The organism is Nocardiopsis xinjiangensis YIM 90004 (assembly GCF_000341145.1).
Classification (GTDB): Bacteria; Actinomycetota; Actinomycetes; order Streptosporangiales; family Streptosporangiaceae; genus Nocardiopsis; species Nocardiopsis xinjiangensis.
This window is the reverse complement of record NZ_ANBE01000007.1, coordinates 114512-229854: the sequence shown is the minus strand read 5'-3', so window position 1 is coordinate 229854 and position 115343 is coordinate 114512. Positions and strand designations below refer to the sequence as shown.

The 115343-nt window shown below is 69.6% G+C and carries 99 protein-coding genes, 1 tRNA gene and 1 pseudogene (2 of these 101 running past the window's edge); 80 read left to right on the top strand and 21 right to left on the bottom strand.

The features are described from left to right. A protein-coding gene (locus D473_RS0105300) for a peptidoglycan D,D-transpeptidase FtsI family protein (RefSeq protein WP_026126619.1) crosses the window boundary here: on the top strand, positions 1-1622 show its 3' portion. The gene continues 346 nt to the left of window position 1, outside the view; only the last 1622 of its 1968 coding nucleotides appear in the window; the start codon falls outside the window, past its left edge; its stop codon occupies positions 1620-1622. A gap of 63 nt (positions 1623-1685) precedes the next feature. Here D473_RS0105300 and mmuM read toward each other — a convergent pair whose 3' ends face one another. Continuing rightward, the gene (gene mmuM, locus D473_RS0105295) at positions 1686-2597 is read right to left on the bottom strand and encodes a homocysteine S-methyltransferase (RefSeq protein WP_193373253.1); all 912 of its coding nucleotides are present in this window, start codon (positions 2595-2597) and stop codon (positions 1686-1688) included. Between the two features lie 167 nt (positions 2598-2764). Between mmuM and D473_RS0105290 the strand changes: the two genes are divergently transcribed. The 15 genes and pseudogenes from D473_RS0105290 (at position 2765) to D473_RS0105225 (ending at position 21186) form a co-directional block, all read left to right on the top strand. Continuing rightward, positions 2765-4423: a UDP-N-acetylmuramoyl-L-alanyl-D-glutamate--2,6-diaminopimelate ligase gene (locus D473_RS0105290; protein WP_017608044.1), complete on the top strand. Its 1659-nt coding sequence runs from the start codon at positions 2765-2767 to the stop codon at positions 4421-4423. A gap of 380 nt (positions 4424-4803) precedes the next feature. Further along, complete coding sequence (locus tag D473_RS0105285) at positions 4804-6252, top strand: UDP-N-acetylmuramoyl-tripeptide--D-alanyl-D-alanine ligase (protein ID WP_017608043.1); 1449 nt, start codon at positions 4804-4806, stop codon at positions 6250-6252. Further along, the gene (gene mraY / locus D473_RS0105280; protein WP_017608042.1) at positions 6249-7319 is read left to right on the top strand and encodes a phospho-N-acetylmuramoyl-pentapeptide-transferase; all 1071 of its coding nucleotides are present in this window, start codon (positions 6249-6251) and stop codon (positions 7317-7319) included. The genes D473_RS0105285 and mraY overlap by 4 nt, the downstream gene beginning before the upstream one ends. A gap of 4 nt (positions 7320-7323) precedes the next feature. Next, positions 7324-8775 (top strand): UDP-N-acetylmuramoyl-L-alanine--D-glutamate ligase, encoded by a 1452-nt coding sequence (gene murD, locus D473_RS0105275; protein WP_017608041.1) that lies wholly within the window; start codon positions 7324-7326, stop codon positions 8773-8775. Between the two features lie 164 nt (positions 8776-8939). Beyond that, the gene (gene ftsW / locus D473_RS0105270) at positions 8940-10367 is read left to right on the top strand and encodes a putative lipid II flippase FtsW (RefSeq protein WP_017608040.1); all 1428 of its coding nucleotides are present in this window, start codon (positions 8940-8942) and stop codon (positions 10365-10367) included. After that, a complete protein-coding gene (gene murG, locus D473_RS0105265) occupies positions 10364-11524 on the top strand; it encodes an undecaprenyldiphospho-muramoylpentapeptide beta-N-acetylglucosaminyltransferase (protein ID WP_017608039.1) in 1161 nt (386 codons plus the stop codon). Before ftsW ends, murG begins: the two co-directional genes overlap by 4 nt. Next, positions 11521-12954, top strand: a pseudogene (gene murC, locus D473_RS24230) (UDP-N-acetylmuramate--L-alanine ligase); the annotation flags it as partial. The gene murG and the pseudogene murC, both read left to right, overlap by 4 nt. 105 nt (positions 12955-13059) lie before the next feature. Continuing rightward, positions 13060-13932: a cell division protein FtsQ/DivIB gene (locus tag D473_RS26360; protein ID WP_083917918.1), complete on the top strand. Its 873-nt coding sequence runs from the start codon at positions 13060-13062 to the stop codon at positions 13930-13932. A 500-nt stretch (positions 13933-14432) separates the two neighbouring features. Then, positions 14433-16040 (top strand): cell division protein FtsZ, encoded by a 1608-nt coding sequence (gene ftsZ, locus D473_RS0105255; protein WP_017608037.1) that lies wholly within the window; start codon positions 14433-14435, stop codon positions 16038-16040. A 117-nt stretch (positions 16041-16157) separates the two neighbouring features. After that, on the top strand, positions 16158-16877 hold the full coding sequence (gene pgeF / locus D473_RS0105250; protein WP_017608036.1) for a peptidoglycan editing factor PgeF: 720 nt from the start codon (positions 16158-16160) through the stop codon (positions 16875-16877). Between the two features lie 88 nt (positions 16878-16965). Beyond that, positions 16966-17694 (top strand): YggS family pyridoxal phosphate-dependent enzyme, encoded by a 729-nt coding sequence (locus D473_RS0105245; protein ID WP_017608035.1) that lies wholly within the window; start codon positions 16966-16968, stop codon positions 17692-17694. A gap of 135 nt (positions 17695-17829) precedes the next feature. Further along, positions 17830-18357, top strand: coding sequence for a cell division protein SepF (locus D473_RS0105240; protein WP_017608034.1), 528 nt, complete (start codon positions 17830-17832; stop codon positions 18355-18357). 39 nt (positions 18358-18396) lie between these two features. After that, complete coding sequence (locus tag D473_RS0105235; RefSeq protein ID WP_017608033.1) at positions 18397-18690, top strand: YggT family protein; 294 nt, start codon at positions 18397-18399, stop codon at positions 18688-18690. Between the two features lie 132 nt (positions 18691-18822). Continuing rightward, on the top strand, positions 18823-19779 hold the full coding sequence (locus D473_RS0105230) for a DivIVA domain-containing protein (RefSeq protein WP_017608032.1): 957 nt from the start codon (positions 18823-18825) through the stop codon (positions 19777-19779). Between the two features lie 87 nt (positions 19780-19866). Further along, on the top strand, positions 19867-21186 hold the full coding sequence (locus D473_RS0105225; RefSeq protein WP_020380407.1) for a hypothetical protein: 1320 nt from the start codon (positions 19867-19869) through the stop codon (positions 21184-21186). Positions 21187-21327: 141 nt separating this feature from the next. Here D473_RS0105225 and ileS read toward each other — a convergent pair whose 3' ends face one another. Further along, on the bottom strand, positions 21328-24528 hold the full coding sequence (gene ileS / locus D473_RS0105220; protein ID WP_017608031.1) for an isoleucine--tRNA ligase: 3201 nt from the start codon (positions 24526-24528) through the stop codon (positions 21328-21330). A gap of 348 nt (positions 24529-24876) precedes the next feature. On the opposite strand from ileS, the gene D473_RS0105215 reads away from it, so the two are divergent. From D473_RS0105215 to D473_RS0105200, 4 genes are all read left to right on the top strand, one after another. Further along, positions 24877-25134 carry a hypothetical protein gene (locus tag D473_RS0105215; RefSeq protein ID WP_017608030.1) on the top strand — a complete coding sequence of 86 codons (258 nt, stop codon included), beginning with the start codon at positions 24877-24879 and terminating at the stop codon, positions 25132-25134. 239 nt (positions 25135-25373) lie between these two features. Then, complete coding sequence (locus tag D473_RS0105210; RefSeq protein ID WP_017608029.1) at positions 25374-25784, top strand: TraR/DksA family transcriptional regulator; 411 nt, start codon at positions 25374-25376, stop codon at positions 25782-25784. Between the two features lie 29 nt (positions 25785-25813). Further along, positions 25814-26461, top strand: a complete 648-nt coding sequence (gene lspA, locus D473_RS0105205) for a signal peptidase II (protein WP_017608028.1) — start codon at positions 25814-25816, stop codon at positions 26459-26461. Continuing rightward, the gene (locus tag D473_RS0105200) at positions 26458-27384 is read left to right on the top strand and encodes an RluA family pseudouridine synthase (protein WP_017608027.1); all 927 of its coding nucleotides are present in this window, start codon (positions 26458-26460) and stop codon (positions 27382-27384) included. The genes lspA and D473_RS0105200 overlap by 4 nt, the downstream gene beginning before the upstream one ends. 78 nt (positions 27385-27462) lie before the next feature. Here the strand turns inward: D473_RS0105200 and D473_RS0105195 are convergent, their stop codons facing one another. From D473_RS0105195 to D473_RS0105185, 3 genes are all read right to left on the bottom strand, one after another. After that, a complete protein-coding gene (locus D473_RS0105195; protein WP_017608026.1) occupies positions 27463-29139 on the bottom strand; it encodes a thiamine pyrophosphate-dependent enzyme in 1677 nt (558 codons plus the stop codon). 163 nt (positions 29140-29302) lie between these two features. Continuing rightward, complete coding sequence (locus tag D473_RS24225) at positions 29303-29617, bottom strand: AzlD domain-containing protein (RefSeq protein ID WP_017608025.1); 315 nt, start codon at positions 29615-29617, stop codon at positions 29303-29305. After that, entirely contained in the window at positions 29614-30348 is a 735-nt protein-coding gene (locus tag D473_RS0105185; protein WP_026126617.1) for an AzlC family ABC transporter permease, read from the bottom strand. Before D473_RS0105185 ends, D473_RS24225 begins: the two co-directional genes overlap by 4 nt. Before the next feature lie 85 nt (positions 30349-30433). Between D473_RS0105185 and D473_RS0105180 the strand changes: the two genes are divergently transcribed. From D473_RS0105180 to D473_RS0105170, 3 genes are all read left to right on the top strand, one after another. Then, the gene (locus D473_RS0105180) at positions 30434-30895 is read left to right on the top strand and encodes a GNAT family N-acetyltransferase (protein WP_017608023.1); all 462 of its coding nucleotides are present in this window, start codon (positions 30434-30436) and stop codon (positions 30893-30895) included. Positions 30896-31043: 148 nt separating this feature from the next. Further along, positions 31044-31706 (top strand): PaaI family thioesterase, encoded by a 663-nt coding sequence (locus D473_RS0105175; protein WP_017608022.1) that lies wholly within the window; start codon positions 31044-31046, stop codon positions 31704-31706. 222 nt (positions 31707-31928) lie between these two features. After that, positions 31929-32237, top strand: a complete 309-nt coding sequence (locus D473_RS0105170) for a chorismate mutase (protein WP_017608021.1) — start codon at positions 31929-31931, stop codon at positions 32235-32237. 12 nt (positions 32238-32249) lie between these two features. Here D473_RS0105170 and D473_RS0105165 read toward each other — a convergent pair whose 3' ends face one another. Then, entirely contained in the window at positions 32250-33452 is a 1203-nt protein-coding gene (locus D473_RS0105165; RefSeq protein WP_017608020.1) for an endonuclease/exonuclease/phosphatase family protein, read from the bottom strand. A 265-nt stretch (positions 33453-33717) separates the two neighbouring features. Here D473_RS0105165 and dnaE point away from each other — a divergent pair, with 265 nt between their 5' ends. Further along, the gene (gene dnaE, locus D473_RS0105160) at positions 33718-37278 is read left to right on the top strand and encodes a DNA polymerase III subunit alpha (protein WP_017608019.1); all 3561 of its coding nucleotides are present in this window, start codon (positions 33718-33720) and stop codon (positions 37276-37278) included. A gap of 42 nt (positions 37279-37320) precedes the next feature. Here dnaE and D473_RS0105155 read toward each other — a convergent pair whose 3' ends face one another. After that, positions 37321-37860 carry a DinB family protein gene (locus D473_RS0105155; protein WP_017608018.1) on the bottom strand — a complete coding sequence of 180 codons (540 nt, stop codon included), beginning with the start codon at positions 37858-37860 and terminating at the stop codon, positions 37321-37323. 76 nt (positions 37861-37936) lie between these two features. On the opposite strand from D473_RS0105155, the gene D473_RS0105150 reads away from it, so the two are divergent. Next, entirely contained in the window at positions 37937-38557 is a 621-nt protein-coding gene (locus D473_RS0105150; protein ID WP_017608017.1) for a hypothetical protein, read from the top strand. A 15-nt stretch (positions 38558-38572) separates the two neighbouring features. Here the strand turns inward: D473_RS0105150 and D473_RS0105145 are convergent, their stop codons facing one another. The 4 genes from D473_RS0105145 to D473_RS0105130 form a co-directional block, all read right to left on the bottom strand. Next, entirely contained in the window at positions 38573-40441 is a 1869-nt protein-coding gene (locus D473_RS0105145; RefSeq protein WP_017608016.1) for an AMP-dependent synthetase/ligase, read from the bottom strand. Positions 40442-40570: 129 nt separating this feature from the next. After that, positions 40571-41053, bottom strand: coding sequence for a Cys-tRNA(Pro) deacylase (gene ybaK / locus D473_RS0105140; protein WP_017608015.1), 483 nt, complete (start codon positions 41051-41053; stop codon positions 40571-40573). Positions 41054-41193: 140 nt separating this feature from the next. Further along, positions 41194-41961: an LON peptidase substrate-binding domain-containing protein gene (locus tag D473_RS0105135; RefSeq protein ID WP_026126615.1), complete on the bottom strand. Its 768-nt coding sequence runs from the start codon at positions 41959-41961 to the stop codon at positions 41194-41196. Positions 41962-42096: 135 nt separating this feature from the next. Beyond that, positions 42097-42657 (bottom strand): ferritin, encoded by a 561-nt coding sequence (locus tag D473_RS0105130; protein WP_017608013.1) that lies wholly within the window; start codon positions 42655-42657, stop codon positions 42097-42099. A 249-nt stretch (positions 42658-42906) separates the two neighbouring features. Here D473_RS0105130 and hisD point away from each other — a divergent pair, with 249 nt between their 5' ends. The 11 genes from hisD (at position 42907) to D473_RS0105075 (ending at position 54118) form a co-directional block, all read left to right on the top strand. Further along, positions 42907-44217 (top strand): histidinol dehydrogenase, encoded by a 1311-nt coding sequence (gene hisD, locus D473_RS0105125; protein WP_083917917.1) that lies wholly within the window; start codon positions 42907-42909, stop codon positions 44215-44217. Between the two features lie 88 nt (positions 44218-44305). Next, complete coding sequence (locus D473_RS0105120) at positions 44306-45391, top strand: histidinol-phosphate transaminase (RefSeq protein WP_017608011.1); 1086 nt, start codon at positions 44306-44308, stop codon at positions 45389-45391. A 40-nt stretch (positions 45392-45431) separates the two neighbouring features. After that, complete coding sequence (gene hisB, locus D473_RS0105115) at positions 45432-46025, top strand: imidazoleglycerol-phosphate dehydratase HisB (protein ID WP_017608010.1); 594 nt, start codon at positions 45432-45434, stop codon at positions 46023-46025. Next, entirely contained in the window at positions 46025-46186 is a 162-nt protein-coding gene (locus D473_RS27595) for a hypothetical protein (protein ID WP_017608009.1), read from the top strand. Before hisB ends, D473_RS27595 begins: the two co-directional genes overlap by 1 nt. 61 nt (positions 46187-46247) lie before the next feature. After that, entirely contained in the window at positions 46248-46904 is a 657-nt protein-coding gene (gene hisH, locus D473_RS0105105) for an imidazole glycerol phosphate synthase subunit HisH (RefSeq protein WP_193373250.1), read from the top strand. 55 nt (positions 46905-46959) lie between these two features. Further along, on the top strand, positions 46960-47715 hold the full coding sequence (gene priA, locus D473_RS0105100) for a bifunctional 1-(5-phosphoribosyl)-5-((5-phosphoribosylamino)methylideneamino)imidazole-4-carboxamide isomerase/phosphoribosylanthranilate isomerase PriA (protein WP_017608007.1): 756 nt from the start codon (positions 46960-46962) through the stop codon (positions 47713-47715). Continuing rightward, positions 47712-48485, top strand: a complete 774-nt coding sequence (gene hisF / locus D473_RS0105095) for an imidazole glycerol phosphate synthase subunit HisF (protein ID WP_017608006.1) — start codon at positions 47712-47714, stop codon at positions 48483-48485. Before priA ends, hisF begins: the two co-directional genes overlap by 4 nt. A gap of 149 nt (positions 48486-48634) precedes the next feature. Beyond that, entirely contained in the window at positions 48635-49360 is a 726-nt protein-coding gene (locus D473_RS0105090) for a peptidoglycan-binding domain-containing protein (protein ID WP_017608005.1), read from the top strand. 272 nt (positions 49361-49632) lie between these two features. Continuing rightward, positions 49633-50082, top strand: coding sequence for a peptidoglycan-binding domain-containing protein (locus tag D473_RS24220; RefSeq protein ID WP_017608004.1), 450 nt, complete (start codon positions 49633-49635; stop codon positions 50080-50082). A 170-nt stretch (positions 50083-50252) separates the two neighbouring features. Then, on the top strand, positions 50253-52268 hold the full coding sequence (locus D473_RS0105080) for an ABC transporter ATP-binding protein (RefSeq protein ID WP_017608003.1): 2016 nt from the start codon (positions 50253-50255) through the stop codon (positions 52266-52268). Further along, on the top strand, positions 52265-54118 hold the full coding sequence (locus D473_RS0105075) for an ABC transporter ATP-binding protein (RefSeq protein WP_017608002.1): 1854 nt from the start codon (positions 52265-52267) through the stop codon (positions 54116-54118). The genes D473_RS0105080 and D473_RS0105075 overlap by 4 nt, the downstream gene beginning before the upstream one ends. A gap of 130 nt (positions 54119-54248) precedes the next feature. On the opposite strand, the gene D473_RS0105070 is transcribed toward D473_RS0105075, so the two are convergent. After that, positions 54249-55244, bottom strand: a complete 996-nt coding sequence (locus D473_RS0105070) for an SIS domain-containing protein (RefSeq protein ID WP_017608001.1) — start codon at positions 55242-55244, stop codon at positions 54249-54251. A 190-nt stretch (positions 55245-55434) separates the two neighbouring features. On the opposite strand from D473_RS0105070, the gene hisI reads away from it, so the two are divergent. The 13 genes from hisI to D473_RS0105005 all read left to right on the top strand — a co-directional run bounded on the left by hisI (position 55435) and on the right by D473_RS0105005 (position 67010). Then, the gene (gene hisI, locus D473_RS0105065) at positions 55435-55779 is read left to right on the top strand and encodes a phosphoribosyl-AMP cyclohydrolase (RefSeq protein WP_017608000.1); all 345 of its coding nucleotides are present in this window, start codon (positions 55435-55437) and stop codon (positions 55777-55779) included. Next, a complete protein-coding gene (locus D473_RS0105060) occupies positions 55776-56501 on the top strand; it encodes a Trp biosynthesis-associated membrane protein (protein ID WP_017607999.1) in 726 nt (241 codons plus the stop codon). Before hisI ends, D473_RS0105060 begins: the two co-directional genes overlap by 4 nt. Continuing rightward, positions 56491-56766, top strand: a complete 276-nt coding sequence (locus D473_RS0105055) for an HGxxPAAW family protein (RefSeq protein WP_017607998.1) — start codon at positions 56491-56493, stop codon at positions 56764-56766. The genes D473_RS0105060 and D473_RS0105055 overlap by 11 nt, the downstream gene beginning before the upstream one ends. Before the next feature lie 165 nt (positions 56767-56931). Next, entirely contained in the window at positions 56932-57444 is a 513-nt protein-coding gene (locus D473_RS0105050; protein WP_017607997.1) for a DUF2752 domain-containing protein, read from the top strand. Positions 57445-57534: 90 nt separating this feature from the next. Further along, on the top strand, positions 57535-57945 hold the full coding sequence (locus D473_RS0105045) for a CD225/dispanin family protein (protein WP_017607996.1): 411 nt from the start codon (positions 57535-57537) through the stop codon (positions 57943-57945). A gap of 182 nt (positions 57946-58127) precedes the next feature. Continuing rightward, positions 58128-58934, top strand: coding sequence for an indole-3-glycerol phosphate synthase TrpC (trpC, locus tag D473_RS0105040; RefSeq protein WP_017607995.1), 807 nt, complete (start codon positions 58128-58130; stop codon positions 58932-58934). 303 nt (positions 58935-59237) lie between these two features. Next, the gene (gene trpB, locus D473_RS0105035) at positions 59238-60455 is read left to right on the top strand and encodes a tryptophan synthase subunit beta (RefSeq protein ID WP_017607994.1); all 1218 of its coding nucleotides are present in this window, start codon (positions 59238-59240) and stop codon (positions 60453-60455) included. Beyond that, positions 60455-61267 (top strand): tryptophan synthase subunit alpha, encoded by an 813-nt coding sequence (gene trpA, locus D473_RS0105030; RefSeq protein ID WP_017607993.1) that lies wholly within the window; start codon positions 60455-60457, stop codon positions 61265-61267. The genes trpB and trpA overlap by 1 nt, the downstream gene beginning before the upstream one ends. A 371-nt stretch (positions 61268-61638) precedes the next feature. Further along, positions 61639-62154 (top strand): MauE/DoxX family redox-associated membrane protein, encoded by a 516-nt coding sequence (locus tag D473_RS0105025; protein WP_017607992.1) that lies wholly within the window; start codon positions 61639-61641, stop codon positions 62152-62154. A 46-nt stretch (positions 62155-62200) separates the two neighbouring features. Next, on the top strand, positions 62201-63178 hold the full coding sequence (locus D473_RS0105020) for a DsbA family protein (protein WP_017607991.1): 978 nt from the start codon (positions 62201-62203) through the stop codon (positions 63176-63178). Between the two features lie 54 nt (positions 63179-63232). Next, positions 63233-64390: a prolipoprotein diacylglyceryl transferase gene (lgt, locus tag D473_RS0105015; RefSeq protein ID WP_017607990.1), complete on the top strand. Its 1158-nt coding sequence runs from the start codon at positions 63233-63235 to the stop codon at positions 64388-64390. 97 nt (positions 64391-64487) lie between these two features. After that, positions 64488-65669 carry a hypothetical protein gene (locus D473_RS0105010; RefSeq protein WP_017607989.1) on the top strand — a complete coding sequence of 394 codons (1182 nt, stop codon included), beginning with the start codon at positions 64488-64490 and terminating at the stop codon, positions 65667-65669. Positions 65670-65936: 267 nt separating this feature from the next. Further along, positions 65937-67010 (top strand): hypothetical protein, encoded by a 1074-nt coding sequence (locus D473_RS0105005; protein WP_026126614.1) that lies wholly within the window; start codon positions 65937-65939, stop codon positions 67008-67010. On the opposite strand, the gene D473_RS0105000 is transcribed toward D473_RS0105005, so the two are convergent. After that, the gene (locus D473_RS0105000) at positions 67004-68758 is read right to left on the bottom strand and encodes a bis-aminopropyl spermidine synthase family protein (protein ID WP_017607988.1); all 1755 of its coding nucleotides are present in this window, start codon (positions 68756-68758) and stop codon (positions 67004-67006) included. The genes D473_RS0105005 and D473_RS0105000 overlap by 7 nt on opposite strands. Before the next feature lie 535 nt (positions 68759-69293). On the opposite strand from D473_RS0105000, the gene gltB reads away from it, so the two are divergent. The 5 genes from gltB (at position 69294) to pyk (ending at position 78556) form a co-directional block, all read left to right on the top strand. Continuing rightward, positions 69294-73850, top strand: a complete 4557-nt coding sequence (gene gltB / locus D473_RS0104995) for a glutamate synthase large subunit (protein ID WP_017607987.1) — start codon at positions 69294-69296, stop codon at positions 73848-73850. Between the two features lie 27 nt (positions 73851-73877). Continuing rightward, a complete protein-coding gene (locus D473_RS0104990) occupies positions 73878-75332 on the top strand; it encodes a glutamate synthase subunit beta (protein ID WP_017607986.1) in 1455 nt (484 codons plus the stop codon). Between the two features lie 169 nt (positions 75333-75501). Next, on the top strand, positions 75502-75909 hold the full coding sequence (locus D473_RS0104985) for a DUF2784 domain-containing protein (RefSeq protein ID WP_017607985.1): 408 nt from the start codon (positions 75502-75504) through the stop codon (positions 75907-75909). 72 nt (positions 75910-75981) lie between these two features. Then, positions 75982-76884 (top strand): hypothetical protein, encoded by a 903-nt coding sequence (locus tag D473_RS0104980; protein ID WP_017607984.1) that lies wholly within the window; start codon positions 75982-75984, stop codon positions 76882-76884. Between the two features lie 241 nt (positions 76885-77125). Beyond that, positions 77126-78556 (top strand): pyruvate kinase, encoded by a 1431-nt coding sequence (gene pyk / locus D473_RS0104975; protein WP_017607983.1) that lies wholly within the window; start codon positions 77126-77128, stop codon positions 78554-78556. Positions 78557-78690: 134 nt separating this feature from the next. Here the strand turns inward: pyk and D473_RS0104970 are convergent, their stop codons facing one another. From D473_RS0104970 to D473_RS0104955, 4 genes are all read right to left on the bottom strand, one after another. Then, the gene (locus tag D473_RS0104970) at positions 78691-79671 is read right to left on the bottom strand and encodes a DUF1266 domain-containing protein (RefSeq protein WP_017607982.1); all 981 of its coding nucleotides are present in this window, start codon (positions 79669-79671) and stop codon (positions 78691-78693) included. A 272-nt stretch (positions 79672-79943) separates the two neighbouring features. Beyond that, the gene (locus D473_RS0104965) at positions 79944-80738 is read right to left on the bottom strand and encodes a hypothetical protein (RefSeq protein WP_026126613.1); all 795 of its coding nucleotides are present in this window, start codon (positions 80736-80738) and stop codon (positions 79944-79946) included. A gap of 110 nt (positions 80739-80848) precedes the next feature. Next, complete coding sequence (locus D473_RS0104960; protein ID WP_017607980.1) at positions 80849-81628, bottom strand: hypothetical protein; 780 nt, start codon at positions 81626-81628, stop codon at positions 80849-80851. 87 nt (positions 81629-81715) lie between these two features. Next, positions 81716-81788, bottom strand: a tRNA-Leu gene (locus D473_RS0104955). A 161-nt stretch (positions 81789-81949) separates the two neighbouring features. Here D473_RS0104955 and D473_RS0104950 point away from each other — a divergent pair. The 5 genes from D473_RS0104950 (at position 81950) to D473_RS0104930 (ending at position 87174) form a co-directional block, all read left to right on the top strand. Continuing rightward, positions 81950-82519 carry an ANTAR domain-containing response regulator gene (locus D473_RS0104950; protein ID WP_017607979.1) on the top strand — a complete coding sequence of 190 codons (570 nt, stop codon included), beginning with the start codon at positions 81950-81952 and terminating at the stop codon, positions 82517-82519. Between the two features lie 384 nt (positions 82520-82903). Continuing rightward, positions 82904-84457: a branched-chain amino acid ABC transporter permease gene (locus D473_RS0104945; protein WP_017607978.1), complete on the top strand. Its 1554-nt coding sequence runs from the start codon at positions 82904-82906 to the stop codon at positions 84455-84457. Between the two features lie 12 nt (positions 84458-84469). After that, positions 84470-85459, top strand: a complete 990-nt coding sequence (locus tag D473_RS0104940) for a branched-chain amino acid ABC transporter permease (RefSeq protein WP_017607977.1) — start codon at positions 84470-84472, stop codon at positions 85457-85459. After that, positions 85449-86321 carry an ABC transporter ATP-binding protein gene (locus D473_RS0104935; RefSeq protein WP_026126612.1) on the top strand — a complete coding sequence of 291 codons (873 nt, stop codon included), beginning with the start codon at positions 85449-85451 and terminating at the stop codon, positions 86319-86321. The genes D473_RS0104940 and D473_RS0104935 overlap by 11 nt, the downstream gene beginning before the upstream one ends. After that, a complete protein-coding gene (locus D473_RS0104930; RefSeq protein WP_017607975.1) occupies positions 86314-87174 on the top strand; it encodes an ABC transporter ATP-binding protein in 861 nt (286 codons plus the stop codon). The genes D473_RS0104935 and D473_RS0104930 overlap by 8 nt, the downstream gene beginning before the upstream one ends. A 90-nt stretch (positions 87175-87264) precedes the next feature. Here D473_RS0104930 and D473_RS0104925 read toward each other — a convergent pair whose 3' ends face one another. From D473_RS0104925 to D473_RS0104915, 3 genes are all read right to left on the bottom strand, one after another. Further along, complete coding sequence (locus D473_RS0104925) at positions 87265-88503, bottom strand: ABC transporter substrate-binding protein (RefSeq protein ID WP_017607974.1); 1239 nt, start codon at positions 88501-88503, stop codon at positions 87265-87267. A 239-nt stretch (positions 88504-88742) separates the two neighbouring features. Then, positions 88743-89987, bottom strand: coding sequence for an ABC transporter substrate-binding protein (locus D473_RS0104920; RefSeq protein WP_033352745.1), 1245 nt, complete (start codon positions 89985-89987; stop codon positions 88743-88745). 367 nt (positions 89988-90354) lie between these two features. Continuing rightward, a complete protein-coding gene (locus D473_RS0104915) occupies positions 90355-90786 on the bottom strand; it encodes a PaaI family thioesterase (RefSeq protein WP_017607972.1) in 432 nt (143 codons plus the stop codon). Positions 90787-90916: 130 nt separating this feature from the next. Here D473_RS0104915 and polA point away from each other — a divergent pair, with 130 nt between their 5' ends. The 7 genes from polA (at position 90917) to D473_RS0104880 (ending at position 99499) form a co-directional block, all read left to right on the top strand. Further along, positions 90917-93694 carry a DNA polymerase I gene (gene polA, locus D473_RS0104910; protein WP_026126611.1) on the top strand — a complete coding sequence of 926 codons (2778 nt, stop codon included), beginning with the start codon at positions 90917-90919 and terminating at the stop codon, positions 93692-93694. 66 nt (positions 93695-93760) lie between these two features. Beyond that, positions 93761-94201: an alternative ribosome rescue aminoacyl-tRNA hydrolase ArfB gene (gene arfB / locus D473_RS0104905; protein WP_017607970.1), complete on the top strand. Its 441-nt coding sequence runs from the start codon at positions 93761-93763 to the stop codon at positions 94199-94201. 455 nt (positions 94202-94656) lie between these two features. Next, positions 94657-96171, top strand: coding sequence for a 30S ribosomal protein S1 (gene rpsA / locus D473_RS0104900; RefSeq protein WP_017607969.1), 1515 nt, complete (start codon positions 94657-94659; stop codon positions 96169-96171). 165 nt (positions 96172-96336) lie between these two features. Further along, positions 96337-96834 carry a GNAT family N-acetyltransferase gene (locus tag D473_RS0104895; protein ID WP_017607968.1) on the top strand — a complete coding sequence of 166 codons (498 nt, stop codon included), beginning with the start codon at positions 96337-96339 and terminating at the stop codon, positions 96832-96834. Positions 96835-96920: 86 nt separating this feature from the next. Then, positions 96921-97523 carry a dephospho-CoA kinase gene (coaE, locus tag D473_RS0104890; protein ID WP_017607967.1) on the top strand — a complete coding sequence of 201 codons (603 nt, stop codon included), beginning with the start codon at positions 96921-96923 and terminating at the stop codon, positions 97521-97523. A 348-nt stretch (positions 97524-97871) separates the two neighbouring features. Next, on the top strand, positions 97872-98771 hold the full coding sequence (locus D473_RS0104885; protein ID WP_017607966.1) for an ABC transporter ATP-binding protein: 900 nt from the start codon (positions 97872-97874) through the stop codon (positions 98769-98771). Further along, the gene (locus D473_RS0104880; RefSeq protein WP_017607965.1) at positions 98768-99499 is read left to right on the top strand and encodes an ABC transporter permease; all 732 of its coding nucleotides are present in this window, start codon (positions 98768-98770) and stop codon (positions 99497-99499) included. Before D473_RS0104885 ends, D473_RS0104880 begins: the two co-directional genes overlap by 4 nt. Positions 99500-99775: 276 nt before the next feature. Here the strand turns inward: D473_RS0104880 and D473_RS27100 are convergent, their stop codons facing one another. Next, positions 99776-100078 (bottom strand): hypothetical protein, encoded by a 303-nt coding sequence (locus D473_RS27100; protein ID WP_152436773.1) that lies wholly within the window; start codon positions 100076-100078, stop codon positions 99776-99778. A 706-nt stretch (positions 100079-100784) separates the two neighbouring features. Between D473_RS27100 and uvrB the strand changes: the two genes are divergently transcribed. The 14 genes from uvrB to D473_RS0104805 all read left to right on the top strand — a co-directional run. Beyond that, the gene (uvrB, locus tag D473_RS0104870) at positions 100785-102881 is read left to right on the top strand and encodes an excinuclease ABC subunit UvrB (protein WP_017607964.1); all 2097 of its coding nucleotides are present in this window, start codon (positions 100785-100787) and stop codon (positions 102879-102881) included. Positions 102882-103015: 134 nt separating this feature from the next. After that, positions 103016-103471, top strand: coding sequence for a DUF3060 domain-containing protein (locus D473_RS0104865; protein ID WP_017607963.1), 456 nt, complete (start codon positions 103016-103018; stop codon positions 103469-103471). Positions 103472-103637: 166 nt separating this feature from the next. Next, positions 103638-104633 (top strand): GNAT family N-acetyltransferase, encoded by a 996-nt coding sequence (locus tag D473_RS0104860; RefSeq protein ID WP_017607962.1) that lies wholly within the window; start codon positions 103638-103640, stop codon positions 104631-104633. 109 nt (positions 104634-104742) lie between these two features. Beyond that, positions 104743-105666: a hydroxymethylglutaryl-CoA lyase gene (locus D473_RS0104855; RefSeq protein WP_017607961.1), complete on the top strand. Its 924-nt coding sequence runs from the start codon at positions 104743-104745 to the stop codon at positions 105664-105666. 290 nt (positions 105667-105956) lie between these two features. Continuing rightward, positions 105957-107597: a CTP synthase gene (locus D473_RS0104850; protein ID WP_033352688.1), complete on the top strand. Its 1641-nt coding sequence runs from the start codon at positions 105957-105959 to the stop codon at positions 107595-107597. Between the two features lie 49 nt (positions 107598-107646). Continuing rightward, positions 107647-108318, top strand: coding sequence for an NUDIX domain-containing protein (locus D473_RS0104845; protein ID WP_017607959.1), 672 nt, complete (start codon positions 107647-107649; stop codon positions 108316-108318). Further along, the gene (locus D473_RS0104840) at positions 108315-109307 is read left to right on the top strand and encodes a tyrosine recombinase (RefSeq protein ID WP_017607958.1); all 993 of its coding nucleotides are present in this window, start codon (positions 108315-108317) and stop codon (positions 109305-109307) included. Before D473_RS0104845 ends, D473_RS0104840 begins: the two co-directional genes overlap by 4 nt. Before the next feature lie 261 nt (positions 109308-109568). Continuing rightward, positions 109569-110531, top strand: a complete 963-nt coding sequence (locus D473_RS0104835) for a ParA family protein (protein WP_017607957.1) — start codon at positions 109569-109571, stop codon at positions 110529-110531. Further along, positions 110504-110923 carry a hypothetical protein gene (locus tag D473_RS0104830; RefSeq protein ID WP_394296761.1) on the top strand — a complete coding sequence of 140 codons (420 nt, stop codon included), beginning with the start codon at positions 110504-110506 and terminating at the stop codon, positions 110921-110923. Before D473_RS0104835 ends, D473_RS0104830 begins: the two co-directional genes overlap by 28 nt. A gap of 134 nt (positions 110924-111057) precedes the next feature. After that, positions 111058-111888, top strand: a complete 831-nt coding sequence (locus D473_RS0104825; protein WP_017607955.1) for a segregation and condensation protein A — start codon at positions 111058-111060, stop codon at positions 111886-111888. After that, complete coding sequence (gene scpB, locus D473_RS0104820; RefSeq protein ID WP_017607954.1) at positions 111885-112472, top strand: SMC-Scp complex subunit ScpB; 588 nt, start codon at positions 111885-111887, stop codon at positions 112470-112472. Before D473_RS0104825 ends, scpB begins: the two co-directional genes overlap by 4 nt. Continuing rightward, positions 112462-113661: a pseudouridine synthase gene (locus D473_RS26355; protein ID WP_017607953.1), complete on the top strand. Its 1200-nt coding sequence runs from the start codon at positions 112462-112464 to the stop codon at positions 113659-113661. Before scpB ends, D473_RS26355 begins: the two co-directional genes overlap by 11 nt. A gap of 158 nt (positions 113662-113819) precedes the next feature. After that, the gene (gene aroH, locus D473_RS0104810) at positions 113820-114182 is read left to right on the top strand and encodes a chorismate mutase (protein WP_026126608.1); all 363 of its coding nucleotides are present in this window, start codon (positions 113820-113822) and stop codon (positions 114180-114182) included. A 100-nt stretch (positions 114183-114282) separates the two neighbouring features. Further along, positions 114283-115343 carry the 5' portion of a prephenate dehydrogenase gene (locus D473_RS0104805; RefSeq protein ID WP_026126607.1) on the top strand. Its footprint extends 58 nt past the window's final position, so 1061 of the gene's 1119 nt are visible here — the first part of the coding sequence; it begins with the start codon at positions 114283-114285; its stop codon lies beyond the right edge, outside the window.

The window sequence follows — 115343 nt, the reverse complement described above, 5'->3', positions numbered from 1 at the left end:
AGTACGCGGCGGCCGCCTCCGACACGCGCCTGCAGACCATCGACGTGCCGACGCTGCGGGGCCAGATCACCGACGCCGACGGGAACCCCTTCGCGCTGTCGGTCGAGGTGCGCACCGTCTTCGTCGACCCCGAGGTGATCGAGCCGGAGGAACGCGATCAGGTCGTATCGGAGCTGACCGAGAACTTCGACCTGAACGCCGACGAGGCCGCCGCGAAGGTCGACGCCGCACCCAGCCGGTACCAGGTCGTTGCCGAGGGGGTACGGCCCGACGACTGGTACGAGTTCCGGGACCTGGGCCTGTCGGGTGTGGGCGCCGAGGTCGACTACGAGCGTGTCTACCCCGACGAGACGGGAGCGGCCGACCTGATCGGGTTCGTCGGTGCGGAGGGCCACGGCCTGGAAGGGTTGGAGGGCTACATGGACGGCACCCTGGCCGGTGAGGCCGGTAAACGCCAGGTGGAGGTCGCCAACGACGGGACGCAGATCCCCATGGCCGGCGGACTCGTGCGCGAGCCCGAGCAGGGCCAGGACGTGCGCCTGACCCTGGACCGCGACATCCAGTGGCAGGCGGCCCGGACCCTGGCCGAACAGGTCGAGTCCCTGGAGGCCGAGGGCGGCAGTGCCATCGTCTCCCGACCCGATGGGGAGGTCCTGGCGATGGCCGATTATCCGTCCTACTCCCAGGAGGACATCGGTGAGACCACCGCCGAGGACTGGTCCAACGGGGCGGTGGCCGAGACCTTCGAGCCCGGCAGTACCAACAAGGTCATCACCATCGGTTCGGCCCTGGAGGAAGGGGTGACCACACCCGAGAGTGTGTTCACGGTGCCTTACTCGATGGAGTACTACGACCAGACCTTCCGCAACTCCGAGAACAAAGGCACCCAGCGCCTCACGGTCAACGGCATCATGGCCCAGTCCAGCAATGTGGGGACCATCAAGGTCGCGGACGAGGTCGGGGCCCAGTCCCTGCACTCCTACATGGACCGATTCGGGCTGGGCCGGCCCACCGGCCTGGACGTCCCGGGGGAGGAGGCCGGTGTGCTGACCGACCCCGACGACTGGTGGGGCACGCAACTGCCGTCGGTCTCCATCGGACACGGCCTGTCGGTCAACGCCGTGCAGATGGCGTCGGTCTACGCGACCATCGCCAACGGCGGCGAACGTGTCGAACCCACGGTCATCGACGGGACCGTCGACCCCGGCGGCGAGTTCACGCCGACCGAGGAACGCGAGAGCACCCGCGTGCTGAGCGAGGAGACCGCGGACCAGCTCTCCCTCATGTTGGAGGCCGTCACCAGCGACGAGGGCACCGCGCCCCAGGCACGCATCGACGGTTACCGGGTGGCGGGCAAGACCGGTACCGCGAACCGGGTCGACCCCGAGACCGGGAGCTACGAGGACGGCGGGTACACGGCGACCTTCGCCGGGTTCGCCCCGGCCGACGACCCGGAGATCGTCGTGCAGGTCGTTCTGCACAACCCCAAGAGCGCCTACTACGGCGGTGAGGCGGCCGGCCCGGTCTTCAACGACATCATGAGCTTCGCGCTCAAGTCCGAGCAGGTGCCGCCGACGGGGGAGGACCCGCCCGCGATCCGTCTGTCGGAGAAGGAGAACTGACCCGCCCGCGCGGCGGACACCTCCGGCGCCGCTCGCGCGGGCGGCGCCGGGGCCCGGCCCGGGTCAGGCCCCGGCGCGGTCGAGGTGAGCGCGGACCGAGGAGATGTGCTCGGGCCCGGTGCGGCAGCACCCGCCCACGAGCACCGCGCCCGCACGCCACCACTCCACCGCGGCCGCGCCGAACCCGGCGGGCTCACTCGTGCCCGTCCACTGCCGCGAGGCGGAGTCCCACGCCTCCCCGGAATTGGGGTAGGCCACCGCGTCCACCCCCGCCTCGGCGACCGTGCGCACCAGGGCAGGAACATGGCGCGGGGCCACACAGTTCACTCCCACCGCCACCAGAGAGCCCTCGGCGTGGGCAGGCGCGAGCTCCTCCACCACCGCCCGCAACGGGGTCCCGTCGCTGACCCGCGACCCGTCGCGGCACGACAGGCTCACCCACGCGCGCATCCCCGGCGTCTCCTCGGCCAACCGCCGCAGCGCCCGCGCCTCGGCCAGGGAGGGAACCGTCTCGCACGCCATCAGATCCGCGCCGGAGCCGGCCAGGATCTGCCAACGCTCCCGGTGCCACAGGTACAGGCCCTCCTCACCCAGGTCGTAGGCGCCCGTGTACTCCGACCCGTCGGCGAGGAACGCACCGTACGGTCCCACCCCCGCGGCGACCAGCCCCGACCCGTACGCGTCCCGCTCGGCGCGCGCCAGTTCCACCGAGCTCGCCACCACCCGTGAAGCCTCCGCCCGGGTCAGGCCGCGAGCCGTCAACGCGGGAATGCTCGCCTGGTAGCCGGCAGCGATCGCCACATCGGCGCCCGCCTCGAAGAAGTCCCGGTGCGCGCGGCGGATCACCCCCGGCTCCTCCACCAGCAGCCGGGCCGACCACAGCGAGTCGCTCAGATCACAGCCATAGGTCTCCAATCGGGTGGCCAACCCGCCGTCCAGGACCAAAGGCCCTTCTCGTGCGTCCGTAGTGTCCACCACGATCCTCTCTTTCGTCGCCGGGGCTTCGCACGCGATGCGGAGGCGGAGGGCCGCGCCCCCGGTAACCTGGACGGGAACGCCGCTCGCGTGAACCCCGCCGCACCCAGCGTGGAAATTACCGAGCGGCACCCGAGACCCGTTACCCTCCACACGTGCCACCGGTAATGCGACCTGAACACACTCAACTCCGTCCGCTGTCCGCCCTCGCGAAGCTGCTCGGGCCGGACACCACACTCCTGCGCCCGGACCTGCGCCCCGACACCCCCGAGGAGGCGCCCAGCAGGGAAGTGCACGTACGCGGAATCACCCACGACTCCAGGCAAGCCGGCCCCGGCATGCTGTACGCGGCCCTACCCGGTACCCGCGCCCACGGTGCCGACTTCGCCGACCAGGTCGCCCGCGCGGGCGCCGGGGCGATCATGACCGACGAGGCCGGGGCCGACAGAGCCGTCGCCACGGGCCTGCCGGTCCTCGTGGTCCCCGACGCCCGTGCCGCCCTCGGCCGCGCCGCCTCCTGGATCTTCGCCGATCCCGCGGAGGACCTGCTGCTGATCGGGACCACCGGCACCAGCGGCAAGACCACGATCACCTACTTGGTCGAGTCCGGTCTGCGCGCCGCCGGCATGAACACCGGCCTGGTCGGGACCGTCGAGATGCGGGTGGGCGACGAGCGGGTCCAGTCCTCCCTCACCACCCCCGAGGCCACGGACCTGCACGGCCTCTTCGCCCTCATGCGCGAGCGCGGGGTCACCACCGCCGCCATGGAGGTCTCCAGCCACGCCCTCGCCCTGGGACGCGTCGGCGGCACCCACTACGACGTCGCGGTCTTCACCAATCTGTCCCAGGACCACCTGGACTTCCACTCCGACCTGCGCGACTACTTCGAGACCAAGGCCGCGCTCTTCAGCCCCGAGTACTGCGACATCGCCGTGGTCAACGCCGACGACCGCTTCGGCCGTGCGCTGGTCGACATGGTCTCCGGGGACGGACGTGTCCCGGTCACGACGTTCGGGGTGGAGGGTTTCAGCGACGCCGATCCCTCTGCTGCCATGGTGGCCGACTGGTGCGCGGTGGAGGTCCGTATGGGCAACACCGGCAGCACCTTCCGGATCGTCGGACCCGGTGGGATGGAAGCCAAGGCCTCGGTGGCCCTGCCCGGCCCCTTCAACGTCTCCAACGCCATGGCCGCGATCGTCGGGCTGGTCGAGGCCGGTATCCCCCTGGAGACCGCGATCTCCGGTGTGGCCGCCGCACCGGGTGTGCCCGGGCGCATGGAACCGGTCATCGCCGATGGTGACCCCACTCACTTCCAGGACTTCACCGCGATCGTCGACTACTCCCACAAACCGGGGGCGATCGAGGCGGTCCTGAAAGCGCTGCGCGAGACCACCGAGGGACGCGTCCACATGGTCCTGGGCTGTGGCGGCGACCGTGACCGGGCCAAACGCCCCCTCATGGGGGAGGCCGCCGCCCGGCTCGCCGACGAGCTCGTCGTCACCAACGACAATCCGCGCACCGAGGACCCCGTCGTCATCGCCACCGCGATGCTCGAGGGCGTGACCAAGGTCCCTCAGGACCAGCGCGCCCGTGTCACCGTGGAGTTCGACCGCGCCGAGGCCATCGGTCTGGCCGTGGTCCGGGCCGAGCCCGGCGACACCGTCGTCGTGGCAGGCAAGGGCCACGAGACCGGCCAGTACGTCAAGGGCGAGGTGCTGCCCTTCGACGACCGCGAGGTGCTGCGCGGAGCCATCGACGACCGCTTGCGGATCAGTGCCCGCGAGCGCCTCGGTGACGCCCTGCGCGACATCCACCGCGCGCCCTGACCTGCGCGCCCCTGGTCCCCGCGGCACACGCGCGGGGCACACCCCGCCCGGGGTGCGGGCACGGCCCGTACCCCGTACCGTGGCGCACGGATCGTGTTCCGGACCCCTGCCGGCGATCACGAAGTGGATCATATTCCTTCACACGGGCCCCATAGGGACCTCGAACACCCCAAGATGTTCTAAGGTAGGTCCGGCAATCGCAGCCCGACACGTGCCGCCCATCGGGGCGCCCACGCACGCGGCACGGGCCGCCGTCGTGGTGAGGCCCGGCGCGGCGTCGCACACGGCATCCGCGGTGCCCATCCCCTGACCTGAAACTCCGGCCGGGTGGCCATCCGCCCTCGAGGCGTCGTGGACCGGGCCTGACATGAGGAGTGGATTTGATCGCGCTCACGCTCGATCGGATCGCTGAGATCACCCAGACCGCTCTCGGCGGATCAGCGCGCCCCGACACCGTCGTCGACGGTCCAGTCGTCATCGACTCCCGACAGGCCGCCCCCGGTGCCTTGTTCGTGGCTTTGGGCGGCGAACGCGTGGACGGCCACGAGTTCGCCACCACAGCCGTCGAGGCCGGTGCCGCGGTGGTACTGGCCTCGCGTCCGGTCGAAGCGCCCCATCTGCTGGTGGACGGCGGCGACGAGGAGGTCGTGGCGGCCCTGGCCCGCCTGGCCTCCCACGTGGCACGGCGGCTCGGCGACCCGGAACGGGGTCCCGACGCGGCCCAGATCGTCGGGATCACCGGTTCCTCCGGAAAGACCACCACCAAAGACCTCATCGCGCAGGTCGTGGACCGCACCGGGCCGACCATCGCCCCGGCCGGCTCGTTCAACAACGAGATCGGCCACCCGCTGACCGTCCTGCGCGCCGACGAGGACACCCGGAACCTGGTACTGGAGGTCGCCGCCCGCGGCATCGGCCACATCGCCCACCTGTGCGAGGTCGCCCCGCCCCGCATCGGTGTCGTCCTCAACGTCGGCAGCGCCCACATGGGCGAGTTCGGCGACCGCGACGCCATCGCCCGGGCCAAGGGCGAGCTCGTCGAGGCCCTGCCCCCGGGCAGCGACACCCCCGGCCGTGGTGGTGTCGCCGTGCTCAACGCCGACGACCCCCGGGTACGCGCCATGGCCTCCCGCACCCCCGCGCGTGTCCTCCTCTACGGAACCGGGGAGGAGGCGCACGTGCGCGCCACCGACGTGGAGCTGGGAGCGACCGGTGCCCCGTCCTTCGTCCTGCACCTGGGCGGAAACACCGTGCGGGTACAGCTCGCGCTGGTGGGAGCCCACCAGGTCCACAACGCGCTGGCCACCGCCGCTGTCGCCGCCGAACTCGGCATGGACATCGGCGAGATCGCGAGCGCCCTGGGTGAGGCGACCCCCGTCAGCCGCTGGCGTATGGAGGTCATCGAGCACGAGGGCATGACCTTCGTCAACGACGCCTACAACGCCAACCCCGAGTCCATGCGGGCAGCACTGGCCACCCTGGGTGCCTTGGCGAAGGATCGCCGCGGTGTCGCCGTGCTCGCCCACATGGCCGAACTGGGCGAGGACGGCGGCCAGGCGCACGAACGGATCGGTGCCCTGGCGGCCGAGACCGGGGTCGCACATCTGATCGTGGTCGGAGACCAGGCCGGAGGCATCGCGGACGGGGCGGAGCGCGCCGCCGACGACGGGCGCTGGCAGGGTGAGAGCATCCGAGTTCCCGACGCCGAGGCGGCCGCCGCCGCGCTGCGCGATCGGATGCGTACAGGAGACGTCATCATCGTGAAGGGATCGCGCGTGGCAGCGCTCGAAAAGGTTGTCGACCTCATCACCGAGGAGGATGCCCAGTGATCGGCATCTCCCTGGCGGCGGCGCTGTCGCTGGTCGTCTCCATGGCGCTCATGCCATGGCTGATCAATCTCCTGTACCGCTTCAAGTTCGGCCAGGAGGTCCGCGACGACGGGCCCGAGGGCCACAAGACCAAACAGGGCACGCCCACCATGGGCGGCATCGTCGTCATCCTCGGCGCCGTCGTCGGGTATTTCGGCGCCCACGCCGTGATGGTCCTGACGGGAACGGGCGCAGGACCCACCGTCTCCGGACTCCTCGTGATGTTCCTGTTCGTCGGGATGGGCTGTGTCGGTTTCCTCGACGACTTCATCAAGATCTACAAGCGCCGCAGCCTCGGACTGCGCAGCAGCGCCAAGATGGTGGGCCAGGGCGTGGTCGGTATCGGCTTCGCCTACGGCGTCACCCAGTTCCCCAACGGCTACGGCTACACCCCCGCGGCCCCCCAGCTGTCCTTCCTGCGCGACTTCGGGCCCCCGCTGATGGTCGCTCTGTTCGTGCTGTGGGCGCTGTTCCTCATCGTGGGCTTCTCCAACGCCGTCAACCTCACCGACGGACTGGACGGCCTGGCCACCGGCGCGGTCATCCTGTCGCTGGTCGCCTACATCATCATCGGCAACTGGCAGCTGCGCCAGTCCTGCGTGGAGGCGCTGACCGCCAACTGCTACCAGGTCCGCGACCCCCTCGACCTGGCCGTGGTGGCCGCCGCCGTGCTCGGCGCCTGTATCGCCTTCCTGTGGTTCAACGCCCCGCCCGCCAAGATCTTCATGGGCGACACCGGATCCCTGGCGCTGGGCGGTCTCGTCGTGGGGCTGGCCATCACCACCCGCACCCAGCTCCTGCTGCTGCTCATCGGTGGACTGTTCGTCATCATCACCATGTCGGTGATGGTGCAGATCACTTCGTTCCGGCTCACCGGCAAGCGCATCTTCCGCATGGCACCTCTGCAGCACCACTTCGAGCTCAGGGGCTGGGCCGAGACGACCATCGTGATCCGTTTCTGGATCATCCAGGGCCTGTTCGTGGCGACCGCCATCGGACTCTTCTACCTGGAATGGATGCCGAGGTAAGCGCATGGCGCACAAGACTTCCGAGCCCCCGCACGAGCACGCCGGCCCCGACCTGACCGGACGCCTGGTGTGCGTGGCCGGGCTGGGTGTGTCCGGGCCCCCGGTGGCTCGCGCACTGCTCGCCCGGGGCGCCCGCGTCACCGTGGTCGACGGCCGTGACGACGACGCCACCCGTGCGCTGGCCGCAGAACTGACACAGGACGGGGCCGAGGTCGTTCTCGGTTCCACCCCGCTGCCCGAGGGCTGCGACCTGATCGTCACCTCTCCGGGCTGGCGCCCCGACTCGCCCTTGCTGGCGCGGGCGGTGGAGACCGGCGTGGAAGTGATCGGCGACGTCGAACTCGCCTGGCGCCTGCGCCCCGCCCACCAGGTGTGGCTGGGTGTCACCGGCACCAACGGCAAGACCACCACCGTGCGCATGCTCGAGGCGATACTGCACGCCGACGGCCGCGACGCGCTGGCCGTGGGCAACGTCGGCACCCCGATCATCGACGCCGTCCTGCCCGACGAGCAGGGCCGTGTCCACGACGTTCTGGCCGTGGAACTGTCCAGCTTCCAGCTGCACTGGTCCAACACCGTGCGCCCGCACGCCGCGGTCGTGCTCAACGTCGCCCCCGACCACCTCGACTGGCACGGCGGTCTCGCCCCCTACGCACGGGACAAGGGCCGTATCTTCGCCCGCGGCACCACGCGTGTGGTCAACAACGCCGACGAATGGTCGGTGCGCCTGGCCGAGGAGGGCGACCCGCACACGCCCTCCGTCGGCCTGCGATTGGACACCCCCCGCCCGGCCGAGCTCGGTGTGGTCGAGGACCTGCTGGTCGACCGGGCCTTCGTGCCCGACCCGGTCCGCGGGGCCGAAGAGCTGGCCCACCTCTGCGACGTGCGCCCGGCCGGCCCGCACAACGTCGCCAACGCCCTGGCCGCAGCGGCCCTGGCCCGTTCGATCGGGGTCGCGCCCGCGTCCGTGCGCGCCGGCCTGCAGGCCTTCGAACCCGAACCGCACCGCATCTCCCACGTGGCCTCGGTCGGGGGCGTGGACTACGTCGACGACTCCAAGGCCACCAACCCGCACGCCGCGCTGGCCTCGCTGCGGGCCTTCGAGTCGGTGGTGTGGGTCGCCGGCGGACTCCTCAAGGGTGCCGAGGTCGACGAGCTCGTCGACACGGCCGCCGACCGCCTGCGCGCCGCCGTGCTCCTGGGCGCCGACCGGGCACAGATCCGCGAGGCCCTGTCCGCCCGCCTGCCCGACCTGCCCGTGGTGGAGGTCGCCGGCCCGGCGGGGGACGCACCCGCCGACCACGGGGTCATGGACGCCGTGGTCGCCGAGGCCGCCGCGCTGGCGGGCAAGGGCGACACCGTCCTGCTCGCCCCGGCCGCCGCGTCCATGGACATGTTCGTCAACTATCACGAGCGCGGTGACCTGTTCACCGAGGCGGTCCAGCGACTTCGCTGAGTGCTCGCCTGGGGCCCGTGCGTCATTTTTCGGCGCGCGGGCCCCGAACATGTGCGCACTACCATTCGAGCGCCCGCCGAAGATGGCCAACACGCGGAAAATGTCCACCGTTCCCGACCCGCCGGTACGCCACTATTGAGGCGCGAATGGTGCGGAGGGCGCGGATGGCGACGACGACGGCCCCGGGCAGGACCGGGGCACCGAAACCGAAGAAGAGCAAGGACAGCGGGCGGCCGCGCCCGCTGTGGCATGATTGGCTCCGTTCCCTCGACCGGCCCCTGACCTCCTACTATCTGGTCCTCGCCACGAGCCTGTTGCTCATCGGCCTGGGTCTGGTCATGGTGCTGTCCTCGACGATGGTCGACTCCATCACCGAGACCGGGTCGGCCTTCTCCATGTTCCAGCGCCAGCTCGTCTCGGCCGCGGTCGGGCTGCCGCTGATGCTGCTGGCGGCCCAGAGCCCGGTGTGGGTCTTTCGACTCGTGGGTTACCCGGCGATGATCGTGTCGGTGGCGCTGTTGCTGCTCACCGTCTTCCACGGCACCGAGGTCAACGGCGCGATGCGTTGGCTGGACGTCGGCGGAATGCTCATCCAGCCCTCCGAACCCGCCAAGCTCGCCTTCGCCCTGTGGGGCGCCAACATCCTCGCCCGCAAGGACGAGCTGCGCGAACTCACCGAGTGGCGCCATCTGCTCATCCCGCTGCTGCCCGGGTGCGGGCTGCTGACCATGCTGGTCCTGCTCGGATCGGACCTGTCCACCACCCTCGTGCTGCTGCTGATCTTCCTCGCGCTGCTGTGGGTGGCCGGTGCACCCGGCAGGCTCTTCGTGGTGATGTTCGGCCTGGTTCTGGGGCTGGCAGCGGTCGTCATCGCCATCGAACCCTTCCGGATCGAGCGTGTGACCGCCTTCCTCGATCCCGCGGCCGATTCCGGCGGCGACGGTTACCAGTCCCTGCACGGCCTCTACGCCCTCGGTACCGGGGGCCTGTTCGGTGTGGGCATCGGTGCCAGCCGCGAGAAATGGGGTTTCCTCCCCTTCGCCGAGTCCGACTTCATCTTCGCCATCATCGGCGAGGAGTTCGGGCTGCTCGGTACCGTCGTGGTCCTGTGCCTGTTCGGGGTACTGGGGTACGCCGGGTTGCGGGTGGCCACCCGGGTCAAGGACCCCTTCGCCCGCCTGGCTGCCGCGGCCATCGTGACGTGGGTCATCGGCCAGTCCATGATCAACATCGCCGCTGTGATCGGCCTCGTCCCCGTCACCGGGATCCCGCTTCCGCTGGTCTCCTACGGTGGTTCGTCGCTGATCCCCACGATGTTGGCGCTCGGGATCCTGCTCAGCCTGGCCCGTGCCGAACCGAAGGCCCAGAGGGCGCTGGCGGCTCGCGGACCGAGCCGGGTCCAAAGGGCTCTAAGCTGGCTGGGACTGGACAAGACGCCCACCTCCGGTGACGAACGGGGCACGGCTGCGTCGTCCGGGAGCGCCAAGCGGGCCCCGCGCAAGTCGGGCGCGCGTGGACCCAAGACAACGGTCAAGCACAGGAGCGGACCGGTCCCGGCGGGGGACCGGCCAAGGAGGAATAGGCGACGATGAGGGTAGCCCTCGCCGGAGGCGGCACGGCCGGGCATATCGAGCCCGCACTCTCCCTTGCGGACGCGCTGCGGCGCATCGACCCGGACACGGAGATCCTGTGCCTGGGGACCGAGCGGGGACTGGAGAATCGACTCGTACCCATGCGCGGCTACGAGCTGGGCCTGATCCCCGCGGTGCCCTTGCCCCGCAGGATCACCCCCGGGCTCCTGACCGTGCCCGGAAAGCTTGCCGGCGCACTCAGTGCCGCCGGTGAACAGCTCGACCGCATCCAGGCCGACGTACTGGTCGGTTTCGGCGGTTACGTGGCCACTCCCGGGTACTTGGCCGCCCGTCGTCGGCGCATCCCCACCATCGTGCACGAGGCCAACCCGCTGCCGGGGCTCGCCAACCGCCTCGGTGCTCGCCTGACCCCGCACGTCTACACCGGTCACCCCCACACCCAGATCCGCAACGGGCGCTTCGTCGGCATTCCGCTGCGCGAACAGGTCTCCTCCCTGGACCGCCTGGCCATGGGCGACAAGGCGCGTGCCTACTTCGGCCTGCGTCCCGACCTGCCCACCCTGCTCATCTTCGGCGGGTCCCAGGGCGCCCAGCGGCTCAACGAGACCGCCTTCTCCGCGGTGTCGGCCTTCGCCCGCGCCGGTGTGCAGGTCCTGCACGTGGTCGGCCCCAAGAACGCCGAGGAGCCCCGGGACCTCACCCAGGACGGTGTCCCCTACGTCGCCGTCCCCTACGTCGACCGTATGGACATGGCCTACGCCGCGGCCGACGTCGCCATGTGCCGCTCCGGTGCCATGACCTGCGCCGAACTCACGGCCGTCGGGTTGCCCGGCGCCTTCGTGCCCCTGGCCATCGGCAACGGGGAGCAGCGCCTCAACGCCGAACCCATCGTCGGGGCCGGCGGTGGTGTCATGATCGACAACGCCGACATCTCCACCGACTGGATCACCAGCGAACTCATCCCCATGCTCACCGACACCGACCGGATCGTCTCGATGTCCGAGGCCGCCTCCCGCATGGGGCGCCGCGACGCCGACATGGAACTGGCCCGCGAGGTCATGGCCATCGCCCGCGGCGACAAACCCACACCCGACATGCACGTCTCCGAGGACGAGCTCGACGAGGAGTTCGAGGACGACGGGAAGGACACACGATGAGCCTGGTCCCGACGACCGACCCGGTCCCCGTCGACAAATTGGGCCCCACTCACTTCATCGGCCTGGGCGGGGCCGGTATGTCCGGTATTGCCCGAGTCCTGCTGCAGTCGGGCGTCGAGGTCTCCGGCAGCGACGCACGCGACAGCGACACCCTGCGTGAACTCGAGCAGATGGGTGCCCACGTCCACGTGGGCCACGCCGCCGAGAACCTGGGCCACGCCGAGACCCTCGTGGTCTCCTCCGCCATCCGCGAGGACAACCCCGAGCTCGCGGAGGCCCGGCGCCGCGGCCTGCGCGTTCTGCCGCGTGCCGCCGCCCTCGGCGCCCTGCTGTTGGGCCGCGAGGGTGTCGCGGTCTCGGGCACCCACGGCAAGACCACCACGACCTCCATGGTCACCGTGGTCCTGCAGCACCTGGGCGCCGACCCCGGATACGTCATCGGCGGCAAGCTCGTCACCACCGGCCTGGGTGCCGACGCCGGCATCGGCGGACCCATCGCCGTGGAGGCCGACGAGAGCGACGGCTCCTTCCTCATGCTCTCGCCCGAGATCGCCGTGGTCACCAACGTCGAGGCCGACCATCTCGACAACTACAGCGGCCTGGAGGAGATCCACGCCAACTTCGCCTCGTTCGTCGACCGGGTCGGGCGCACCCTCATCGTGGGGATCGACGACCCCGGCGCGCGGGAGGTCGCCGAACTGGCACGCCGACGTGGCAAGCGGGTCCTGACCTACGGCGAGGAGGCCTCGGCCGACTACCGGGTCGCCGGCATCCGTGCCCGCGGATTCACCACCGAGTTCACCCTGCACACCGAAGGCAACGATCCCGTCGTGGGACAGCTCGCGGTGCCGGGCCTGCACAACGTCCTCAACGCCGCCGCGGCCGTGGCCGTGGCCGACGAACTCGGCCACGATCTGGAGGTCGCGGTCGAGGGCATCGCCGACTTCGCCGGTGCCGCCCGCCGTTTCGAGCTCAAGGGCGAGGGCGGCGGCGTGGGTGTCTACGACAGCTACGCCCATCACCCCACCGAGATCGGGGCGGACCTGCACGCCACCCGTGCGGCCCTGGACTCCTTCGGTGAGGAGTCCCCCGATCTTGCCGGGGGCCGGATCGTGGCTGTCTTCCAGCCCCACCTGTACAGCCGCACCCGGTTCTTCGCCGACGAGTTCGCCGCCGCGCTCGACCTGGCCGACCAGGTCGTGGTCATGGAGGTCTACGCTGCCCGGGAGGACCCCGAACCCGGCGTGACCGGGGAACTCATCACCTCCCGTATCGACCGGGAGGGCGTGTGGTACGTGCCCGGACGCGAACAGGTGGTCCGCAAGGCCGCCGAACTCGCCCGCCCCGGAGACCTCGTGCTGACCATGGGCGCCGGCGACGTCACCGAGCTGGGCCCGCACATCGTCGAGGCTCTGGCCGAAGCCGCCGAGCCCGGTGAGGGCGCTCCGGNACACCCGGCCCCGTCAGCGCACCCGCCCCGCCGTTCGCGTGGTGAGGTGGTCGGGCAGAGACTGTGTGGACGACGGGAGCGTGGAGTGGGCACCGAGCCGAAGGAGAAGAAGGGCAAGAAGGCCGGGAAGGGTGCCTCCGCCGAGGACGGACCGGGAAAGACGCGGTCCCGCAAGGTGAAGAAGCCCGCCGGGGGAAAGAAGGCCGGGAACGCCGGGGCCGGCAAGGGCCGTCCCGACACGAATCGGGGCACCGAACCGCAGGGCGCCGCTCCGGACGGGTCCGATCCCTGGAAACTCGCTTTCGTGGCCCTGCTCGTGGTCGGCCTGGTGTGTGTGGTCGCCTGGCTCCTGATGGGATCGCGTCTGCTCGTGGTGCGCGAGGTCGCCGCCGAAGGGCTCGAACGTGTACCCGAACAAGAGGTCGTGCAGGCCGTCGGCGTGGAAACCGGTACCCCGCTGATCCGTGTCGACCTGAACGCGGCCGAGAGCCGCGTCGCCGACCTCGACCTGGTCGAGGAGGTCGAGGTCACCCGGGGCTGGCCCGCCACTCTGCGTGTCGAGGTCCTCGAACGCCGACCCGTCCTCGCCGTCCCCATGGAGGAGGGATACCGCCTCGTCGACGGCGACGGAATCCGTATCGAGGACTCCGACACCCGCCCCGGAGCCCAACCGCTCGTGAACGTGAGCGGGGAGGTCGAGGGCAACGCCGGTGTGCGTGCGGCAGCCGACATCGTCGAGTCCGCCCCCGATTCCCTCCTCGCCCAGATACAGCTCGTCGACGCATCCGAGGGCGGCGAGATCGCCGTCCGGCTGGCCGACGGGTCCACCGTGGAGTGGGGCGGGGCCGCCGAGACCGAGGAGAAGAGCGACGTCCTGAGGGTGCTCATGAGCGAACATCCTCCACAGGAAGGCCAGGTCTACGACGTGTCCGACCCCGGCCTCGCCATCGTCCGATGAAACACACACCACTACCGGCCCAAAGAAACGGACGCTCCGGGAAAAGAGGGGAACCGGGGTATCCGGTCGCCGATGTTCGGCACGAGCGCGGCCCGCACCTTCCGTGGCGTTGGACATTCAGGACGCGACGCGCCGGGTGCGCGCTTGGCTTCCGCGTGTTATGCGCCGTTAGGCTGATGCCGTGACTGGTTGCCCGTGGTCGGCGGCCCGCTTACTGTCGGGGACACAACCTCGGTCAACTGAGCAGCAAGACACGCTTGTCGGGGTGCTTGGGAAACGTTCCGTTCCGCCCCATGGTGGAGCACACCACCCAACGGTGGCGCCGGAACGGACCCGAAGACCCCGGGGCACCCGGACTCCGCGAGCACACGCCCGCGAGCACGGGGCCCCGAAACGCAGACTGTAGAACCGGATGTCGGACCGGCAGGACCCACCCGGTGGCACAACGCCGTCGGACACGGTGCCGGAAAGGCACATTGCGAGCGGAAAGGCCCCTCGTCGTGGCAGCACCGCAGAACTACCTCGCGGTCATCAAAGTCGTCGGCATCGGCGGCGGCGGTGTCAACGCCGTCAACCGAATGATCGAAGAGGGGCTCAAGGGCGTCGAGTTCATCGCGATCAATACCGATGCCCAGGCGCTGTTGATGAGCGATGCCGACGTCAAGCTCGACGTCGGCCGTGAACTCACCCGCGGTCTGGGCGCCGGAGCCAACCCCGAAGTGGGTGGCAAGGCGGCCGAGGATCACCGTGAGGAGATCGAAGAAGTCCTCAAGGGCGCCGACATGGTCTTCGTGACCGCAGGGGAGGGCGGCGGCACCGGAACAGGGGGCGCCCCGGTCGTGGCCAACATCGCCCGCTCCCTCGGCGCCCTGACCATCGGTGTGGTCACCCGGCCTTTCGGTTTCGAGGGCAAGCGCCGGGCCACCCAAGCCGAGTCCGGCATCGCGATGCTCCGAGAGGAGGTCGACACGCTGATCGTGATTCCCAACGACCGGCTCCTGTCGATCTCCGACCGTCAGGTCAGTGTCCTGGACGCCTTCAAGGCGGCCGATCAGGTCCTGCTCTCGGGTGTTCAGGGCATCACCGACCTGATCACGACGCCGGGCCTGATCAACCTCGACTTCGCCGACGTCAAATCGGTGATGTCCGGAGCAGGATCCGCGCTCATGGGAATCGGGTCCGCGAGAGGGGACGATCGGGCGGTCGCGGCCGCCGAGATGGCGATCTCCTCGCCCTTGCTCGAAGCCAGTATCGATGGGGCACACGGGGTCCTGCTCTCCATTCAGGGCGGGTCCGATCTGGGCCTCTTCGAAATCAACGAAGCCGCGCAACTGGTGGCCAACTCAGCGGCGTCCGAAGCCAACATCATCTTCGGCGCGGTCATCGACGACGCACTCGGGGACGAGGTCCGAGTGACGGTGATAGCCGCAGGATTCGACGAACCCGAGGTCACCGGGCCGGTCGTGCGGGAGCACAAGCCGGTGGACCCTCCTGAGGCCGACGCCCCCAAGGTGGGCATCACGTCCGGTCGGAGGGAGCCGTCCTCCGGGACGAGCCGACCCGCCGCGGGCGCGAGTGGGACGTCGGCCGACACCACGCCCTGGATCACCGGTACGGCCCGCCCCGAACGGAGCCGCCCCGCTCCTGCGCCCGAGCCGGCCCGGGAGCGGCCCACGCAGCACGCTCAGCCTGCTCGGCCCGCTGCACCTGCGCAGCCTTCTCGGCCTGCTGCGCCTGCGCAGCCCGCCGAGCCGGTACAGCCCGAGCAGAGCAGCCCGGTTCCCCGGGCTCCGGCCGAGCCCGAGGAACCGACCGCGCCCTGGCACCACCGGTCGGAACCCGAACCGCCGGCCGAGCCCGAGCCCGAGGCCCCGGTGCAGGAGGTCCCCGAGGACCCGGCCCCGCACGGCGGACCCGCTCCGCGCAGTGAGAGCACATACGGGCCCGCGGAGGAGCCCGAGGAGCAGGTCGAACGGGACGAGGAGCAGTCCGGCCCCATCCAGGCGGTCTCCGACAGCTCCTCAGAGCGCCGGGAGTCCTCGGCCCCCCGCCGCAGGGTCATCTTCGACGACCCCGACGACCTGGACGTGCCGGAGTTCCTGAAGTAGCTCTCCCGCACCCGGATATCATCGATGTGTCAACCGGCCCCGCCGATCCCGGCGGGGCCGTCGCCGCGCCGGGGGCACCCCAGGCCCCCGGTCCAGGGAAGGGCCACAGGCACACCGATGGGAAACGTCGTCGATCTCGGCCACGGGGTCCGGGCCGCCGTCACCGAGCGTGCGGGCGGTGTGAGCACCGCACCCTACGACTCGCTCAACATGGGTCTGGGAACAGGGGACCAGCGCGAGGCCGTCCTGGCCAACCGCCGGGCCGCGGCCACCGAGTACGGCTTCGACCCCGACCGCGTCGTGTGGATGAATCAGGTGCACAGCACCGATGTCCTGGTCGCCGACGCCCCTGGCGGGGTCGGTACCTGCGACGCGGTGGTCACCACACGCCCCGACCTGGTCCTGGCCTCGCTCGCCGCCGACTGCCTGCCGGTGATGGCCGCCGAGGGGCGTGCGGGGGTGCTGGGCGCGGCCCACTCCGGGCGCCAGGGCACCGCCGGAGGGGTCGCTGTGCGGTTGGTCGAGGAGATGGTGCGCCAGGGCGCCGAGCTCGACCGCATCAGTGTCTTCCTCGGCCCCACGATCTGTGGCTCCTGTTACGAGGTCCCGCCGGAGATGCAGGCCGAGACCGCACGTCTGGTTCCGGAGGCCGCCTCCACCACCCGGCAGGGCACCACCGGCGTGGACATGCTCGCCGCCGTGACCGCGCAGCTGTACGGGGCCGGTATCGGTCACGTCGCCGCCGACGGCCGCTGCACCCTGGAGAGCTCCGAACTGTTCTCCCACCGTCGCGGAGCCCCCACCGGGCGCTTCGCCTCGTTCGTCTGGCGCGGCTGAACCGCATGCTGCGTCCGGACCTTCGCGCTGTTCTGCTGTAGCGGGACGCACAGCGCCCTGCACCGACCCGAGAAGAGGAATCGCCACCGTGCCACCCACCGATCCCGAGCGCGTCGAGCAGGTCCGCGCAAATCTGCGGGCCGCCCGGTCCAGGATCGAGGCCGCCTGTACCGATTCCGGGCGCGACCCGAAAGAGGTGTCCCTGGTCGCGGTGACCAAGACCTATCCCGCCGACGATGTGCGCATTCTCGCCTCGCTGGGGGTGACCGACGTGGGGGAGAACCGTGACCAGGAGGCCGCGCCCAAGGTCGCGGAGACCGCCGACCTCGACCTGACCTGGCACTTCGTGGGCCAGCTCCAGAGCAACAAGGCCCGCTCGGTGGCCCGTTACGCCGACTACGTGCACTCGGTGGACCGTGCCAAGATCGCCCGCACGCTGGGGGAGGGTGCCGCGGCCGCCGAGCGCGGGATCACATGCCTGGTCCAGGTCAACCTCGACGAGGACTCCCGTGCCGGTGTGATCGGCAGCAGAGGAGGTGTGGACCCCTCCGACACGCTCGAGCTCGCCGACCGTATCGAAGAACAGGAACGGCTCTCGATCGGCGGTGTCATGGCGGTCGCACCCTTGGGAGGGGACCCCTCGCAGGCGTTCGCGCGTCTATACGAGGTGGCTTGCCGGTTGCGTGATCGTTACCCTCGGGCCACGGCGATCTCCGCGGGCATGAGTGGTGACCTCGAGGCCGCGATCGAGCGAGGAGCAACACACCTGCGGATCGGCACGGCGTTGCTCGGAGAACGGGAACCCATCGTGGGGTAATGTCCCCACATGGACCTTGGGGCCCGTCTGTGGAGTTCGCCCGGATGAGCGAATGGCCCACCCACCAGGGGTTGGCGGGCGAGTACAGAGGAAGTCGGCTGCGGTGAAGACCGCGGGGACGACGGAGGGCATGAGATGGCCGGCGCGATGCGCAAGATGGCGGTCTACCTCGGCCTCGTGGAGGACGACCGTTACGATCACCGCTATGCGGACGAATATGATGAGTTCGACGATTTCGACGAGGTCGTGGACGAGCAGCGTGACCGTGACGCAGTCGCTCCGCGAGAAGAGGGAACACGAGGCGAGGACGTGAGCGACACCGGCGACTACCCGGGAACGGGTGACCGACGGGCTGGAACGACCGCGACCGCTTCGATGGACGACCTCGCTCGGATCACCACGCTCCATCCGCGCACGTACAACGAGGCGCGTACGATCGGAGAACACTTCCGGGAAGGCACTCCGGTGATCATGAACCTGACCGAGATGGTCGACAGCGACGCCAAGCGTCTCGTCGACTTCGCGGCTGGTCTGATCTTCGGTCTGCATGGCAGTATCGAACGCGTGACCAACAAGGTGTTCCTGCTGTCCCCGGCCAACGTCGAAGTGACCGCGGAAGACAAGGCGCGGATCGCTGAGCGAGGGTTCTTCAATCAGAGCTAGACCATCACATTTGTCCAGAGATTGGGTCGAGGAACGACCGTGAGTATCGTCCTGTCCGTGCTGCTCGCCGCACTCCAGCTGTTCGTGTTCGTGCTGATTGCGAGAGTGGTCCTGGAGATGGTGCAGTCCTTCTCCAGGACGTGGCGCCCCAGCGGGTTCGTGCTCGTGCTCGCCGAGATCGTCTACACGATCACCGACCCACCCCTGAAGTTCCTGCGGAAGTTCATCAAACCGGTGCGTTTGGGGAGCATCGCACTCGACCTGAGTGTCCTGGTCCTCTTCCTCATCGTGTGGATTCTCATGAGCTTCATCGGGGCACTGCAAGTCGCTTAGGGACCTGCGCCCGGGGCTGAAAAAGCAACCTCGGGCTCCGCTATGTGGTCTTGGTCATGATCTGGATTGCCGTGAGGTCACGATCAGGTAGCGTCCCTACGGACAGACTCCAAGCGCGCCAAGGAGACGAACATGCCGCTGACACCCGCCGATGTGCGGAACAAGCAGTTCAGCACGACCCGGCTTCGACCGGGGTATGACGAAGAGGAGGTCGACGCCTTCCTCGACGAGGTCGAGTCCGAGCTCGACCGCCTCATCCAGGAGAACGAGGAGCTGCGCGGCAAGCTGGCCGAGTGCCTGCGGGGCAAGGTGCCCAACGCCGGCATGCAGGACTTCCAGCAGCCCCAGGAGCAGCAGCAGGCCCCTGAGCAGCCTCAGCAGCAGCCCCAGCAGCAGCCCGAGCCGGCCCAGCCCCAGCCTCAGCCCCAGGCGCAGGCGCAGGCCCCCGCCGAGCCCCAGCCGCAGGCTTCCCAGGCCCCCGTCGCCCCCGTTCCCCAGATGCCCGCCGGAATGACCGGTGCCAACCTCGCCATGGGCGGCGAGGAGAACATGGACACCGCCTCCCGCATCCTCGCCCTGGCTCAGCAGACCGCCGACCAGGCGATCTCCGACGCGCGCCGCGAGGCCGACGAGACGCTCGGCCGTGCCCGCAACGAGTCCGAGGACATCCTCGGCAAGGCTCGTCGCCAGGCCGACCAGATCATCGGTGAGGCCCGCGCCCGTTCCGAGAACCTGGACCGCGACGCCCAGGAGCGCCACCGCCAGGTCATGGGCAGCCTCGTGCAGCAGCGCGAGGAGCTGGAGCACAAGGTCAACGTCCTCAAGGACTTCGAGCGCGAGTACCGCAGCCGCCTCAAGGACTACTTCGAGCGACAGCTCAACGAGCTCAAGAACGAGGAAGAGAAGGCCAAGTCGGCCGACATCAACCCGAACACCACGGGTGGCTTCCAGACCATGGGCCCGCAGTCCGGCGGTAACCCGGGCATGCAGCAGCAGCCCAACCCCGGCGCCAACCCCTTCGGCCAGCCCGAGCCGGCTCAGCACGGCGGCGGCTACCACCCCGGTGAAGCCCCGCACGAGCGGCGCTGACACCAAACGGCCGTGACGACAGCGGCCTGTTCGGCTCCGAACAAGTGAAGACTCCGGTACGACACGTGTAAAGGCCTTGGTCGACCCGTGATCCTCAGCATCCTCGCGACCGTGGCGGTCCTGGCGGCGATCGCCGTCATGCTCTCCGCCCTGGTGTTCGCCGAGACGGTTCTGGTGTACATCGCACTGGGCCTCGGCGCTACGAGCGTCCTCCTCCTGGTCGGTGCTCTCGTGCAGCAGAGGAGCGGTACGACCGGACCGGAACCCGAGCTCTCCGGGACGGACGGTTTGGGGAAGTCGTCCGTCCCCGTAACACAGGCAGGGGCCCTCGCGACGGGGGCCACAGCCATGGATTCCGTGCCCGACACGGCCGAGCCGGAGGACAGCAGGCGCGTGCCCGCACCGGCGAGCGAGCCGGTGCGGGATGTCTCTGTCCCAGGGACCGACACCGTGGAGGAGGGCACCGAATACGGAGACCCGGAGTACGAGGTCCCCCGTTGGCAGACGCCCACCCAGGGCGACCGGCCCGCCCCGGACAGGGGCCACGTCCCCGCTCCGGAGGAATGCACCGACGAGGAGAGGACCTCCGCCCCTGCCGCAACGGCGGGCGCCTCGGTCTTCGACGACGAAGAGGTCCCCTTCTCGAACAGCGTCCGCGAAGCGGAAGCCGAGAGCGAGGAGAGCGGCGACCCTTCCTGGAACTTCCCTCCCGTTGCGGACACGGTCCCCGACGAGGAGCAGACTTCCGCGCCCGAACAGGCCGAGCCCGAAGAGGCTCCCGCGACGGCGCGTGATCCCGGCACCGATGACGGCGAACCCGTTAACGAGGACGGTACGGACGCCTCCGGTGCCGAGGCCCTCGAGGACGATGAGCCCGCGGAGGCCCTCGAGGACGAAGGACCCGCCACCGAGCTCTCCGGCCCCCGAGAGGATGCGGATCCCGAGCTCACCTCCGACACCGTGGACGGGGTTTCCGAGGACGATCGCCCCGCGGAGAGCGTGCGCTCCTCCGATGAGGACCGGGGGACGGCCACAGAGGTCGAGCCCGACACGGAGGGCCCCGCCGAGGCCGAGGACGGACAGGACGTCCCCGAGGACGGGACCGCGTCCGCCGAGGCCGGTACCGAAGAGCCGCTCGAGCGCGAGTCGGCCGACGACGATCCTGTTCCGGCCCCCGAGGCGGGCCAGGACGAGGAACCGGGCCAGGCCACCGAGGACGGGCCCTCGGTCGACGGGACGGCGGCGGAGGACAGCGATGCCGAACAGGTCCCCGCCGACGCCGACACCGGGACCCCCGAGGACGAGGCGGGCGAACACGCCGTCGCTTACGCGGTCATCGTCGACAGCGACCCTGCTGCTCGTGAGACCGACACCGTGAGTGCTGAGGACCCCGGTTCCTCCCGCTGACACCGCTGCCGCACGCTTGCGCGCTGTGCTCCCCGCTCCAGTGCCCGTGCGGCCGGGGCCGCCCCTGAGCGGCGAGTGCGGCCCGTACACGTAGAGGGGTGGGAGCCCGTGGCCCCCACCCCTCCGCGCGTGTGCGGCCGGTCAGGCCTTACAGAACCCGAAGGTCACCCCGAACTCCTCCGAGCTCGCGATGAACAGGTCTCCCTCGACCTCACCGGCGGCGAACGCGTCCGCAAGCACCTCGCCGGCGATCGCCTCGCCGTGCTCCTCCAACGTCGGCGCGGTCTCCTCGGAGGCCGACCAGCGCACGTGGATCCGGTCGGAGACGTCCAGGCCGCTGCGTTTGCGCGCCTCCTGGAGCATCCGCACCATCTCCCGGGCCAGGCCGGAGCGGCGCAGTTCCGGGGTCAACTCCAGGTCCAGTGCGACCGTCGCCCCCGGTTCCGAGGCCACCGCCCAGCCCTCGCGGGGCTGCTCGGTCACCAGGACCTCGTCGGCGCTCACCTCCACGGGTTCACCCTCGACCTCCACCTGGCCCCAGCCGGTGCCGCGCACCTGCTCGACCAGGGCGGCCGGGTCGGCGGCCTGGATGGCCCCGGCCACCAGCGGCGTGCGCTTGGCGAAGCGCTTGCCCAAGGCCCGGAAGTTCGGCTTGACCGTGTAATCGACCAGGTCGCCGCCGACCGTGGACAGCGACTCCAGGGACTGCACGTTCAGTTCCTCGGCCACCTGCGCGCGCAGCTGCTCCGGCAGACCCGCGAAACCCTCGGCGCCCACCAGAGCCCGGCCCAGCGGCTGGCGGGTCCGCACAGCAGAGTCCACCCGTGCCGAACGGCCCAGCTCCACCAGACGGCGGGTCAGGGCCATGTTCCGGGACAGCTCCTGGTCGACCAGGTCCTCGCGGTACTCCGGCCACGACGCCAGGTGCACCGAGTCGGCCGCCCCCGGACGACGCAGGGCCGACCACACGTGATCGGTCAGGAACGGCACGATCGGGGCCATCAGCAGCGTGACGGTCTCCAAAGCCTCGAAGAGCGTGGCGAAGGCCGAGGCCCCCTCGGGGGTGGAGGACCCGCCCCAGAACCGGCGCCGGGAACGGCGCACGTACCAGTTGGAGATGTCGTCCACGAAGGCGGTCAAGCGTCGGCCCGCGCCCGCGGTGTCGAAGTCCTCCATCGCCCGGGTGACGTCGCGGACGACCTCGTTGAGTTCCGAGAGCAGCCAGCGGTCCAGCAGCGGACGGTCCTGCGGGGCCGGCGCCTCGGCCAGCTTCGTGTGGTCCCATCCCTCACCGGCGTTCGCGTAGAGGGTGAAGAAGGAGACCGTGTTGTAGTAGGTCAGCAGGACCTTGCGGACGATCTCCTCCAGGACCGTGTGGCCCACCCGGCGAGCCGTCCACGGCGAACCGCTGGCCAGCATGAACCAGCGCAGCGCGTCGGCACCGTGCCGGTCCATGACCGGGATCGGTTCCAGGACGTTGCCCAGGTGCTTGCTCATCTTGCGGCCGTCCTCGGCGAGGATGTGGCCGAGCACGACCACGTTCTCGAACGAGTTGCGGCCGAACACGAGCGTGCTCACGGCCAGTAGTGAGTAGAACCATCCGCGGGTCTGGTCGATGGCCTCCGAGATGTACTGGGCCGGGAAGTTGGCCTCGAAGGTCTCCTTCTCACGGTGCGGGGCGCCCCACTGCGCGAAAGGCATGGACCCGGAGTCGAACCAGGCGTCGATGACCTCCGGGACCCGGCGGGCGACCCGCTCCTCCTCGGGCAGCGACGGGTCGGCGTCGGGGTCGGGGATGACGATGTCGTCGACGTAGGGGCGGTGCGGGTCCAGGTTCGACAGGTCCTGCCCGCTGAGCTCGCTCAGCTCGGCCAGCGATCCCACACAGATCTGGCGTCCGTCGGGGTACTCCCAGATCGGCAGGGGGGTGCCCCAGTAACGGTTGCGCGAGAGCGCCCAGTCGACGTTGCCGCGCAGCCACTCGCCGAAGCGGCCCTCCTTGACGTTCTCCGGAACCCAGTTCGTGGCCTGGTTCTGCTCGATGAGCTGATCCTTGACGGCCGTGGTGCGGATGTACCAGGACGGAACCGCGTAGTACAGCAGCGGCGTGTGGCAGCGCCAGCAGTGCGGGTAGGAGTGCTCGTACTTCTGGTGCCGAAAGAGCAGTCCGCGCTCCTGGAGATCGCGCACCAGCGTCTTGTCGGCCGTCTTGAAGAACTCGCCCCCGATCAGGTCCAGGTCGGCCTCGAACGTGCCGTCGGGGCGCACCGGGTTGACCACGGGCAGGCCGTAGGCGCGGCACACGACCATGTCGTCGCCACCGAAGGCGGGGGACTGGTGCACCAGACCGGTACCGTCCTCGACGGTGACGTAGTCGGCGAGCACGATGTAGTGTGCCGTCTCGTCGAACTCCACCAGCTCGAACGGGCGCTGGTAGGACCAACGCTCCATCTCGTTGCCCTCGAAGCGCTCCCCGGTCAGTTCCCAGCCCTCGCCGAGGACCTTCTCGAAAAGCGGGCGGGCCAGGACCAGGCGCTCGTTGCCGTCGGTGGCGACCACGTACTCCACGTCCGGGTGTACCGCCACGGCGGTGTTGGACACCAGGGTCCACGGGGTGGTGGTCCACACCAGCAGCGAGGTCGGGTGTTCGGGCGAGGCGAGCGGTCCGGAGGTGACCGGGAGACGCACGTACACCGACGGGTCGGTCACCGTCTCATAGCCCTGGGCCAGCTCGTGGTCGGACAGGGTGGTGCCGCAGCGCGGGCAGTAGGGGCTGATGCGGTAATCGCGCACCAGCAGGTCCTTCTCCCAGATCTGCTGGAGGGCCCACCACACCGACTCCACGTACTGCGCGTCCATGGTGCGGTAGGCCTCGTCGGTGTTGACCCAGTATCCCATGCGCTCGGTCATGGCGGTGAACGCGTCCACGTTGCGCATGACCGACTCGCGGCAGCGGGCGTTGAACTCGGCGATGCCGAATTCCTCGATGTCCTTCTTGCCGCTCAGGCCCAGTTCCTTCTCCACGGCGACCTCGACCGGCAGGCCGTGGCAGTCCCAGCCGGCCTTGCGGTCGACATGGTAGCCGCGCATCGTGCGGAACCGGGGGAAGACGTCCTTGAACGCACGCGCCTCGACGTGGTGCACACCGGGCACACCGTTCGCGGTGGGCGGGCCCTCGTAGAAGACCCAGGAAGGTTTGCCGCGGGTCTGTTCGAGCGAGCGCTCGAAGATGTTCTCCTTCGACCACCGGTCGAGGATCTCGCGCTCGGTCGCAGGAAGGTCGATCTGCGCGGGCAACTGCGGGAGCGCGCGGGGATCGCCGGGCCGGGGGTGGTCGGTCACCGTCGTAACCTCTCTCCATCAGGAAGGGCCTGACGGAGGGACGAGGCGGACCCCGCGGTACCACCCTCCTTGGAGCCGCGGCCGGGCCGCGGTTCCCACTTCGTTACGCCGGTGCCGGTTCTACTGGGGGCATCGAGCGCCCTGTTCCTCCGGCGGCTCCGGGGTGATCTTCGCGCTGGCCGTACCCCCGGGCTCCCACCGTCCCCGGGTCGCTGGGCGGGCCGACCGCGGGGGCCGTGCTCCAACCGGTCGGTGCCAGCGTTACTCTCCCCATCGACACCATTCGCACGTCAGGATATCGCAGCGGAGCAATGCAAGATCCGCTGTTTCCGGAGGAGGAAGAGGTCCATGGCCAAGGGCACAGGCGCCGTCATGGTCACGCTGCCCCAGCGTGAGGACGCCGACGAGCTGGCCGAGCAGCTCCATGAGCAGGGCTACGAACCCTGTTCGGTACACCGGGAGATGCTCGCCGGGGAGGACGATGCCGAGGACGTCGACTGGGTCATCGAGGTGCAGGTCGGCCCGCACGGGGGGCCGGCAATCTTCGACGAGACCCACCTGGGCCTGCTCGCCGAGGACTACGGAGGTTTCGCCGCGGTGACATGATCGGGGCCGCGGTGGAGCGGCCGGGGCGGGCCCCTGTACGGTCGCGACCGTGACCTGCGCACGGGGCTCGCCGGCCGGCCCTTCCCGGCCGTGTCGGGCGCCGCACCCGTCTGCCTGGATCGTTGCCTCGTGTCCGTTCTTTGCTTAGGCTTCGCCGCACCAGTCGGGCCGACTCCCCGGGACCCACCGTCAGCCGGGGAGGGAACGGCCCGCAAACCGACGGGGAAGGACGCAAACCCATGAAGGCCACCGAAGCCGCCGATCTCCTGGTCCGCGCCGGTGAGGACCCTTGGACCGCCGAGGAACTCGGCCAGGTGCGCCGGCAGCTGGAGGAGGAGACCTCCTTCCAGCGCGAAGAGCTGGCCCAGAACGAGAGCGAACTCACCGAACGCCTCGCCGACCCGGTCGAGGGCGCCGGTGACGACACCGCGGACACCGGGGCCAAGGCTTTCCAGCGCGAGCACGATCTGGCGTTGGCCTACAATACTCGTGACCTGCTCGCGCAGAGCGAGAAGGCGATCGAACGGATGGACGCGGGAACCTACGGGGTCTGTGAGTCGTGTGGCCGGGCGATCGGGAAGGCCCGCCTGCAGGCCTTTCCGCGCGCCACCCTGTGCGTCCCCTGCAAACAGCGCGAGGAGCGTCGCTGACTGAGACGGAGCCCCCCGGGGACCACAACATGACCACGACCGAAGAAGCCGTCGGAAGGCCCCGCAGATACGTCCTGCTCATGGGGGTCGCCCTCACCGCGCTCGTCGTCGACTTCCTCACCAAGGAATGGGCGCTGGCCGCCCTCACCCCTGGTGAATTCGTCGACGTGATCGGTGAGTTCCTCCAGTTCACCCTGGTGTTCAACACCGGGGCGGCTTTCTCGCTGGGCACCGGGTACACGTGGTTGTTCACCATCATCTCCACCGTCGTGGTCCTCGCCATCGGCTACATGGGGTGGCGTGTACGCAGCCCCTGGTGGGGTGTGACGCTGGGCCTGATGCTGGGAGGTGCCGCGGGCAACCTGATCGACCGCTTCTTCCGCCCGCCCGGTCCCTTCGAGGGCGCGGTCGTGGACTTCCTCAGTGTCCCGAACTGGCCCGTGTTCAACATCGCGGACTCGTGTGTGGTGGTCGGTGCGGTCCTGGTCGTGGTGCTGACCTTCAAGGGCATCAACCTGGACGGCACCCCGGCCTCGGACGAAAACGCCGGGGGCACCACTGGGGCCGACCGCCCTGAGCAGACCGAGGACCGCAACGACGACGCCGAGGGAAAGGCCGAGACCGACGCCGAACGCGGCGAGTCCGGTGACGGACCCGGTGAAGGGAGGGACCAGTGAGCGACACCCGCAGTCTGCCCGTGCCCGACGGGCTGGAGGGCGACCGGCTCGACGCGGCCATCGCACGCATGTTCGGCCTCTCGCGCACCCGGGCGGCCGAGATCATCACCGCCGGCGACGTCCTGCTCGACGGCACGGAGGCCGGAAAGTCCGACCGGGTCCAGGCCGGCGCCTGGCTCCACATCACGCTCCCGCCGCCCCCCAGCGCCCCGGTCCCGCGGGCCGAGGCGGTCCCGGGGATGACGATCGTGCACGAGGACGCCGACATCATCGTGGTCGACAAGCCCATCGGTGTCGTCGCCCACCCCACGGTCGGCTGGACCGGTCCCAGTGTTCTGGAGGGTCTGCTGGCCTCGGGCGTGCAGCTGGCCACCAGCGGCGCGGCCGAACGCCAAGGCATCGTGCACCGGCTCGACGCCAACACCACGGGTCTGATGGTCGTGGCCAAGAGCGAGACCGCCTACAGCGTCCTCAAGCGGGCCTTCAAGGAACGCACGGTCGACAAGCGCTACCACACGCTCGTCCAGGGCCGCCCCGACCCGTTGCGCGGCACCGTCGACGCCCCCATCGGGCGCCACCCCGCAGGTGACGGACGCTGGGCCGTGGTCAGTGACGGACGACCCTCGGTGACGCACTACGACACCGACGAGGCCTTTCGCGCCGCCAGCCTGCTGGAGGTCAAGCTCGAGACCGGGCGCACCCACCAGATCCGGGTGCACATGGCCGCGCTGCGCCACCCGTGCGTGGGCGACATCCTCTACGGCGCCGATCCCACGCTCGCCGAACGCCTCGGGGTGCGCCGCCAGTGGTTGCACGCCGTGCGGCTGGGCTTCGACCACCCCACCGAGGGCCGCCCGGTGGAGTACTCCAGCCCCTACCCGGACGACCTCGCCCAGGCCGTCGAGCAGCTGCGCGAGGATTGACCTCTTCGGAGGCACCGCCTCCACACCGGCCGCAGGGCCCCGGCCCGACCAGGGCCCTGCCCGGCTCCCGTACCGTACTCAGTCCCCCGGCAGGAGATCGGACAGGGCCGCCGACGGACTGATGGCATCGGGGTCGGTGCGTACGTCCACCAATGTCGGGGCCTCCGCGGCGACCGACTCGGCCAAGGCCTTGTCCAACCCTTCGCGGCTGTCCACCGTGGCCCCGCGCGCACCCAGCGACCGCGCGAACCCGGCCAGGTCCAACGGCCCGCTGATGCGTGTGCCGGACATCCGCCCGAGCTCACGCGCCTGATGCATGGCGATCGTGCCGTACAGGCCGTTCTGGAACACCACCACCGTGATCGGGGCGCCCACCCGCACCGCGGTCTCCAACTCCATGCCCGTCATCGTCGTGCCGCCGTCCCCGGCCACCGCCACCACCGTGCGCTCGGGCCGGGCCACCTTCGCCGCCACCGCCGCGGGCACCGCGTACCCCATGGCCCCGCTCGTCGGCGCCAGCTGGGTCCCGGGATGCCGGTACCACCAACCCCGGTGCAGGAACGCCGCGAAGTTGCCCGCGTCGTTGGTCAGCAGGGTGTCCTCCGGCAACACCTCGCGCATGCCCTCCACCACATTCCACGGGTGCAGACCCGGGCCCTTGTGCTGCTCGACCGCGCGCGGGGGCCGGGTGCTCTCCACCCACACCCGGCGGGCCGCGCTCCAGTCCCGGAAGGAGGAGGGCAGCCGTGACCCCATCAGGCAGGACAGCGCCGCTCCGGCGTCGGCGACCGCACCGAGCCACAGGTCGGTACCGGCCCCTACCTGGCGCGGGTCGGCGTCGATCTGGGCGATTCGGGCTTCCGGGGAGGGCAGCCGGTACCCCTGGGTCGTCGTCTCGCTCAACCGGGAGCCCACCACCAGCACCGCATCGGCCTCACGGAGTGCCTCCAGGGTCGGGGGCGCACTGCCCAGCCCCAGATGGCCCAGGTAGAGCGGATGGTCGTTGGGGAAGACGTCCTGACGCCGCCACGAGGAGTAGACCCCCGCGCTGAAGTGCTCGGCCACCCGCACCAGCTCCTCGCGTGCGCCGCGTGCGCCCCCGCCGGCCACGATCACCGGACGCACCGCCCTGGTCAGCCACGTCGCCAACCGGTCGCGGTCGCGTTCCGACAACGGCGGGCGGGGCGGCTCGTACCCGGCCCGCTCCAGTGGCACCGCCACCCGCTCACCGAACAGGTCTCCCGGCACCGCGATCGCCACCGGACCCGGACGGCCGCTCGTGGCCACCCGGACCGCCTCCGCGGTCACCTCGGCCAACCGGTCGGCACGGTGCACGGTCGTCGACCACTTCGTGATGGGCGCGTAGAACGCGGTCAGGTCGACCTCCTGGAAGGCCTCCCGCCCCAGCCGGTCGGTCTCGGCCTGCCCCAGGAACACGATCATCGGGGTGGAGTCCTGGTGGGCGGTGTGTACCCCGACCGCGAGGTTGGCGGCACCGGGACCGCGTGTGGCGGCCGCCACTGCCGGGACCCCGGTGAGCTTGCCCTCGGCCTCGGCCATGAACCCGGCACCGCCCTCGTGACGGGTCGAGACCAGATCCATGTGCTCGTGCCGGTCGATCGCGTCGGACAGCTCCAGGAAACTCTCGCCGGGAACGGTGTAACAGCGCCGGACCCCGGCGCCGGCCAGGACCTCCACGACCGCCTGTGCGGCTGTGGAGTCGGAGGTGGGAGTGGGGGTGGGGGAGGTGGCCATGGGGCGGGTCCTTCCATCGTCGCAAGGTCCACTCGTCGGCCCGGTGGCCCTCTTGTGGAGGGTGCGGGCGCGAACCGGTGGGTGACCGGGCTCGTGCGGCCGACTCTTGCACCCCCACCGGGGGTGGTCAAGAACACATCAGCCCCCTGTGGACGAGCGCGGCTCAACCCCAGCCCAGCGCCCGCATCCCCGCCGTCGTCGCCGCCGCGGCCACGATCACCACCAGGAACGGTGCTCGTAGAACCAGGGCACACACGGCCGCGCCCAAGCCCGCCATCCGGGCCCCGTCCCAGGCCAGCGTCTGTCCGTCCCCGAGCGCTTCCACGGCGATGAGCGCTGCCAGCAGCGCCAGCGGCACGGCCACGGCGAAGCGCTGCACCCACGGGTTGTCCAGTACCGACCGGGGCGCCGCCAGCCCCGCGTACTTGAGCAGGTAACAGCCGGCCGCCGTGGCGATCAGCGCGATCCACAGGGTCATCTGCCCGCCCCCTCGGTGTCGTCGGTGGCCTCGGTGGTCGTGGCGGCCGGGGAGGAGGGCGCGGGCCCGAGCAGGGCCACACAGGCCGCGCACGCGGACAGCAGTACCGGCACCCCCGGAGGCAGGAACGGCGTCGTCGCCAGCGCGAGCCCCGCGCCCAGCCCCGACACGAACCAGGCGCGCGGCCCGCCCTCACGCAGGCGCGGCCACAACAGGCCCAGGAAGACCGCCGGGCCGACCACGTCCAACCCCAGGGCGTCGATGTCGTGCACCCGGTCGGTGGCCGAGGCCCCCACCAGCGTGGTCAGCACCCAGAACGTGCCCAGAACCGAGTAGCTCGTGATGAAGGCCAGGCGGGACGAAGCCCGGTCCGGCTGGGCCAGCGTCACGGCCGTGGTCTCGTCGATGACCCCGTGCGCGGCCACCATCCGGCGCGGCCCCCGCCACCCGAGCAGGTCGGCCAGGCGCAACCCGTACAGGGTGTTGCGTGCTCCCAGCAGCAGGGCGCCCAGCACCCCGGCCACGAGGCTGCCGCCCCCGGCGACCACCCCGACCAGCGCGAACTGGGAAGCCCCGGTGAAGACGAACAGGCTCGTGAATACGGCCTGTGCTGGGGAGAGGCCCGCCGTCACGGCAGTGGTACCGAACGCGAGTCCGGCGGCCCCCACCGCCACACCGATACCGACGCTGTCGCGCACGGCAGGTGTCCTCAGAACGGAGAAGTCTGTCATGAGAACCGAGATTACGGTGCCTGTGCGGTCCTGAATGCGGTGGGGACGGGACAGATCCGCCCCGCCCACCTTCTAGTGTGCGTGCATGAGCCTTTCCGAGCCCGGGACGGCCACGTCCCAGCAGATCCGCCCGGCCGAGGGCGAGCGTGACCGCGCCGCGGTGTTCGTCATCCGCGGTGCGGTGTTCGTCGCCGAACAGAACGTTCCCGTCGAGGAGGAGTGGGACAGCCGCGACGCCGACGCCGACCACCTCCTCGCCCTGCACGGCGGTGTGCCCGTCGGTACCGTCCGCATGCTCGTCGAGCAGGAGGGGGTGGGCCTGCTGGGGCGCCTGGCCGTCCTGCCGCAGGCACGCGGCACCGGGGCCGGCAGGGCGCTGGTGCGGGCCGCGGAGGAACGCGCCCGTGAGCACGGTCTGCGGTCGGTGGAGCTGCACGCCCAGACACATGCCCTCGGTTTCTACCAGAGCCTCGGCTACAGCGCGCACGGCGAGGAGTTCCTCGACGCGGGTATCCCGCATCTGCACATGGAACGCGATCTGTCCTGATCCCGACCGGCCCTGATCCGGGGCCGGTGGTTCCGGTCACCGCACGAAGTGAGCAGCAGCGCACTTTCCGTCGGAATACCACCGAGCGGCATTCGGTTCGTGGTTGGTGCCCCCAGCCGGACCAATCACCGACCCCTACGAGGAACACATGACGGTCAACACGCAGCCGGTCGCCGAGCGCCCCGATCCCCGCGCCTTCGGTCTGCCCGTGGTCGAGCAGGACCAGATCCCCGATGAGCTGCGCTCCCTCGTCGCCGGCGTCCGTAGCCTCGTGGAGGCCGTGGCCAACACCGAGGCCGACCCCGCCACCCTCGCCGAGGCAGAGGAGACGGTCCGGGCCCTCACTGACAGGATCGACACCGGCCACCGCCAGGTCGGCACCATGGTCCGCCGCGCCATGGACGACGGCACCGACGAGCTCGGCACCATCACCAACATCGTCGCCGGGCCCACCAACCCCGCCGCCCCGCCCCTGGACCTGGAGCGCGTCGAGGGCGGTGTGCAGGGCACGGTCACCCTCTCCACCACCTACCAAGGACCCCCCGGACTCGTGCACGGCGGCTGGATCGCCGCACTCCTCGACCAGGCCGTCGGCAGCGCCTCCGCAGTCGAGACCAGCCCCGGTCTGACCGCCAAGATCGAGGTGAACTACCGCAACCCCACCCCGCTGTTCACCCCGCTCGAGATCAGTGGCCGGGTCGTGCGCACCGAACGCCGCAAGGTCTACGTCAGCGGCTGGATCCGCGCCAACGGCCAGGTCACGGCCGAGGCCGAGGCCCTCATGATCCGTGTCCCGATGGAGGAGGGCTGAGGTCCGACCCTCCTGCTATGGTGTTTCCCGTGAACCACTACCGCGCATTCGTGTTTGGGCAGCCGACGGTCCCGTCGGCCGCTCCCGCGTGAGCGCGGCCGGGGATCGTCGGCAACAGAGCATCGGGTACCGCCCGGTGCTCTTTCGCTTTCCAGGCGGCCGGCGCCCCGGTGCACACCCCCGAGGGACGGCGGCCGCGCCAGAGCCCACAGGGAGGACACCGTGCACCGCACCAGCGCCCAGGACACACCCCGCGAGGACATCCGGCACCTGCGCGGCCGCATCGACCGCATGGACGCCGAACTCGCCGCACTCCTCGAACGACGCGCCCTCGTCGCCGCCGAGGTCCAGCGCCTCAAGCCCGTCGGTTACTTCGCCGGCCGCGACACCGAACGCGAACGCGCCCTCGTGGAGCGTATGGCCGAGCACGCACCCCGCCTCGGAACCGAACGCCTGGCCACCGTCATGGACGCCGTCATCACCACCGGGCTCTCCGCAGCCCAGGAGGAGACCGGTACCGCCGGTCCGTGAGACCCGGGCGCCTCAGCTCCGCACGTCCACGTCCGCCCACACCAGACGGTGGTCCGAACTCGGGAAGGGCCGGTCGCCCGTCAGCCTGAACAGCGGCTCGTCGGCGGCCGGCCAGAACACCCCCGCACCCCGCACCCCCAGGTCACGGGCGGGAAGCACGTAGTCGACCCGCAGATGGCCCTCGGTCCGCGGGCCGGCCGGGTCCAGCGCCGCCGCACCGAGCCCGCCCCGGCTCCTCGGCACCGGATCCTGGACCGCCGGGTGCTCCAACAACTGCCGGACCGCCTTGGGGTGGGCCGAACCCGCGTGCGGATCCGCGTTCAGGTCGCCTGCGACCACGAACGGGGCCAGCGGCGACAACCCGCCCCGGTGCCCCTGGTCGTCGTAGAGGTGCCCGGCCGCCCCCGAGAGGTAGTCCACCCAGAACCGGATCTCGTCATGGTTGCGCAGCACGTTGCGCCGCTCCGGGCCGTCGAACGTCGGAGGGGTCGGGTGCGAGGCCAACAGGTGCACCGGGCGTCGGCCCCCGGCCTCCACCGGCACGTCCCAGTGGGCCTTGGACGACAGACGCATCACCTCGCGCGCCGCCGCGTCGTGGAACGGGCGCCCCGTGCCCGGGTCGGTGGGCAGCAGCGCGCCGGGCAGGTCCGCCCACCGGAACCGGCGGAAGGTGCGCACCCGGTCGGTCAGGAGCGGCAGCCGTGAGAACACCACCATCCCGTACTGGCCGGGAAAGAGCCCGAAACCGAAGGCGTCGGCCGCGTAGTCGATGCTCCCGGGCCGCGTGGCCACACGCCCGTTGCCGTCCAGATCGGCCCCGGAGGCCACTCCGGTGTTGACCGGGCCCGTGTACACGTAGGGGTAGTCGATCCCCCGGGTACCGCGCCTGCCCCGGGCGAGGTAGTTGTCCCGGAACAGGCGCGGCCCCAGGTGGTGCGGATCGTGGTCGAACTCGTTGACCAACAGTACGTCCGGGCGCACCCGCTGCACGATCTCGGCGACGTTGCGGATCTGGTGGTGTCCGGGGACGGACAGGTCCGCCAGCAGCTCGCCGGGCTCGGCTCTGCTCAACGCGGCGTTGAAGGTCGCGAACCGTACCGCTCCCTCGGGCGGGGGAGGCGGCACCGAGGACGGCGCCCGGTGGGAGGGGGCCGCCCGCACACCCGAGGACGCCAGGACCAGGGTCGCGGGGGAACCGCCTGTGCGTGGGCCCATGGGCCGAGGTCCTCCCGGTCGCTCTCGTGTGTCCACGGGCCCACGGGCCCGGCGGGCCGTGTCCCTGTGCTCGGCTGCCAGCTTAAGGAAGCCCCGGGCCGCCGGCGCCGCTTCCACCGGAACGCGCCTCCGGGGCGCCCCGAGGTGATCCGTGCCGCCCTCGTCCACAGGTTCCGGTACAGGCCCCCGGCGGGCCCGCGTTGGGGCTAGGCTCGGAGATCTACGCACGATTCCTTCACCGATTCCTCCCGGGGGCAGCCGCGCCATGGCCGATTCCTTCGCTCACCTGCACGTCCACACCGAGTACTCGATGCTCGACGGGGCGGCCAAGCTCAAACCGCTCTACCAGGAAGCGGCCCGGTTGGGCATGCCCGCGGTGGCGATGACCGACCACGGCAACATGTTCGGTGCCTACGAGTTCTTCCAGCAGTCCAAGGGCACCGGCGTCAAACCCATCATCGGGATCGAGGCCTACGTGGCCCCCGAGTCGCGTTTCCACAAGAAGCGGGTCTTCTGGGGCCGGGCCAGCGGCAGCGACGACGCGGCGGCCGAGGGCGGCAAGGACATCTCCGGCGGTGGCCGCTACCTGCACATGACGATGCTGGCCGAGAACGAGAAGGGCCTGCGCAACCTGTTCCGGATGAGCTCGCTGGCGTCCATGGAGGGCTACTACATGAAGCCCCGCATGGACCTGGACCTCATGCAGGAGTACAGCGAAGGGGTCATCGTCTCCACCGGCTGCCCCTCGGGCGGTGTGCAGACCCGGTTGCGGTTGGGCCAGGAGGAGGAGGCGGTCGCCTACGCGGGCACGCTTCAGGAGATCTTCGGCAGGCAGAACGTGTACCTGGAGCTGATGGACCACGGGGTCCCCATCGAGAAGCAGGTGCGCGACGGTCTGCTGCGGGTGGGCAAGAAGCTGGACATCCCGCCGCTGGTGACCAACGACTCGCACTACGTGTACGAGTCGCAGGCCTCGGCCCACGACGCCCTGCTGGCCGTGGGGGTGGGCAAGAACCTGGACGACCCGGCCCGGTTCCGGTTCAACGGGTCGGGTTATTACCTCAAGACCGCCGACGAGATGCGCGCGCTCCTGAATTTCGAGGAATGGGCGCAGGGGTGCCGCAACACGTTGGAGGTGGCCGAGCGCATCGCTCCGGACGCCTACGACAACGTCTTCGCCCACCGCGACCTCATGCCGGCCTTCCCCATCCCGGAGGGGGAGACCGAGTCCTCCTGGTTGGCCAAGGAGGTCGAGCGCGCCCTCCACATGCGCTACCCCGACGGTCCCTCCGAGGACGCCCGGCACCGGGTCGAGCACGAGCTCAACATCATCAACGAGATGGGCTTTCCGGCCTACTTCCTGGTCGTGGCCGACATCTGCCAGTACGCACGCAGGAACGGTATCGCCCTGGGCCCGGGACGCGGGTCGGCGGCCGGATCGATGATCGCCTACGTGCTGGGCATCACCGACCTGGACCCGCTCGAACACGGGTTGCTGTTCGAGCGGTTCCTCAACCCCGAACGCGTGTCCATGCCCGACATCGACCTGGACTTCGACGAGCGTCGGCGCGGGGAGATGATCGAGTACGTCACCAGGCTCTACGGCGAGGAGAGGGTCGCCCAGATCCTGACCTTCGGCACGATCAAGGCCAAGGCCGCGGTCAAGGACTCCACCCGGATCCTGGGCATGCCCTACTCCACCGGCGACACCATCACCAAGGCCTTCCCCGCGCCCGTGGGCGGCAACGAGATCCCCCTGGACGCGGTTTTCAGCGACGAGCACGAGCGTTACAGCGAGGCCGCGGAACTGCGCAACCTGATCGACAACGATCAGCAGGTGGCCAAGGTCATGGAGACCGCCCGCGGTATCGAGGGCCTGACGCGCGGCACGGGTGTGCACGCGGCCGGGGTCATCCTCTCGCGGGATCCGCTGCTCGACGTGATCCCGCTGCACAAGCGCGACACCGACGGGGCCATCATCACGGGCTTCCCCTATCCCCAGTGCGAGGACATGGGGTTGCTCAAGATGGACTTCCTGGGTCTGCGCAACCTGACCATCATCGACGACGCGATCAACAGCATCCGCGAGGCCGAGGGTGTGGAACTGGACCTGTCCAAGGTCCCCCTCGACGACCCTGCGGCCTACCGGCTCCTCGCGCGCGGTGACACCCTCGGTGTGTTCCAGCTCGACGGCGGTGCGATGCGTAATCTGCTGCGCCGCATGGAACCGAAGAGCTTCGGCGACATCACCGCCGTCATCTCGCTGTACCGTCCCGGCCCGATGGCGGCCAACGCCCACAACGACTACGCCGACCGCTCCAACGGACGCCAGGACGTCAGCGCGATCCACCCGGAGTTGTACGACGCACTGGAGCCGATCCTGGGGGAGACCTTCCACCTGATCGTGTACCAGGAGCAGATCATGGCCATCGCCCAGCAGCTGGCCGGCTACACCCTGGGCGGCGCCGACCTCATGCGCCGGGCGATGGGCAAGAAGAAGATCGAGGCCCTGGAGAAGGAAGAGGCCAAGTTCTTCCCCGGCATGATGGAGAAGGGGTTCTCCCGCGAGTCGGTCCAGGCCCTGTGGGACGTCATGCTCCCCTTCGCCGGATACGCCTTCAACAAGTCACACGCCGCCGGTTACGCCCTCGTCGCGTACTGGACCGCCTATCTCAAGGCCAACTACCCGGCGGCCTACATGGCGGCGCTGCTCACGTCGGTCTCCGGTGACAAGGACAAGATGGCGGTCTACCTCTCCGAGTGCCGCTCCCAGGGGATCAAGGTCCTGCCGCCCGACGTCAACGACTCCGGTCTGCGCTTCACCCCCGTGGGATCCGACATCCGTTTCGGTATGGGCGCGGTCCGCAACGTCGGCACCAACGTCGTCAACTCGCTGCTCAAGACCCGCGAGGAGAAGGGCAAGTACTCCTCCTTCACCGACTTCCTGTCCAAGATCGAGCTGGCCGCCTGCAACAAGCGTGTCATCGAGTCCCTGGTCAAGGCCGGTGCCTTCGATTCGCTCGGCCAGCCCCGACGCGAGCTCTACCGCCACCACGAAACGGCCGTGGACGGGATGATCAGCTCCAAGAAACAGGAGGCCAACGGCCAGTTCGACCTCTTCGGCGGTGGTGACGGCGGCGACTCCGCCCCCATCGGCCTCAACATCGAGTGGGGCGACGAGGAATGGGACCGCAAGACCAAGCTCGGCTTCGAACGCGAGATGCTGGGCCTGTACGTGTCCAGCCACCCCTTGGCCGGGGCCGAACGCATCCTGGCACGTTCACGCGACACCTCGGTCTCCCAAGTGGTGGGCGGTGACCTGGCCCGCGAGCGCGGCGAGGTCCGTATCGCCGGGCTCATCTCGGGTGTGGACAAGCGGGTCAACAAGGCCGGCAACCAGTGGGCGATCTGCACCGTGGAGGACCTGGACGCCTCCATGGAGGTGCTCTTCTTCCCCAAGACCTTCCCGCTCTACTCCGAGGCCCTGATCGAGGACACCGCGATCAGCGTCAAGGGCAGGCTCAACGAACGCGACGGCACCTGGTCGATGTTCGCCTCGGAGATGTCGATCCTGGACATCTCCCACGTCTCCGACGGCGAGCCCCCCGTCCTGCTCACCATCGCCGAGGAGCGCATCACCGCGGAGATGGTCGGTGACCTGCAGCAGGTGCTGAGCACCCACAAGGGGGAGACCCCGGTGCGGGTGCGGGTCGACAACCCGCGCAAGTCGCGCATCTACTCCCTGGACCGGTACTCGGTCAACATCTCGCCAGAGTTCAACGGTGAGGTGAAGAGCCTGCTGGGCGCCTACGCCGTCGAGTACTGAGCGCGGGACCGGTCCCGGCGCCGACCCCGGTGCCGGGACCGGTCATTCGCCGGTGGTGCCGTCGGCCGTCTCGCGCAGCAGATCCAGGTGGCCGTTGTGCCGGGCCGTCTCCTCGAGCATGTGCACCAGCACCCAGCGCAGGGTCATGCGTCCCTGACCGGGCAGGGCGACGCGTGCCGAGCTGCCCAGCTCCAGCCGGGCGGTGATCGTTCGCGAGCGGGCCGCCTGGCGCTCGTGGTCCTCGAGCAGTTCGGAGAGCGGGGTGGTCGCCGCCGCCCGCCACTCGCGGTCGGGGTTCCCGGGCGAGGAAGGCAGCCGGTCGGGCATACCGAGCATGACCACCTCGAACCAGAAGTGCTCCACCCAGCACAGGTGCGAGACGACGCCTGCCACGCTCATCAGGGGAGAGGTCGCCAGAGGAGCCGCGGTGGCCAGGCTGGGGTCCAGGCCTGCGCACTTGGTGCGTACAGTGGCACGGTGCCAGTCCAACCACGAGGTCAGCATCGTCCGCTCGTCCGCGGCAGTGGGAGGATCGACACGCGGGGCCGGGGGCACGGTCAGGGGCATGTGGTGGTCGTCCATACAGGTATTCTCCTTCCGGCCGTGCCTGGTATCCACCGGTTTTCAGGGCGATGACGGGATGAGGAGACCTGGGGAGATGACGGACCAGAGCCAGGACGGCAGAGCACCGGTGCGGCGCATCCTGGCGATCGCGCTCGTGATCTTCGCCGCGATCGCCGTCGCGGGGGCCCTGCTCGGGCTGTTGTGGTGGGTCCTGGCGCCCCGGCCCGAGGGCACCTCTCTCGGTGGCGGGGAGGTCTTCACCGGCGCCACCGAGGACGTCTTCGCCGGTGAGGGCTATTTCGTGATCATGACCGCGATCGCCGGCCTGGTCACCGGCTACGCGGCCTACATGGTCCAGTTCCCGCTCGCCCGCCGCCGGTCACAGGATCTGCGCCTGGCCGGTCTGCTGAGCGGTGTGCTCGGTGCGGTCGCCGGGACACTGTTGACCTTGGGAGTGGGCACGGGCCTCGACTCCTCCCTGCACCGGGCGGTGGCCGAGGCCTCGCCGGGGGAGGCCGTGACGGTGGGGTTGCAGTTGGACGCGACCGCGTTCCTGGTGGCCTGGCCCTTCGTCTTCGTCCTGCAGTACGGGCTGTTGGACGCGATCAGCATGGTGCGCCGTGACTTGCCCGGCCGTCCGGAGGCCCCGCCCATGGAGGGGGGCGCGCCGCTCCCGGACGGAGAGACCCCGTCCTCGGACGGGAACACCCGCTGAACCGGATGCCCGCGCTCAGATCCGGTGGGCGCCGTCGCCGTACATGCCGTCCAACCTCTGCTGGTACTTGGACTCGATCGCCCGCCGCCGCATCTTCAGGCTCGGGGTGATCTCACCCTCTTCCACCGAGAGCTCGTTCGGCAGGATCTCGAACTTCTTGATCGTCTCGTGCCGCGGCAGGTCCCGGTTGAGCACGTCGACGGCCTCCTGCACCAGGGCGCGCACCCGCGGGTCCTCGGTCAGATCCGGATAGTCCAGGTCCCCGAGCCCCTCCTCCGCGGCCCAGGAGGTGATCGCCTCCCGGTCCAGGGCCATCAGCGCCACACAGTAGGGACGGCCGTCCCCGTGCACGATCATGTTGGCGACGTAGGGGCACAGGACCTTGAACCGGCTCTCCAGTGCCTGAGGTGCCACGTACTTGCCGCCGGAGGTCTTGATGAGCTCCTTCTTGCGGTCGGTGATGCGCAGGCGCCCGTTCTCCAGCACGCCGATGTCACCGGTGGCGAACCAGCCCTCCTCGGTCAGGACCGCCTCGGTCGCCCCGGAGAGGTTGTGGTAGCCGCGCATGACGCCGGCCCCGCGCAACAGGACCTCGCCGTCCTCGGCGATGCGCACCTCGGTGCCGGGCAGGGGCAGGCCCACGTAGCCGAACCGTACGTCGCCCGGGCGGTTCAGGAACGCCCCGGCGCTGGTCTCGGTCAGCCCGTAGCCCTCCAGGATCGTGATGCCGGCGCCGTAGAAGAACCGGCCGATGTCGGGCGCCAGAGGAGCGCTGCCGGAGACGAAGAAACGCAGTTGCTCGCCGAAGCGGTCGTGGAGCCCGGCGAAGACCAGCTTGTGGGCGAGCCGCTGCTGCGCGGCGAGCATCCCGGCGGGCTCGCGCCCCTCCTCCTTGACCCGGGCGACCTTGTCGGCGACCCCGGCGGCCCAGCGGAAGACCCGGTACTTGGCGGGGCCGCCCTCCTTGGCCTGCATCACGACACGGTTGTAGACCTTCTCGAAGATGCGTGGGGCCGCGGCCATGAACGTGGGCCGAACCACGGCCATGTTGTCCACGATCCGGTCGACTCGGCCGTCCACGGCGGTGGTGAAGCCGATGTGGAGCTGGGAGACCTCCATGACCTTGCCGAAGGCGTGCGCCAGCGGCAGCCACAGGTACTGCAGGTCGTTCTCGCCGATGAGGTCCCAGCCCTGCCCGCGCAGCTCCGTGTTGAGGTTTTCGAGGGCGTGAGCCTCGTAGAGCCAGTTGGAGTGGTCCAGGCGCACCCCCTTGGGCCGACCGGTGGTCCCGGAGGTGTAGATGAGGGTGGCCAGGTGATCGGGCCGCACCGAGGAGACCAGGGCGTCGAACAGGTCGGGTTCCTCCCGGGCGAGCAGGGCACCGGCCTCCTCCAGCTCGGCCAGGCTCATCACCCACTCGTCGTCCCCGCCGGCCGCGCCCTCGAAAGCCACGACCTTGGAGAGCCCGGGCATCTGGGAACGTTGCTCACGCAACTTGGCGACCTGCTCGTCGTCCTCGGCGAAGGCGACCATGCTCCCGGAGTCGGAGACGATGTAGGCGCAGTCGGGCGCGGGGGAGGTCGGGTAGACGGTCGTGGAGGCACCCCCGGCGCACAGAACGGCCAGGTCGGCCAGGATCCACTCCATCCGGGTACCGGAGAGGATCGCGCACCGCGCTTGCGAGGTCAGGCCCAGGGAGTGCAGGCCCAGGGCGATGTCGCGAACCCTGTCCCGGGTCTGTGACCAGGTCAGGCTCTTCCAGGTCTCAGGGCCGCCGGAGGGGTCGGGTACGGGGAAACGGTAAGCCTCCCGTCCTCCGGATTCGGACACGCGGGAGATGAACATGTCGGGCAAGGAGGAATAGGGGGATGAGCTGTTACCCATGTCACGAAACTACCCTCAAGTAAGTGGTCGGGCAACAGAGAGTACACGCCGCGCCAAGAGGCGCCTCGGTGTTCTGACGTGCGCAGAACCGGACCTTTTCCCTGGGCTCCGGGAGAGCGGAGCCTCCGGTCACGGCCCGGCGATGGGCGCGGTCATGGCCTCGGTCAACCGGACGAGGTCGCGCGGCCTCAGTTCCATCTGCAGCCCCCGCCTGCCCGCGGAGACGTAGACCGCTGCCAGCGCGGTCACCGAGACGTCGATCACCGTGCGCAACCGTTTGCGCTGCCCCAGCGGGCTGATGCCGCCCCGCACGTAGCCGGTGATCTTCTCGGCCCGGACCGGATCGGTCATCGTCGCCCGTTTGCCGTCCACCGCCGCGGCCAGGGCCTTCAGGTCCAGCGATGCACTGACCGGCACCACACCGACGGTGTAGACGCCGTCGACCTCGGCGATCAGTGTCTTGAACACGTGCGCCCGCGGCACGCCGATCGCGTCCGCCGCGTCTGTGCCGTAGGAACCACTCTCGACCGGGCCTGGTTCGTAGGGGTGCAGGGTGAAGGTGGTCTTCGTCCGCCCGGCCGCCACGGTGGCGGGCGTGGCTTGAGCACTCATGGCAAGTCCTGGTTCTGGTCTGGACCTTCGGGGACGGGCCCGCACCCCTCGCCGGGACCGGTGGCCGGACCCTGGTTCCACGAGGCGGACCCGGGAGCAGGGTAGAGCATGTGCGCGCGGCAGCACGCACTCCTGCCTGCTCAGTTGTAGGAGACCCCGTGATTGAGGAAGGGGCCCGAAGGAAGGTTGTGCAACGTCGGGGCCGCCACGATCCGGTTCTCCCGGCGCAGGAACCTGGCCAGTACCGCCAACCGGGTCGCCGCGTCCTCTGCCTCCAGCATCCGCTGTTTCTCCGGTTGGTCCAACACCACCGTCGCCGCCACCGTGTACGACAGGGCGATCGGATCCTTGGGCAGTTCACGCATGTGGTCGGGGGTCATCCCGATCTCTGCCAACCGCCGGCAGTAGGTGTCGAAGAGCTCACGTACCCGCTCGGCGTGCTCCTCGGCGTCCGGGCCCAGCGGCTCGGGCAGGAGCGAGACCGAAGCGCTCGGATGCCCCTGTCGGGAGGACGTGTCCACCTGCGAGACGTCGTCGATCCTGAACCGGGTGCCGCCCTCGACGACCAGGTCGTACCGGCCGTCCTCGTAGGTGCGCAGGTCCCGCACCAGGGCCGTGCACCCCGTCGCGCTGATCCGGGGCAGCGCCGTCGCGGTCTCCTCGCGCGGGTCCCCGGGGTCGGCGCCGCCCGCCCCCTGGCCGGACTCGCCGGCGGCCTCCTGCCCCAGCTCGATCCACACCACCCCGAAACGGCGCGGGTTGCGTTCGGGATCGTCGGCGCTCTCGCCGGACTGGTCGACCACCTCGGTGATCAACCGCCGGTACCGGGGCTCGAAGACGTGCAGGGGCAAGGACATACCGGGGAACAGCACGGTGTTCAACGGAAAGAGCGGAAGCGCCACTGGCATATCTCCAGTATGACGCCGCCGGACCCCCCGTGCCCGACACACCGTGGGTGTTTTCCTACGTACCCGCGCGAAGACGCCCCGCGCGGACACTGCGCGGGGCGTCTCTTCCCGGGGCCCGGGTGCGCCGAGGCGGGATCAGGAGGTCGCGGGGCCGGCCGTGTCCGGTGCGGACCGGCTGCCGTTGTCCTCGTAGGTCAGGTCGCGGGCCACGAAGGTCTCCACGTCGAAGAGGTTGCCGCCGGCCCGGTCGAACACGTTGAGGAGGGTCGACATGGTCGCGACCTCCTCGACCTGCTCCTGGATGAACCACTGCAGGAACTGCTCGCCGGTGTAGTTCTCCTCGTCCCGGGCGACCTTGGCCAGGTGCTGGAACTGGTCGCTGACCTCGCGCTCGTTGCGCAGGGCCAGGGCGGCCAGATCACGCGGGGCGGAGAAATCGGTCTCGATCTCGTCGAGTCCCGGAAGAGCGAAGTCGATCTCCTTGTCGAGGAGGAAACGCACGATCATCATGGCGTGGTCGCGCTCCTCCAGCGACTGGCGGTAGAAGAACTTCGCCAGCTGGGGCAGGTCCTGGTCGTCGAACCAGGTGGCGACCGCCACGTACTGGTGCGAAGCGGTGAACTCGTGCCGAACCTGGTCGACCAGGAGCCGGTAGAACTTGGAGAGGCCGCTATCGCCGCGCTTGTTCGAAGTCATGCCTTGACCATAACGCATTCTCACCATTTTGGAAAACATAAAAACGCCGCGCAGAATTTGTTAGGCAAGCCTTTCACAAACTTATTTAGGTTAGGTGATCCAAACTTAGGCGGCGCTTATTCGGGCATGCTTTCCCGTGTGCGGGCGGCCGGGACGGCCCGGCGGGTCCGTGCCGGTCGCGGCGTGTGCGGTGTCCAACATCCGGACACCCGGGCCCCCGGAATGGGATATGGCTACTAGACTGTGGCCGTGATCAGTCGAATCGACCTCCGAGGTACCCAGGGCGACCCCCGTCGGGCGCTCCCACGCGCCGAAATCAACGTGGCGGCCGCAGTCGAACGCGTACGTCCCCTGTGCGAGGACGTCGAACATCGCGGGGTCGACGCACTGATCGAACTGACCGAACGTTTCGACGGCGTCCGGCTCACCGGCATCCGCGTCCCGAAGGACGCCCTCGACAAGGCCCTCGCCGGCCTCGACCCGGCCGTGCGCGCCGCCCTCGAGGAGTCCATCGACCGCGCCCGCAAGGTCCACCGCGACCAGCGCCGCACCGACCACACCACCCGCGTGGCGCCCGGCGGTACCGTCACCGAGAAGTGGATCCCCGTCGACCGGGTCGGCCTCTACGTCCCCGGCGGCCGTGCCGTCTACCCCTCCAGCGTCGTCATGAACGTGGTGCCCGCCCAGGAAGCCGGCGTGCGCTCCCTGGCCGTGGCCTCCCCGCCGCAGAAGGAGTTCGGCGGCTTGCCGCACCCGACCGTCCTCGCCGCCTGTGCCCTGCTCGGCGTCGACGAGGTCTACTCCGTCGGCGGCGCCCAGGCCGTGGCCATGTTCGCCCACGGCGCCGGCGAGTGCACCCGTGCCGACATGGTCACCGGTCCCGGAAACCTCTGGGTCGCCGCCGCGAAACGCCACCTCAAGGGCGTCATCGGCATCGACGCCGAGGCCGGACCCACCGAGATCGCGATCCTGGCCGACTCCACCGCCGACGCCGACTACGTCGCAGCCGACCTCATCAGCCAGGCCGAGCACGACGTCGTCGCCGCCTCCGTCCTGGTCACCGACGACGTCTCCCTCGCCGACCGCGTCGAGGAGCGCCTGGCCGAGCGTGTGCCCGCCACCCGCCACAGCGACCGCGTCCGTGAGGCCCTGGGCGGGTCCCAGTCCGGCATCGTCCTCGTCGACGACCTCGAACAGGGCCTGGCCGTGGTCGACGCCTACGCCGCCGAACACCTGGAGATCATGACCGCCGATGCCGCCGCCACTGCCGCGCGCGTGCGCAACGCCGGTGCGATCTTCGTCGGCGACTTCTCCCCGGTCTCCCTCGGTGACTACGCCGCCGGGTCCAACCACGTACTGCCCACCGGCGGCTGCGCGTGCCACAGCGGGGGCCTGAGCGTGCAGACCTTCCTGCGCGGGGTGCACATCGTCGACTACGGCCGCGACGCACTGGCCGATGTCGCCCATCACGTCGTCGCGCTCGCCGAGGCAGAGGACCTGCCCGCACACGGTGAGGCCGTCACCGCACGCACCGGCGGCCATCGCCCGGACGCCGGATAGCCCGGCAGCCACGCCCCAGGACACGCCGGACACCGCGGGAAGCGGCACCGCCGGCCCCGCCGTCCACGAGACCCATGAGTGTGAACCCGTGAGCTTCACCCTGAACGACCTGCCGCTCCGCGACGACCTGCGCGCGAGCTCCCCCTACGGAGCACCGCAGCTCGACGTGCCCGTGGTCCTCAACACCAACGAGAACCCGCACGCACCCTCGCCGGAGCTGGCCAAGGCACTGGCCGACGCGGTCTCCGAGGCCGCTCTGACCCTGAACCGCTACCCCGACCGCGACGCCCTCGCCCTGCGCGGCGCCCTCGCCGACTACCTCGGCCACGGCGTCACCACCGACCGGGTGTGGGCCGCCAACGGCTCCAACGAGATCCTGCAACAGATCCTGCAGGCCTTCGGCGGGCCGGGCCGCGTCGCCCTCGGTTTCGAGCCCTCCTACTCGATGCACCCGATCATCACCCGCGGCACCAACACCGAATGGGTCTCGGTACCGCGCGGCGGCGACTTCGCCATCGACGCCGACACCGCGCTGGAGGCGATCGCCGAGCACCGCCCCAGTGTCGTCTTCCTCACCTCGCCCAACAACCCCACCGGCACCGCCCTGGACCTGGACGACGTGCGCCGCATCGCCGAGGCGGCTCCCGGCGTCGTGGTCGTCGACGAGGCCTACGCCGAGTTCCGGCGCGAGGGGACACCCAGCGCACTGACGCTGCTGGAAGAGCACCCGCGCGTCATCGTCTCGCGCACCATGTCCAAGGCCTTCGCGCTCGCCGGGGCCCGTGTCGGCTACCTGGCCGCCCACCCCGCAGTGGTGGAGGCCCTTCAGCTGGTCCGCCTGCCCTACCACCTGTCGGCCGTCACCCAGGCCGTCGCCGTCACCGCGCTCGGCCACGCCGACGAGCTCCTCTCCACCGTGGCCGACCTGCGCGCCGAACGCGACGCACTGGTCGACTGGCTGCGCGGGGAGGGCTTCAGCGTGGCCGACTCCGACGCCAACTTCGTCATGTTCGGCCTCTTCGAGGACCGTCACCAGGTCTGGCAGGCCCTGCTCGAACAGCAGGTCCTCATCCGGGAGACCGGGCCGGACGGATGGCTGCGCGTCACCGTCGGCACCGCCCAGGAGACCGCAGCCTTCCGCGCCGCCCTGCTGCGCGCCACCGGCCGTCGCTGAAAACCGCACGGCCCACACCACACCACCGAGGGAAAGCACCATGAGCCGTACCGGACGCGTGGAACGCACCACGAAGGAAACGAAGGTCCTGGTCGAGATCGACCTCGACGGGACCGGGGTCTCCGACGTCTCCACCGGCGTCGGTTTCTACGATCACATGCTCGACCAGATCGCCAAGCACGGCCTCTTCGACCTCACCGTGCGTACCGAGGGCGACCTGCACATCGACTCCCACCACACCATCGAGGACACCTCCCTGGCGCTGGGCGCGGCCTTCCGCGAGGCCCTCGGCGACAAGCGCGGGATCCGCCGCTTCGCCGACGCCAAGGTGCCCCTCGACGAGGCCCTGGCCGAGGTCACCGTCGACGTCTCCGGCCGCCCCTACCTGGTGCACAGCGAGCCCGAGGGCATGGCTCCCGTCATCGGCCGTGACTACGACACGACCATGACCCGCCACATCTTCGAGTCCTTCGTGGCCCAGGCCCGGGTGGCGCTGCACATCCGAGTGCCCTACGGCCGCAACGCCCACCACATCGTCGAGTGCCAGTTCAAGGCCTTGGCACGTGCTCTGCGCGTGGCCACCGAGGACGACCCGCGCGTCACCGGAATCCCCTCGACCAAGGGCGCGCTGTAGTGGACGCCGACCTGTGGGGCCTCGCCCTGATCCTGCTCGCCGGCTTCCTCGCCGGCGGCACCTACGCCCTGTGGAAGATCCACCGGGGCATGGCGGCGTTTCTCGGCGTGTGTGCGGTCATGGCCGTCCTCGCCGGTACCGCCCGCCTCGGCTACTTCTAGGACCGCAGCACGGGGGAGCGCCGGTCGCCTCTCGCCCCGCCTCTCGCACGAAAGGAACCCGATGACCTCTCGAGTGGTCGTGTTCGACTACGGCTCCGGGAATCTGCGCTCGGCCCAACGGGCCATGGAACGCACCGGGGCCGAGGTCACCGTCACCTCCGACCCCCGCCGGGCCCTGGAGGCCGACGGGCTGGTGGTGCCCGGTGTGGGTTCCTTCAGTGCCTGCATGGCCAGCCTCCGCGAGGCCGGTGGTGAGCGCATCATCGGCCGCCGTCTGGCCGGAGCACGCCCCGTGCTCGGTATCTGCGTGGGGCTGCAGGTCCTCTTCGACCGGGGCGTGGAACAGGCGGACCCGCTGGAGGAGGACCAGGCCACCGAGGGCTGCGGCGAGTGGCCGGGTACGGTCGAACGCCTGCGCGCGCCGATCCTTCCGCACATGGGCTGGAACACGGTGAAGGCACCGTCGGGCAGTGTGCTCTTCGACGGCCTGGCCGACGACGAGCGCTTCTACTTCGTGCACTCCTACGCGGTGCGCACCTGGGACATGGTGCCGCTCGACCCCCGCAGGCCCGTACCGGGGGTGACCTGGGCAGAACACGGCGAGCCCTTCGTGGCCGCCGTCGAGAACGGCCCGCTCAGCGCCACGCAGTTCCACCCCGAGAAGTCCGGAGACGCGGGCGCCCGACTGCTCTCCAACTGGGTGGCGTCCCTGCCCTGAGCCGGGCGCGCCCACGAACCGAACCCATCCGCGAACCGAGCCACGAGAAGGTCCCATGCCCGGCCAGAGCACCACACCCCCCGCACTCGAACTCCTGCCCGCAGTGGATGTCGCCGACGGCCAGGCCGTCCAACTCGTCCAGGGCGCAGCAGGCACCGGCGGACGATACGGCGACCCCTATGCGGCCGCCACCGCTTGGCAGGACGCCGGCGCCGAGTGGATCCACCTGGTGGACCTGGACGCTGCATTCGGCCGCGGCCACAACCGCGAACTGCTCCGCGACATCGTGGGCCGCCTCGACGTGAAGGTGGAGATGTCCGGCGGGATCCGCGACGACGAGTCCCTGGACGCGGCCCTGGCCGCCGGCTGCGAGCGCGTCAACATCGGCACCGCCGCCCTGGAGAACCCCGAGTGGTGCGCGAAGATCATCGCCGAGCACGGGGACCGGATCGCCATCGGCCTCGACGTGCGCGGAACCACTTTGGCGGCCCGCGGCTGGACCCGCGAGGGCGGCGGCCTCTTCGAGACCCTGGCGCGTCTGGAGGAGCAGGGCTGCCGGCGTTACGTGGTCACCGACGTCAACAAGGACGGCATGCTCAAGGGTCCCAACCTGGAGCTGCTGCGCACGGTCTGCGAGAACACCGACAAGCCCGTCGTGGCCAGCGGTGGGGTCTCCAGCCTGGAGGACCTGCGGGCCATCGCCGGCCTGGTGCCCGAGGGCGTGGAGGGCGCCATCATGGGCACCGCCCTGTACGAGGGCGCCTTCACCCTGCAGGACGCACTGGCCCTGGTCGAGGAGACGAAACGATGAGCCTGGCGATCCGTGTCATTCCCTGCCTGGACGTGGACGCCGGGCGTGTGGTCAAGGGTGTCAACTTCGAGAACCTGCGCGACGCCGGGGATCCGGTCGAGCTGGCCGGTATCTACGACAGCGGTGGCGCCGACGAACTGACCTTCCTGGACGTGACCGCTTCCAGCGGCGACCGGGAGACCACCTACGACGTGGTGCGCCGCACCGCCGACCAGGTGTTCATCCCGCTGACCGTGGGCGGGGGCGTGCGTACCCCCGAGGACGTCGACCGGCTGCTGCGGGCCGGGGCCGACAAGGTGGGCGTCAACACCGCTGCCATCGCCCGTCCCGCCCTCATCGAGGAGATCGCCGAACGGTTCGGCCGCCAGGTACTGGTGCTCTCGGCCGACGTGCGCCGGGTGCGCGAGGACGGTGAGCCCACACCGAGCGGGTTCGAGGTCACCACACACGGCGGACGCAGGGGCACCGGCATCGACGCCTTGCAGTGGTGCTCCGAGGCCGCGCGCCTGGGTGCGGGGGAGATCCTGCTCAACTCCATGGACGCCGACGGCACCAAGGCCGGGTTCGACCTGGAGCTGATCCGGGCGGTGCGCGCCGAGGTCGATGTGCCCCTCATCGCTTCGGGCGGGGCCGGCGCGGTCGAGCATTTCGAGCCCGCTGTGGAGGCGGGGGCCGACGCGCTGCTGGCGGCCACGGTCTTCCACTTCGGCGAGTTCACCGTCGGTGAGGTCAAGGACAGCCTGCGCGCGGCCGGACACCCTGTGCGCTGAGGTGCCCGGTTCGGTGGGGTTCGTGGTTCCCGGGGTGATAGCTGCGCATGACTTTGTGCAGCGACTCCGTGGCGTTGGGTTGGCAGAGTTGTGTTCCGTGTGAATATGACCACTGTCTTGCTCACCAAATGACCGGGAGATCTCCCATAATGTCCGCACGTACCCACACGGGGCTCCTCGGCCGGGTGCTGGCCGTGGCCGGTGCCGGTGCCATGATGTTCGCCGCGTCCGTGGCCACGGCCCCGACCGCGAGCGCCGACGACATGGATCGCGCCTCCGCCCAAACCATCGCCATGGTCGAGGCCAAGCCCTGGCCTTTCTACGAACACGGTCAGGTCGACATCGATATCAGGGCCGCTTACCGGACCCTCGGACAGCAGGGTTTCGACAGCGGGGTCGAGACCTCCGAGTTCACCGATGAACTCCGCGACAAGGTTCTCGAGTACCAGGCGGCGAACGAGCAGTACTTGCCGGTCACGGGGGACCTGGACGAGGAGACCTGGCTGCTCCTGCGCGAGCAGACCTACGCCGACGAGTACGTGCCCGGCGACGGATCGGGCAACAACCGCGTGGACGGGGTCCTGAGTATCCAGGAACTCCTCATGTGGAAACACGACGCCGACATCGCAAATGATGGCGAGTACGGCCCGGAGACCTTCCAGGCGGTCTGCGACGCCCAGGAGGCCTACGGCCTGGACGTCGACGGTTTCGTCGGCCGCCTCACCTGGCGTTCGCTCATCACCGACCAGGACTGGGACCAGGGCGCCGCCCGCACACTGCCGCAGGCGCAGGTCTCGGAGCAGGAACCCGGGGGTTTCGTGGCCGGGGCCGAGGAGGCCGCGGCCCAGTACAGCTGCGACGACCGTTCCGCCTAGAGCCTTCGATCCGCTCCGCGGTACGCGGCGCCCGGCCCCCGTGGTCCGGGCGCCGCTTCCTGTGGTGCGCAGGAACCGGCCTCGGCCGTGAGGATCGCCGGAAAGTGCCACGGGCGAGGCGACCTGACGGATTCACGTGCCGGTGCGGGAAGATTTCCCAACCTGGCAAATCGTGTCCTTCGAGCGGCGTTGCGCGCGGTTCTGTCAACGGGTGGAGCCACCCCCGCATCCTCCATGTACGAGAAGGAGAACGAGGGGAAGGAGCAGCCTCCGTGCGCGGGAAGGGCCATACCGCGACCAGGCGTCTGGCGGCGCTCCTGACCATGGGTGCGCTGGTGCTCATGGGAACCCTCACCCTGGGCTCCAGCGCATCGGCCGGGGACCTCGAAGCCACATCGGAGGACGCCATCGAGACGATCGGGGCCCGACCGTGGCCCGCATACGGTCTCGGCGACCAGCATCCCGACATCGCCGCCGCCCGAGACCTCCTGGCCCACCTGGGCCACGCCCCGCCTCCGGGCGAGGACGCACAGAGCGAGTTCGACGACCGGAAGCAGACCTCGGTCCGAGCCTTGCAGGCCGCGCACGGCCTGCACGAGCACGGCCGGCTCGACGCAGAGACCTGGGAGATGCTGCGCGGGCAGACCTTCGGCGGTCCGGGACCTGCCGCGCGCGCCTCCCCGTCCGACTCCCCGCCTGCACCGTCCGCACATACGGAATAGGCCCGTCGTGCCCGGTGCTGAAACAATCCGGTGGAACCTTGTCGGCGCCGACAGACATACTCGGCACGGCAGAACGCCCACTCCGTGTCCTCCCGTACCCGGCGAGGGCGCGGAGTGCGGCTGTCGGGGCCCGAACGGGCCATCTCGCAGCGCGCAGGAACGGGGGGCGCATGGCCCAGGGCACGACCAGGACCCGCACCGCACCGGAGGAGGGCACCGCACCACCGAGGAAGGACGGTATGCCCACCGCCGACCGCGCCCGGAAGGGCGAGGGCACCCACAGGGGCGTGTTCGCCAGGGGCATGCGCGTCATGGGGCACTCCATCCGCACCGAACCCTGGGTCTTCGGCCTCGCCGTCTTCGGCGCCATGCTGCACTCGGGTGTCAACGTCGGCTCGGCCTCCGTGCTCGGCCACATCACCGACCACACCATCCTGCCCGCCTTCGCCGAAGGCTCTACCACCGGCGCCGCCCTCCTGGCCGCCGCGGCCCTGCTCCTGGCCGTGGGTATCGGCAAGGCCCTCGGACTCGCCCTGCGCCGCCTGCTCGCCGGCCTCATGCAGTTCCGCATGCAGGCCCGCTACCGGCGTTCGGTCGCCCGCAAGTACCTCGAACTCCCGCTCTCCTGGCACCATCGCCACCCCACCGGGCAGTTGCTCTCCAACGCCAACGCCGACGTCGAAGCCACCTGGCAGCCCCTGGCGCCCCTGCCCATGACCGTGGGCAGTGTCTTCATGCTGATCATCTCCGCAGCCGTGATGTTCGTCACCGACCCCGTCCTCGCCCTGGTCGCGGTCGTCGTCTTCTCCGTCCTGGCCGCCGCCAACGTTGCCTTCCAACGCCACGTCTCACCCCTGGCCTCCCGCGCCCAGGCCCTGCGCGCCGAGGTCAGCGGCGTCGCGCACGAATCCTTCGACGGTGCCCTCGTCGTCAAGACCCTCGGCCGCGAGGACACCGAGACCGAACGCTTCACCGACGCCACCCACCGCCTGCGCGACGCCCTCATCCGGGTCGGACGCCTGCGCTCGATGTTCGACCCCTTCATGGAGGCGCTGCCCAACCTCGGCGTGCTCGCCGTCCTGCTCCTGGGCATGTGGCGCCTGAGCACCGGCGCCATCGAACCCGGCGACCTCGTCCAGGTCGCGTTCCTGTTCACCCTCCTGACACAGCCCATCCGCTCCTTCGGCTGGCTCCTGGGCGACCTGCCCCGCAGCGTCGTCGGTTGGGACCGTGTGCAGTCCGTGCTGCGCTCCGAGGGCACCATGGCCTACGGCGACCGCACCCTCGACGAGGGATCCGCCGGCCTCGCCGTGAGCGTGCGCGACCTCACCTTCACCTACGCCGACTCCTACGCCTCCGACCACCGCGACCTCATGGACGAGGGAGCCTCCGACCCCCGCACCACCGTCCTCGACGGCCTCGACCTCGACATCACCCCCGGCCGCACCATCGCCGTCGTCGGCCCCACCGGCTCGGGCAAGTCCACCCTCACCACCCTGCTCATGCGCTTGGTCGACCCCGACCACGGCACCGTCAGCTACGACGGGGTGGACGTAGGCGACCTGGCCCGCGGCCAGATCCCCGCCCACGCCGCCCTCGTGCCCCAAGGCACCTTCGTCTTCGAGGACACCGTCCGCGACAACATCACCCTCGAGGCAGCCGGTATCGACGACGCCCAGGTGTGGGCCGCCCTGCGCCTGGCCCGCGCCGACGGGTTCATCGCCGAACTCGACGGGGGCCTGGACGCCCGCCTCGGGGAGAAGGGCACCACGCTCTCCGGCGGGCAGCGCCAACGCCTCGCCTTGGCCCGCGCCGTCGTACGCCGCCCGCGCCTGCTCATCATGGACGACGCCACCTCGGCCGTGGACCCGCAGGTCGAGGCGCAGATCCTGGCCGGGCTGCGCGAACGCGACGGAGCAGCCACCGTCGTCGTGGTCGCCTACCGCCGCGCCACCATCGAACTCGCCGACGAGGTCGTCTACATGGAGGGCGGCCGCGTACAGGCCCGCGGTAGCCACAGCCGACTGCTCCGCACCTCACCCGGCTACGCCCGACTGGTCACCGCCTACGAGCGCGCCGCAGCCGACGGAGAACCGGACCCCGCCCCCGAGGAACCGGGGCCGGCCGAGCCCACACCGAACACCGCCCCGCGCGGCGGCCGAGCCCGCGAGGAGGACGACCGATGAGCGCACCCACCCGGCCCCGGGAGGACGCCCGTACCGAATCTGCCGACCCGCAGGAACCGAGCGCGAACACCGGCGGCCCCGTCGGCCTCGCCCGCAGCCGCGACGGTGCCCTCGGCACCCTCGAGCGCGGCATCAAGCTCTCCCCGGAATTCACCAAGGGTCTGTGGCTCACCCTGGTCTTCGCCTCGGTCGCCACCGTGGGCAAGGTCGTCGTGCCCATCGCCGTGCAGCAGATCATCGACAACGGGATCTCCGGACCCGGCGGCCCCGACCTGGGTTTCGTCGCCCGCATGGTGGCCGTGAGCGCCGTCCTGCTCGTGGTCACGATGATCTGCTCGTACCTGATGAACCTGCGGCTGTACCGGGCCACCGAGTCCGGGCTGGCCACCCTGCGCCGCAAGGCCTTCCGGCACGTGCACGACCTGTCGGTGCTCACCCAGAACAGCGAACGCAAGGGCTCGCTGGTCTCCCGCGTCACCGCCGACGTCGACCAGATCTCCATGTTCATGCAGTGGGGCGGCCTGCTCCTCATCGTCAGCGGCGGGCAGCTGGCCATCGCCACCGTTCTCATGGCCGTCTACTCCTGGAAGCTGACCATCGTCGTGTGGCTCTGCTTCCTGCCGCTGCTGTTCGGAGTGCGCTGGCTGCAGAAGCTGCTCTCCAAGGCCTACCTGCGGGTACGCGAACGCACCGGCGACATGCTCGGCGCCGTCGGAGAAGCCGTCATGGGGGCCTCCGTCATCCGCGCGCACGGCACCGAGCGCCGTACCGCACAGCGCATCGACGACAGCGTCCTGGCCACCCGCAGCGCCCAGGTGAGGGCGCAGCGGTTGTCGATGGCCGTCTCACCCTTCGCCGAGATGGTCGCCGCCCTGGGCAACACCGCCGTGGTCCTGGTCGGGGTCTGGCTCGGCATCGACGGCGGACTGACCGCCGGCCAGCTCATCGCGTTCCTGTTCCTCATGACGCTGTTCGTGCAACCCATGATGATGGCCACCGAGATCTTCAACGAGGCCCAGAACGCCATCGCCGGTTGGCGCCGGGTGCTGGGCGTGCTCGACACCGCACCCGACATCGCCGACCCGGGCGAGGCGGGCAAGGAGCTGCCACGCGGCGCCGTACGCGTCGACTTCGACGGGGTGACCTACTCCTACCCCGACGGGCCGGTCGTGCTCGAGGACATCGACGTGGAGCTGCTCCCCGGCACCCGGATCGCGGTCGTCGGCGAGACCGGCTCGGGCAAGACCACCTTCGTCAAGCTCCTGGCCCGCCTCATGGACCCCGACGAGGGCGCCGTCCGCCTGGACGGCGTCGACCTGAAGGAGGTGGCGTTCTCCTCGCTGCGGCGCCGCGTCGTCATGGTCCCCCAGGAAGGTTTCCTGTTCGACAGCTCCCTCGGCGACAACATCCGCTTCGCACGCCCCGAGAGCACCGATGCCGAGCTCGGGGCCGCCGTCACCGAACTCGGGCTGAGCGAATGGCTCGACAGCCTCGCCCACGGCCTCGACACGCCGGTCGGCCAACGCGGTGAGTCCCTGTCGGCCGGAGAACGGCAACTCGTGGCGCTCGTGCGTGCCTACATCGCCGACCCCGACCTGCTCGTCCTCGACGAAGCGACCTCCGCCGTGGATCCGCACACCGAGATGCGTATCCAGCGGGCCCTGGACCACCTCACCCACGGGCGTACGTCGGTGGCGATCGCGCACCGGCTCTCCACGGCGGAGGCCGCCGACCGGGTGCTGGTGTTCGACGCCGGGGAGATCGTGCAGAGCGGTTCGCACGAGGAGCTCGTGGCCGAACCCGGTGTCTACGCCGACCTGCACGCTTCCTGGGTGCGCTCTTCGGCCTGACCCGGAGAACCCACGGAGCCCTCCTCCGCCCCGACGGCGGGGGAGGGGCGTGCCTGCGCACGCGAGACGCGTGTGTACGGGTGGGAGTGCGTCCTCGCACGCGGAGCGCTGTACGCGGTGTGCGCACAGGTCAGGAGCGCTGGTGCCACCAGTGGGCCGCCAACAGCTCCGCCACCAACGGTTCGGTGAGCAGGCTCACATCCGGGTCGGTATCACCCGGATACCGCACGTTCAACGCCGCCCCGGGCAAACGCTCGCGCTCCGGTGTGGGCCCCACCGCCACGAAGGCCCCCCGCAGCTGCAACAGGTGTTCGGCGAAACGCTCGTCGTAGGTGGAACCGGCGAACAACAACGCCCGATAGTCCGTGACCGCGGCCAGATGACGGTCGCTGTGGGACCACTCGCCGGTCTCGGCCCCGTAGGCCCGCCGCACCGGCCCCTGGCGCAACACCCGGATCCCCTGCCCCGCAGAAGCAGTGCGCTCGGCGGGCGCAACCAGGTGGAGGCCGTCGGGGGAGTCCAGGACCTGGGCCGCCTCGGGCAGCCACTCGGCGGCACCGCTCAGCAACGAATCCGTGGCATTGGCCACACGACGCAGGAGGCCGGGGAAGTTCCCGCTGCTTCCGGTCGGCGCACCCAACCGGTGCCCCAACAGCAACAGCAGTGCCAGCGCGTGCTGATAGGCACTGCACCCCAGCCCCGACGTCTCGGTCTCCGCACGCAGCGGGACGAGCAGGTCCGCATAACGCGCGATCGGTGCCTCCGTGCTGGGGGCCAGGACGATCACGGGCGAGCGCGCCACGTACCGGTCCAGCACCGTGGCCAACTCCCGCCGGCCCCCGCCCAGGCTCACCCCCACCACCAGCGTCTCCTCACCGGCCGGAGGCTGCTCGTCCGAGGACGAGAAGTCCGCGTGCGCACCGATCCCCGCACGCCGCAGACGTGCCGCGGCAGCCTCGCACGCGTTCCGGGCCGCGCCCAACCCCACCAGACGGACCTGTGCCGGTTCGTCCTCCAACAGGGCAGGCAACGCCGCGTACGGGTCCCATCGGGGGAACTTCTCGGCGAGGCGGGTCAGAGCGGCGGGTTTGCCCGCCAGATCCGCGGACAGTGACTCTGCGGACACGGCACTCCCAGGTCGCAGCACGGGCGGTCGGACCGCGTGGCCACCGGCCCCCGGGAGGAGGAAGGTCGCGCCTGCCCTTCCGAGGGCGGCGCAGCTCACGCGGACAGCTTCACGGTAGCGGGTCCCCGTGCCGTGCCGAGATCGCCGACCCGGTGACAGGCCGCGCGAGAACGCACCTAACCTGGGAAACATGAGCGTCACCAGCCTCTCCCCGGACATCGCCGCGCGGCTCCGACGCAACGCGGACGGCCTCCTTCCCGCGATCGTGCAACAACACGACACCGGGGAAGTGCTCATGCTCGCCTGGATGGACGACGAAGCCCTCCACCGCACCCTCACCACCGGCGCCGCCACCTACTGGTCCCGCAGCCGCCGCGAGTACTGGGTGAAAGGCGCCACGTCCGGGAACAGCCAGCGCGTGGTCTCGGTTGCATTGGATTGTGACGGAGACGCGCTCCTGGTCCGGGTCGACCAGACCGGTGCGGCCTGCCACACCGGTGACCACACGTGCTTCGACGCCGGGCGGCTGATGTGACCTCTTCCTCGACCGGACGCGCGCGCCGTGAGTTCGGCCTGACGGCCCTCGCCATCGCCGCCGCGGCCGGGATGATGCTGGCCTCCGGCGGGCAGGTCTGGGCCCAGGCCCTGCTCGAGGCCCCGGGCCCCGTCCCGTCGGTGCCCGTGGAAGCCACCGGGGCCGACCTGACCGGGGTACCCAGCGGCATCGGCTGGGCGGGCCTCGCCGGGATCGCGGGCCTGTACGCCGCACGCGGCCGGGCCCGCAGGATCATCGGCGCCGCAGTGGCCGCGGGCGGTCTCTTCGTCCTCGTGGCGGTATGGACCAGTACCCGCACCGAGGCCCTCACCGACGCGGTCGCCACCCGCGCCACCGATGTGGCCGGGACCGCGCAGCTCGTCGGTGAACCCGAAACGCAGACGATCGGTCCGCTGGTGGCCGTCGCCGGAGCCGCGCTCCTGGTCCTGGCCGGGGTCGTCGCGACGGTGCGTGCCCCTGCGTGGCCCGGTATGAGCAACCGGTACGATCGGGTCGCCGTGCCGCGTCCGAGCCAGGCGGTCACCCAGTCGGACCTGTGGAAATCTCTGGACGCCGGAGACGATCCCACCCTTGGCGCCCCCGATGGCGACGGTGTGCCCGCGGAGGACGCCGGCAGCGCCGCCGACACCGGGAGCGACACAGCATCCGTACAACCGGCCACCGGGCCGGAACGAACGAAGGAGGGGCCCGATGGCCGCTGAAGAACACCACGACGACCACGGGAACACCGTCTCGGCCTGGTTCCTCACCGTCACCTGGATCGTTGCCTGGACCGTGGCCGCCGTGGCCATCATCTTCGGTGGCAGCCTGATCACGTGGGCCGGGATCGCCCTGGGCGCCAGTGTCCTCTTCTCCATCATCGCCGGCGTGATGAAGAAGGCCGGCCTCGGCCGCAAGGAGGCCCGCCCGGTGCCGCCCACACGTGAGGAGTGGGAGGCCGCGCGCGAGCTCGCCGCCTCCAAGTAGGGCCGCTTCCGGCCACCGGCGGCCAGCGCTTCCGGGCTCCGCACCCCTGTCTTCCGGGGGCGGGGCCCGTTCGTGTGCGCGGCCCCTCACACACATGCCCCCGGCACCTCCGCGGACTTGCCTTCCGGCGTGCGAGGACCGCCCCGCAACTCCTACTCTGGACCCGTGGACCCTCGAGACGAACCGACCGCCGCGGAGCCGGAGCAGGCCTCCGCACGCACGCCCGGGCGCCTGGACCGGCTCCTCTCCCGCCTGCCCCCGTGGATCTGGCCGGTCGGTTTCGGTGTGTTCGGCCTGGCCGGGGCTCTGATCCTGCACCTGTTCGACCCCTCCCAGGACGGGAACCCCTACCCGACCTGCCCGTTCCTGTTCCTCACCGGGCTCCAGTGCCCCGGCTGCGGTACCACCCGCGCCCTGGCCCTGCTCACCCACGGTGACCTGCTCGGTGCGGTCGGCATGAACCCCCTCACGGTGCTCCTGCTGCCTTTCCTGCTCCTGGTCTACGTGCGCTGGATCGTCGGTACGCTTCGTCCGAGCCGTGTCCCCCTGCGGCCCGAACCGGACGTGCCCACCTGGGCGATGATCACGGTCCTGCTCGGCATCATCGCCTTCTGGGTCCTGCGCAACCTGCCGTGGTTCTCGTTCCTGGCGGCCGGGACCCCGCTGCTGCCTGCGTGAACCACATGTCGTGGAGAACGGGGCGAACTGTGCAGCTGCCCCGTACGTCCCACCAAGCACAACTCACACAAAACGACCCGAGGGGAACTCGTGTACCAGCCGCCCGAACACCCGCAGCACAACCCCAACGCAGGACACGGGCACCCGCCGCCCCCGCCCCAGGTCGGCGGCTACGGCCCCCAGCAGCAATGGCCCCCGCACCAGCAGCCCTACGGCCCGACCGGGGCCCAGCCACCGGCCTACCTCGCCTACAACATCATCGGCATCTTCGGGTGCATGTCCATCCTCGGCATCATCGGCCTGATCTTCTCCCTCCAGGTCAACTCCCGGTGGTCCTACGGTGACCTCGCCGGCGCCGAACAAGCCTCCCGGACCGCCCGCATCCTCGGCATCATCAGCCTGATCGGGACCATCCTCATGGGCCTGTTCGTGCTCCTGTACATCATCGCGATCGTGATCGCCATCGCCACCGCCGGTACCACCGGACCCAGCGGCATCTGACTCTTCCCACCGAGGCCGCCCCGTCCCGGCGGGGGCGCGGACACCTCGGTCCGGCAAGGTCGATACGATGGCCAGCAACACCGTGCGACACGGTGTACCGGTCCACATCACGCGGAGAAACCGTGCCCGAACGGGCACCGCCATGCATGGCCGGATCCAACCACGAGAGAACGGGGTAATTGGTGAGCGTGCTCGACGAGATCCTCGATGGGGTACGCGCCGACCTGGCGGAACGACAGGTGGCCCTGCCCCTGGACGTTCTCAAGGCCCGAGCGGAGACGAGCCCCGCCCCGGCGGACGTCGAGGCCGCCCTGCGCCGCCCCGGCGTCCACGTCATCGCCGAGGTCAAACGCGCCAGCCCCTCCAAAGGGCCCCTCGCCGAGATCACCGACCCCGCCGAGCTCGCCCGCGACTACGAGGCCGGGGGCGCCAGCCTCATCAGCGTCCTCACCGAACAGCGCCGTTTCCACGGCAGTATCGAGGACCTGGCCACCGTACGCAGATCCGTGGACACCCCGCTGCTGCGCAAGGACTTCGTCGTCAGCTCCTACCAGCTCTGGGAAGCCCGCGTCTTCGGCGCCTCCGCGGTCCTGCTGATCGTGGCCGCCCTGCCCCAGGAGGCCCTGGTCTCGCTGATCGAACGCGCCCGCTCCCTCGACCTCATGCCGCTGGTGGAGGTCCACGACGAGGAAGAGGTCTCCCGCGCCCTCGACGCCGGAGCCACCGTCGTCGGCGTCAACGCGCGCAACCTCAAGACCCTCGACGTCGACCGCGACACCTTCTCGCGCCTGGCCCCGCTCGTCCCCGGCGAGGTCGTCAAGATCGCCGAGTCCGGGATCCGCGGCCCCCACGACCTGCTCGCCTACGCCGGATCCGGGGCCGGAGCCGTGCTCGTGGGTGAGAGCCTGGTACGCGGGCGCAACCCCAGAGAAGCCGTCGCCGACCTGGTCACCGCCGGGGCCCACCCGGCCCTGCGCGACCGGAACTGAATCGCGTGGCACCCACACGAGCGCCCCGCAGCGGCCACCCGGGCCAACGATGGCCCGGGGGCGTGTTCCGCGCACACACCCACGCGTGAGACGGGCGGCGAAGACCCCGCCGACCCACCACGGGACACGCCCCGCACCTGCCCCACGGGGGAACCGGCCCCGGGCCCCGGGCCCACGCCGTTCCTCCGCACATCCACGCGCCGCCCAGCTCAGGCGGTGCCCAGCACGGCCGGTACGCGCGGGACCACGGCACGGCACAGGGAGGCCGCCGCCACCGGCCACATCCTCAGGAGAAACCAGCTCATGAGCCACGACGGACCCGGGCCCGACGGACTCGGGCACTACGGCCGCTTCGGAGGGCGCTTCGCCCCCGAATCCCTCGTCGCCGCCCTCGACGAGGTCGACACCGAGTGGGACGAGGCCCGCCAGGATCCGCAGTTCAAGGCCGAGCTCGACGAACTGCTGCGCGACTACACCGGTCGGCCCAGCCCGCTCAGCGAGGCCCGCAACTTCTCCGAGCACGCCGGCGGAGCACGCATCCTGCTCAAGCGTGAGGACCTCAACCACACCGGTTCGCACAAGATCAACAACGTGCTCGGCCAGGCCCTGCTCGCCAAACGCATGGGCAAACCCCGCATCATCGCCGAGACCGGCGCCGGACAGCACGGCGTGGCCACCGCCACCGCCTGCGCCCTCCTCGGCCTGGACTGCGTCATCTACATGGGTGAACAGGACACCGAACGCCAAGCCCTCAACGTCGCCCGCATGCGCATGCTCGGTGCCGAGGTCGTCCCGGTCACCATCGGGAGCCGTACCCTCAAGGACGCCATCAACGAGGCCTTCCGCGACTGGGTCACCAACGTCGACCACACGCACTACCTCTTCGGGACCGTCGCAGGGCCCCACCCCTTCCCCAAGCTCGTGCGCGACCTGCACTACGTCGTCGGCGCCGAAGCCCGCGAGCAGGTCCAGGAACGGGTGGGCCGCCTCCCCGACGCCGTCGCCGCGTGTGTGGGCGGCGGATCCAACGCCATGGCGGTCTTCGCCGCCTTCATCCCCGACGAGGACGTGGCCCTGTACGGGTTCGAGGCCGGGGGAGAGGGCGCCGGGACCGAGCGCACCGCCGCCTCCATCACCGCAGGCAGCCCCGGAGTCTTCCACGGCGCCCGCACCTTCGTGCTGCAGGACGAGTACGGCCAGACCCGGGAGAGCCACTCCATCTCCGCCGGTCTGGACTATCCGGCCGTGGGGCCCGAGCACGCCCACCTCGCCCAGACCGGCCGGGCCGTCTACGAGCCCGTCACCGACGCAGAGGCCATGGAGGCCTTCCGCCTGCTCTGCCGCACCGAGGGCATCATCCCCGCCATCGAGACCGCACACGCCCTCGCCGGCGCCCGCAGGATCGGCGAGCGCCTCGGCCCCGACGGCGTCGTCGTGGTGAACCTGTCCGGACGCGGCGACAAGGACGTCGACACCGCCGCCACCTACTTCGGCCTCGTCGACTCGGAGGAGCACACCTGATGGGCGCCACCACACTGCAGAACACACTGGCCCGTGCCCGCGAGGAGGACCGGGCCGCACTCATCGGCTACATGCCCGCCGGGTTCCCCGACCAGGACTCCTCCGTGGAGGTGGTCGAGGCCATGGTCCGGGGCGGCTGCGACGTCATCGAGGTCGGTCTGCCCTACTCCGACCCGATGATGGACGGTCCCACCATCCAGCGCGCCGCCGACCAGGCGCTGAAGGCCGGCACCAACACAGACGACGTCCTCCGTGTCGTCGAGGCCACCGCCGCCACCGGTGCCGCCGCCCTGGTCATGTCCTACTGGAACCCCATCGAGCGCTACGGGGTGGAACGCTTCGCCGCCGAGCTCGCCGAGGCCGGGGGAACCGGGGTGATCACCCCCGACCTCCTCCCGGAGGAATCGGCCGAGTGGCGCGCCGCCTCCGAGGCCACCGGCCTGGACCGCATCCACCTCGTGGCGCCCTCTTCCTCCGACCGCCGGCTGGCCCTGACCACCGAGGCCTGCAGCGGCTTCGTCTACGCCGCCTCCCTCATGGGGGTCACCGGCACCCGCGCCCAGGTCTCCGGGACCGCCGAGGAGCTGGTCCGCCGCACCCGCGCCGTCACGCGGGACTCGGGCCTGCCGATCTGCGTGGGACTGGGCATCTCCACCTCCGCCCAGGCCGCCGAGGTGGCCGCCTACGCCGACGGGGTCATCGTCGGCGCCGGATTCTGCCAGCGCATCCTGGACGCCCCGGATCTGGAGACCGGCCTTCTGGCGGTGGAATCCTTCGCCGAGGAGCTCGCCGCGGGCGTGCGCTCCCGGTAGAGGCGCCAGGGGGACCCGTCCCCCTCCCGGAGGTCTCCGCGGTGCGCCGCGAAGACCTCCGGAACCGGCCGGTGGGCCGCCCCACAGCAGGGTGCCCACCGCCTCTCCGCCTCCACCGGGGCCCGGCCAACAGCGTGAGAATCCGGTGAGATCTGCGCTCCGCAGCCCCGGAAGGCCTGCCTCCGGTGCCCTCGGGATGGTGTGATGGGGTGAGGACGGTGACGGCACGACCCGCCCGTGCGCGGCTGATCTCGTGGATGTGCGGCAACAGCAGTAGATCGCACACAGTAAGCTCGAGGGTGCTCACCCTGCGTACTCGACGGGTGCACACCGGTGCACGACGGACCACCCCCTGATCTCTGAGGGCCCACATGACGGACACAGCAGAGGAATCCCCCGCCGACCCCGGTACCGGGCGGTCGCGGTGGGAGACCGTGCAACCCTGGCTCACCCTGGCCTGCAGGGTCGGCCTCGCCGCGATCATGATCACCGCCGCGGTCACCAAGTACCCGCCGGCGCTCGGTGTGGAAGCGGTCGAGGCCTACGAGCTCTTCCCGTCCGAGGTCGCCGAACTCATCGGTTACACTCTTCCGCTGTTCGAACTCGCCCTCGCCCTCCTGCTCCTGATGGGTCTGGCCACCCGCTACACCGGACTGGTCAGTGCCCTGCTCATGGTCGTCTTCATCGCCGGGATCCTCTCCGCGATGGCACGAGGGCTGAGCATCGACTGCGGCTGTTTCGGCGGCGGCGGACAGGTCGACCCGGAAGAGACCAGCTACGGCCTCTCCATCGCACGCGACCTCGGTTTCATGGCCCTGGGCGCGTTCATCGCGATCTGGCCCCGCTCGCCGTTCGCCCTCGACCGCGCCCTCGGGCTCTTCCGATGACCCGCGCGGCACACAGAGTCCAGTAGAAGAATCAGGGGAAGAACAGATGGGCAGTGAAGCGCGCAAGCGCGCCCGCGAACGCATCAAGGAGCAGCGGGAGAAGGAGAAGAGGGCCGCCAAACGCAACCGGACCCTGCTCGTGGTCGGTGCGGCCGCCGCCGTCGTCCTCCTCGTCGTCGGCATCGGGTACGTCATCCTCAGCTCCGACCGCGGTGACGGCTACGAGGGCGAACTCGCCGAGCAGACGCTCCAGTCCGACAGCAGCGTCGTCATGGCTCAGGAAGGGGCCGAGGCCCCTGTCGTAGAGGTCTACGCCGACTACCAGTGCCCGGCCTGCGCCCAGTTCGAGAACCTCAACGGCGACACCCTCAAGGAGAAGGCCGCCCAGGGCGAGGCGATCGTGCAGTTCCGCCCGGTCAGCATCTTCGCCCAGCAGCCCGTACCCACCAGCAGCAACTCCCTGCGCGGGGCCGTCGCAGCACGCACCGCCGCCGACCACGACGTCTTCGTCGAGTACAACGACATCCTGTTCGAGAACCAGCCCAACCAACAGCAAGAGGGATTCGCCCCCTCCGACCTCCAGGAATGGTTCGACGGGCTCGAGACCACCGAGGAACAGCAGGCCGACTTCGGCGAACGCCTCGAGCAGGAGGAACCGGTCATCACCGAGTTCACCGAGGAGTACGTGCCCGCCCTCATGTCCGCCGCCGAGCAGGAGATCGGCCAGGAGAACCTCGGCACCATGGTCCTGACCGACCTGATCGCCTGGGGCGAGGAGAACGGACACGACTCCTCCTTCCTCGACGGGACCTACACTGGCGAGATCATCGACGCCACCGGAACGGCCTACACTCGCTACAGCGGTGAGAACGCCTTCAGCGGTACCCCCGCCGTCTACATCAACGGCGAGCTTCTCGACAACGACGCCACCATGACGGTCCGCGGACTCTCCGACGCCATCGACTCCGCCGGCCCCGGCCAGGTCGAGACCGAACCCGCCGACGACGGGGGTGGCGCGGAGTAGAGACCCCAGCCCAGACCCCGCACGCGGGGCGAACCTGAGAGCAGAGCAGTGAGATTGTCGTCGACAGCTTCTGAGGGCGCGGCCGAACACGGCCGCGCCCTCGCGGCCATCCCCAGCCCCGAGGTCAACTCCATCCCCCTGGGCCCCCTCGAGATCCACTTCTACGCCTTGTGCATCCTCGTCGGCGTCGTCGCCGCGGTCTTCTGGAGCGAGCGCCGCTGGGCCGCCATGGGCGGGGAGAAGGGCACCATCATGGACATGGCCGTGTGGGCCGTGCTCCTGGGCCTGGTGGGCGGCCGCCTCTACCACGTCATCAGCGACTACCAGCTCTATTTCGTGGAAGGGCAGGAACCCATCCGCGCCCTCTTCATCTGGGAGGGCGGACTCGGCATCTGGGGTGCCGTCCCCATGGGCGCCCTCGGCGTGTGGCTCGTCGCCCGCAAGCGCGGGTTGTCCATGTCGAAACTGGCCTTCGCGATCGCCCCGGCGATCCCCCTGGCCCAAGCCCTCGGCCGCTGGGGCAACTACTTCAACCAGGAGCTCTTCGGCGCACCCACCGATGTGCCCTGGGCCCTGGAGATCACCCCTCTGGACAACGGGGCCCTGCGCCCGGGCATGATCGAGGGCGTCAGCACCTACCACCCCACCTTCCTCTACGAGTCCCTGTGGTGCCTGGTCCTGGCCGTTGTCCTCGCCTACCTGGGGCGCCGCTTCGAGAGCCGGATGCAGGGCGGGCGCCTGTTCGCCCTCTACGTCGCCGGCTACTGCGCGGGCCGCTTCTGGATCGAGGCCCTGCGCGTGGACCCGGCCAACGACATCCTCGGCATGCGCCTCAACAACTGGGTCTCCCTGGTGGTGCTGGCGGGCGCACTGGCCTACTTCTTCTGGGCCGGCCGCCGCCTCGAGCGTTTCTCCAGCGTCGTCGTCCCAGGCCAGGACGATGGGACCCAGGTGTTCGGTACCACAGACCCGGGTGAGACGCGCGACGAAGGAACCGTCTACAGCGCCCTCGACAGCGACGAGGAAGAGGGCGACAGCACCGTCTACAGCGCCACGGATCTCAGCGACCTCCCCGACCGGGGCAGCGGCTCCCGCGAGCCCGGCCGTGGAGGGACGGAATATCACCCCAGCCCTGAGCGATCCAGTAGCGAGGGCTCGACCGAGGACGACGTCGACGAGACGGGAACGGACTCCGGGGCGAGGCCCGACTGATTCACAGGCCCCACGCGCGGGACGGCCGCACCAGCGCCCTCCCGCGTCCCGCCTGTGTCGTTTCCGATCACACCTTGGTTGACGATTGAGATGGACCGTGAGCAGAGCTGAGTCCCGGTTCGGTCGCAAAGGCCGGCGCGGAGGATCCCGTCGCGGCCAGGCCACCGATTCGGCCTACACCGACGATTACGGCTACGACGACGGCTACGTCGACGAGTACGACTACGACCCGGAGGAGGACTTCTCCGCCGAGTACGGTCACACCCACACCCGCTCGGACGGGCCCGGTGCCGAGGACGAGCATGGCTACGACGACGGCTACGAGGACGAGTACCAGGACGGGGCGGAGCAGGAACCCGGACAGGGTCGTGGCCGAGGACGCCGAGCCAGGCGCGCGGACAAGAACCCGGGGAAGGTCTCGGCCTTCTCCGCCGGCGCCATCAAGCGTGTCTCGGTCCTGGGCGAGCGGCCCAACCAGATCGTGTACACCCTCGCGGAGCAGAGCAGACGCAAGCGCGGCACCGCCGTGCTCGCCGTGCTCCTCACCGCGTTCGGTCTGGCGCTGGTCCTGCTCCTGGGGTTGCTGACCTACCAGTTCATCAGCAACGACGGCGGCCAGGTCGCCGAGACCGAGGACGGCATCGTCGCTCCCCCCGAGGGACACACGACGCTCACCCCGGAGCTCTACCTGTCCGAGCCCGATCGCGAGGAGACCTTCGGCGCGATCGACCAGCGCGATTCCGGGGCCGAACCGATGACGGAGGACTCCGTCTTCGGCCAGACCGAGGAGCTCGAGCTCGACGGGGTCTCCCTTCAGGCCCAGCAGACCGAGGTCAACGATTCCTGCACCTCCATGGTCTGGGGCGGCGACCTCGCCCAGAGCCTGCTCGACGCCGAGTGTGTCAACGCGGCCTCGGCGCTCTACACCGACAGCGACCAGGAGTACGTCGCCCAGGTCACACTCTTCGACGTGGCCGACAGCAACGGCGCCGAAGAGGTCTCGGCCGCTCTGGACCCGTCCAACACCGACACCGAGGCCGGCTTCGTCCTGCCCCGGACCGACGAGGACGTCGCCGGGCTGAACGAAGGCTACAGCCAGGCCACCACACAGGTCATGGGCCACTACGTGGCGGTGTTCTGGACCGCACGCCAGGACGCTGAGGACCCGGGCGACGACTCGGACCTGGCGACCGTGAACGTGGCTTCCATGAACTCGGTGCAGTTCATCTACGACGAGGTCGTCCGCAACGGCGGCGGCAGCCAGGAGGATGAGGAGTAGGACAGCACGCCCGCTCCCGCCCCGCCCGGCCCCCGGAAAGCACACCGCTTCCCGGGGGCCTTCTGCATGCAGGCCCGGAGAAGCCCGGCGGACCGGGGTTGTCCGGGGCCCTCCGACGCCCCGATAGGATCACGGTCAGATCGACCCGCCCGCGAGGGTCGTCCGAGGCCGGGGCCGGACCCCGTGCCCAGCCCTGAGCGAACCCGGGCCCGCCCCGCACCCCCCGTGCCGACGGCGGCCCGAGAATCCGAGGAAAGGTCCAATCGGGTGTCCCCTTCTGAACCGTCGGAGCCCGGTCCCGGGCGCCGAAGGAAGAACAGCGAGTCCGACACGGGACAGGCCGAGCGTTCCCCGCGCGAGAACCAACGCCGATCCGGAAGCCGTCGGAAAGAGCCCCCACGCTTCGGCCCCGGCCTGAAGATCCTGGTGGGCGCTCTCGCCCTCGTCCTCATCGCGCTCGGCGTGGTGCTCGTGGTCCAGCGCGGCGGAGGAGGGGACGCCGCCGAGGCCGCCCCGGAGACCCGCCCCGCCCTCTACTCCCTGCGTCCGAACGACAGCAGCGAGATGAACCGGGTGCTGAACTCGCGCGAGGACGACCAGCGCCCCCTCAACGAGGGCGAACTGTTCGAGCGCAACAACGAGGAGATCTCCAGCCAGAGCATCGACTTCACCCTGCGCGACTCCGACCTGACCGAGGACTGCGGCGAAGCGGTCTGGGGCACGCAGGTCCAGGACGCCCTCGCTGCGGCCGACTGCACCCAGGCCGGGCGTGCCACCTACGTCTCCGACGCCTACTTCGGTGTGGCCGCCGTCTTCAACCTCGCCGACACCGGGGCCTCTCAGGACGTGGCCGCGGCCATGGAACTGACCGACTCCGAGGAGGAGACCGGCGGGGAAGAGTCCCCCGCGGGTCCCGGCTTCGTGCTGGCCCCTTCCGGTGAGGAGCCCTTCGACCGCCTCGGCGAGGGCTACGGCGCTGCCGACGCCATCATCAGCGGCCACTATCTGGTCGTGGTGTGGGTCCAGCCCGAGGAATCGGAGTCCGTGGACGAACGAGTGACCCTCTCCAGCCCGCTCGTGGCCCTGGCCAACTTCCGCGACCCGCTCTACCGGCGTCTCGTGGAACTGCGCGAGCCCTCCGAATCCGAGCAGGGCGGCGGAACCGGGGCCGAGGAAGGCGCCCCCGGCGACGGCGGTGCCGGAACCGGTGGGGGCAGTGCCGGAACCGGCGACGGCGGTGCCGGAACCGGTGGGGGCGGCGCCGGTGAGGCCGACCCGCCCGTACAGGAGGGGCCCCCGCTCGAGGAACCCCCCGTGCAGGAGCCCGGCCCCGGTCAGTGACCTGACCGGTCGGCCCCCTCCTCGACCTGGGCCAGGAGCTCCGCGCAGACCCGCGGCAGGTCCCGCAGCCGGTGCTCCGGCAGATCCACCACCGTGTGCCCGCGCACCCACCCCGGTGCACGGGCCACACCGTGCCGGGCGGTGCGTTTGTTCACCGGCCGCCCCAGAGCCGCGGTCACCTCGATGAGCCCCGCACGCAGTGTCGAGGTCAGAGTGCCGTGCGCACGCCCTTGCACGTGAGCCGTCAACGCCCCGGCCGGGTCGCTCCCGGCCTCCGTGCCCGGCACCGTCAGCCGCACACACGTCAGGTCGTTCGCACCGAACCCCCGCAGGAACCGCACACCGAACCGCGGCTCCACCAACGACCGGAACGCTTCCTGGCCGGCCCGGTCCCGCACCCACGCCGACGACGAGGGCACCAACACGTCCACCGCCGCCGTCCCCAGGGGCGCTGCCAACGCCGCACGCGGGGCCAGGCGTTCCCATCCGCCGGTCAGATCCACCACCACGTGTGCGTGCGCCGACCCCGGCGCCTTCATCCACGTGGACAACCGCACCCGGCCCGCGCCCTCGAAACCTCGCGGCCACGATCCCACCAGCAACGGTTCCGATCCCTGCCCGTCGGCCCCCTCGGACGCACGCGCGAGCACGGCCCCGGCCCGCTCCGGATCGCCGCCCACACGCGCCTCGCGGGCGTTGGCGCCCTGGCTGTAGACCCGGGCGTCCTCCCCGCCGGCGGAGGGGAGCGACCGCGCCAGTGGGCGCAGCACGTACAGGTCCGAGGCCGCGCCGATCGACTCCGCGCCGTGGTACCGGTTGAAGTCCGGCCACAACGCCTCCACCAGCAGCTCCAGGCGGGAGAACCGCGCCTGGGTCGCCGCCGCCAACCGGGGTGTGGTCTCACTCACCCCGTAGGCCACCAGTACCCGGCCCCGGCGCGGATCGACCATGCCCTCCAAGCCCCGGCGCACGAACAGCTCCACCCCGTCGGGGGTGTAGGGCGGATCGGTGAAGACCGCCTCGGCCACCCCGTGCAGCGCCGGCGGCAAGCCCAGACGCAGGTCCGCGCTGTGGGTGGCGATGTCCAGCCCCAGACGGTCGGCCGAGGCGTCGATGTGGGCCAGTACGCGCTCGTCCAGGTCCACCACCACCGCCCGGGCCCCGGGAAGGACCAGCGTGAGCGCCACCGACGTCAGATCGTGGTCTCCCACACACAGGACCGTGCGTCCCTCCAGGTCGAAACGGGCGGCCAGGAACAGGGCCCGCCGCAGCGCCGTCTCGGCGGTCGCGGCCACGTGGTCCAGGTTCAGGTCGGAGGCGGGCCCCTCGGCCACCGCACGCTCCAGCTCCGCCAGGACCCCGGCATGCTCCGGCACCAGATGCGCGACCGGGTCGGCCGCCGTCGGCACGGGCGCGCCCGCGTAGTCGCGGGGGCGGACCAAGCGGACCGCGCCCTCCTCCTCACGGGCCTCACCGCAGGCCACGAGCCCGCGCAGCAGCTCCGCGACCACCGCGTGCGCCACCGCGGAGACCCGCACCAGCTCGTTGGCCCGCCAGGGGCGCCCGTCCGCCAGCAGCTCCACCACCCGGCGGGCCCGCGGGGCGTCCACCCCGCGTTCGCGCAGCAGCTCCCGAGCCGGTTCGGGCCAGGGGGCGCCACCGGTGCCGGACCGTTCCTGTTCGGTGTCGGTGCCGGAGACGGGGTCGTCGGTGCCCGGCGCCGCGGCCGGGGTGTGCTCTGCTGCCATGGCACCGATGTTCCCACGCCCCGGAACCCGGCACGGCTGTGCAGGTCAGGTGCTCATCGGCCAGGTAGCACGCCTATGAGGGGAATCTCACGCATGCGTGAGATGCCGACCCGCTTCCGGGACACTCCCTACTGATGAGTAGCATGGGATTTCGGTTCTCGGGAGACCGCTGCGCCCGAAGCGGTTCCGACAACCCCTCGGGGCTCTGACCGCTGCGGATGGTTTAACGTAGTCCCTCCGTGGAACGAACCGCAGGGTCGGATCCGCGATTCGCGTCGCGGACCGACACCGGGTACGAACCACCAGGGACCAGAGAACCCGGAGCCCGCCCGCAGGCGGTGACCCGTCACCACCGGCCTCACGAGGACGTGACCGGCCTTCCCAGGTGGCACGACGGGCGACCGACCGACGCGGAACCCCACCACCCCGGTGGCCGCTCCACCACACGTGGAGTCACAACAGAACGTACGCAGCAGGGCCAATGTCGTCCCGGATGCGCTTTTCACGAAGCCGACCCAAGACGACAGGAGGGCACATGCCCGCTGCTCAGGCGCGGCGTTCGTCCGTCCGAACGAACGCGGAACCCACCACCCAGGGCCTGTACGACCCCACCTTCGAACACGACGCCTGCGGCGTCGGGTTCGTCGCCGACCTCAACGGCCGCCGCGGCCACGACATCGTCGAGAAGGCACTCACCGTCCTGCGCAACCTCGACCACCGAGGCGCCGCCGGGGCCGACCCCGACGACGGCGACGGCGCCGGCATCCTCACCCAGGTGCCCCACGACCTGTACACCGAGGTCTGCGACTTCCCCCTCCCCGAGGCCGGCGCCTACGCCACCGGCATCGGTTTCCTGCCCGCCGACGCGACCGAACGCGCCCGGGCCGTCGCCACCATCGACGCCATCGTCGCCGACGAGGGCCTGACCCTGCTCGGTTGGCGCGAGGTGCCCACCGAACCCGACTACGCAGGCCCCGCAGCCCGCGAAACCATGCCCCACTTCGGGCAGCTCTTCATCACCGGCACCAAGGGCACCGCCACCGAGGGCCTCACCGGGATCGACCTCGAGCGCCACGCCTACTGCGTCCGCAAGCGTGCCGAACACGAGACCGACGTCTACTTCCCGAGCCTGTCCCCGCGCACCATCGCCTACAAGGGCATGCTCACCACACCCCAGCTCGAACCGTTCTTCCCCGACCTGTCCGACCGGCGCTACACCTCCGGCCTGGGCCTGGTCCACTCCCGGTTCTCCACCAACACCTTCCCGTCCTGGCCGCTGGCCCACCCCTTCCGGTACGTCGCCCACAACGGCGAGATCAACACCGTCAAGGGCAACCGCAACATGATGCGCTCGCGCGAAGCCAAGCTCGCCAGCGACCTCGTCCCCGGCCCTCTCGACCGCCTGTTCCCGATCGTCGACCCGGAGGACTCCGACACCGCCTCCTTCGACGACACTCTGGAACTGCTCCACCTGGGCGGACGCACCCTGCCGCACGCCGTCCTCATGATGATCCCGGAACCCTGGGAGAAGCACACCGAGATGGACCCGGACGTGCGGGCCTTCTACGAGTACCACTCCACCCTCATGGAACCCTGGGACGGACCCGCCTCCGTCTCCTTCACCGACGGCACCGTCGTCGGCTCCGTCCTGGACCGCAACGGACTGCGCCCCGGCCGCTACTGGGTCACCGACGACGGCCTCGTGGTCCTGGCCTCCGAAGCCGGCGTCCTGGACATCGACCCCGCCACCATCGTGCGCAAGGGCCGCCTCCAGCCCGGCCGCATCTTCGTGGTCGACACCGAGCAGGGCCGCATCATCGAGGACGAGGAGATCAAGGCCGAACTCGCCGCCCAGCACCCTTACCGGGACTGGGTCGACAACGGCATCACCCGCCTCACCGACCTGCCCGCGGCCGAACCCGCCCGGACCGAGCAGATCGACCTCGCCCAGCAGACCTTCGGCTACACCGAGGAAGAGCTCCGCATCATCCTCACACCGATGGCCCGCACCGGCGCCGAACCCATCGGCTCCATGGGCACCGACACCCCGGTCGCGGCCCTCTCCGACCGCTCCCGGCAGATCTTCGACTACTTCAGCCAACACTTCGCACAGGTCACCAACCCACCGCTGGACGCGATCCGCGAGGAGATGGTCACCAGCCTCGGAACCCTCCTCGGCGCCGAGGGCAACCTCCTCTCCTCGGACCCCACCGACACCCAACGCCTGTCCCTGCCCACACCCGTCCTCGACCAGGCCGAACTCGCCGCGGTCATCGCCGCAGGACAGAGCAACCCCGCACTGAGGACCCACACCGTCGACGGCACCTACCCCGTCGACGGCGGCGGCCGCGCACTCGACCGGCGACTCGACCAGATCAACACCGAGACCGACCGCGCCATCGCCGACGGCGCCCGCATCATCGTCCTCAGCGACCGCGGTGTCGACACCGAACGCGCACCCATCCCCTCACTGCTGCTCACCGGCTCCGTCCACCACCACCTCGTACGCGAGAAGACCCGCACCGAGGTCGGACTCATCGTCGAAGCCGCCGACATGCGCGAATGCCACCACGTCGCCCTCCTCCTCGGCTACGGCGCCTCCGCCGTCAACCCGTACCTGGCCCTGGAGACCGTCCGCGACATGGTCGAGAGCGGCCGACTCGGCGGCATCGACGCCGACCAGGCCGTCCACAACACCCTCAAGGCCTACGCCAAGGGTGTCCTCAAGATCATGTCCAAGATCGGCGTCTCCACCGTCGGCTCCTACACCGGCGCCCAGATCTTCGAGGCCCTCGGGCTCGGCCACGACGTCATCGACCGGTGCTTCACCGGAACCACCTCCCGCCTCGGCGGCGTCGGCTTCGACGTCCTGGCCGAAGAGGTCGCCGTCCGCCACCGCCGCGCCCACGCCGTCAACGCCGGCGCCCACCGCCGCCTCGAGGTCGGCGGCGAGTACCAGTGGCGCCGAGAGGGCGAACCGCACCTCTTCAACCCAGAGACCGTCTTCAAACTCCAACACTCCACGAAGACCCGCTCCTACGAGATCTTCAAGGAGTACACCGACAAGATCGACGACCAGGCCGAACAGCTCATGACCCTGCGCGGGCTCCTGCGCTTCAAGGAAGGCCTGCGACAGCCGGTCCCGGTCGAAGAGGTCGAACCGGTCTCCGACATCGTCACGCGCTTCTCCACCGGCGCCATGTCCTACGGCTCCATCTCCGCCGAGGCACACGAGACCCTCGCCATCGCCATGAACCGCCTCGGCGCCAAGTCCAACACCGGCGAAGGCGGCGAAGACCCCGACCGCTTCACCCGCGACGCCAACGGCGACCTCCGGCGCAGCGCCATCAAACAGGTCGCCTCCGGCCGCTTCGGCGTCACCTCCCACTACCTCACCAACGCCGACGACATCCAGATCAAGGTGGCCCAAGGCGCCAAACCCGGCGAAGGCGGACAACTGCCCGGCCACAAGGTCTACCCGTGGGTCGCCGGCACCCGGCACTCCACCCCCGGCGTCGGACTCATCTCCCCGCCGCCCCACCACGACATCTACTCCATCGAGGACCTCGCCCAACTCATCCACGACCTCAAGAACGCCAACCCGTCCGCACGAGTACACGTCAAACTGGTCTCCGAAGCGGGCGTGGGCACCGTCGCAGCCGGAGTGTCCAAGGCCCACGCCGACGTCGTCCTCGTCTCCGGCCACGACGGAGGAACCGGCGCCTCACCGCTGACCTCCCTCAAGCACGCCGGCACCCCCTGGGAGATCGGTCTCGCCGAGACCCAGCAGACCCTGCTGCTCAACGGCCTGCGCGACCGCATCGTCGTCCAGACCGACGGACAGATGAAAACCGGACGCGACGTCGTCATCGCCGCTCTCCTGGGCGCCGAGGAGTACGGGTTCGCGACCGCGCCCCTCATCGTCTCCGGCTGCGTCATGATGCGCGTCTGCCACCTCGACACCTGCCCCGTCGGCGTGGCCACCCAGAACCCGGACCTGCGCGAACGCTACTCCGGCCAGGCCGACCACGTCGTGAACTTCTTCGAGTTCATCGCCCAAGAGGTCCGCGAGTACCTCGCCCGACTCGGCTTCCGCAGCCTCGACGAAGCCATCGGCGCCGTCGAGAACCTCGAGACCGCCGACGCCGTCGACCACTGGAAGGCCCAGGGTCTGGACCTGTCACCCGTCCTGGCCGCCATCGACCCCTGGGACGGCGACCACCGCCGCCAGGTCCGCGGCCAGGACCACGGCCTGGAGAAGGCCCTGGACCACACCCTCGTCCAACTGGCCGAGGGCGCACTCGACTTCGCCGAACCCGTCACCCTCGAACTGCCCGTACGCAACGTCAACCGCACCGTCGGCACCATGCTCGGCCACGAGGTCACCAAACGACACGGTGCCCAGGGCCTGCCCGACGACACCATCGACATCACCTTCACCGGATCGGCCGGGCAGTCCTTCGGCGCCTTCGTGCCCAAGGGCATCACCATGCGCCTGTCCGGCGACGCCAACGACTACGTCGGCAAGGGCCTGTCCGGCGGACGCATCACCGTGCGCCCCGCCCGGACCTCCACCCTCGCCGCCGAAGAACACATCATCGCCGGCAACGTCATCGGCTACGGCGCCACCTCCGGACAGATCCACATCCGCGGCATCGTCGGCGAACGCTTCTGCGTCCGCAACTCCGGCGCCACCGCCGTCGTCGAAGGCATCGGCGACCACGGCTGCGAATACATGACCGGCGGCCGCGCCGTCGTCCTCGGCCGCACCGGCCGCAACTTCGCCGCAGGCATGTCCGGTGGCACCGCCTACGTCCTCGACCTCGACCCCGAACGCGTCAACGGCGAAATGGTCGAGATCGAGGACCTCACCCACGAGGACCGCGACTTCCTCACCGCCATCCTCACCAGGCACCGCGACGAGACCGGCTCCACCGTCGCCCGACGCCTCCTCGACGGCGGCGACGCCGCACTCGCCCGCATCAGCAAAGTCATGCCCCGCGACTACAAGCGGGTCCTGCTCGCCCAGGCCGAGGCCGAACGCGAGGGCCGCGACGTCGACGAGGCCGTCATGGCCTCAGCACAGTCCTAGAGCACGAACCACGAAAGGAGGAGCACCATGGGTGACCCCAAGGGCTTCCTGAAGATCACCGACCGCGAACTGCCCCAGCACCGACCCGTGGACGTGCGTATCCAGGACTGGCAGGAGGTCCAGGAGGACTTCGCACGCAGCACCGTCACCAAGCAGGCCTCGCGCTGCATGGACTGCGGTATCCCCTTCTGCCACAACGGATGCCCCCTCGGCAACCTCATCCCCGAGTGGAACCACCTCGTGCACACCCACGACTGGGCCGAGGCCATCGAACGCCTCCACGCGACCAACAACTTCCCCGAGTTCACCGGCCGCCTCTGCCCCGCACCCTGCGAATCCGCCTGCGTGCTCGGCATCAACCAACCCGCCGTCACCATCAAGAACGTCGAGGTCTCCATCATCGACCGCGCCTGGGAAGAAGGCTGGGTCAAGCCCCTGCCCCCCACCACGCGCACCGGCAAGACCGTCGCCGTCGTCGGATCCGGCCCGGCGGGCCTGGCAGCCGCACAACAACTCACCCGCGCCGGCCACGACGTCACCGTCTACGAACGCGCCGACCGCATCGGTGGCCTGCTGCGCTACGGCATCCCCGAGTTCAAGATGGAAAAGCGCCACATCGAACGCCGCCTCGCCCAGATGAGCGCCGAAGGAACCACCTTCCGCACCGGTATCGACGTCGGCCGCGACATCACCGCCGACCAGCTCCAGGCCCGATACGACGCCACCGTCCTCACGGGCGGGGCCACCGCCTGGCGCGACCTGCCCGCCAAGGGCCGCGAACTGGGCGGCATCCACCAAGCCATGGAATACCTGCCCCTGGCCAACAAGGTCCAGGAAGGCGACCTCGACACCCCGCCCATCACCGCCCAGGACAAAAACGTCATCGTCATCGGCGGAGGCGACACCGGAGCCGACTGCGTAGGCACCGCCCACCGCCAAGGCGCAGCGAGCGTGACCCAGCTCGAGATCATGCCCAAGCCGCCCACCGAACGGCCCGACCACCAGCCCTGGCCGACCATGCCCAACCTCTACAAGGTCACCAGCGCCCACGAGGAAGGCGGAAAGCGGATCTACTCCGTCAACACCGTCGAATTCCTCGGCGACGACCAGGGCAACGTCCGCGCACTCCGACTCGTGGAGGTCCAGCGCACCGACAAGGGCTTCGAACCCGTGCAGGGCACCGAACACGAGATCCCCGCCGACCTCGTCACCCTCGCCATGGGCTTCGTCGGCCCCGAGAAGGCCGGCCTCCTCGACGGACTCGGCGTCGAACTCGACGGACGCGGCAACGTCGTCCGCGACAGCGACTACCGCACGACCGTCGACGGCGTCTTCTGCGCCGGCGACATGGGCCGAGGCCAGTCCCTCATCGTCTGGGCGATCGCCGAGGGCCGCTCAGCCGCCGCCGGAGTGGACCGCTACCTCAACGACCGGACCCACCTGCCCGCCGGCATCCCGCCCACCGAGCGACCGCTCGTGTAGGGGGAACGGCCACACCGCACAGGCGCGCCGGGCGCAGGGGAGCAGTCCCCGCGCCCGGCGCCACGCCGTCACCGCGAGCACGTGAACACTTGGCCGGGACAGGAAGCGGCTGGGATACTGAAGACGTAGAACTCCACCCGAACACTCGCTCCGACGAGGAAACCGGACGATGCTCTACCAGGTGATCGGCGAAATAGCGATGATCCTCCACTTCGCCTTCCTCGTCCATGTGACCCTGGGAGGCTTCCTCGCCTGGCTGTGGCCCCGCATGTTCTGGCTCCACCTGCCCGTCGCCGCCTACGCCCTCGCCATCAACATCATCGGCTGGAGATGCCCCCTCACCTACGTCGAGAACTGGGGACGCGTCAACGCCGGCCAGGACGGTATGGGCGACGTGGGTTTCATCGACTACTACCTCACCGGCATCATCTACCCCCAGGAACACGCCCTCACCGCACAATTCCTCGTGGGAGTGAGCGTCGCCATCTCCTGGATCGGCTTGTTCGTCCTGTGGCGACGAGGCCGCGGACCCACCCTCCGGAACCACGACACCGACGGCACCACACCACGCAAGTAAAAACCGCGCATGGATTCCGCGCGAGCAGTTCACCCCCACCGCACCCGGACATACCGTCGAAACATGACCGTTGTGACCTGGGACTCCTTCCACGCCGCAGAACACTTCACCATGCGCAACGCGCGGCTGCTCGACCGACACCGATTCGACTTCCTCTTCCGAGCCGGCCCCGCCGAGAACGTCCGCGCCGCCCTGGCCGCCTACCGCAACATCGACGGCGGCTACGGCAACAGCCTCGACCCCGACCTACGCGGCCACGCCAGCCAACCCGTCGCCGTCGAACTGGCCCTACGCCTGCTCGACGAACTCGGGCCCTTCTCCCGCCCCCACACCGCAGGGATCTGCCGCTACCTCACCTCCGTCGGCAACCCCGACGGCGGCCTGCCCGCCGTCCTGCCCGGAGTCCGACACACCGAAGCCGCACCCTGGTACCAGCGCACCCACGACTTCGGCAGCCGCCTCGACACCACCGCCATGATCACCGGATACCTCCACAAACACCAGATCACCCACCCCTGGCGCGACACCGCCACCGCCTACTGCTGGAAGAACATCGACGGCCTCAAATGGACCGACCCCCACCAAGCCATCGCCCTCTGCAACTTCCTGCAGCACGTCCCCGACCGGCAGCGCGCCCTGGAGACCCTCCACCGGCTCACCACCAGGATCCGCGCCGTCATCGACGTCCACCCGCGCGCCACCGGCCACGTCCACACACCCCTGGACCTGGCCGAACACCCCGACCACATCGCCCGCCGGCTCTTCACCGACGACGAGATCGAGCGCAACTTCCAGGCCTTCGAGGAACAACAGCGCTCCGACGGCGGCTGGGACGCCTGCTGGGACCACTGGGACACCGCAGCCACCATCGAACGCGAAGGAATGCGTACCATCCAGCGTCTACGCATCCTGCGTAACTACGGCCGGATCCAGGTCGACCTGCCCCGACCCCGTCGCGAAGCCCCCGCCGACTGACCACCCACCCGCTCCTGAGGGCCCCAGCCGGGTGAGAACCCCAACACTTGGTGTGCCTCCGGGTCACAACGGGCACGCACACCACGGAACCGGTCAGGCGCGGGAAGCCCTGCGTACGTGGGGAAACATCCCATGTGTGCTCCCATGCACACCAAGAATTCGCCTTCTCGCAGACGAGGAGACGTCCCCACACAACCTGGTTTAGACCACTGCGCCACCTGAAAGCTCTAGAGTGTTACGTGTGACACGTCGAGCAAAAATCGTCGCGACCCTCGGTCCCGCAACCTCGAGCCCGGAGACCCTCCGGCAGCTCGTCCAAGCCGGACTGGACGTCGCCCGCATCAACCTCAGCCACGGAACCCACGACGACCACCACGCCAGCATCACCAACCTCCGGCGAGCAGCCGAGGACGAACAACGCCCCATCGGCGTCCTCGCCGACCTCCAGGGCCCCAAGATCCGCGTCGGCACCTTCGCCGACGGCCCCATCGAACTCGACGAGGACGACGAGTTCACCATCACCACCGAAGACGTCCCCGGTGACAACCACCGCGTCTCCACCACCTACAAGGGACTCCCCGGAGACGTCCACCCCGGCGACCGCGTCCTCATCGACGACGGCCGCGTCGTCCTCGAATGCACCAAAACCACCAGCACCGAGATCCATACACGCGTCATCTTCGGCGGCCCCGTCTCCAACCACAAGGGACTCAACCTCCCCGGAGTCGCCGTCAGCGTCCCCGCCCTCACCGAAAAGGACGAGGACGACCTCCGCTGGGCCCTGCACCAGGGCGTCGACATCGTCGCCCTCTCCTTCGTACGCAGCCCCGCGGACGCCGAAGAATGCCACCGCATCATGGACGAGGAGGGCGTCACCGTCCCCCTCATCGCCAAGATCGAAAAACCCCAAGCCGTCGAACGCCTCCACGACATCATCGAGGTCTTCGACGGCGTCATGGTCGCCCGCGGCGACCTCGGCGTCGAACTCCCGCTCGAGAACGTCCCCATGGTGCAGAAACGCGCCATCGAACGCTGCCGCGACAAGGCCAAACCCGTCATCGTCGCCACGCAGATGCTCGAATCCATGATCTCCGCGCCCCGACCCACCCGCGCCGAAGCCTCCGACGTCGCCAACGCCGTCCTGGACGGCGCCGACGCCGTCATGCTCTCCGGCGAGACCAGCATCGGCCAGTACCCCGTCGACACCGTCGAGACCATGGCCCGCATCGTCGGAGCCGCCGAACAGGAATCCCTCCGGGCTTCCCACATCCTCAACCGCGTCCCCGAGACCACCGGCGGCGCCATCGCCCGCGCCGCCGCCGAGATCGGCGCGAGCATCGGCGCACGCGCCCTCGTCGCCTTCACCATGTCCGGAGAGACCGCCCGGCGCCTCGCCCGCTACCGGTCACCCATCCCGCTCATGGCCTTCACCACCGAACCGCTCACCCGCGGCCGCCTCGCCCTCACCTGGGGCGTGGACACCAACCGCGTGCCCTGGGTCGACAACAGCGACGACATGGTCCGCCAGGTCGAATACGAGCTCCTGCAGCTCAGCGACTACAACCGCGGCGACAAGATCGTCATCGTCGCAGGGAGCCCTCCGGGCACCGTCGGCTCCACCAACTCCCTGCGCGTCCACCGCCTCGGAGACGCCGTGGCCCTGAACCCGTAACCGAGGCCCCCGGCCGCGCAACGCCGCGGAGGGACGTGTCGCATCGGGACCGGTCCGGGGGAACGGCGCACCACGCGCCCGCCCCGGCCGGGCCCGGATGCGGCACCAGGGCCGCCGGCCCCGGCCCCGAACACTCACTCCGAGGCCCGCACCTCGTCGCCGTCCTGTACGCCCTTCCCGCCCTGCTCCGGCAACACCCGCTCCAACGGCATGTCCCACGGCAACAGGTTCCACGGGCTCGACGGATCCTCGGTCAACAACCCCAACGCCGTCCAGATCCGGTCCTGCCCCGAGTACTCACCGAGCATCCCCTTGCTCGGCCACAGCAGATACCCCGCATGGAACGCCGCCGCCAACCGCGACCACGACGAGTACCGGCGCTGCAGATCCGACGCCACACGACGCAACATCGCCTGCGTCTCCGCCGGCGACAACCAGTCCAGGCTCGCGCCACCGCACACCAGCCGGATCACGTGCACCGACTTCCACCACTGGTACGCACCGATGATCACCGTCTCCCGGTCCTCGCCCGCGCTCGTCACCGAACGCAGGCGCCACACCTGGTCCTCACTGAGCAACACGTGCGTACCCGTGTCGGCACCGCCCTGCTCACGCGGAAGACGCGACTTCGCGACCCGCGCACGCAGGTCCACCACCAGATCCAGAGTGGGCCCCTGGTGCAGTTCCTCGTGCAGACCCTCCACCGTCGCGCGCAACGACTCCAGGTCCGTCACACCCCACTGCTCCTCCAACACACGCCGGTATCTGCGGCGCAGCGAGGGCCGGGCCACCACGTCCCAGGGCTCGGCCAGAGCCACCCGGAACGGCGCTGCCACGGCGGCGGCCCAGCGCTCGGTGCTCAACGGAGCCTCGGGCTCCTTGGCGTGAACCAGGGGGGACTCGCGCGCACCGATGACCAACTCGGCGAAGGAACCGGCCGCCAGCACCGCCGCGGGGAGGAAGGACCACCCGGGAAGGCCGAGAGCCACCATGAGCACGATCAGGAACGCGGCAGGGGTCCACAGCCAAGGCTGGCGACGGCGCGAGCCCCAGGCGACCACGACCCAGGCACCAATCACCAGTGCGCCCACGATCCCGGCGACCACGGTCAGCACCCGTCGCTCCTCTCACCTGCTCCGAATCCGTTACGCACTCAAGGATCGATGACGTTCGCTCGCTCTTGCGACCGAACTCACGGGTTGTGTTCAGGTTGTGGCCGTGATGTAACCGCTGCCGTCCCTCCGCGCCCACAAAAAGTGACAAAAGACCTAATCAGGATTGAAGTGGGTCGGCAATCGTGAAGGTTTTGGCCTTCCCCTTCGTGCGCGGGTGGAGAGGCGGATGGACACGCAGGGGCACGGGAACCCGAGTGTGGCGGGGGAGCGGGTCAGTATTTGGGGCCTACGAAGGCATCCATACGGGCGACGGCGGCCTTGCGCGAGATCGAGACGGCGGCCTGCGACAGAACACCCGGTTGGCGTTTGGTGTGAGACTTCCACGGGATTTCGAGCCGGTCGAGCGTTGCCGTCATCAAGCCGACGATCTCCCGCGAAGTGTTCGCGAAGAGGTAGCGAGGGTATTCGTAGAACCCTTGCCCGTCCCTCCTCGCTATCCGGTTGAGGCCCCTCGACCCATCCGAGTGCATCAGCCCCCGGACGAACCGCCCGGGATGTTCGTCCACGATCTCCTGCTGCCAGGGATCGAGCACGATACGGCGTTCGTGCTTCTTCCCCGGCGCGTGCTGGGGGAACACGCAGGGCCAGTGCTTCCAGTAGCCGTTGACCATGGTGCAGCCCGGCGCCCGCGTCCGGCCCACCTTGTGGTCCGGGCGGACCGCGCTCATCGCTTCTTCGCACTCATCGATGAGGCCCGGCCATTTGTCGTCGCACGCGATGCGGAGCCGCCACACCTTCTTCCGGGGATCGCCGGCCGGGCTGATGCAGCCGTCACCGAGGTAGAGCCCGAGCAGGTAGCTGTACGCGTGAGCGGGCGCGGGAGGCCGGGGGACCGGTTCGCAGCGTGGACACAGGTCGGTGTCTTGGTACTTGTCCAGCAACGAACGGTCCTGGGCCCACACGCGGAGTGTGGAGCGGTTGATCCCCGTCTGCCGATTCACGTCGGTCTGGGAGAGGCCGGAATCGAGGAGGGATACGGCATGGCGCCTGACATGCGGTGCATACATGTGGTGCATGCTTGCTCACGCTTCGGACATTTTCTGGTTCCGGGCGCCCTGGCCAGTAAAAAGGCCACCCGTCGGGTGGCCTTGGCGTGCTCGTGCCGGAGGGGAGCGGGTCAGTACTTGGGGCTGACGATGGTGTCCATGCGGGCGACGGCGGCCTTGCGCGAGATGGAGACCGTCACCTGGTCCAAGTAGGGCTCCTGGCGCTTGACGTGAGACTTCCAGGGGATGTCGAGCTGGTCGAGGGCTGCGGTCAGGAGCTCGACGATATCGGTAGAGACGTTCGAGAAGTGGTAGCGGGGGTATTCGTAGAAGCCTTCGCCGTTTTTCTTACGGATTCGGTTGAGTGCTCGGCAGCCGTCGGAGTGGATCAGGCCACGGATGAACCGATCGGGCCGTGCGTCCACCAGCTCTTGTTGCCAAGCTTCCAGGGCGATGAGGCGTTCGTGCTTCTTGCCGGGTCCGTGCTGGGGGAAGATGCACGTCCAGTGCGTCGAGGCGCCCTTGACTTCGGTGCAGCCTTGTCGTTGGACCTTGAACACCGAGACCGGGAAGACCGCGCTCATCGCTTCGGTGCACTCGATCATGAGGCCGGGCCAGGTGTCGCAGCACGCGATCGACAGGTAGGTCACATCACGATGTAGCCGCCCTATGTAGCCGTCGCCCAGATAGAGCCCGAGCAGGTAGGGGTAGGCCTCGGGATCGAGCTGCCCGGTGCTGCACCGAGGACAGTAATCGGCCCGATCGGACTCGCTCTCCGGTGTCCGGCGTGTTCCGTAGCGCCAGTGGCGGACGGCGAAGATGGACACACCGCACTGCGCCGCGATCTGCTTGTCGGTCAGGCCCAGGGTCTTGAGTCGGAAAGTCTCGTCGATGATCTTGCGTGAATACATGCGGTGCATGCTTGCTCACGCTTCGGACATTTTCCGACGACAGGCGTCCTGAACAGCACAAAGGCCACCTCGAGAGATGGCCTTGAGTGCCCCGAGTGGGATTCGAACCCACACTGTATGAGTTTTGAGCTCACCGGCTCTGCCCTTGGCCTATCGGGGCTAGATCACTTTGTCAAGTGATTCTATGAAATTTTTTCGGCGGCCCGCTCGGCGGTCCGTGGCCAACAGTGTAGTCACGATTGACGCGCATCGGCGGGGCCGACGCTCAGCATACTAGCGGATCTCGGTAACCTCGAATGCGTGACGAGGACGCAGAGCCGTGTGGTGATCGCGGAAGACGAGGCCCTGATCCGCCTGGACCTCAAGGAGATGCTGGAAGAGGACGGCTACACCGTCGTCGGCGAGGCCGGTGACGGCGAGGCCGCCATTCGGCTTGCCCGGGAGGTCGAGCCCGACCTGGTGATCACCGACATCAAGATGCCGGTACTCGACGGCCTCTCGGCCGCCGAGACCATCGCGGGCGAACGTATCGCCCCCGTCGTGATCCTGACGGCCTTCTCCCAGCGCGAGCTGGTCGATCGGGCCCGAGAGGCCGGGGCGATGGCCTACCTGGTCAAGCCGTTCAACAAGACCGATCTGGTGCCGGCCATCGAGATGGCCACCTCCCGGTACGCCGAACTGGCGGCCCTGGAGGCGGAGGTGGGCAGCCTCCAGGAGCGGTTGGAGACCCGCAAGCTGGTGGAGCAGGCCAAAGGGCTGTTGCAGAGCCGCCACGGCATGAGCGAGCCCGAGGCCTTCCGCTGGATCCAGAAGAACTCCATGGACAAGAGGCTGACCATGCGCAATGTCGCCGAGACCGTCGTGGAGGCGCTCGGCGGCAACAAATCCTGACCGCAGGACGCAGACCGCCGCAGGAACCTTCGAGGGGCCGTTCCCGATCCGTCGGGGCGGCCCCTTCGTCGCGCCGGGGAAGGCTCGGGACACGGTCTCGCGGCGGTCGTCTCACAGATGACATCCAGTTGCTCTGAGCGTTCGTGAAAGCACAGATCGCCATGTTCGGCCGGGTGAAGTGAGACAGGTGTTCAAGATCGAGTCGCTTTCGGCGGTGATTCCATCTCATTTGCGCACAATGGGGTGACGGTTGGGTCACACGGCTTTAGGGGAGCTGAAGGATCTACATGAACCGGGCTAAACTCACCGCACCGAACAGCTAGGACCAAGGCGCCCGGATGCCCCCATTCGGGACGCCCTCCCCCAGATGCGCAAGGAGCGTGCGTGCGCACACGCCTCGTGACCGTGCTGCTCGCCCTGATCACCGCTCTCGTGGTGATCCCGGGGCCGGCGACGGCAGACGAACAGGGCGGTGAATCGCTCTCCGGCCAGATCGGGCAACCGGACGACCGTTCACAGGGTGTCGAAGGCATCCGGATCGCGGTCTCGGACGGTGACGACGAGGTCGGTGCGGACGAGACCGACCCTGACGGAAATTGGGAGGTGGAGGTGCCCGGACCGGGCACCTACGACCTCGAAGTGGATCGGGGGTCCGTACCCGAGGAGTACGAACTGCGCGAGACACCGCTCGTGACCGAGGGCACCGTGGAGGTCGAACCGGGTGAGTCCTCGACCCTGATCCTCGCCCTGGAGGAGGCAGGGGAGGATCAGTCGCAGGAGGAGTCCTCGGCCTCGCCCGAGGACGACGCGGCCGAGGAGGACGAGGACGGGGCCGCCGACGAGGAGGACATCGAGGTCGAAGGCGTCTCCGGCGGTTTCGGCGACCGGTTCCTCCAGCTGACCGCCGCGGGTCTGCTCTTCGGCCTGGTCATCGCGGTCTCCGCGATCGGTCTCTCGCTCATCTTCGGCACGACCAAGCTCATCAACTTCGCCCACGGCGACATGGTCACCTTCGGCGCGATGATGGCCCTGCTCTTCAGCACCGGCGCGGCCGGCCTGGGCAACTCGCTGCTGGCGATCTTCGCCGGTGTGGGCGGTGCGATCCTCCTGGGTGCCTTCTTGGAAGGCAAGGTCCGTTCGACGCCGCTGATCGTGGTGCAGTGGACGGCCGTTTTCGGCGGTATCGCGGTGGCCACGGCGATGGGCGTGGCCGGCGACTCCATCGCGTGGGAGGTCCCGCTGTGGGCGGCGGCCGGGATCGCGGTGGTCATGGGTGCGGTCCTGGGCGGCACGATGGAGCGTTATCTGTGGCGCCCGTTGCGGCGGCGGAACGTGGCGATGATCCAGATGTTCATCGTCTCGATCGGTCTGGCCCTGATCCTGCGGCACGTGCTCCTGGTGCTCTTCAGCGCCAACCGCACCCGGTACTCCGGTTTCCAGGTCCAGGACATGGTGCACCTCGGCCCGGTCTCCCTTCCCCCGCGCGATCTGGTGATCATCGGTGTCGCGGTGGCGGCCCTGCTGTTGGTGGGGTCCCTGTTGCAGTTCACCCGTATCGGCAAGGCGATGCGCGCGGTCTCCGACAACCGCGATCTGGCCGAGTCCTCCGGTATCGACGTCGACCGCGTGACGCTCTACGTGTGGTTCCTGGGCGGCGGTCTGGCTTCCCTGGGAGGCGTCCTTTTCGGGCTCAACCAGGTCGTCGACTACGAGATGGGTTTCCGCCTGCTGCTGCTCATGTTCGCCGCCGTCATCCTCGGTGGTCTGGGCACGGCGTACGGGGCGATGGTCGGTGGTCTGGCTGTCGGTCTGGTGGCGATGTTGTCCACTCTGTGGTTCCCGGCCCAGCTGATGCAGGCCTGGGCGCTGGCGTTGATGATTCTGATGCTGCTGTTCAGGCCCCAGGGCCTGCTCGGTCGGCGCGAACGGGTCGGCTAGGAGAGGTAGACGATGGATATTCTGACGATCCTCGCCGAGTCCGCCCGATCCGCGGTCGGACCGGTCGCGGCGATCTATGCGTTGGCGGCCGTGGGCCTCAACCTGCACTTCGGTTACACGGGTCTGCTGAACTTCGGTCAGGTCGGGTTCATGCTCGTGGGCGCTTACGGCGTCGGTATCAGCGTGGGTGTGTACGGTCTGCCCGTGCTGGTCGGGTTCGCGGTGAGCCTGGCGTGTGCGGTCGTGTTGGCTTTGTTGTTGGGTATTCCGACGCTGCGGTTGCGTTCGGACTATCTGGCGATCAGCACGATCGCTACGGCCGAGGTGTTGCGGTACGTGTACCGGGCCGGGTTCGCCGAGCCGTTGACCAACGGTGTGTACGGGTTGCAGAACCTGTCGGCGGGTTTCCGCTCGATCAATCCCTTCGAGTCCGCGGAGCGGTACGGCTTCGGGGTGTTCAACTTCAGTGGCAACCACCTGTGGGTCATGGTGGCGACCTGGTCTCTGGTGGGGTTGTTCGCGTTGTTGACGTGGATGTTGATGCACAGCCCGTGGGGGCGTGTCATCAAGGGCATCCGTGAGGACGAGGACGCGGTGCGCAGCCTCGGCAAGAACGTGTTCGCGTACAAGATGCAGGTGCTGGTGCTGGGCGGCGTGATCGGTGCTTTGGCCGGCGGCATGATGGCGGTGCATCAGGCGGCGATCAACCCGGACCAGTTCAAGCCGCAGGTGTCGTTCTTCCTGTGGGCGATCCTGCTGTTGGGTGGCGCGGGCCGTGTGTTGGGCCCGCTCATCGGTTCGGTGGTGTTCTGGTTCTTGATGAACTTCACGGACGGGCTTCTGCGTGCTCTGGGCAGTGAGGGGTACTTGCCGTTCCTGTCCGGTCCGGACTTCGGTGCGATCCAGTTGGCTTTCGTGGGTCTGTTGCTGGTGTTGCTGATCGTGTTCCGGCCGCAAGGCCTCATCGGCGACCGCAAGGAGATGCTGATCAATGTCAAGTGATGAGACGACCGTCTCCGGGGCGGAGGACCGTATGGCCGGTGTGGAGCCGGTCCCGGGAGTGGGCAAGCCCGATCCGGTCCTGGTGGCCGACGGGGTGCGCCGTTCGTTCGGTGGTCTGACGGCGGTGGACGTGGAGCACCTGGAGGTGCAGCGGGGGACGATCACGGCGTTGATCGGCCCGAACGGTGCGGGGAAGTCCACGCTGTTCAACCTGTTGACGGGGTTCGACCGTGTGGACCAGGGGCGCTGGTCCTTCGATGGTGAGGCGATCAATGGTCGGCGGGGCCATCAGGTGGCGCGTTCGGGCATGGTGCGGACGTTCCAGTTGACCAAGGCGCTGACGCGGATGTCGGTGTTGGACAACATGTTGCTGGGTGCGCAGCGCCAGTACGGCGAGCGGATGGCCGGTGCGTTGTGGCGTCCTGGTTGGCGTAAGCAGGAGGCGGCCAACACCGAGCGTGCGATGGCTCTGTTGGAGCGGTTCCGTCTGCTCGACAAGCGCGATGACATGGCGGGGTCCTTGTCGGGCGGCCAGCGCAAGTTGTTGGAGATGGCGCGGTCGTTGATGACCGAGCCGGACATGATCATGTTGGACGAGCCGATGGCGGGTGTGAACCCGGCGTTGGTGCAGTCGTTGTTGGGCCACATCACGTCGTTGCGGGACGAGGGGCGTACGGTCCTGTTCGTCGAGCACGACATGGACGTGATCATGGGCATCAGCGACTGGATCGTGGTGTTGGCGCAGGGCCGGGTGATCGCGGAGGGCCGTCCTTCCGACATCAAGTCCGACAAGCAGGTGATCGATGCCTACCTGGGTGCCCAGGAGGACGAGGCCGAGGCCGGGGAGGGCGACGATGGCTGACAAGGGCGAGAGAGGCGGGCTCCCGGCCGAGGAGGTCCCTGTGGAGGCCGAGGAGGTGTCCGTGACTCAGGGCCAGCGTGAGGAGGTTCTGGAGCAGGCGCGGGCCGAGGCGTTGGATGTGGGTGGCCCTGAGGACCATCTGCTGTTGGCCAAGGATGTGGTGGCCGGTTACGTGCCGGGTGTGAACATCCTGAACGGGTGCACGTTGACCTTGTCCGAGGGCGAGGTCGTGGCGATCGTGGGTCCGAACGGTGCGGGCAAGTCGACGTTGATCAAGACGGTCTTCGGGCTGATCCCGGTGCGTGGGGGCGATGTGACGTTGCGGGCCTCGAGTATCGCGGGGTTGGCGGCGCACAGTCTGGTGGAGCGCGGTGTGGGGTATGTGCCTCAGTCGCAGAACGTGTTCCCGTCGTTGACGATCGAGGAGAACCTCCAGATGGGGGCTTTTCTGCGGCCGCGGGGTTTCGCGAGGCGTTTCGAGACCGTGGCGGGGTTGTTCCCGTTGTTGGCGGACCGGCGGCGTGCGAAGGCCGGGTCGTTGTCGGGCGGTGAGCGCCAGATGGTGGCGATGGGCCGGGCCCTGATGATGGATCCGTCGGTGTTGTTGTTGGACGAACCGACGGCGGGTCTGTCGCCGCTCCTGCAGGAGGAGGTCTTCCAGCGGGTCAAGGAGGTCAACGAGACGGGTGTCTCGGTGATCATGGTGGAGCAGAACGCCCGCCGTTGCCTGCAGATCTGTGACCGCGGTTATGTGCTGGACCAGGGGCGTAACGCCTACACGGGTTCGGGTGCGGATCTGTTGGAGGACCCGAACGTCATCGAGTTGTACTTGGGGACGTTGGCCCAGGCGTGAGATCCGGCCCTCGTCGAAGGGCCGAAGGGCGGGGACGGACCCGGTGCAGGGTTTTCGTCCCCGCCCTTCGTGGTGTCCGGGGGCCGGCGATCAGTTCTCTTCGCCGGAGTAGTCGACGTACTCGCGGACGCCGTGGCCGTCGTCGTCCCAGTGGAAGACCTCGAAGGTGGCGGCGGTGGGGTCGCCGTTGTCGTCGAGGTCGATGTTGCCGCTGGCGCCCTGGTAGTCGATGTCCTGGCCGTCGTCGAGGAGGTCGCGGCATTCCTCGAAGCTGCCGCACTCGGTGCCTTCGGGGCGGCTGACCTCGTCCACGTGGGGGGCGTATTCGGCGGGGTCGGTGCTGCCTGCGGACTCGGCGGCCAGAGCGACGAGGTTGACGCAGTCGAAGACCTGGGGTGCGAACTGGAAGACTTCCAGGTCGCTGTCGAAGTCGCTGATGCCCTGGCTGAACTCGGGGTTGTCGGCGCTGGGAGCGACGCCGGTGACGCCGTTGACCAGGTCGGTGTTGCCGCTGACGGTGGAGCCCAGGTCGGGGTCGTTGAGGCCGTCGGTGACGTAGAGCTGGTCGCCGTCGAAGCCGGCTTCGATGAGGGCGGCCAGGATCTGGGTGCCTTCTTCGAAGGAGATGAGGGAGACGGCGTCGACGTCGTCTCCGTTGACCGACTCGACGACGGAGCCGAAGTTGGTGGTGTCGGGATCGTAGGTCTCGGCGACGGGGACCTGGGCGCCGTTGGAGCGCAGTTCGTTCTGGACGGCCTGGAGATAGCCGGAGCCGTAGTCGTCGGCGCGGGCGATGAGGGCGACGTTCTGGTGCCCGTCGTCGAGGATCTCCTGGGCGAGGACGGGTCCGGCGAGGAGGTCGCTGGGTGCGGTGCGGTAGAAGTTGCCGCCGTCGTCGATGTCGGTGAGGTCGGGTGCGGTGGCGGAACCGGAACACTGGGGGATGCCGGCGCTGGCGACGGTGTCGTGGACGGCTTGGGTCATGCCGGAGGAGGCGGCGCCGATGATGGCGTCGGATCCGTCGGCGATGAGGGTGTTGGCGGCGTCGTTGGCGCGGCCTTCGTCGTCGGCTTCGTCGCCTTGTACGGGTGCGGGCATGTCGGTGCCGAGGACGCCTCCGGCGGCGTTGATCTCTTCGATGGCGTATTCGGTGGCGGAGAGTTGTGAGGGGCCCAGGTAGGCGAGGCTGCCGGTCTGGGGGTAGAGGATACCGAGGTTGAGGGCGTTCTCGTCGGCGTCCGGAGTGTCGTTCCCGTCGCCGCAGGCGGTGAGCGTGAGGGCGAGGGCGGTCAGAACTGCTGACAGGGGCAGGGCTCTGGGTCTGGTCATGGTGGCGGTGGTCCGTTCGATCGTGCGCTCGGGTGCCGTGGGTCGTGTCGGTCTGGGGGACGGGGCGGCCGTCCGGGCTCGGGCGAGCGCCACGGAGGGGCACGCTCCGGTCACGGGGGCCGCGGGTGATGCTACGTCCTGTGTGGTGGCGCTCCTTCTGATGGTCCGAACACGAAGGGCACGGCCACTGGTGTGCGGCCGTGCCCGTGGGTGCGTGCTCTGTCCTGCCTCGTTCGGTGTTACTCCTCTGCGGAGTAGTCGACGTAGTCGAGGGTGCCGTGGCCGTCGTCGTCCCAGTGGAAGACCTCGAAGGTGGCGGCGGTGGGGTCGCCGTTGTCGTCGAAGTCGATGTTGCCGCTGGCACCCTGGTAGTCGATGTCCTCGCCGTCGTCGAGGAGGTCGCGGCATTCCTCGAAGCTGCCGCACTCGGTGCCTTCGGGGCGGCTGACCTCCGCGAGGTGTTCGACGTAGTCGGCGGGCTCGACGCTGCCGGCCGACTCGGCGGCCAGGGCGACGGCGGTCACGCAGTCGTAGACCTGCGGGGAGAACTGGAAGACGTCCAGGTCCGGGGCGTGTTCGCGCAGGCCCTCGTTGAACTCGGGGTTGTCGGCGCCGGGGGCGACGCCGGTCATGCCGGTGACGACCTCGGGGTCGTCCTCGCTGACGGTGGAGCCCAGGTCGGGGTCGTTGAGGCCGTCGGTGACGTAGAGCTGGTCGCCGTCGAAGCCGGCTTCGATGAGTTCGGCGATGACCTGTGCGCCCTCTTCGAAGGAGATGAGGGCGACCGCGTCTGCGTCTGCGTCGTTGGCGCCGTTGACGACCGAGTCGAAGTTGGTGGCGTCCGGGTCGAAGGTGTCGGTGGAAACGACGTCGGCGCCCAGGGCCTCGAGCTCGCTCTCGACGGCGTCGAGGTAGCCGGCGCCGTAGTCGTCGGCGCGGGCGATGAGGGACATGCTCACGTGTCCGTCGTCGACCATCTGCTCGGCCAGGACGGGTCCGGCCATGAGGTCGCTGGGTGCGGTGCGGTAGAAGTAGCCGCCGTCGTCGATGCCGCTGAGTTCGGGGGAGGTGGCGGAGCCCGAGCACTGGACGATCTCGGCGCCGGTGACGGTGTCGTAGACGGCCTGGGTCATGCCGGAGGCTGCGGCGCCGACGACGGCGTTGACCTCGTCGGCGACCAGGTTGTTGGCGGCCTCGTTGGCTTGGCCCGCGTCTCCGGCCTCGTCGGCTTCGTTGATGGCGGGTACGTCGGTGCCGAGGACACCGCCGGCTGCGTTGATGTCCTCGATGGCGTACTCGGCCGCTTCGATCTGGGGTGGGCCGAGGAAGGCCAGGTTACCGGTCTGGGGGTAGAGGACGCCGAGGTTGAACTCTTCGCCTGCGGCGTCCCCGCCGTCCCCGGTGTCGCCGTTGCCGCACGCGGAGAGCCCCAGTACTAGGGCCGCGGTGGCGGCAGTCAGGCCGAGGGCCTTCTTGCTTGCCATGATCGTGGTCACTCCGTTCAACCGGCGAGGGACCGGCCGCTCGGTGCGGCCGGACCGATTTTGCGTGTGCGCCCTGATGCCCGACACGTGTGGCAGGACTTAAGCATGAGCGTTAGCGGAGCTTAAACATGGAACTTCTGTGGCGAAAAGTGAAAAGCGAGACTTGGTGCCGACTTGCCTCCGAGGCGTTATGAAGCTGTGGTCATCCCGTTCGGGGGCTGTGCGTCGTTTTGTACGGGAGGTGGTGTGTGCGGGGCTTCGGGTGACCGGGGAGTGCGTGGGCCCGGTCGGGGCGGCCTCCCGCGTACAGCAAGACCCCGCCGGTGAGCACGGTCTTCGACGGGGTCCGGGGCGGGGCAGGGCGCGCTCAGGCGTCCTTGGGGGCTTCCCGCAGCATGCAGGTCAGGCGCGAGGTGCACACCTTGCGGTCCTCGTCGTCGGTGATGGTGATGTCCCAGGTGGCCAGGGTGCGTCCCAGGTGCACCGGGGTGGCCACACCCCTCACGTGGCCCTGTGTGGCCGAACGGTGGTGGGTGGCGTTGATCTCGATGCCCATAGCGATCCTGCCGAACTGGTCGGCGTGGATCATCGAGCCGATCGATCCCAGTGATTCGGCCAGCACGCAGGAGGCGCCGCCGTGCAGGAGTCCGTAGGGCTGGCGGTTGCCCTCCACCGGCATCCGGGCCACGACCCGTTCGGCGGAGGCCTCGCTGACCTCGATCCCCATGGTTTCACCGAGGCCCCCGGTCAGTGCGCCCGTGTCGATGAGTGAGCGGATCTCCTCGGAGTTGGTCGTCATTTCTTTGCCTTCCGATCCGTGGGAGAGGGCCGCCACCGGTCGGGTGCGGCCCCGATCGGTGGCGGCCCTCGTGGCGCAGCCGGGCCGCAAGGGCCGCGAACTGTCTGCGGGGCATCTTAGGATCGCAGGTGTGGTGACAGAGCGAGAGACCCCCGATCAGACGCCCCGGGCCGGCGTGGCCCCGAACGCCTCCGGCAGTGGAGGCAGGCGTCCCAGACTGCTGCTCCTGGACGGGCACTCGATGGCCTTCCGTGCCTTCTACGCCCTACCGGTGGAGAACTTCGGTACCAGCACGGGCCAGTCGACCAACGCCGTCTACGGTTTTGCGTCGATGCTGGTCAAGCTGTTGCGAGAGGAGGAGCCCACCCACGTCGCGGTGGCCTGGGACCTGTCCGGGCCCACGTTCCGGAACGAGGAGTACGACGGCTACAAGGACGGGCGTTCGGAGACCCCGCAGGAATTCCCCTCCCAGGTCCCCCTCACCCAGGACCTCATGCGTCTGATCGGCGTGGCCAATCTGTCCGCGCCCGGTTACGAGGCCGATGACGTCATCGCGACCCTGGCCCATCAGGGCGGTGCGGCGGGCATGGAGGTCCTCATCGCCTCCGGTGACCGCGACGCCTTCCAGTTGGTGACCGGTGACTGCACGGTCCTGTATCCGGGGCGCAGCCTGTCCGATCTCAAGCGCATGACGCCCGAGGCCGTCGAGGACAAGTACGGGGTGCCGCCGGAGCGTTACCGCGATCTGGCCGCGCTGGTGGGGGAGAAGGCCGACAACCTGCCCGGTGTGCCCGGGGTGGGCCCCAAGACCGCGGCGAAGTGGATCACCAAGTTCGGCTCCCTGGACGGTCTCGTGTCCCGTGCCGACGAGCTCACCGGCAAGGCGGGACAGAACTTCCGCGACCACCTCGACGACGTGCTGCGCAACATGCGCCTCAACCGGTTGGTGACCGATGTCGAGCTCGAGCTCGCCGTGCACACCCTGACGTTGGGCGAGGCCGACCGGGCCGGGGTGGACGCACTCTTCGACAACCTGGAGTTCGCCTCCAACCTGCGCGAGCGCCTCTACACGGTCATCAACGTCGACGAGGCCGCTGCCCAGGGCGCTTCCGAGGCGGCGGAGGGTTTCGAGGTCGACCTCACGGTCCCCGGAACCGGTGGGTTGGCGGGCTGGTTGACCGAGCACGCCGCCCCCCACGCCCTCACCGCCGAGGCGCCGGCCGGGCTCGCCCTGGAGGCGCAGTGGGGCAGAGGGACCGGCCGTGTGGACGCGCTCGCGATCAGCGTGCCCAGCGGTGCAGCGGCCTTCGTGGATCCGACCGTGCTGGACCCGTCCGACACCGAGGCCCTGTCGGCCTTCCTCGCCGACGCCGAACGGCCCAAGGTCGTGCACGAGTACAAGGGTGCGCTGCTGGCCCTGGGGGCCCACGGCTGGGACCTGGGCGGGGCCCGCTGCGACACGGCCCTGGCCGCCTACCTGGTCCAGCCGGGCCAGCGGCGGTTCGACCTGCCCGACCTGGTCCGCCGTTACCTGGGCCGGGAACTGGAAGAGGACACCGGCCAGGCGCAGCTGACCCTGGACATGGGCGACGACGAGGGGCCCGGGAACACCCTCGCGGTGCGGGCCGCCGCCACCCGTGACCTGGCCGCCGTGCTCCTGGCCGAGCTCGACAAGCGCGGGGGCGCCCAGCTGCTCACCGACATGGAGTTGCCGCTGGTGGACGTGTTGGCCCGCATGGAGCGTGCGGGCATCGCCGCGGACCTGCCTTACCTGGAGGAGCTCCAGGGGGAGTTCGCCGCCGCCACGCGCGAGGCCGAGGAGAAGGCCCACGAGGTGGTGGGGGAGCAGTTCAACCCGGGCTCGCCCAAACAGCTCCAGTACGTGCTCTTCGAGAAGCTCGAGCTGCCCAGGACCAAGAAGATCAAGACCGGTTACACCACCGACGCCTCCGCGTTGGCGTGGTTGGCGACCCAGACCGAGCACGAGTTGCCGGCGATCCTGCTGCGCCACCGTGACCAGACCAAACTGCGTACCACGGTCGAGGGGCTCATCAAGACGGTCGCCGACGACGGCCGCATCCACACGACCTTCAACCAGACGGTGGCGGCGACCGGGCGTTTGAGTTCGACCGAACCGAACCTGCAGAACATCCCGGTGCGCACCGACGTGGGCCGCCGTATCCGGCGCGCCTTCGTGGTCGGGCAGGGCTACGAGGAGCTGCTGACCGCCGACTACAGCCAGATCGAGCTGCGCATCATGGCGCACTTGTCGGGCGAGCAGGCGCTCATCGAGGCTTTCAACAGCGGCTACGACTTCCACGCCCAGATGGCCGCGCAGGTCTTCGGCATCGGGGTCGAGGAGGTCGACGGGGAGGCCCGCTCCAAGATCAAGGCGATGAGCTACGGTCTGGCCTACGGTCTGAGCGCCTACGGGCTCTCCCAGCAGCTGGGGATCCAACCGGACGAGGCACGCTCGCTCATGGACGACTACTTCGCCGAGTTCGGCGGGGTACGCGATTACCTGCAGGCCGTGGTCGAACGGGCCCGCAGGGACGGCTACACCGAGACCATCTTCGGCCGCCGCCGGTACCTGCCGGACCTGACCAGCGACAACCGGCAGCGGCGTGAGATGGCTGAGCGTATGGCCCTCAACGCCCCCATCCAGGGGTCGGCGGCCGACATCATCAAGGTCGCGATGCTCAGGGTCGACGAGGCCCTGCTCGGCAGCGACCTGACCTCGCGGGTGCTGCTGCAGGTCCATGACGAGCTCGTGGTCGAGGTCGCCCCCGGTGAGCGCGCGGCGGTGGAAAAACTCGTGACGCAGGAGATGGGCTCGGCCTATGATCTGCGCGTGCCGCTGGGGGTCTCGATCGGAGGCGGACCCAACTGGCACGACGCGGCGCACTGACCGGGCAGCGGTCGCACGCCGCACACGCGCGTGAGTGCACGGACACGGAAGCAGGAGGGGACAGCGGTGAGTACGAACCCGGGGGAGAAGGATCTGACCTTCGGCTCGGTGACCGTTCCCGCCTCCGACCTGGAATGGCGTTTCAGCCGTTCTTCCGGTCCGGGCGGTCAGCACGTCAACACCTCGGCGACCCGGGTGACCCTGTCGGTGGACCTGACCGAGTGCGCGGGGCTGGGGCGGACACGGCGTGAACGGGCTCTGGAGCGGCTCTCGGCCCGGTTGAGCGGCGGGGTGCTGAGTGTCAGTGCCCAGGAACACCGTTCGCAGGCCCGTAACCGGGACGAGGCGCGTGAGCGTATGGCGGCGCTGCTGGCCGATGCCACGGCGCCGCCCCCGCGTCAGCGGCGTGCGTCGAGACCGAGCCGGTCCGCGCGTCGCCGGCGTATGGACGACAAGCGCCGGCGCGGCGAACTGAAACGGACCCGGTCGCGTCCGGCCCAGGAGTGACTTCGGCCGCAACGGCCCGTTCCTCTCCGGTAGTCCGGGCGTGTCCGTGACCGGGGCAGCCGTGGGCCGGTCACGGTCCAGGGGCAGGTGGGGCGTACCGAGTGTGCGGGGATCAGCACGCGGGACGCTTGAACTCAGCGTTCGGGCTCCGGTAAGTTGCGCTCATTGCGGCGTTCGTCGGGTTGGCGGCCCGGGGTTCCGATTGACCAGGACACCCATATCTCATACTCTGGTCGAAGCGTTGTGGGTTCGTGCGTGCGTCACCGTCTCCTTGACGTGGGGACGGAGGGGCTGCACCGTTCGGTCACCACTCCTGGACCCGGCGGCTGGCGGCCACGGATCGGCTCGTTCCGTATGTGGCCCTGCTCCCTACTTTCTGGAATGACGGATCGACGGGCTCGGACCCACCACGTGCCCATTTCCTGAACCTGTCCGTATCCGGAGTCCACCCACACATGACGAGCAGCACCGAGGCCACCTCGACACCCCAGGTAGCGGTCGACGACATCGGGTCCGAGGAAGCCTTCCTCGCAGCGATCGACGAGACTATCAAGTACTTCAACGACGGCGACATCGTTGAGGGCACCATCGTGAAGGTCGATCGAGACGAGGTCTTGCTCGACATCGGCTACAAGACCGAGGGTGTGATTCCTTCACGTGAACTCTCGATCAAGCACGACGTCGACCCGAGCGAGGTCGTCGCCGTCGGCGACCAGGTCGAAGCCCTCGTTCTCCAGAAGGAGGACAAGGAAGGCCGCCTGATCCTGTCCAAGAAGCGCGCCCAGTACGAGCGCGCCTGGGGCACGATCGAGAAGATCAAGGAAGAGGACGGCGTCGTCACCGGCACTGTCATCGAGGTCGTCAAGGGTGGTCTCATCCTCGACATCGGCCTCCGTGGCTTCCTGCCGGCCTCCCTGGTCGAGATGCGCCGCGTTCGCGACCTGCAGCCCTACGTGGGCCGTGAGCTCGAGGCCAAGATCATCGAGCTGGACAAGAACCGCAACAACGTGGTCCTGTCCCGCCGTGCCTGGCTCGAGCAGACCCAGTCCGAGGTCCGCCAGACCTTCCTCAACACCCTCCAGAAGGGCCAGATCCGCAAGGGCGTCGTCTCCTCGATCGTCAACTTCGGTGCCTTCGTGGACCTGGGTGGCGTCGACGGTCTGGTCCACGTCTCCGAGCTCTCCTGGAAGCACATCGACCACCCCAGCGAGGTCGTCGAGGTCGGCCAGGAGGTCACCGTCGAGGTTCTCGACGTGGACATGGAGCGCGAGCGTGTCTCCCTGTCGCTCAAGGCGACGCAGGAGGACCCCTGGCAGCAGTTCGCCCGCACGCACCAGATCGGCCAGGTCGTTCCCGGCAAGGTCACCAAGCTGGTTCCGTTCGGTGCGTTCGTGCGCGTCGAGGAGGGCATCGAGGGCCTGGTCCACATCTCCGAGCTGGCCGAGCGCCACGTCGAGGTGCCCGAGCAGGTCGTCCAGGTCGGCACCGAGATCTTCGTCAAGATCATCGACATCGACCTCGACCGCCGTCGCATCAGCCTCTCGCTGAAGCAGGCCAACGAGGCCGTCTCGCCCGACCAGGTGGACTTCGACCCGACCCTGTACGGCATGGCCGCCGACTACGACGAGCAGGGCAACTACAAGTACCCCGAGGGCTTCGACCCCGAGAGCGGCGAGTGGCTCGAGGGCTTCGAGACTCAGCGTGACGAGTGGGAGCGCAACTACGCCGAGGCGCAGGCCCGCTTCGAGGCGCACCGCAAGCAGGTCGAGGAGGCGCGTGCGGCCGAGGCCGACGCCGCAAACGCCCCGGCCGTGGAGGAAGAGGAAGAGTACACCGAGAGCGGTGGTGGCAACGGCGGTGGCGGCGGCGGTTCTCAGCCGGCCCCGGCGGAGCCCACTTCCAGCGGTGCCCTGGCTTCCGACGAGGCCCTGGCCGCACTCCGCGAGAAGCTCGCCGGCGGCGAAGCCTGAGCAGCCGCAGGTGACTGAGGCCTGAACGGACGGTCCCTCCCGGGGCCTTCGAACACGCCGCGAAGGGCCGTCCCCACACGGGGGCGGCCCTTCGCCGTGTCCACGGCCCGACGCACGGGCGCGCAACGCGGGCCGCGCAGGCCTGCTCGGCCCTAGGCTCGGACCATGAGCACACCCGCGACCACCCCCGACCCGACCCTGCGCCCCGCCGGGCCCGACGACGCGGGGGAGCTCTTCACCCTCCAACGCGCGGCTTTCGTCGACGAGGCCCAGGCCTTCGGCGACCCCTTCACCCTGCCGCTGACCGAGAGCCTGGACCGGGTGCGCACCCTGCTGGGCGACGCCGACACCCTCGTGCTGTGCGCCGTGTCCGGATCCCGCATGGCAGGGTCGGTGCGCTTGCGTTTCCTCGGCCCCGGCGCGGTGCTGAGCCGGTTGGCCGTCGCCCCCGACCTGCGGGGCCTCGGAATCGCCCGCACGCTCCTGGAGGAGGCCGAGCAACGGGCCCGCGCCCATGACCCGGCGCCGACCTCCCTGACGCTGTCGGCAGGTGCGCACGATGCCGCACAGATGCGCCTGTACCGCAGCCTCGGGCTCGTCGAGACCTCCCGCGAACGCATCGCCGACCACCTGGTGATGGTGCACATGCGCAAGGAGCTCTGATCTTCCGGGGCGGCGCGACCGAGGTCACACCACTGCCCTCCCGGGCACGTCCGAATCGCCGGAACCCCATGCCCTAGGGTCTTGTCATGCTCAAAGTGGGACTCACAGGCGGCATCGGCTCGGGCAAGAGTGCGGTCTCGGCCGAACTCTCTTCCTACGGGGCGGCGGTGATCGACGCCGACGCCATCGCCCGGCAGGTCGTGGAGCCGGGTACCCCCGGCCTGTCCGAAGTGGTCGAGGAGTTCGGCGAACGGGTCCTGGCCGAGGACGGCGGCCTCGACCGGGCCGTGCTCGGGGAGATCGTCTTCGCCGACCAGGAGCGGCTCGCCAGGCTCAACGCGATCGTGCACCCGCGGGTCGGCGAGCGCAGCGGGCAGCTCATGGAGGAGGCTCTGGCGGCCGACACCAAGGTCGTGGTCTACGATGTGCCCCTGCTGGTGGAGAACGGCCTGGGGTCCCTGTACGACGTGGTCGTGGTCGTGGACGCCCCCGACGAGGTGCGGGTGGAGCGGGTCGCCCTGAACCGGGGGATGCCGCGCGAGCAGGTGCGGGCCCGGATCCGGGCCCAGGCCGACCGGGACACCCGTCTGGCCGCGGCCGACCTGGTGGTGGACAACTCCGGGAGCCGGGACGAGCTGAGGGCCCGTGTGGCCGAACTGTGGCGGGAGCTGTCGGCCCGGGCGCAGTGATCCCCTGAACCCTGTTCGGTGTGTGCCCGGCCGGATCCGCCGCCTGTGCGGGTGCGGCTCGGCCTCCCTTTTCGCCCGGGGCGCCTGCATGGGGGTGAAGTGGTCGTTCCCTTTCTCTGATCCGGCCTGTCCGGGGCGCGCGCAGAAAAATATGGCCTTGTCGTAAAAAGGTGGCGCCTGGGGGTTGCTCCGGCGGCCCGGAGGGAACTTGTTGTCTCGGGGATCACCGCGCCGGAGAAGTGAAGCTCCATGAATCATGAATAATTCGCCCTGGCCCTCGAGTCTTCGGAGCGGTTCGGTGCCCAATTCCCATGGCACAGTCCCGAAGACGAGGTTTGTCATTCAACGATGATCAACATAGCCGACCTGACAAAACATTACGGAGATCACACCGCTGTCGACGGCCTGTCCTTCACCGCCGCCGAAGGGAAGGTCACCGGGTTCCTCGGACCCAACGGCGCCGGCAAGTCCACGACCCTGCGGATCCTCCTGGGCCTGCAGAAGGCCGATCGCGGAACTGCCACCCTCGACGGCCGCCCCTACCGCGAGATCCCTCGCCCCCTGCACACGGTCGGATCCATGATCGACGCCGAGTCGCTGCCCACCCAGCAGACCTCGGCGCATTTCCTGGGATGGCTGGCACGGTCCAACCGCATCGACCCCGGCCGGGGGCCGCAGGTGCTGGAACAGGTCGGGCTGGCCGGCGCCGCACGCAAGAAGATCGGCGCGTTCTCCCTGGGGATGCGCCAGCGCCTGGGACTGGCTGTTGCCCTGCTCGGTGATCCGCGGATCGTCGTGCTCGACGAGCCGGTCAACGGGCTCGACCCGGAAGGGATCATCTGGATCCGCAACCTGCTCCGCGGCCTGGCTGACGAGGGGCGCACGGTGTTGCTGTCCAGCCACCTGCTCGACGAGCTGTCCCAGATCGCCGACGAGCTCGTGGTGATCGGGCACGGCCGCCTCATCACCCAGACCGTTCCCGAGCTCCTGCTCAGCGATGTGTTGGGCCACCATGTGCTCGCGCGAACCAGTGACAACGCCGCCTTGGCCGCGCGGCTGGCTGACCGGGGGGTGGGATCCAGCCCGGACGGTGCGTACCTGAAGGTCGACACCCCCGATTGCGACACGGTCGGCGACACCGCCTTCTCCCACGGGCTCGTCGTCCTCGAGCTCTTCGAGAGGACGGGCTCCCTCGAAGAGGCTTTCCTGGCCCTGACCGGCGGTGAGGATGCGGAGCGTGACACATGACCCTTCTCGACAACACTCGCGCCGAGAGCGCCAAGTCCCTGGGGTCGAAAGCCTTCCTCTGGTGCTTGGCTGCGGGGCTCCTGGTCCCGTGGCTGTTCTCGGCCGTCCTGTTCGGTCTCTCGGAGTTCCCCCAGGACCTGGAGACCAGTCAGTGGGGGTACCGGTTCGGGATGCCGTTCGTCGGGGTCGCCGGTGTCCTGATGATGACCTCCGAGCTGCAGAGCGGCTCCGTGGCCTACTCCGTCCTGGCGGATCCCTCACGGTGGCGCCTGATCGTGAGCAAGGCTGCGGTCGCGGCGGCATCGGCGGTCCCGGTGGGTCTGGCCGCGGGCACGGTGTCCTGGGCGATCGCCGTTCTGCTCCAGGGCGGTGACGGCCCGGACCTGAGCCTGGCCGGAGCCGAGCAGTACCGGATCGTCCTGGCCGCCACCGTCCTCTACCCGATCGCGGCCCTCATCGGTATCGCCGTGGGGACCTTCCTCGAACGGTCGGCCCCCGCCATGGTCCTGCTCCTGCTGTGGCCGATCCTCATCGAGAACCTCATCGCCGGACTGCCCGTCATCGGCGAAGCGGTCGAGGTGGTACTGCCGTTCATGGCGGCGGATCAGTTCGTCTTCGACGACGACCCCGAAGCCTTGTCTCCTGGGTGGGCGCTGCTGTATTTCGCCGTTTTCGCTGGTGTGCTCCTGGCGGCCGCCGTGTTCCGTTTCCGCCACCGGGACCTGTAGTGGCCACTGGCTGAGGGGGAACGGGTTGCGTGTCCCCCTCAGCCAGGCGTCTCACCCTTGTGTTCCGACAACACGCTCGAAGCCACGCACAGCAGCGCGGAAATGACGACTGCCGCCAGGCAGAAGACAGGGCCGACGAGGCCCCACCTCGCCAGGACCGCTTCCCGTGCGAGCTCCAGCGCGCGGCGACCGCGTCCCGGAGCGCATCGCGGAAGGCCGCCGAACCGTCGGCGAGGCTCTGCCGACCTCGCGGATGGTGCCACCATTCAGGGAGGCTCATGCTTGTCCCGTCGATACGGGCGTAGCGTCCTCCTGGAACCGCTCGCACCCCGGACCAGGGCGGCACTCTCCGAAGAGAAGCGGTAGGAACTCGAGCGAGCGCAGCGCCAGTGCTGTGTCGTCCAGGGGAGCATCGGTGATCTCCGCGAGCAGGTCCGCCCGATCACTGGTCAACGGCGTACCGTCGAGCTCGGCCCAGAAGAGAGCGCGAGTGCCGGCGACGGTCCCTCGGGCGGCGACTTCACCGTGTTGTGCCGCGATCGCGTGGAAGCTTCCAGGGATCTCGAGGGTCTCGGACATCACGTCTGTGCATCCGAAGTATCTGGTCGGCCGGGGGGCCGATCCTGCATCCCCGATCAGCGCCCACTTGAGATGTCCTTCGTCCGAAGCCCGCAGCTGGTCCGGGACGAGGTTCCCGACGATCCAGGGTCGACCGCTGGGGTGTTTCAGGACCGTGGTCGGGCCGTCGGTGAAGGCCTTGTGCACCGCTGTCGTGTCCACCTCCGTGTCGGGCAGGACCACGAAGGATCCGGGAAAGGACCGCTGTTGACGAGCGCCCCGGTGACCTCCAGGAAGTCGCCGGCCTCATCGATGGACGGGGTTTCGTACACGGGCTTGTCCATAACCGGAACCTCTCTCTTCGGTTGGATCCGCCTTTTCTGCGGCAGCCAAAAAGAAAACTATGGCTGTTCTCCGTTCAATGCAGCAGGATCAGGCGACTTTGCCGGCTCCGACCTCTTCGGGTTTTCCTGCGAAAGGTGGTCCGGGTCGCATTCACGTCCACATTCATGTTTGTGTTAATGGTGATTTGTGTGTTTGTTGAAATTCGGGTTGACGTGGTTTATCGCTGGGGAGAATGTCTGATTCGGGGCGTCGGCAGGTGTCGCGTTGGCTTCGGTCCTGCGCGGACGGCGGGATTGTCACCGGGGGTCGGTAGCGTTGAACGGGTGTGGGGGAGGTCTGCCGGGCGGGTGGACGGGCCCCGAGGTTCCGATGGGAGGCCCAAGTGCGACCGGTCAGCGACATCAAACGCTCCGAGGACCCGTTCGAGGTCATCTCGGACATGAGCCCGGCGGGCGACCAGCCCGAGGCGATCGAGCGGATCCGTGAGCGGGTGCGTGCGGGCGAGGACCACACCGTGCTGTTGGGCGCCACCGGTACCGGTAAGACCGCGACGGTGGCCTGGACGGTCGAGCAGCTGCAGCGTCCGACCCTGGTGATGCAGCCGAACAAGACGCTGGCCGCACAGTTCGCCAACGAGCTGCGGCAGATGTTGCCCAACAACGCCGTCGAGTACTTCGTCTCCTACTACGACTACTACCAGCCCGAGGCCTACGTCCCCCAGAGCGATACCTACATCGAGAAGGACTCCTCGGTCAACGACGAGGTCGAGCGGTTGCGGCACTCGGCCACGAACTCGCTGTTGACCCGCCGGGACACGATCGTGGTCGCCTCCGTCTCTTGCATCTACGGTCTGGGCACCCCGCAGGAGTACGTCGACCGTATGGCCGAGATCAAGGTCGGTATGGAGGTCGACCGCGACGAGCTCCTGCGCCGCCTGGTCGACATGCAGTACAGCCGCAACGACACCGCCTTCACCCGCGGGACGTTCCGTGTGCGCGGGGACACGATCGAGATCATCCCGGTCTACGAGGAGCTCGCGATCCGCATCGAGATGTTCGGTGACGAGGTCGAACGCCTCATGACGCTGCATCCGCTCACCGGCGAGATCCTGGACGAGAGCCGCCACGTGTTCATCTTCCCGGCTTCGCACTACGTCGCCGGCGAGGAGCGCACCCGCAAGGCGGTCGCCGGGATCGAGGCGGAGCTGGGTGAGCGTCTGGCCGAGCTCGAGGGGCAGAACAAGCTGCTGGAGGCCCAACGGCTGCGGATGCGCACCACCCACGATCTGGAGATGATCGAGCAGCTGGGGACCTGCTCGGGCATCGAGAACTATTCGCGCCACTTCGACGACCGTGAGCCGGGCAGCGCTCCCAACACCCTCCTGGACTACTTTCCCGAGGACTTCCTGCTGGTGCTGGACGAGTCGCACGTGACGGTTCCGCAGGTCGGCGCGATGTATGAGGGCGATGCCGCGCGCAAGCGCACTCTGGTCGACCACGGGTTCCGTCTGCCCTCGGCGATGGACAACCGTCCGCTCAAGTGGGAGGAGTTCACCGAGCGCATCGGGCAGTCGGTGTACCTGTCGGCGACGCCGGGCCGCTACGAGCTGCGCCAGGGCGGCGGCGAGCTCGTGGAGCAGGTCATCCGCCCGACCGGTCTGGTCGACCCCGAGGTGCGGGTCAAGCCCACCGACGGCCAGATCGACGATCTGGTGCACGAGATCCAGGAGCGCGCCGGGCGCCGGGAGCGTGTGCTGGTGACGACCCTGACCAAGAAGATGGCGGAGGACCTGACCGATTACTTCGCCGAGCTCGGGATCCGGGTGCGTTACCTGCACAGCGAGGTCGACACCTTGCGCCGGGTCGAGCTGTTGCGTGAGCTGCGTGTGGGCGAGTACGACGTCCTGGTCGGCATCAACCTGCTGCGGGAGGGTCTGGACCTGCCGGAGGTGTCGTTGGTGGCGATCCTGGACGCCGACAAGGAGGGGTTCCTGCGTTCGGAGACCTCCCTGATCCAGACCATCGGCCGTGCGGCGCGCAACGTGGGCGGCCAGGTCCACATGTACGCCGACAACGTCACCGATTCCATGCGTGCGGCCCTCGATGAGACCGATCGGCGCCGCGCCAAGCAGCTGGCCTACAACGAGGAACACGGGATCGACCCCACGCCGCTGCGCAAGGAGATCGCCGACATCCTGGACTCCCTGAGCCGGGAGGACGTGGACACCGAGGAGCTCATGGCGACCGGGTACCGGGGCGCGGGTGCCGAGTCCAAGGCGCCGGTGCCGGGCATGGGGGAGCGGTCCGCGGACCTGTCGAACATGCCGCGGGCGGAGTTGGCCGGGCTCATCGACCAGCTCTCGGAGCAGATGCACCAGGCTGCCTCCGATCTCCAGTTCGAGATGGCGGCCCGGTTGCGTGACGAGATCGGCGAGCTCAAGCGTGAGCTCCGAGGCATGGACGAGGCAGGGATCAGCTGACACGCAAGGGCTCGTGTCTCGCCTCGGGCACGTTCGGGCAACGAAGGGGTCGCGTGTTTACCTCAGCGTGACATACCCTTGGCTCCGCGCTGAAGCCCGGCGCGAGTCGTCGCCTGTGGACCTGGAGGAAGCGGATGCGGGTCGGACCTCTGGTCACCGTGATCGGTACCGTGCTGCTCGCCTTTCTGCTGGCCGGGTGCGAGCCGGGGTCCTTCCTGTCCGACGAGGAGGGTGAGGAGGGCTCGGACCAGCACGGTGCGGGTGAGGCCCCGCGGCAGGAGCAGGACTCGGTCGAGCGCAACGTCATCGAGGACGACGTGCTGGTCGTCGTGGATGACGGAAGCCAGGTGGGCGGGCAGTGCGAGGGCCGCGAGGTGGTGGTCACCGCGGACGACGCCCAGGTGGTTCTGGACGGTACCTGTGGGATGGTGCGGGCCGCCGGGCGCGGGTCGACGGTCGAGGTCGGCTCGGCCGACAAGATCGTCCTGGTCGGTGTCGACAACACCGTCTCCTACGGTTCCGGTGATCCCGAGGTGGTCAATCGCGGCCGGGACACCACGGTCCACCAAGGGGGCTCCGCGGCGGGCTGACCATCCACAGCCCCTGTCACCGCGTGAAATTCGTTCTTGTCGGGTAACCGCCCCGACGCCCCGGTGACCCCTGGTATCGGTTACGGTGGATCGGTCCCTGTGCGTGGTTCGAGGCACACTCCGGGCCACGTACACCACGGAGCAGACCCGCCAAGGGGAGGGGTGGATGAGCGGTTATGTCGCGCGAGTGCGGCATGAGGGGGCGCCCGGGGGCGACATCGGACTCGACCCTTTGGTGCGCTCGGCCGCCCAGCGCTGGAGCGAGGCCGACCCGCTGCTGCCCGAGCCTGTCAGCTTCGCCTCCGATTCCTATCCCCTGTTGACCGTCAGCGACGAGGACAAGCGCACGGTCGCCGCGGGGAGCATGCACTACACCTGGTACCAGCCGGGTGAGGTCGGCCGCATATGGGGTGTGCCGGACCAGCACTGGCTCACCCCCATCGTGGGCGGGCCCGACCCCGAGCGGGCATTGGACTCTCTCCTGACCAGTTGGCGCGATCAGCTCGAGGACCTGCCCACCGGTACCGGTTCGGAATCGGCGGCCCTGGTGAGCTGGCCGGCCCGGGACGTGTGCGGCATCATCCCGCTGCAACGCCACGGTCTGCAGCCCTACACCGTGCTGGCCGCGCGTCCGCGCCGCCGCGGGGTCCCGCCCTCGATCCCGCCGCACGACGTGACGATCCGCCTGGCCGACAGCGGCGATCTGGCCCAGGTGGTGGCGCTGCTCATGGAGGAGCACCGCTACGAGCAGCACTTCGGCGGGGTGTTCCTGCAGCCCGACACCGCCGAGCAGACCCGCAGGGTCGCCGCGCGGGCGCTGAGCCGGTCGCGTTCGTGGATCTGGTTGGCCGAGCGCCGCGGCCGTGCGGTGGGACTGATCTGGGTGTCGCCGCCCGAGCGTTCCCGCTGGGCCAAGTCGTTGGTGCGGGCCCGTCCCACTGCCCACATCGGGTACGGGGTGGTGGCCGCCGACGAGCGCGGCAGCGGGATCGGTACCGCCCTGGTCGGCCAGGCCCACCAGGCCTTGGACTCCTACGGGGTCTCGGCGTCGGTGCTCAATTACGCGGCGATGAACCCGCTCTCGGGTCCTTTCTGGCACCGCATGGGTTACCGGCCGGTGTGGACGACCTGGGAGGTCCGTCCCGCGCTGGCGCTGCGCTGATCCCGCCCTGCTGTTCGGGCCGCGTCGGGTGCCGCCCCGGTGTGGTCCGCCTCGTGCGCCGGTCGCTACGCTGGCGGCCGAGCGAGAAGTGCGGGAGAGGTGAGGTGCGATGGCGGCTGAGGACCGCGGTCCCGAGGGCGGCGAACGGGTGCAGATCGTCGAGGTGGGCCCGCGTGACGGGCTCCAGAACGAGGACCGCACGCTGCCCGTGCAGGACCGTGTGGAGCTCGTCGAACGCGCCGTGGCCGCCGGGGCGGACCGTGTCGAGACCGTGAGTTTCGTCAACCCCCGGCGTGTGCCGCAGATGGCCGGGGCCGAGGAGATCATGGCCTCCCTCTCCGAGCCTGCCCGGGCCGCCTCCATCGGTCTGGTGCTCAACCGCAAGGGTCTGGACCGTGCCCTGGAGGCCGGGGTCGGCGAGGTCAACGTGGCCGTGCCCGCCACCGACGGGTTCAGTGTCCGCAACCAGGGCACGACGGTGGAGGCGATGCTGGAGACGCTCGCCGGCATCGACGGTGCGCTGGCGGGTACCGGTGTGTCTCTGAGCGTGACCGTTTCCACCGCGTTCGGTTGCCCCTTCGACGGTGAGGTGCCCGCTGAACGGGTGGTGGAGGTGGTGCGGCGCATCGCTGACACCTCGGCGGAGGAGATCGCGCTGGCCGACACCATCGGTGTCGGGGTGCCCCGCCAGGTCTCCGATCTGTTGCGGCGTTCGCAGGAGGTCGCCGGGGACCGCACCCTGCGTTGCCATTTCCACAACACCCGCAACACCGGTTACGCCAATGCCCTGGCGGCGGTGGACGCGGGGGTGCGGGTGCTCGACTCCAGTCTCGGCGGGTTCGGCGGCTGTCCCTTCGCCCCGGCCGCGACCGGCAACATCGGTACCGAGGACCTGCTGTACATGCTCCACCGCAGCGGGCTGCGCACCGGGGTGAGCCTGTCCGGGGCGATCGAGGTGGCCGAGTGGATGGGTGAGCGCCTCGGCAAGATGCCGCCCGCCTACCTGAGCCGGGCCGGTGCCTTCCCCGCTTGAGGACCTCGCCGGAGCGCTTCTTCCGGGGCGGGGCAGGGTCCGCGGTGGCTGTGGCCCACGCGACACCGGGCCCCGCGGCCCCTGTCTGCGGCAATCCTGCAGCTCGGAGGAGGGCAACGGTCGCTCGTGGCCTCGGTCGCCACCTGCGGACCTGTCGAGGCCTGTTATCCTGGTGCCCCGTGGAGACCGGCGGCCCGAGCGCTGTTCAGCAGCTCGGAACCGGACCACCTTACGGCCGCTCAGTGCGACCCGAGCCCCGCCGTAGCCATTCAACCCACGGGAGCAACACTTTGGCATCCGCCGCGAGTACCAAGCACCTTTTCGTTACTGGCGGCGTCGCCTCCAGTTTGGGCAAGGGTCTGACCGCCTCGAGTCTGGGGCGGCTCCTGAAGTCGCGTGGGCTGAGGGTCACCATGCAAAAACTCGACCCCTACCTCAACGTCGACCCGGGAACGATGAACCCCTTCCAACACGGCGAGGTCTTCGTCACCGATGACGGGGCCGAGACCGACCTCGACGTCGGCCACTACGAACGTTTCCTGGACACCGAGCTGTCCGCCTCGGCCAACGTCACCACCGGGCAGATCTACTCCAGCGTCATCGCCAAGGAACGCCAGGGCGCCTATCTCGGTGACACCGTGCAGGTCATCCCGCACATCACCAACGAGATCAAGTCCAGCATCTACGCGATGGACTCCGCCGACGCCGACATCGTCATCACCGAGATCGGCGGCACCGTCGGCGACATCGAGTCGCAGCCCTTCCTGGAGGCCGTGCGCCAGATCCGGCACGAGATCGGCCGGGACAACTGCTTCTTCCTCCACGTCTCGCTCATCCCGTTCCTGGGTCCTGCCGGTGAGATGAAGACCAAGCCCACCCAGCACTCGGTCGCGCAGCTGCGCAGCATCGGTATCCAACCCGACGCGATCGTGTGCCGCTCGGACCAGCCCATCACCCAGAGCCTGAAGTCCAAGATCAGTCTCATGTGCGATGTGGACGAGGCCGGTGTGGTCTCCACCCCCGATGCTCCCTCGATCTACGACATCCCCAAGGTCCTGCACCGCGAGGGCCTGGACGCCTACGTCGTGCGCCGCCTGGGCATGGCCTTCCGCGACGTCGACTGGACCGAGTGGGACGAGCTGCTGCGCCGCGTGCACCAGCCCGACCACGAGGTCACCGTCGCCCTGGTCGGCAAGTACATCGACCTGCCCGACGCCTACCTGTCGATCAGTGAGGCCCTGCGCGCCGGCGGGTTCGCCACCAACACCCACGTCAACCTGCGCTGGGTGGCCAGCGACAACTGCGCCAGCCCCTCCGGGGCGGCCGCCGAGCTCGACGGCGCCGACGGTGTGCTCATCCCCGGCGGGTTCGGCGTGCGCGGTATCGAGGGCAAGCTCGGCGCCATCCGCTACGCGCGTGAGAACGGGGTGCCGCTGCTGGGCATCTGCCTGGGCCTGCAGGCGATGGTCATCGAGTACGCCCGCAACGTCCTGGGGCTGGAGGGTGCCAACAGCGCCGAGTTCGACGACAAGGCGGCCGAGCCGGTCATCGCGACCATGGCCGAGCAGGCCGACGTCGTCTCCGGTGAGCGCGACATGGGTGGCAGCATGCGTCTGGGGATGTACCCGGCGGCCCTGGGCGAGGGCTCCCTGGTGCGTGACCTCTACGACGGAGAGGCGCAGGCCTCCGAGCGCCACCGCCACCGTTACGAGGTCAACAACGCCTACCGCGGTGCCCTCGAGGACTCCGGCCTGGTGTTCTCCGGGCTCTCCCCCGATGGCAAGCTGGTGGAGTACGTGGAGCTGCCCCGGGAGGCGCACCCGTTCTTCGTGGGGACCCAGGCGCACCCGGAGCTGCGCTCCCGTCCGACCAAGGCCCACCCCTTGTTCAAGGGGCTGGTCAGCGCGGCCCTGAAGCGCAAGGAGGGCTGAGCTGCACGTCCGTCGGGCGGGAGTGGTCGCCGAGCCTGGAGAGGCACACATGGGCACTGACACCCACTCGACCGGACAGCAGCCGGAACAGGGGACGTCCGCGCAGGTCGCGGACGTCCCCGCGGTGTGGCCGGTGGAGAGCTCGCAGGAGCGTTACCGCGGTCCCGTGTTCGGTCTGGCCACCGACCGGGTGGAGATGCCCGACGGCGTCGAAGGGGGCACCGTCGTGGCCGCCCGGGACTACCTCCTCCATCCCGGTGCCGCCGCCGTGCTGGCCCTGGACGAGCAGGGCCGTGTGCTGCTGCAGCGCCAGTACCGGCACGCGGTCCGGCACAAGCTCTGGGAACTGCCCGCCGGGATGCTGGACGTGCAGGAGGAGCCCCCGGTGGCCGCCGCCCGGCGCGAGCTCGTGGAGGAGGCCGGGCTGCGCGCCCGCACCTGGCACGAACTGCCCTCGATCCTGCCGAGTCCGGGAGTCACCGACGAGGTCGTCCACCTGTTCCTGGCACGCGGCCTGTCGCAGGTGCCCGAGGCGGAGAACGGGTTCGTGCGTCGGCACGAGGAGGCCGACCTGGTCGCCGCCTGGGTTCCGCTGGAGGAGGCGGTCGGCCTGGTGATGCAGGGGCGCGTGCGCAACGGCATCACCATGGTCGGGATTCTGGCCGCCCGTACTGCCGCCCAGGACGGGTTCGCCGACCTGTCCGAGGTCTCCGAGCGGTGAGCACGGCCTGGGAAGGGCCCCTGGCACGGCTGTGCGGCACCTACCTCGACCATCTGGCCGCCGAGCGCGCCCTGGCCGACAACACGTTGGTGGCCTACCGGCGTGATCTGCGCCGCTACGACGGTTTCCTCGCCGGGGACGGTGTCAGGGCCCCGGACGGAGTGGACCCGGCCCAGGTGCGGGCCTTTCTCACCGTGCTGAGGGAGGGCGACGACGAACACCCTCCGCTGGGTGCGGCCTCGGCCGGGCGGGCCCTGGCGGCCGTGCGCGGGTTGCACGCCTTCGCTCTGCGCGAGGGATGGTGCGGCACCGACCCGGCCGCCGAGGTCGCGCCGCCCGCGCCGCCGATGCGCCTGCCCAAGGCGGTGCCCCTGGAGGACGTGGAACGTCTCCTCGGGGCCGCGGGGCCGGCCGCCGCACCCGCCTCGGGTGAGCGCGCCGATCTGCTCGCCCTGCGCGACCGGACGCTCCTGGAGGTCCTCTACGGGACCGGGGCGCGCATCTCCGAGACCGTGGGGTTGGACGTGGACGACGTCGCCGATGCGGTCGAGCCGGCCGACGGCGGGGTCGGGCTGATCCGTTTCCGCGGCAAGGGCGGGCACGAACGCCTGGTGCCGTCGGGGTCCTACGCGAGCCGTGCCCTGCAGGCCTACCTGGTACGGGTGCGCCCCTTCCTGGCCCGCTCCGGTCGGGGCGGGCCTGCCCTGTTCCTCAACGCGCGCGGCGGGCGCCTGACGCGCCAGGGCGGGTGGGGCGTGCTGGGCGCGGTGGCCGAACGCGCCGGGGTGGAGGGCGTCTCCCCGCACACGTTGCGGCACTCCTTCGCCACCCACCTGCTCGACGGGGGCGCAGATATCCGCGTGGTCCAAGAATTGTTGGGGCACAGTTCGGTGACGACCACACAGGTGTACACGCTGGTCACCGTCGAGCACCTCCGGGAGGTCTACGCGGTCAGCCACCCCAGGGCCCACCGTGCGGCCGCCCGGTGAGGGCTGCGGCGATACCGGACGGGGTGAGCCACGCGTGCCCAGTGTGTACTCTTTCCCTACGAGACGTAACGGTACGGGCGCCCTCGGGAGGCCCGGCCCCAGCGGGTAATCCTTGCAGGATCATGTTGAAGTGCGTCGTGTCGTCGTTCTAGAGTCGCCGCACGGAGGTACCTTGCTGTCGACATATTGAGTTTCCGACGGCGGCCGGGCCCAGAGGAGTGCTCTGTGGGCCGGTCCGGTCCGTGGGGGAGGTCAAGGGTTGTGAACTGGGCGGAGAACGACGTGGATGCGCGCAACGCACCCGTCGGTGAGGGGGAGCTCGCCGACCCGGTGACCAACCCCTGGGGAACGACACGCGACACGGGGGCCGAACTGCAAACCGCAAGACTCCAGCAGCGGGACTTTCCGGAGCCGGCACCGATCCACGAACACGGTCCGGCACGGATTGTAGCACTGTGTAACCAAAAGGGCGGGGTCGGCAAGACCACCACCACCATCAACCTCGGGGCGGCCATCGCCGAGTTCGGCAGACGTGTACTGCTGGTCGACTTCGACCCGCAGGGCGCGCTCTCGGTCGGGCTCGGCCGTCTGGACCCGCGCGAACTCGACCTGACCGTCTACAACCTGCTCATGCAGCGCGACGTCACGGTCGAGGACGTCCTGCTCAAGACCGACGTCGAGGGCCTGGACCTGATCCCGAGCAACATCGACCTGTCGGCCGCCGAGGTCCAGCTGGTCGGCGAGGTCGCGCGTGAGCAGATGCTCGCCCGTGCCCTGCGCCCGGTGATCGACGACTACGACGTCGTCCTCATCGACTGCCAGCCCTCGCTCGGCCTGCTCACCGTCAACGCGCTCACCGCCGCCGACGGCGTCGTCGTCCCGCTGGAATGCGAGTTCTTCGCGCTGCGCGGGGTGGCGCTGCTGATGGACACCATCCAGAAGGTGCAGGAGCGCCTCAACGAAGAGCTGGTCATCGACGGGTTCCTGGGCACCATGTACGACCCGCGCACGCTGCACGCCCGCGAGGTGTTGTCCACGATCGTGGACGGGTTCGGCGACAAGGTCTACGGCACGGTCATCAACCGCACCGTGCGTTTCCCGGATGCCACGGTGGCGGGCGAGCCCATCACCAGTTTCGACTCGTCCTCGGCTGGGGCCAACGCCTACCGGGACCTGGCCAAGGAGGTGCTGGCTAGGTGGCCTCTCAGCGGTCGCGGCGCGTGAACCTGCCGGGAGCGGACGAGATGTTCTTCCGCTCCGCAGGTTCGGAGGAAACGCCGGACACAGAGACCGACCGCCGGCACGAGGCACCCAAGCAGCGCGACGGGGACGAGAGCGGGCCGCCGCCCGCTCCACGACAGGGGAAACAGCAGGACACGGGGATCTCCCGTGCGCCCAAACCCAGTGGACGGCAGCGCCACGACGAGAAGATCACCGTCTACATCTCCAGCCCGGAGTTGCTGGCCCTGGAACAGACACGTCTGTCCCTGCGGGCCGAGTACGGGCTCAGCGCCGACCGGGGCAGGCTCGTGCGCGAGGCGGTGGCCGCTCTGCTCGCCGACTTCGAGGAGAACGGTGCCTCCAGCATGCTGGTGCGTCGGTTGACCGAGGAATAGGAGCCGGCCCCGCCGCCGGGGGAGCGATGGGGGCGGCCCGGACGGGGAAACGGCAAGGGTGTCATCGGTCGGTGCCGACCGATGACACCCTTGTTGTATGACTGTGAAGACGCGGGGGCGGTCGGGTGGCCGGTATGGCGGTTGAGGAGCACACGGCCGAGGAGGTCGGCGAGAACTCCTTCCAGGTGCACCTGGACAACTTCGAGGGCCCCTTCGACCTGCTGTTGGCGCTCATCTCCAAGCACAAGCTCGATATCACCGAGGTGTCGCTGTCGAAGGTCACCGACGAGTTCATCGCCCATATCCGGACACTCGAGGAGGCATGGGACCTCGACCAGGCCAGCAACTTCCTGCTGGTCGCGGCGACCCTGCTCGACCTCAAGGCGGCCCGGCTGCTACCGCGCGGCGACGTGGAGGACGAGACCGACCTGGCGTTGCTGGAGGCCCGCGACCTGCTCTTCGCCCGTCTGCTGCAGTACCGCGCCTACAAGGAGGTCGCCGCGATCATGCGCGAGCGGCTGGCGGCCCAGGGCCGCCGCTACGCCCGCGCGGTCCCGTTGGAGGAGCGGTTCGCGTCCCTGCGCCCCGAGGTGTTCTTCAAGCTCGGCCCGCAGGAGTTCGCGGCGTTGGCCGGCATGGTCCTCACCCCCAAGGAACCCCCCAGCGTCCCGGTCACCCACATCCATCAGACCAAGACCTCGGTCAAGGAACAGGGTGAGATGGTCGTGGCCGCCCTGCGCGAGCACGGCACCCTCACGTTCGCGGAACTGACGGTCGAGTGCGACGGTACGTTCGAGGTCGTCGCCCGGTTCCTGTCCCTGCTGGAGCTGTACCGGGCCGAGAACGTCGCCTTCGACCAGCCCGATCCGTTGGGGGAACTCTCCGTCACCTGGACCGGGGGGGACGGCGAGGTCGAGGTCGACAGCGAGTACGACGGGACCGAGCAGACGGGGGAGAATTCGTGACCACCGAGCAGACAGCCGATGTGGGAGATCTCTCCGAGAGGCCCGGGCTGCGCCGGGATCTGGAGGCGGTGCTGATGGTGGTGGACCAGCCCGTCTCCGAGTACGACCTGGCCAAGGGGGTGGGCGCACCCGTCGGCGAGGTACTGGCGGCCCTGGAATCGCTGTCGCGGGAATACACCGAGCAGGGACGGGGTTTCGACCTGCGAGCGGTGGCCGAGGGATGGCGTTTCTACACCCGTCCCGAATGCGCCGACATCGTCGAGCACTTTCTCAAGGAAGGACAGGAAGTGCGGCTCACACAGGCCGCACTGGAGACGATGGCGGTGGTGGCCTACCGCCAACCGGTCTCACGCGGCAGGGTCTCGGCCGTTCGTGGTGTCAACTGCGACGGCGTGATGCGTACCCTCGTACTGAGGGGCCTGATCGAGGATGCCGGACACGATTCCGAGTCCGGCGCACTGCTGTATCGGACCACTACTTACTTCCTGGAACGACTGGGTCTGCGCGGCCTCGACGAGCTGCCCGACCTCGCCCCGTTCCTCCCCGACGACATCGAAGGTCTAGACGACACCGGTGAGTACTGACAAAGCCCCGCGCGGTGAGCGCGGCGACAACAGAGACGACCGCGGCCCCAAGGGCCGCAACCACGGCCGGGGGCGCGACGCCCGCGGCCGTGAGGACCGAGACTCCCGCGGCGGCCGGGGCGACCGGCGCCGCGACGACCGTGGTGACCGGGATCGCCGGGACGACCGCGGCCGCGGCCGTGAGGACCGGGACCGCCGTGGCGGTGACCGTGACTCCCGCGGCAGCCGCGAGGATCAGCGCGGGGGCCGCGACGACCGCCGTGGCGGCCGTTCCCCGCACAAGGGTCCCGACCGCCGCAAGCAGCCCGCCGGCGGCCCCAAGTACCGGGACCAGGGCGAGCGGGTCAAGAACGAGGCCCAGCTCTCCAAGGCCGCGCAGGAGCGACTGCGGGCCCTGCGCAAGGACTACGAGCCCGGTGACGAGGAGCGCCGCGAGGTCGACCGCGACACCTACGACGACGTGCCCGGCGGCATCCGGCTGCAGAAGGCACTCGCCGCCGCCGGTGTGGCCAGCCGCCGCGCCAGTGAGCAGATGATCGCGGAGGGCCGCGTCAGCGTCGACGGGGAGATCGTCCGCCGTTTCGGGGCCCGCGTGGACCCGGAGAAGTCGGAGATCCGCGTGGACGACATGCGTGTGGTCACCGCGCCCGACAAGCTGTACTTCGCCCTCAACAAGCCGCGGGGCGTGGTCAGCACCATGTGGGACCCGCAGGGGCGCCCGACCCTGGGCGACTTCACCGGCCAGACCACCGAGCGCATCTTCCACGTGGGACGGCTGGACACCGAGACCGAGGGTCTGATCCTGCTGACCAACGACGGGGACCTCGCCAACCGGCTCACCCACCCGCGGTACAAGGTCGTCAAGACCTACATCGCGAAGGTGCCCGGTCCGGTGCCCCGCCACGTGGAGCGCCGTGTCCGCAAGGGCGTGGAGCTCGACGACGGGCCCGTCGAGGTCGACTCCTTCCGTGTGGTCGACGACGCCGAACCCAAGGCCATGGTGGAGATCCGCCTGCACGAGGGGCGCAAGCACATCGTGCGCCGCCTCATGGAGGAGCTGGGACACCCGGTCTCCGACCTGGCACGCACCCAGGTCGGTCCGATCGGCCTGAACACCCTCAAGCCGGGAACGATGCGTGCGCTGACCACGCAAGAGGTCAGCGAGCTCTACGGGGTCGCGGGCCTGTAGAGCCACCTCGGCCGAGGTCCGCGGGGAAGACCCCGACCGGTGCGGCACTGGATACAGTTGACGGCGGTCACAGCTCGGAACATTCCGTGCCTGTGGCCGCCGCCGCTCATGTCCGGGGCGGCGGCCCCACACTCACGAACGACAAGGCGGGATCGAACGTGGCGGTACGTGCCATCAGAGGTGCGGTTCAGGTCGATGCGGACGAGCGCGATCAGGTGTTGGAGGCCACGGCCGAACTGGTCGCGGAAGTGATGCGCCGCAACGAGCTGACCACCGACGACGTGATCAGTGTGCTTTTCACCGCCACCCCCGACATCAACAGCGAGTTCCCGGCGTTGGCCGCCCGCAAAGTGGGTTTCTCCGACGTTCCGCTGATGTGCGCCACCGAACTGGACGTGCCCCACGCCCTGCCCCGGGTGGTGCGCCTCATGGCACACGTGGAGACCGAACGGCCCCGCTCGGAGGTCCAGCACGTGTACCTGCGCGGCGCTCAGGCCCTGCGCCTGGACATCGCCCAGTAACGCCCGCGCGGCGGCCTTTTCTGCGCGGGCGAGGGGCGCACGGCGGAGGACCTAAACTGGGAAGGACGCAGGTGGGGGACGCGCAGCAGTGGAGGACACGGTGAGTACGGACCACGGGGAACGGCCGGGTGTGGAACGCGTCCTGGTACTGGGCGCCGGCCTCATCGGCACTTCGATCGCGCTGGCGTTGCGCTCGCACGAGGTCGATGTGGTCCTGTCCGACCCCGACCCCGCCACCCTGCGCATGGCCGTCGACCTGGGCGCGGGCCGTCCGCTGCAGGACGGTGCGCTGCCCGTGCCCGCCGATGTGGCCGTGGTGGCCGCCCCGCCCGGGGTCGTTCCGCAGGTCCTGCGGCAGACGCAGGACCGGGGCCTGGCGCAGGTCTACACCGATGCCGCCAGCGTCAAGGCCAGTGTCGTCGCGGGGGCCGAGCGCCTGGGCTGCGACATGGCCACGTTCGTGCCCGGCCACCCCATGGGCGGCCGGGAGAAGAACGGTCCCGGCGCCGCCCGCTCCGACCTGTTCCTGGGCCGTGCCTGGGCGCTGTGCCCCACCGGCAAGGCCGATCCCTCGGCGATCGCGGCGGTATCGGAGGTCGCCCGCCTGTGCGGGGCCGACCCGAGGGTGCTGGACGCCTCCCTCCACGATCGAGCGGTGGCGCTGGTCTCCCATGCTCCGCACATGGTCGCCTCCGCCATGGCCGCGCAGCTGCCGGACGGTGACGAGTCCGCGCTGGCGCTGGCCGGGCAGGGTGTACGTGATGTCACTCGCGTGGCCGGCGGGGATCCCGGCATGTGGACCACGATCCTCGGCCACAACGCCGCCCCCGTGGCGCGGGTGCTGCGTGCGATCGCCGAGGACCTGACCGCCACGGCCCACAGCCTGGAGGAGGTCCAGGGCCCCGACGGTGCCCTGGATCCCCTGCGCGAGGTGCTCGAACGCGGCCGTGCCGGCCAGGGGCGCCTTCCCGGCAAGCACGGCGCCGTCCAGCGCCCCGAATACGCGGTCCTGCCCGTGGTCGTCTCCGACGAGCCCGGTGTGCTCGGTCACCTCTTCGCCGCGGCGAGCGAGGCCGGCGTCAACATCGAGGACGTGCGGATCGAGCACACCCCCGGCCTGCCCATGGGTACGGTGTCGCTGTCGGTGCTCCCCGAGGCCGA

What these genes read in the sequence shown, in the direction of transcription:
- D473_RS0105290 (WP_017608044.1), top strand. Translation starts at nt 2,765, where the DNA reads ATGCGACCTGAACACACTCAACTCCGTCCGCTGTCCGCCCTCGCGAAG.
- murD (WP_017608041.1), top strand. Translation starts at nt 7,324, where the DNA reads ATGGCGCACAAGACTTCCGAGCCCCCGCACGAGCACGCCGGCCCCGAC.
- ftsW (WP_017608040.1), top strand. Translation starts at nt 8,940, where the DNA reads ATGGCGACGACGACGGCCCCGGGCAGGACCGGGGCACCGAAACCGAAG.
- murG (WP_017608039.1), top strand. Translation starts at nt 10,364, where the DNA reads ATGAGGGTAGCCCTCGCCGGAGGCGGCACGGCCGGGCATATCGAGCCC.
- pgeF (WP_017608036.1), top strand. Translation starts at nt 16,158, where the DNA reads ATGGGAAACGTCGTCGATCTCGGCCACGGGGTCCGGGCCGCCGTCACC.
- D473_RS0105240 (WP_017608034.1), top strand. Translation starts at nt 17,830, where the DNA reads ATGGCCGGCGCGATGCGCAAGATGGCGGTCTACCTCGGCCTCGTGGAG.
- D473_RS0105230 (WP_017608032.1), top strand. Translation starts at nt 18,823, where the DNA reads ATGCCGCTGACACCCGCCGATGTGCGGAACAAGCAGTTCAGCACGACC.
- D473_RS0105215 (WP_017608030.1), top strand. Translation starts at nt 24,877, where the DNA reads ATGGCCAAGGGCACAGGCGCCGTCATGGTCACGCTGCCCCAGCGTGAG.
- D473_RS0105210 (WP_017608029.1), top strand. Translation starts at nt 25,374, where the DNA reads ATGAAGGCCACCGAAGCCGCCGATCTCCTGGTCCGCGCCGGTGAGGAC.
- lspA (WP_017608028.1), top strand. Translation starts at nt 25,814, where the DNA reads ATGACCACGACCGAAGAAGCCGTCGGAAGGCCCCGCAGATACGTCCTG.
- D473_RS0105195 (WP_017608026.1), bottom strand. Translation starts at nt 29,139, where the DNA reads ATGGCCACCTCCCCCACCCCCACTCCCACCTCCGACTCCACAGCCGCA.
- D473_RS24225 (WP_017608025.1), bottom strand. Translation starts at nt 29,617, where the DNA reads ATGACCCTGTGGATCGCGCTGATCGCCACGGCGGCCGGCTGTTACCTG.
- D473_RS0105185 (WP_026126617.1), bottom strand. Translation starts at nt 30,348, where the DNA reads ATGACAGACTTCTCCGTTCTGAGGACACCTGCCGTGCGCGACAGCGTC.
- D473_RS0105180 (WP_017608023.1), top strand. Translation starts at nt 30,434, where the DNA reads ATGAGCCTTTCCGAGCCCGGGACGGCCACGTCCCAGCAGATCCGCCCG.
- D473_RS0105175 (WP_017608022.1), top strand. Translation starts at nt 31,044, where the DNA reads ATGACGGTCAACACGCAGCCGGTCGCCGAGCGCCCCGATCCCCGCGCC.
- D473_RS0105165 (WP_017608020.1), bottom strand. Translation starts at nt 33,452, where the DNA reads ATGGGCCCACGCACAGGCGGTTCCCCCGCGACCCTGGTCCTGGCGTCC.
- dnaE (WP_017608019.1), top strand. Translation starts at nt 33,718, where the DNA reads ATGGCCGATTCCTTCGCTCACCTGCACGTCCACACCGAGTACTCGATG.
- D473_RS0105155 (WP_017608018.1), bottom strand. Translation starts at nt 37,860, where the DNA reads ATGGACGACCACCACATGCCCCTGACCGTGCCCCCGGCCCCGCGTGTC.
- D473_RS0105150 (WP_017608017.1), top strand. Translation starts at nt 37,937, where the DNA reads ATGACGGACCAGAGCCAGGACGGCAGAGCACCGGTGCGGCGCATCCTG.
- D473_RS0105145 (WP_017608016.1), bottom strand. Translation starts at nt 40,441, where the DNA reads ATGGGTAACAGCTCATCCCCCTATTCCTCCTTGCCCGACATGTTCATC.
- ybaK (WP_017608015.1), bottom strand. Translation starts at nt 41,053, where the DNA reads ATGAGTGCTCAAGCCACGCCCGCCACCGTGGCGGCCGGGCGGACGAAG.
- D473_RS0105135 (WP_026126615.1), bottom strand. Translation starts at nt 41,961, where the DNA reads ATGCCAGTGGCGCTTCCGCTCTTTCCGTTGAACACCGTGCTGTTCCCC.
- D473_RS0105130 (WP_017608013.1), bottom strand. Translation starts at nt 42,657, where the DNA reads ATGACTTCGAACAAGCGCGGCGATAGCGGCCTCTCCAAGTTCTACCGG.
- hisB (WP_017608010.1), top strand. Translation starts at nt 45,432, where the DNA reads ATGAGCCGTACCGGACGCGTGGAACGCACCACGAAGGAAACGAAGGTC.
- hisH (WP_193373250.1), top strand. Translation starts at nt 46,248, where the DNA reads ATGACCTCTCGAGTGGTCGTGTTCGACTACGGCTCCGGGAATCTGCGC.
- priA (WP_017608007.1), top strand. Translation starts at nt 46,960, where the DNA reads ATGCCCGGCCAGAGCACCACACCCCCCGCACTCGAACTCCTGCCCGCA.
- hisF (WP_017608006.1), top strand. Translation starts at nt 47,712, where the DNA reads ATGAGCCTGGCGATCCGTGTCATTCCCTGCCTGGACGTGGACGCCGGG.
- D473_RS0105090 (WP_017608005.1), top strand. Translation starts at nt 48,635, where the DNA reads ATGTCCGCACGTACCCACACGGGGCTCCTCGGCCGGGTGCTGGCCGTG.
- D473_RS0105080 (WP_017608003.1), top strand. Translation starts at nt 50,253, where the DNA reads ATGGCCCAGGGCACGACCAGGACCCGCACCGCACCGGAGGAGGGCACC.
- D473_RS0105075 (WP_017608002.1), top strand. Translation starts at nt 52,265, where the DNA reads ATGAGCGCACCCACCCGGCCCCGGGAGGACGCCCGTACCGAATCTGCC.
- hisI (WP_017608000.1), top strand. Translation starts at nt 55,435, where the DNA reads ATGAGCGTCACCAGCCTCTCCCCGGACATCGCCGCGCGGCTCCGACGC.
- D473_RS0105055 (WP_017607998.1), top strand. Translation starts at nt 56,491, where the DNA reads ATGGCCGCTGAAGAACACCACGACGACCACGGGAACACCGTCTCGGCC.
- trpB (WP_017607994.1), top strand. Translation starts at nt 59,238, where the DNA reads ATGAGCCACGACGGACCCGGGCCCGACGGACTCGGGCACTACGGCCGC.
- trpA (WP_017607993.1), top strand. Translation starts at nt 60,455, where the DNA reads ATGGGCGCCACCACACTGCAGAACACACTGGCCCGTGCCCGCGAGGAG.
- D473_RS0105025 (WP_017607992.1), top strand. Translation starts at nt 61,639, where the DNA reads ATGACGGACACAGCAGAGGAATCCCCCGCCGACCCCGGTACCGGGCGG.
- D473_RS0105020 (WP_017607991.1), top strand. Translation starts at nt 62,201, where the DNA reads ATGGGCAGTGAAGCGCGCAAGCGCGCCCGCGAACGCATCAAGGAGCAG.
- D473_RS0105000 (WP_017607988.1), bottom strand. Translation starts at nt 68,758, where the DNA reads ATGGCAGCAGAGCACACCCCGGCCGCGGCGCCGGGCACCGACGACCCC.
- gltB (WP_017607987.1), top strand. Translation starts at nt 69,294, where the DNA reads ATGCCCGCTGCTCAGGCGCGGCGTTCGTCCGTCCGAACGAACGCGGAA.
- D473_RS0104990 (WP_017607986.1), top strand. Translation starts at nt 73,878, where the DNA reads ATGGGTGACCCCAAGGGCTTCCTGAAGATCACCGACCGCGAACTGCCC.
- D473_RS0104985 (WP_017607985.1), top strand. Translation starts at nt 75,502, where the DNA reads ATGCTCTACCAGGTGATCGGCGAAATAGCGATGATCCTCCACTTCGCC.
- D473_RS0104965 (WP_026126613.1), bottom strand. Translation starts at nt 80,738, where the DNA reads ATGTATGCACCGCATGTCAGGCGCCATGCCGTATCCCTCCTCGATTCC.
- D473_RS0104960 (WP_017607980.1), bottom strand. Translation starts at nt 81,628, where the DNA reads ATGTATTCACGCAAGATCATCGACGAGACTTTCCGACTCAAGACCCTG.
- D473_RS0104940 (WP_017607977.1), top strand. Translation starts at nt 84,470, where the DNA reads ATGGATATTCTGACGATCCTCGCCGAGTCCGCCCGATCCGCGGTCGGA.
- D473_RS0104935 (WP_026126612.1), top strand. Translation starts at nt 85,449, where the DNA reads ATGTCAAGTGATGAGACGACCGTCTCCGGGGCGGAGGACCGTATGGCC.
- D473_RS0104930 (WP_017607975.1), top strand. Translation starts at nt 86,314, where the DNA reads ATGGCTGACAAGGGCGAGAGAGGCGGGCTCCCGGCCGAGGAGGTCCCT.
- D473_RS0104925 (WP_017607974.1), bottom strand. Translation starts at nt 88,503, where the DNA reads ATGACCAGACCCAGAGCCCTGCCCCTGTCAGCAGTTCTGACCGCCCTC.
- D473_RS0104920 (WP_033352745.1), bottom strand. Translation starts at nt 89,987, where the DNA reads ATGGCAAGCAAGAAGGCCCTCGGCCTGACTGCCGCCACCGCGGCCCTA.
- D473_RS0104915 (WP_017607972.1), bottom strand. Translation starts at nt 90,786, where the DNA reads ATGACGACCAACTCCGAGGAGATCCGCTCACTCATCGACACGGGCGCA.
- rpsA (WP_017607969.1), top strand. Translation starts at nt 94,657, where the DNA reads ATGACGAGCAGCACCGAGGCCACCTCGACACCCCAGGTAGCGGTCGAC.
- D473_RS0104895 (WP_017607968.1), top strand. Translation starts at nt 96,337, where the DNA reads ATGAGCACACCCGCGACCACCCCCGACCCGACCCTGCGCCCCGCCGGG.
- coaE (WP_017607967.1), top strand. Translation starts at nt 96,921, where the DNA reads ATGCTCAAAGTGGGACTCACAGGCGGCATCGGCTCGGGCAAGAGTGCG.
- D473_RS0104885 (WP_017607966.1), top strand. Translation starts at nt 97,872, where the DNA reads ATGATCAACATAGCCGACCTGACAAAACATTACGGAGATCACACCGCT.
- D473_RS0104880 (WP_017607965.1), top strand. Translation starts at nt 98,768, where the DNA reads ATGACCCTTCTCGACAACACTCGCGCCGAGAGCGCCAAGTCCCTGGGG.
- D473_RS27100 (WP_152436773.1), bottom strand. Translation starts at nt 100,078, where the DNA reads ATGTCCGAGACCCTCGAGATCCCTGGAAGCTTCCACGCGATCGCGGCA.
- D473_RS0104865 (WP_017607963.1), top strand. Translation starts at nt 103,016, where the DNA reads ATGCGGGTCGGACCTCTGGTCACCGTGATCGGTACCGTGCTGCTCGCC.
- D473_RS0104860 (WP_017607962.1), top strand. Translation starts at nt 103,638, where the DNA reads ATGAGCGGTTATGTCGCGCGAGTGCGGCATGAGGGGGCGCCCGGGGGC.
- D473_RS0104855 (WP_017607961.1), top strand. Translation starts at nt 104,743, where the DNA reads ATGGCGGCTGAGGACCGCGGTCCCGAGGGCGGCGAACGGGTGCAGATC.
- D473_RS0104845 (WP_017607959.1), top strand. Translation starts at nt 107,647, where the DNA reads ATGGGCACTGACACCCACTCGACCGGACAGCAGCCGGAACAGGGGACG.
- D473_RS0104825 (WP_017607955.1), top strand. Translation starts at nt 111,058, where the DNA reads ATGGCGGTTGAGGAGCACACGGCCGAGGAGGTCGGCGAGAACTCCTTC.